General features: G+C 38.8%; 113 protein-coding genes, 1 tRNA gene, 1 riboswitch and 4 other annotated features (2 of these 119 running past the window's edge). Of the genes, 12 read left to right on the plus strand and 102 right to left on the minus strand.

The window, feature by feature from the left end:
- The 19 genes from MKY06_RS23905 to MKY06_RS23995 all read right to left on the minus strand — a co-directional run.
- Window positions 1-369: the beginning of a tetratricopeptide repeat protein gene (locus tag MKY06_RS23905; RefSeq protein ID WP_098279043.1), read on the minus strand. 633 nt of this gene lie to the left of the window's left edge; the window shows 369 of its 1002 coding nt (coding positions 1-369); it begins with the start codon at window positions 367-369; its stop codon lies beyond the left edge, outside the window.
- Between the two features lie 101 nt (window positions 370-470).
- Window positions 471-1061 (minus strand): 3-isopropylmalate dehydratase small subunit, encoded by a 591-nt coding sequence (leuD, locus tag MKY06_RS23910; RefSeq protein WP_013059370.1) that lies wholly within the window; start codon window positions 1059-1061, stop codon window positions 471-473.
- A 14-nt stretch (window positions 1062-1075) separates the two neighbouring features.
- Window positions 1076-2491, minus strand: a complete 1416-nt coding sequence (leuC, locus tag MKY06_RS23915; protein WP_013059371.1) for a 3-isopropylmalate dehydratase large subunit — start codon at window positions 2489-2491, stop codon at window positions 1076-1078.
- A gap of 58 nt (window positions 2492-2549) precedes the next feature.
- A complete protein-coding gene (gene leuB / locus MKY06_RS23920; RefSeq protein WP_013059372.1) occupies window positions 2550-3659 on the minus strand; it encodes a 3-isopropylmalate dehydrogenase in 1110 nt (369 codons plus the stop codon).
- A 19-nt stretch (window positions 3660-3678) separates the two neighbouring features.
- A complete protein-coding gene (locus MKY06_RS23925; protein WP_025601811.1) occupies window positions 3679-5214 on the minus strand; it encodes a 2-isopropylmalate synthase in 1536 nt (511 codons plus the stop codon).
- A complete protein-coding gene (gene ilvC / locus MKY06_RS23930) occupies window positions 5201-6226 on the minus strand; it encodes a ketol-acid reductoisomerase (RefSeq protein ID WP_013085141.1) in 1026 nt (341 codons plus the stop codon). The genes MKY06_RS23925 and ilvC overlap by 14 nt, the downstream gene beginning before the upstream one ends.
- Before the next feature lie 63 nt (window positions 6227-6289).
- Window positions 6290-6802 carry an acetolactate synthase small subunit gene (gene ilvN / locus MKY06_RS23935; RefSeq protein ID WP_013059375.1) on the minus strand — a complete coding sequence of 171 codons (513 nt, stop codon included), beginning with the start codon at window positions 6800-6802 and terminating at the stop codon, window positions 6290-6292.
- Window positions 6799-8526 carry an acetolactate synthase large subunit gene (gene ilvB / locus MKY06_RS23940; protein ID WP_155660677.1) on the minus strand — a complete coding sequence of 576 codons (1728 nt, stop codon included), beginning with the start codon at window positions 8524-8526 and terminating at the stop codon, window positions 6799-6801. Before ilvB ends, ilvN begins: the two co-directional genes overlap by 4 nt.
- 68 nt (window positions 8527-8594) lie before the next feature.
- Window positions 8595-8848: a binding site (T-box leader), on the minus strand.
- A 324-nt stretch (window positions 8849-9172) separates the two neighbouring features.
- Window positions 9173-9246, minus strand: a tRNA-Arg gene (locus MKY06_RS23945).
- Window positions 9247-9371: 125 nt separating this feature from the next.
- On the minus strand, window positions 9372-9884 hold the full coding sequence (locus MKY06_RS23950) for a metallophosphoesterase family protein (RefSeq protein WP_025601435.1): 513 nt from the start codon (window positions 9882-9884) through the stop codon (window positions 9372-9374).
- Between the two features lie 15 nt (window positions 9885-9899).
- Entirely contained in the window at window positions 9900-10493 is a 594-nt protein-coding gene (locus MKY06_RS23955) for an XTP/dITP diphosphatase (protein WP_025601437.1), read from the minus strand.
- 9 nt (window positions 10494-10502) lie between these two features.
- A complete protein-coding gene (gene rph, locus MKY06_RS23960) occupies window positions 10503-11249 on the minus strand; it encodes a ribonuclease PH (RefSeq protein ID WP_013059379.1) in 747 nt (248 codons plus the stop codon).
- Window positions 11250-11383: 134 nt separating this feature from the next.
- On the minus strand, window positions 11384-12469 hold the full coding sequence (locus MKY06_RS23965; protein ID WP_025601439.1) for a GerMN domain-containing protein: 1086 nt from the start codon (window positions 12467-12469) through the stop codon (window positions 11384-11386).
- A 113-nt stretch (window positions 12470-12582) separates the two neighbouring features.
- A complete protein-coding gene (racE, locus tag MKY06_RS23970) occupies window positions 12583-13377 on the minus strand; it encodes a glutamate racemase (protein WP_025601441.1) in 795 nt (264 codons plus the stop codon).
- Between the two features lie 10 nt (window positions 13378-13387).
- The gene (locus tag MKY06_RS23975) at window positions 13388-13831 is read right to left on the minus strand and encodes a MarR family winged helix-turn-helix transcriptional regulator (protein WP_013059382.1); all 444 of its coding nucleotides are present in this window, start codon (window positions 13829-13831) and stop codon (window positions 13388-13390) included.
- Between the two features lie 211 nt (window positions 13832-14042).
- Window positions 14043-14657, minus strand: coding sequence for a PH domain-containing protein (locus MKY06_RS23980; RefSeq protein ID WP_013059383.1), 615 nt, complete (start codon window positions 14655-14657; stop codon window positions 14043-14045).
- A 113-nt stretch (window positions 14658-14770) separates the two neighbouring features.
- A complete protein-coding gene (locus MKY06_RS23985; protein WP_013059384.1) occupies window positions 14771-15769 on the minus strand; it encodes an inorganic phosphate transporter in 999 nt (332 codons plus the stop codon).
- Between the two features lie 15 nt (window positions 15770-15784).
- A complete protein-coding gene (locus MKY06_RS23990) occupies window positions 15785-16417 on the minus strand; it encodes a DUF47 domain-containing protein (protein ID WP_029711160.1) in 633 nt (210 codons plus the stop codon).
- A 442-nt stretch (window positions 16418-16859) separates the two neighbouring features.
- The gene (locus MKY06_RS23995) at window positions 16860-18878 is read right to left on the minus strand and encodes a penicillin-binding transpeptidase domain-containing protein (RefSeq protein ID WP_025601443.1); all 2019 of its coding nucleotides are present in this window, start codon (window positions 18876-18878) and stop codon (window positions 16860-16862) included.
- A gap of 240 nt (window positions 18879-19118) precedes the next feature.
- Here MKY06_RS23995 and MKY06_RS24000 point away from each other — a divergent pair, with 240 nt between their 5' ends.
- The gene (locus tag MKY06_RS24000; protein WP_013059387.1) at window positions 19119-19325 is read left to right on the plus strand and encodes a hypothetical protein; all 207 of its coding nucleotides are present in this window, start codon (window positions 19119-19121) and stop codon (window positions 19323-19325) included.
- Between the two features lie 66 nt (window positions 19326-19391).
- Here the strand turns inward: MKY06_RS24000 and ssuD are convergent, their stop codons facing one another.
- The 13 genes from ssuD to MKY06_RS24065 all read right to left on the minus strand — a co-directional run bounded on the left by ssuD (window position 19392) and on the right by MKY06_RS24065 (window position 30460).
- Window positions 19392-20516, minus strand: coding sequence for an FMNH2-dependent alkanesulfonate monooxygenase (ssuD, locus tag MKY06_RS24005; protein WP_013059388.1), 1125 nt, complete (start codon window positions 20514-20516; stop codon window positions 19392-19394).
- Window positions 20513-21067 (minus strand): NADPH-dependent FMN reductase, encoded by a 555-nt coding sequence (ssuE, locus tag MKY06_RS24010; protein WP_025601445.1) that lies wholly within the window; start codon window positions 21065-21067, stop codon window positions 20513-20515. The genes ssuD and ssuE overlap by 4 nt, the downstream gene beginning before the upstream one ends.
- A 69-nt stretch (window positions 21068-21136) precedes the next feature.
- Window positions 21137-21871, minus strand: a complete 735-nt coding sequence (locus MKY06_RS24015) for an ABC transporter permease (protein WP_370506076.1) — start codon at window positions 21869-21871, stop codon at window positions 21137-21139.
- A gap of 130 nt (window positions 21872-22001) precedes the next feature.
- The gene (locus tag MKY06_RS24020; protein WP_013059391.1) at window positions 22002-22988 is read right to left on the minus strand and encodes an aliphatic sulfonate ABC transporter substrate-binding protein; all 987 of its coding nucleotides are present in this window, start codon (window positions 22986-22988) and stop codon (window positions 22002-22004) included.
- Between the two features lie 33 nt (window positions 22989-23021).
- Window positions 23022-23765, minus strand: a complete 744-nt coding sequence (locus MKY06_RS24025) for an ABC transporter ATP-binding protein (protein WP_013059392.1) — start codon at window positions 23763-23765, stop codon at window positions 23022-23024.
- A 187-nt stretch (window positions 23766-23952) separates the two neighbouring features.
- The gene (locus tag MKY06_RS24030; protein ID WP_025601840.1) at window positions 23953-25167 is read right to left on the minus strand and encodes a cation:proton antiporter; all 1215 of its coding nucleotides are present in this window, start codon (window positions 25165-25167) and stop codon (window positions 23953-23955) included.
- On the minus strand, window positions 25168-25668 hold the full coding sequence (locus MKY06_RS24035; protein ID WP_013059394.1) for a cation:proton antiporter regulatory subunit: 501 nt from the start codon (window positions 25666-25668) through the stop codon (window positions 25168-25170).
- 148 nt (window positions 25669-25816) lie between these two features.
- Entirely contained in the window at window positions 25817-26143 is a 327-nt protein-coding gene (locus MKY06_RS24040; protein ID WP_340961449.1) for a hypothetical protein, read from the minus strand.
- A 203-nt stretch (window positions 26144-26346) separates the two neighbouring features.
- Window positions 26347-26571 carry a spore germination transcription factor GerE gene (gene gerE / locus MKY06_RS24045; RefSeq protein ID WP_013059396.1) on the minus strand — a complete coding sequence of 75 codons (225 nt, stop codon included), beginning with the start codon at window positions 26569-26571 and terminating at the stop codon, window positions 26347-26349.
- A gap of 173 nt (window positions 26572-26744) precedes the next feature.
- Complete coding sequence (locus tag MKY06_RS24050; RefSeq protein ID WP_013059397.1) at window positions 26745-27194, minus strand: acyl-CoA thioesterase; 450 nt, start codon at window positions 27192-27194, stop codon at window positions 26745-26747.
- Between the two features lie 63 nt (window positions 27195-27257).
- Window positions 27258-28031 (minus strand): succinate dehydrogenase iron-sulfur subunit, encoded by a 774-nt coding sequence (gene sdhB, locus MKY06_RS24055; RefSeq protein WP_013059398.1) that lies wholly within the window; start codon window positions 28029-28031, stop codon window positions 27258-27260.
- A 3-nt stretch (window positions 28032-28034) separates the two neighbouring features.
- Window positions 28035-29822: a succinate dehydrogenase flavoprotein subunit gene (gene sdhA, locus MKY06_RS24060; protein WP_013059399.1), complete on the minus strand. Its 1788-nt coding sequence runs from the start codon at window positions 29820-29822 to the stop codon at window positions 28035-28037.
- A gap of 29 nt (window positions 29823-29851) precedes the next feature.
- Window positions 29852-30460: a succinate dehydrogenase cytochrome b558 subunit gene (locus tag MKY06_RS24065; protein WP_013059400.1), complete on the minus strand. Its 609-nt coding sequence runs from the start codon at window positions 30458-30460 to the stop codon at window positions 29852-29854.
- A gap of 489 nt (window positions 30461-30949) precedes the next feature.
- Between MKY06_RS24065 and MKY06_RS24070 the strand changes: the two genes are divergently transcribed.
- Window positions 30950-31477 (plus strand): YslB family protein, encoded by a 528-nt coding sequence (locus tag MKY06_RS24070; RefSeq protein WP_025601736.1) that lies wholly within the window; start codon window positions 30950-30952, stop codon window positions 31475-31477.
- A 51-nt stretch (window positions 31478-31528) separates the two neighbouring features.
- Here the strand turns inward: MKY06_RS24070 and MKY06_RS24075 are convergent, their stop codons facing one another.
- The 8 genes from MKY06_RS24075 to MKY06_RS24110 all read right to left on the minus strand — a co-directional run bounded on the left by MKY06_RS24075 (window position 31529) and on the right by MKY06_RS24110 (window position 40850).
- Complete coding sequence (locus MKY06_RS24075) at window positions 31529-32761, minus strand: aspartate kinase (RefSeq protein WP_013059402.1); 1233 nt, start codon at window positions 32759-32761, stop codon at window positions 31529-31531.
- A 141-nt stretch (window positions 32762-32902) separates the two neighbouring features.
- Window positions 32903-33080, minus strand: a riboswitch (Lysine riboswitch).
- Between the two features lie 65 nt (window positions 33081-33145).
- Entirely contained in the window at window positions 33146-34912 is a 1767-nt protein-coding gene (uvrC, locus tag MKY06_RS24080) for an excinuclease ABC subunit UvrC (protein ID WP_064472163.1), read from the minus strand.
- Between the two features lie 224 nt (window positions 34913-35136).
- On the minus strand, window positions 35137-35451 hold the full coding sequence (gene trxA / locus MKY06_RS24085) for a thioredoxin (protein WP_013059404.1): 315 nt from the start codon (window positions 35449-35451) through the stop codon (window positions 35137-35139).
- A gap of 345 nt (window positions 35452-35796) precedes the next feature.
- Window positions 35797-36777 carry an electron transfer flavoprotein subunit alpha/FixB family protein gene (locus MKY06_RS24090; protein ID WP_025601738.1) on the minus strand — a complete coding sequence of 327 codons (981 nt, stop codon included), beginning with the start codon at window positions 36775-36777 and terminating at the stop codon, window positions 35797-35799.
- Window positions 36778-36810: 33 nt separating this feature from the next.
- A complete protein-coding gene (locus MKY06_RS24095; protein ID WP_016765685.1) occupies window positions 36811-37584 on the minus strand; it encodes an electron transfer flavoprotein subunit beta/FixA family protein in 774 nt (257 codons plus the stop codon).
- A gap of 18 nt (window positions 37585-37602) precedes the next feature.
- A complete protein-coding gene (locus tag MKY06_RS24100; protein ID WP_289919835.1) occupies window positions 37603-38376 on the minus strand; it encodes an enoyl-CoA hydratase in 774 nt (257 codons plus the stop codon).
- A gap of 79 nt (window positions 38377-38455) precedes the next feature.
- Complete coding sequence (locus MKY06_RS24105) at window positions 38456-39040, minus strand: TetR/AcrR family transcriptional regulator (protein ID WP_013059408.1); 585 nt, start codon at window positions 39038-39040, stop codon at window positions 38456-38458.
- 112 nt (window positions 39041-39152) lie between these two features.
- Complete coding sequence (locus MKY06_RS24110; protein WP_057274071.1) at window positions 39153-40850, minus strand: AMP-binding protein; 1698 nt, start codon at window positions 40848-40850, stop codon at window positions 39153-39155.
- Between the two features lie 212 nt (window positions 40851-41062).
- Here MKY06_RS24110 and MKY06_RS24115 point away from each other — a divergent pair, with 212 nt between their 5' ends.
- On the plus strand, window positions 41063-42169 hold the full coding sequence (locus MKY06_RS24115) for a 5-methyltetrahydropteroyltriglutamate--homocysteine S-methyltransferase (RefSeq protein ID WP_029320047.1): 1107 nt from the start codon (window positions 41063-41065) through the stop codon (window positions 42167-42169).
- Window positions 42170-42320: 151 nt separating this feature from the next.
- On the opposite strand, the gene MKY06_RS24120 is transcribed toward MKY06_RS24115, so the two are convergent.
- The 5 genes from MKY06_RS24120 to zapA form a co-directional block, all read right to left on the minus strand.
- Window positions 42321-42728, minus strand: a complete 408-nt coding sequence (locus MKY06_RS24120; RefSeq protein WP_013059411.1) for a DUF350 domain-containing protein — start codon at window positions 42726-42728, stop codon at window positions 42321-42323.
- Between the two features lie 181 nt (window positions 42729-42909).
- Window positions 42910-45273 (minus strand): endonuclease MutS2, encoded by a 2364-nt coding sequence (locus MKY06_RS24125; RefSeq protein WP_057274072.1) that lies wholly within the window; start codon window positions 45271-45273, stop codon window positions 42910-42912.
- A 19-nt stretch (window positions 45274-45292) separates the two neighbouring features.
- The gene (gene polX / locus MKY06_RS24130) at window positions 45293-47005 is read right to left on the minus strand and encodes a DNA polymerase/3'-5' exonuclease PolX (RefSeq protein ID WP_013059413.1); all 1713 of its coding nucleotides are present in this window, start codon (window positions 47003-47005) and stop codon (window positions 45293-45295) included.
- 198 nt (window positions 47006-47203) lie between these two features.
- Window positions 47204-47761, minus strand: a complete 558-nt coding sequence (locus MKY06_RS24135) for a CvpA family protein (RefSeq protein WP_014458067.1) — start codon at window positions 47759-47761, stop codon at window positions 47204-47206.
- Window positions 47758-48018, minus strand: a complete 261-nt coding sequence (zapA, locus tag MKY06_RS24140; RefSeq protein WP_013059415.1) for a cell division protein ZapA — start codon at window positions 48016-48018, stop codon at window positions 47758-47760. The genes MKY06_RS24135 and zapA overlap by 4 nt, the downstream gene beginning before the upstream one ends.
- 143 nt (window positions 48019-48161) lie before the next feature.
- Here zapA and rnhC point away from each other — a divergent pair, with 143 nt between their 5' ends.
- Window positions 48162-49076 (plus strand): ribonuclease HIII, encoded by a 915-nt coding sequence (gene rnhC / locus MKY06_RS24145; protein ID WP_029320037.1) that lies wholly within the window; start codon window positions 48162-48164, stop codon window positions 49074-49076.
- 33 nt (window positions 49077-49109) lie between these two features.
- Here rnhC and pheT read toward each other — a convergent pair whose 3' ends face one another.
- The 3 genes from pheT to MKY06_RS24160 all read right to left on the minus strand — a co-directional run bounded on the left by pheT (window position 49110) and on the right by MKY06_RS24160 (window position 53675).
- Window positions 49110-51524: a phenylalanine--tRNA ligase subunit beta gene (gene pheT, locus MKY06_RS24150; protein ID WP_064472164.1), complete on the minus strand. Its 2415-nt coding sequence runs from the start codon at window positions 51522-51524 to the stop codon at window positions 49110-49112.
- A 13-nt stretch (window positions 51525-51537) separates the two neighbouring features.
- A complete protein-coding gene (gene pheS / locus MKY06_RS24155; protein ID WP_013059418.1) occupies window positions 51538-52572 on the minus strand; it encodes a phenylalanine--tRNA ligase subunit alpha in 1035 nt (344 codons plus the stop codon).
- A 54-nt stretch (window positions 52573-52626) separates the two neighbouring features.
- Window positions 52627-52862: a binding site (T-box leader), on the minus strand.
- A gap of 48 nt (window positions 52863-52910) precedes the next feature.
- The gene (locus MKY06_RS24160; RefSeq protein ID WP_172802886.1) at window positions 52911-53675 is read right to left on the minus strand and encodes a TrmH family RNA methyltransferase; all 765 of its coding nucleotides are present in this window, start codon (window positions 53673-53675) and stop codon (window positions 52911-52913) included.
- A gap of 140 nt (window positions 53676-53815) precedes the next feature.
- Between MKY06_RS24160 and sspI the strand changes: the two genes are divergently transcribed.
- On the plus strand, window positions 53816-54022 hold the full coding sequence (gene sspI, locus MKY06_RS24165; protein ID WP_013059420.1) for a small acid-soluble spore protein SspI: 207 nt from the start codon (window positions 53816-53818) through the stop codon (window positions 54020-54022).
- Between the two features lie 56 nt (window positions 54023-54078).
- Here the strand turns inward: sspI and MKY06_RS24170 are convergent, their stop codons facing one another.
- Window positions 54079-55164 carry a M42 family metallopeptidase gene (locus MKY06_RS24170; protein ID WP_013059421.1) on the minus strand — a complete coding sequence of 362 codons (1086 nt, stop codon included), beginning with the start codon at window positions 55162-55164 and terminating at the stop codon, window positions 54079-54081.
- A gap of 77 nt (window positions 55165-55241) precedes the next feature.
- Window positions 55242-55730 carry a dUTP diphosphatase gene (locus tag MKY06_RS24175; protein WP_013059422.1) on the minus strand — a complete coding sequence of 163 codons (489 nt, stop codon included), beginning with the start codon at window positions 55728-55730 and terminating at the stop codon, window positions 55242-55244.
- 132 nt (window positions 55731-55862) lie between these two features.
- On the opposite strand from MKY06_RS24175, the gene MKY06_RS24180 reads away from it, so the two are divergent.
- Window positions 55863-56240, plus strand: coding sequence for a hypothetical protein (locus tag MKY06_RS24180; protein WP_063672753.1), 378 nt, complete (start codon window positions 55863-55865; stop codon window positions 56238-56240).
- Window positions 56241-56258: 18 nt separating this feature from the next.
- Here the strand turns inward: MKY06_RS24180 and MKY06_RS24185 are convergent, their stop codons facing one another.
- The 23 genes from MKY06_RS24185 to MKY06_RS24295 form a co-directional block, all read right to left on the minus strand.
- Window positions 56259-56519 carry a DUF1294 domain-containing protein gene (locus MKY06_RS24185; protein WP_013059424.1) on the minus strand — a complete coding sequence of 87 codons (261 nt, stop codon included), beginning with the start codon at window positions 56517-56519 and terminating at the stop codon, window positions 56259-56261.
- 60 nt (window positions 56520-56579) lie between these two features.
- Window positions 56580-56939, minus strand: coding sequence for a 50S ribosomal protein L20 (gene rplT, locus MKY06_RS24190; RefSeq protein WP_013059425.1), 360 nt, complete (start codon window positions 56937-56939; stop codon window positions 56580-56582).
- Window positions 56940-56978: 39 nt separating this feature from the next.
- Entirely contained in the window at window positions 56979-57179 is a 201-nt protein-coding gene (rpmI, locus tag MKY06_RS24195) for a 50S ribosomal protein L35 (RefSeq protein ID WP_013059426.1), read from the minus strand.
- Window positions 57180-57200: 21 nt separating this feature from the next.
- Window positions 57201-57704: a translation initiation factor IF-3 gene (infC, locus tag MKY06_RS24200; protein WP_013059427.1), complete on the minus strand. Its 504-nt coding sequence runs from the start codon at window positions 57702-57704 to the stop codon at window positions 57201-57203.
- A gap of 69 nt (window positions 57705-57773) precedes the next feature.
- Window positions 57774-57896, minus strand: a sequence feature (ribosomal protein L20 leader region).
- 171 nt (window positions 57897-58067) lie between these two features.
- A complete protein-coding gene (gene thrS / locus MKY06_RS24205) occupies window positions 58068-60026 on the minus strand; it encodes a threonine--tRNA ligase (protein WP_194719240.1) in 1959 nt (652 codons plus the stop codon).
- A gap of 44 nt (window positions 60027-60070) precedes the next feature.
- Window positions 60071-60319: a binding site (T-box leader), on the minus strand.
- A 60-nt stretch (window positions 60320-60379) separates the two neighbouring features.
- Window positions 60380-61240, minus strand: coding sequence for a sporulation protein YtxC (gene ytxC / locus MKY06_RS24210; protein WP_013059429.1), 861 nt, complete (start codon window positions 61238-61240; stop codon window positions 60380-60382).
- Between the two features lie 96 nt (window positions 61241-61336).
- Window positions 61337-62269: a primosomal protein DnaI gene (dnaI, locus tag MKY06_RS24215; protein ID WP_013059430.1), complete on the minus strand. Its 933-nt coding sequence runs from the start codon at window positions 62267-62269 to the stop codon at window positions 61337-61339.
- A gap of 32 nt (window positions 62270-62301) precedes the next feature.
- Complete coding sequence (locus MKY06_RS24220) at window positions 62302-63729, minus strand: replication initiation and membrane attachment family protein (protein WP_013059431.1); 1428 nt, start codon at window positions 63727-63729, stop codon at window positions 62302-62304.
- Window positions 63730-63801: 72 nt separating this feature from the next.
- Window positions 63802-64263 carry a transcriptional regulator NrdR gene (nrdR, locus tag MKY06_RS24225; protein WP_013059432.1) on the minus strand — a complete coding sequence of 154 codons (462 nt, stop codon included), beginning with the start codon at window positions 64261-64263 and terminating at the stop codon, window positions 63802-63804.
- A 243-nt stretch (window positions 64264-64506) separates the two neighbouring features.
- The gene (locus tag MKY06_RS24230) at window positions 64507-64893 is read right to left on the minus strand and encodes a hypothetical protein (protein WP_013059433.1); all 387 of its coding nucleotides are present in this window, start codon (window positions 64891-64893) and stop codon (window positions 64507-64509) included.
- Between the two features lie 93 nt (window positions 64894-64986).
- Complete coding sequence (speD, locus tag MKY06_RS24235; RefSeq protein ID WP_013059434.1) at window positions 64987-65367, minus strand: adenosylmethionine decarboxylase; 381 nt, start codon at window positions 65365-65367, stop codon at window positions 64987-64989.
- Between the two features lie 424 nt (window positions 65368-65791).
- Complete coding sequence (locus MKY06_RS24240) at window positions 65792-66823, minus strand: glyceraldehyde-3-phosphate dehydrogenase (protein ID WP_013059435.1); 1032 nt, start codon at window positions 66821-66823, stop codon at window positions 65792-65794.
- Window positions 66824-67041: 218 nt separating this feature from the next.
- Window positions 67042-67638, minus strand: coding sequence for a dephospho-CoA kinase (gene coaE / locus MKY06_RS24245; RefSeq protein ID WP_016765703.1), 597 nt, complete (start codon window positions 67636-67638; stop codon window positions 67042-67044).
- A 23-nt stretch (window positions 67639-67661) separates the two neighbouring features.
- Window positions 67662-68291 (minus strand): sporulation membrane protein YtaF, encoded by a 630-nt coding sequence (ytaF, locus tag MKY06_RS24250; RefSeq protein WP_028410526.1) that lies wholly within the window; start codon window positions 68289-68291, stop codon window positions 67662-67664.
- Window positions 68292-68351: 60 nt separating this feature from the next.
- Window positions 68352-69185 (minus strand): DNA-formamidopyrimidine glycosylase, encoded by an 834-nt coding sequence (mutM, locus tag MKY06_RS24255; RefSeq protein WP_013059438.1) that lies wholly within the window; start codon window positions 69183-69185, stop codon window positions 68352-68354.
- Window positions 69186-69206: 21 nt separating this feature from the next.
- Window positions 69207-71834, minus strand: a complete 2628-nt coding sequence (gene polA, locus MKY06_RS24260) for a DNA polymerase I (protein WP_029320022.1) — start codon at window positions 71832-71834, stop codon at window positions 69207-69209.
- 328 nt (window positions 71835-72162) lie between these two features.
- Window positions 72163-73935 (minus strand): two-component system histidine kinase PnpS, encoded by a 1773-nt coding sequence (pnpS, locus tag MKY06_RS24265; protein ID WP_029320020.1) that lies wholly within the window; start codon window positions 73933-73935, stop codon window positions 72163-72165.
- Entirely contained in the window at window positions 73928-74644 is a 717-nt protein-coding gene (locus MKY06_RS24270; RefSeq protein WP_013085192.1) for a response regulator transcription factor, read from the minus strand. The genes pnpS and MKY06_RS24270 overlap by 8 nt, the downstream gene beginning before the upstream one ends.
- A gap of 178 nt (window positions 74645-74822) precedes the next feature.
- Entirely contained in the window at window positions 74823-75299 is a 477-nt protein-coding gene (locus tag MKY06_RS24275; RefSeq protein WP_029320018.1) for a MaoC family dehydratase, read from the minus strand.
- Between the two features lie 133 nt (window positions 75300-75432).
- Window positions 75433-76371 carry a malate dehydrogenase gene (gene mdh, locus MKY06_RS24280; RefSeq protein ID WP_013059443.1) on the minus strand — a complete coding sequence of 313 codons (939 nt, stop codon included), beginning with the start codon at window positions 76369-76371 and terminating at the stop codon, window positions 75433-75435.
- Between the two features lie 28 nt (window positions 76372-76399).
- Entirely contained in the window at window positions 76400-77692 is a 1293-nt protein-coding gene (gene icd / locus MKY06_RS24285; protein ID WP_255255780.1) for an NADP-dependent isocitrate dehydrogenase, read from the minus strand.
- A gap of 75 nt (window positions 77693-77767) precedes the next feature.
- Window positions 77768-78886 carry a citrate synthase gene (citZ, locus tag MKY06_RS24290; RefSeq protein ID WP_013059445.1) on the minus strand — a complete coding sequence of 373 codons (1119 nt, stop codon included), beginning with the start codon at window positions 78884-78886 and terminating at the stop codon, window positions 77768-77770.
- Between the two features lie 360 nt (window positions 78887-79246).
- Window positions 79247-79708: a DUF441 domain-containing protein gene (locus tag MKY06_RS24295; protein WP_074893738.1), complete on the minus strand. Its 462-nt coding sequence runs from the start codon at window positions 79706-79708 to the stop codon at window positions 79247-79249.
- Window positions 79709-79821: 113 nt separating this feature from the next.
- Between MKY06_RS24295 and ytvI the strand changes: the two genes are divergently transcribed.
- A complete protein-coding gene (ytvI, locus tag MKY06_RS24300) occupies window positions 79822-80931 on the plus strand; it encodes a sporulation integral membrane protein YtvI (RefSeq protein ID WP_013059447.1) in 1110 nt (369 codons plus the stop codon).
- A 39-nt stretch (window positions 80932-80970) separates the two neighbouring features.
- On the opposite strand, the gene MKY06_RS24305 is transcribed toward ytvI, so the two are convergent.
- The 7 genes from MKY06_RS24305 to dnaE all read right to left on the minus strand — a co-directional run bounded on the left by MKY06_RS24305 (window position 80971) and on the right by dnaE (window position 91240).
- Entirely contained in the window at window positions 80971-81363 is a 393-nt protein-coding gene (locus MKY06_RS24305; RefSeq protein ID WP_035438703.1) for an FxsA family protein, read from the minus strand.
- A gap of 79 nt (window positions 81364-81442) precedes the next feature.
- Window positions 81443-83203: a pyruvate kinase gene (pyk, locus tag MKY06_RS24310; RefSeq protein WP_013059449.1), complete on the minus strand. Its 1761-nt coding sequence runs from the start codon at window positions 83201-83203 to the stop codon at window positions 81443-81445.
- A gap of 479 nt (window positions 83204-83682) precedes the next feature.
- Complete coding sequence (gene accA, locus MKY06_RS24315; protein ID WP_013059450.1) at window positions 83683-84660, minus strand: acetyl-CoA carboxylase carboxyl transferase subunit alpha; 978 nt, start codon at window positions 84658-84660, stop codon at window positions 83683-83685.
- Complete coding sequence (accD, locus tag MKY06_RS24320) at window positions 84654-85535, minus strand: acetyl-CoA carboxylase, carboxyltransferase subunit beta (RefSeq protein ID WP_013059451.1); 882 nt, start codon at window positions 85533-85535, stop codon at window positions 84654-84656. The genes accA and accD overlap by 7 nt, the downstream gene beginning before the upstream one ends.
- Before the next feature lie 230 nt (window positions 85536-85765).
- Window positions 85766-86368, minus strand: a complete 603-nt coding sequence (locus MKY06_RS24325) for a FadR/GntR family transcriptional regulator (protein WP_029320009.1) — start codon at window positions 86366-86368, stop codon at window positions 85766-85768.
- Between the two features lie 79 nt (window positions 86369-86447).
- A complete protein-coding gene (locus MKY06_RS24330; RefSeq protein WP_013059453.1) occupies window positions 86448-87677 on the minus strand; it encodes an NAD(P)-dependent malic enzyme in 1230 nt (409 codons plus the stop codon).
- Between the two features lie 200 nt (window positions 87678-87877).
- Window positions 87878-91240, minus strand: coding sequence for a DNA polymerase III subunit alpha (gene dnaE, locus MKY06_RS24335; protein ID WP_289919959.1), 3363 nt, complete (start codon window positions 91238-91240; stop codon window positions 87878-87880).
- 141 nt (window positions 91241-91381) lie between these two features.
- Between dnaE and MKY06_RS24340 the strand changes: the two genes are divergently transcribed.
- Window positions 91382-91717, plus strand: coding sequence for a YtrH family sporulation protein (locus MKY06_RS24340; RefSeq protein ID WP_013059455.1), 336 nt, complete (start codon window positions 91382-91384; stop codon window positions 91715-91717).
- A complete protein-coding gene (gene ytrI, locus MKY06_RS24345; RefSeq protein WP_029320005.1) occupies window positions 91714-92232 on the plus strand; it encodes a sporulation membrane protein YtrI in 519 nt (172 codons plus the stop codon). Before MKY06_RS24340 ends, ytrI begins: the two co-directional genes overlap by 4 nt.
- 38 nt (window positions 92233-92270) lie before the next feature.
- Here ytrI and MKY06_RS24350 read toward each other — a convergent pair whose 3' ends face one another.
- Entirely contained in the window at window positions 92271-93209 is a 939-nt protein-coding gene (locus MKY06_RS24350) for a DHH family phosphoesterase (RefSeq protein WP_013059457.1), read from the minus strand.
- Between the two features lie 251 nt (window positions 93210-93460).
- Between MKY06_RS24350 and MKY06_RS24355 the strand changes: the two genes are divergently transcribed.
- Window positions 93461-93757, plus strand: a complete 297-nt coding sequence (locus tag MKY06_RS24355) for a YtpI family protein (protein WP_013059458.1) — start codon at window positions 93461-93463, stop codon at window positions 93755-93757.
- A 26-nt stretch (window positions 93758-93783) separates the two neighbouring features.
- On the opposite strand, the gene MKY06_RS24360 is transcribed toward MKY06_RS24355, so the two are convergent.
- The 8 genes from MKY06_RS24360 to MKY06_RS24395 all read right to left on the minus strand — a co-directional run bounded on the left by MKY06_RS24360 (window position 93784) and on the right by MKY06_RS24395 (window position 100819).
- Window positions 93784-95100 carry a CBS domain-containing protein gene (locus tag MKY06_RS24360; RefSeq protein WP_340961474.1) on the minus strand — a complete coding sequence of 439 codons (1317 nt, stop codon included), beginning with the start codon at window positions 95098-95100 and terminating at the stop codon, window positions 93784-93786.
- Between the two features lie 81 nt (window positions 95101-95181).
- Entirely contained in the window at window positions 95182-95418 is a 237-nt protein-coding gene (locus tag MKY06_RS24365) for a hypothetical protein (protein WP_013059460.1), read from the minus strand.
- 98 nt (window positions 95419-95516) lie between these two features.
- Window positions 95517-95696: a hypothetical protein gene (locus MKY06_RS24370; RefSeq protein WP_170960227.1), complete on the minus strand. Its 180-nt coding sequence runs from the start codon at window positions 95694-95696 to the stop codon at window positions 95517-95519.
- Window positions 95697-95830: 134 nt separating this feature from the next.
- Window positions 95831-96508: a metal-dependent hydrolase gene (locus MKY06_RS24375; RefSeq protein ID WP_013059461.1), complete on the minus strand. Its 678-nt coding sequence runs from the start codon at window positions 96506-96508 to the stop codon at window positions 95831-95833.
- 113 nt (window positions 96509-96621) lie between these two features.
- Window positions 96622-97743, minus strand: coding sequence for an alanine dehydrogenase (ald, locus tag MKY06_RS24380; protein ID WP_013059462.1), 1122 nt, complete (start codon window positions 97741-97743; stop codon window positions 96622-96624).
- 150 nt (window positions 97744-97893) lie between these two features.
- Window positions 97894-98061, minus strand: a complete 168-nt coding sequence (locus MKY06_RS24385; protein WP_013059463.1) for a hypothetical protein — start codon at window positions 98059-98061, stop codon at window positions 97894-97896.
- A 164-nt stretch (window positions 98062-98225) separates the two neighbouring features.
- On the minus strand, window positions 98226-99614 hold the full coding sequence (gene argH, locus MKY06_RS24390) for an argininosuccinate lyase (protein WP_013059464.1): 1389 nt from the start codon (window positions 99612-99614) through the stop codon (window positions 98226-98228).
- On the minus strand, window positions 99611-100819 hold the full coding sequence (locus MKY06_RS24395; RefSeq protein ID WP_013059465.1) for an argininosuccinate synthase: 1209 nt from the start codon (window positions 100817-100819) through the stop codon (window positions 99611-99613). The genes argH and MKY06_RS24395 overlap by 4 nt, the downstream gene beginning before the upstream one ends.
- Before the next feature lie 314 nt (window positions 100820-101133).
- Here MKY06_RS24395 and MKY06_RS24400 point away from each other — a divergent pair, with 314 nt between their 5' ends.
- On the plus strand, window positions 101134-101448 hold the full coding sequence (locus MKY06_RS24400; protein ID WP_029319996.1) for a hypothetical protein: 315 nt from the start codon (window positions 101134-101136) through the stop codon (window positions 101446-101448).
- Window positions 101449-101473: 25 nt separating this feature from the next.
- On the opposite strand, the gene MKY06_RS24405 is transcribed toward MKY06_RS24400, so the two are convergent.
- The 8 genes from MKY06_RS24405 to sppA all read right to left on the minus strand — a co-directional run bounded on the left by MKY06_RS24405 (window position 101474) and on the right by sppA (window position 108777).
- Window positions 101474-102316 (minus strand): EcsC family protein, encoded by an 843-nt coding sequence (locus MKY06_RS24405; protein ID WP_029319993.1) that lies wholly within the window; start codon window positions 102314-102316, stop codon window positions 101474-101476.
- 231 nt (window positions 102317-102547) lie between these two features.
- Window positions 102548-103738, minus strand: coding sequence for an acetate kinase (locus MKY06_RS24410; RefSeq protein WP_013059468.1), 1191 nt, complete (start codon window positions 103736-103738; stop codon window positions 102548-102550).
- Between the two features lie 196 nt (window positions 103739-103934).
- On the minus strand, window positions 103935-104927 hold the full coding sequence (locus tag MKY06_RS24415) for a class I SAM-dependent methyltransferase (protein ID WP_029319991.1): 993 nt from the start codon (window positions 104925-104927) through the stop codon (window positions 103935-103937).
- Between the two features lie 147 nt (window positions 104928-105074).
- Complete coding sequence (gene tpx, locus MKY06_RS24420) at window positions 105075-105569, minus strand: thiol peroxidase (RefSeq protein ID WP_013059470.1); 495 nt, start codon at window positions 105567-105569, stop codon at window positions 105075-105077.
- A 176-nt stretch (window positions 105570-105745) separates the two neighbouring features.
- Window positions 105746-106213: a GerW family sporulation protein gene (gene ytfJ / locus MKY06_RS24425; protein ID WP_029319990.1), complete on the minus strand. Its 468-nt coding sequence runs from the start codon at window positions 106211-106213 to the stop codon at window positions 105746-105748.
- A gap of 13 nt (window positions 106214-106226) precedes the next feature.
- On the minus strand, window positions 106227-106925 hold the full coding sequence (locus MKY06_RS24430; protein WP_013059472.1) for a DUF2953 domain-containing protein: 699 nt from the start codon (window positions 106923-106925) through the stop codon (window positions 106227-106229).
- A 327-nt stretch (window positions 106926-107252) separates the two neighbouring features.
- Window positions 107253-107756, minus strand: coding sequence for an RDD family protein (locus MKY06_RS24435; protein WP_013059473.1), 504 nt, complete (start codon window positions 107754-107756; stop codon window positions 107253-107255).
- Between the two features lie 10 nt (window positions 107757-107766).
- Window positions 107767-108777, minus strand: a complete 1011-nt coding sequence (sppA, locus tag MKY06_RS24440; RefSeq protein ID WP_013059474.1) for a signal peptide peptidase SppA — start codon at window positions 108775-108777, stop codon at window positions 107767-107769.
- 149 nt (window positions 108778-108926) lie between these two features.
- Here sppA and MKY06_RS24445 point away from each other — a divergent pair, with 149 nt between their 5' ends.
- Window positions 108927-109727 (plus strand): NAD kinase, encoded by an 801-nt coding sequence (locus MKY06_RS24445; RefSeq protein WP_013059475.1) that lies wholly within the window; start codon window positions 108927-108929, stop codon window positions 109725-109727.
- A gap of 23 nt (window positions 109728-109750) precedes the next feature.
- Here the strand turns inward: MKY06_RS24445 and MKY06_RS24450 are convergent, their stop codons facing one another.
- The 5 genes from MKY06_RS24450 to ezrA all read right to left on the minus strand — a co-directional run.
- Window positions 109751-111343, minus strand: coding sequence for an amidohydrolase (locus MKY06_RS24450; RefSeq protein ID WP_029319987.1), 1593 nt, complete (start codon window positions 111341-111343; stop codon window positions 109751-109753).
- A gap of 123 nt (window positions 111344-111466) precedes the next feature.
- Window positions 111467-111655 carry an alpha/beta-type small acid-soluble spore protein gene (locus tag MKY06_RS24455; protein ID WP_013059477.1) on the minus strand — a complete coding sequence of 63 codons (189 nt, stop codon included), beginning with the start codon at window positions 111653-111655 and terminating at the stop codon, window positions 111467-111469.
- Between the two features lie 88 nt (window positions 111656-111743).
- A complete protein-coding gene (gene thiI, locus MKY06_RS24460; protein WP_029319984.1) occupies window positions 111744-112955 on the minus strand; it encodes a tRNA uracil 4-sulfurtransferase ThiI in 1212 nt (403 codons plus the stop codon).
- 6 nt (window positions 112956-112961) lie between these two features.
- Window positions 112962-114104, minus strand: coding sequence for a cysteine desulfurase family protein (locus MKY06_RS24465; RefSeq protein ID WP_029319982.1), 1143 nt, complete (start codon window positions 114102-114104; stop codon window positions 112962-112964).
- Between the two features lie 271 nt (window positions 114105-114375).
- Window positions 114376-115343, minus strand: partial view of a septation ring formation regulator EzrA gene (gene ezrA / locus MKY06_RS24470; RefSeq protein WP_029319980.1) — the 3' portion only. 724 nt of this gene lie beyond the right edge of the window; 968 of the gene's 1692 nt are visible here — the last part of the coding sequence; its start codon lies off the right edge, out of view — the gene reads right to left on this strand; its stop codon occupies window positions 114376-114378.

A 115343-nucleotide genomic window follows, 5' to 3' on the forward strand; every position in this document is an offset into this window, starting at 1 on the left:
TTCAGCATGTTCAGAAGGGAGTTTGTGTTCTTGAATAACTGCTTGTAGAGTGACATATCCTTCATGATAGTGACCAAGCTGAATTAACACCATGAGGTACATTTGCAAATTATGATAATAATCGCCAATATCTTCTTTCAGCATTTGCTCACATAATTCCTTAGCTATGCCTGCATCACCGAGCTCCACGTGACAAATAACAAGGCCAAGCAAAATTTCATGATGCTTATTATCAAGTTCGTAGGCCTGCTCAAATAAAGGAAGTGCTTCTTGAAATTGCTTGTGCTGCATATGATCTGTAGCTTTTTCAACCAACCGTTCTTTTAATAGAGGAAAAGCTACAATTTTGTTTTGTTGTTCATTCGACATGTTTTCTCCCCACTTCGCGGTCCATTTGCTTTACAGTTTAGCAATTCGATTAACGGAACGCAAAAAAATCGAGCAAAATCATAATTTTGCTCGATTTTTGGTTAATATCTTACCGTTTTTGCTTCATAAGCAGAAATGTCGTCTTCAAAAGAAAGCGTATAGCCAATTTCATCATATCCGTTAACAAGCATATATTTCCAATGTCCATTGATATCAAACGTACGTTCAAAACCTGCTTCATCGGTAATTTTTTGCTGATGAAGATCGATTGTACAGGCGTAAGAAGCACTTTGAGACTCTTTCATTAAATAGGAAACATCTTCTTTTGGTAAAACAATAGGTAAAATACCATTTTTTAGACAGTTTTGTTTAAAAATATCCGCAAATGAAGGTGCGATAATAGCACGGAACCCGTAGTCTAAAAGCGCCCATGGAGCGTGTTCACGTGACGAACCACATCCGAAGTTCTCGTCGGCTACAAGAATTGTTGCTCCTTGATTTTGAGGCTGATTTAATTCAAACGTTTCATTTAACGTCTCATCTTCATTATATCGCCAATCAAAAAATAGAAATTGGCCAAAGCCAGTACGCTCAATTCTTTTCAAAAATTGCTTTGGGATAATTTGATCAGTATCTACGTTTGCTCGGTCGAGACCTGCTACTTTCCCTGTATGGATTGTAAAAGCATTCATCTGTGTTCTCCTCCTTATCGCACCGCTTGTTCTTGTAGTTTGCGTACATCAACAAAATGTCCATATACCGCTGCCGCTGCTGCCATTACCGGGCTTACTAAATGCGTTCTGGCGCCTTTTCCTTGACGTCCTTCAAAATTCCGGTTAGAAGTGGACGCACAGTGTTCGCCTTGTGGAACTAAGTCAGAGTTCATGCCTAGACACATGCTGCAGCCGGAGTCTCTCCAATCAAAACCTGCTTCAATAAAAATAGCAGATAGCCCTTCTTCTTCAGCCACTCGTTTTACTTTTTGAGAACCTGGTACAATGATCGCTCGCACATCTGGTGACACTTTCTTTCCTTTAATAAACGCTGCCACGTCACGAAGATCAGACAAACGAGCATTTGTACATGAACCGATAAATACATGCTGAACTGGAATCTCTTCTATTGCCATGCCAGGCTGTAAGCCCATATACTCAAGTGCTCGTGACAAAGACTTTCTCTCAGCTTCTGTTTTACACTCTTCTAATGTAGGAACTTGCTTGCTAACATAAGAACTCATCGCCGGGTTTGTGCCCCATGTTACAACAGGTTCAATTGTATCTGCATCAATTTCCAGCGTTTCATCGTACGTTGCACCTTCATCTGTTGCTAAAGCTGCCCAAGCTTCCACTGCTTTTTCAAACTGTTCCCCTTTAGGAGCATACTGACGTCCTTTAATATAAGAGAACGTGACATCGTCTGGACTGATTAAACCAGCTTTTGCACCGGCTTCAATAGACATATTACAAATGGTCATGCGCTCTTCCATTGAAAGATCGCGAATACATTCGCCCGTAAATTCCACGATTGAACCCGTTCCAAAATTCACGCCGAATTTTTGAATTATTGCTAACACAATGTCCTTAGCATAAACGCCAGGCTGCTTTTTTCCATTCACTTTCACTTGTAGCGTTTTTGGTTTCGCTTGCCATAGCGTTTGTGTTGCTAAAACATGCTCTACCTCACTAGTTCCTATCCCAAAAGCAAGCGCTCCAAATGCACCGTGAGTAGATGTATGACTATCTCCGCACACAATGGTTTTTCCAGGCTGAGTTAATCCTAATTCCGGTCCAATGATATGCACAATTCCTTGCTCTTCACTTGTTAAATCTAAAAGCTTCACACCAAACTCATGACAGTTTTCAGATAGTTTGTCTACTTGTTTCTTTGCAATCGGATCTTTAATATTAAAACGGTCAACCGTTGGAATGTTGTGATCCATTGTAGCAAACGTTAAGTCTGGACGCTTCACTTGGCGATTTGCCACGCGAAGACCTTCAAATGCTTGAGGAGACGTTACTTCATGAATAAGATGAAGATCGATATATAATAAGTCCGGCTTCCCCTCTTCTCGACGTACAACATGTTGTTCCCAAAGCTTATCAATAATTGTTTTTGGTTTCATACTGCTCCTCCTTTCTGATTATGAAAAACGTTTCTCACAAAACGTGAGAAACGCATGATTAACTGTAAGCTGTCATAATGCTTGAAATGGCAGAATCATTGGCAATTACCGCAGTTATCGCCTCCACCATTTTATCGGTACCTAAATAATGATTACCGTCTGCTAAGTCAGCTGTTCGATGACCTGCATGTAATACACTTTCAACCGCTTGTTCAATCACTGCTGCTTCTTTTTCTAATCCAAATGAATGTCTAAGCAACATTGCTGCAGATAAAATAGCAGCAATCGGATTAGCTTTGTTTTGACCAGCAATATCTGGTGCAGAACCGTGAACCGGTTCGTATAGAGACGGACCATCAGCCGTTAAGCTGGCAGATGGCAACATTCCTAACGATCCTGTCAGCATAGAAGCCTCATCACTCAAAATATCACCAAACATATTTTCAGTTACCACTACATCAAAATACTTCGGATTACGAATTAACTGCATAGCAGCTGAATCTACAAGCATATGCTCAAGCTCTACATCCGGGTAGTCTTTTGCTACTTCTTCAGCTACTTCACGCCACACTCTACTAGACTCAAGCACATTCGCTTTATCAACAGACGTTACTTTTTTACGTCGATTTACAGCCGTGTCAAATGCTTGGCGAATAATTCTTTCTATTTCTGTACGCTTATAAAATAATGTGTCGACAACTGTTTCTTCATTCCCTTCTGTTCGGCGCTCGCTAGGCTTACCAAAATATAAGCCTCCTGTTAGCTCACGGACGATAATGAAGTCAACACCTTCAATGTATTCTTTTTTCAGAGGAGAGGCATCCGCTAAGCTATCATAAAATGTCACCGGACGAAGATTAGCATATAAATCCAGTTCTTTTCGAATAGCTAGCAAACCTTTTTCCGGTCGCAAATGTGAAGGGTTACGATCCCATTTTGGCCCTCCAACCGATCCAAGTAATACAGCATCTGCCTGCTTACAAGTCTCAATTGTACTTTCTGGAAGAGGGGTGCCCGCCTCATCAATTGCAGCTCCGCCAATTAGTCCATACGTAAACTCAAATTGATGATCAAAGCGCTCTCCAATTGCTTTTAAAACGGCAACAGCGCCTTTGGTTACTTCTGTTCCTACGCCGTCACCCGGTAATACAGCGACTTTTTTTGTCATGGTGGTCTCTCCCTTCAGTTCACATTACTTCTTGCTTTGTACGATGCTGCTGAATAGCGATTAAACGATTAATGGCGTTCAGATATGCTTTCGCTGATGATTCTAATACGTCAAATGCTACTCCGCGTCCGCTTGCTTCAGTTCCTTCGCTTTCAACCTTCACAAATACTTCAGCCAGTGCATCCGGCCCACCGTTAATAGACTGAATACGATAGTCTAATAGTTTTACATCTTGTTCAACACAGCGCTGTAGGGTATTATAGATAGCTTCCACGCTTCCAGATCCCGTAGCTGCTTCTTGAATCTCTTCACCGTTTTCTTTGCGAAGCGTAATCGTAGCCGTTGGAATATTGTTCGTACCATACTGAACTTGCAGACTTTCAAGCTTATATTCACTGTCTTTGCTAACTTGCTTTTGAATGACTAATGCCAATAAATCATCATCGGTAATGTCTTTTTTCTTATCTGCTAAGTCTTTAAACTTCTCAAAAAGCACGTTTGCTTCTGTATCTTCCAATGTGAATCCAAGCTCTACTAAGCGTGTACGGAACGCATGACGGCCTGAGTGTTTACCAAGCACAATTGGATTTTGTTTAACACCCACAAGTTCTGGGGAAATAATCTCATATGTTAACGGATTTTTTAAGACGCCATCTTGGTGAATACCTGATTCATGAGCAAAAGCATTTTTTCCGACAATTGCTTTATTTGGTGCAATATTCATTCCGGTAAGCTTACTGATAATGTCACTCGTACGCTTAATTTCAGGCAAGATAAGACCTGTGCTCGCTTTATAGAAATCTTGACGGACATGAAGCGCAAGTGCTACTTCTTCAAGAGCTGCGTTACCCGCACGTTCTCCGATTCCGTTAATCGTTCCTTCAATTTGAGTAGCTCCTGCTTCAATCGCAGCCATTGAATTGGCCACAGCTAGCCCTAAGTCATCGTGACAGTGAGCTGACAAATCAACTTTATGAATATTTGACACATGTTCTTTTAAGTAATTAAATACTGATTGATAGTCACCAGGAGTGATAAATCCTACTGTATCTGGAATATTAACGACTTTTGCACCAGCATCAATAACTGCTTCTACAATTCTTGCTAAAAACGGTAAATCTGTTCGACATGCATCTTCAGCAGACCATTGAACAACCGGGAATTTTTTACTTGCGTACTTCACCATTTCCACTGCTGTTTCAAGTACTTCATCAGGTGTTTTTTTCAATTTATGCTGCATATGAATTTCGGAAGTAGCGATAAAAACATGCAGTCTTGGTTCTGCACTTTCTTTTAACGCTTCCCATGCAATGTCAATATCTTTTGTAACAGACCTTGCAAGGCCTGTTACAGAAGAATTTTTGACAATAGACGCAATTTCTTTTACGGATTGAAAATCACCTTTTGAAGAAGCGGGAAATCCGGCTTCAATGATGTCGATACCTAATCGCTCTAACTGCTTAGCAATTTCAAGCTTTTCTTGTAGGTTCAAATTGACTCCAGGTGACTGTTCACCATCGCGTAGCGTCGTGTCAAATAGTTTAATTTTTTGCACTAGCGATCACCGCTTCTTTCTTTTGTTTTTTAACAAATGGCATCATTTCACGTAATTGAGCGCCAACTTTTTCAATTAAATGTTCGTTTTCACGGTTATTGATAGCTGTAAATTCCGGACGATTTGCTTGGTTTTCTAGGATCCAGCCCTTTGCAAATTTACCTGTTTGGATATCTTCAAGCACTTTTTTCATTTGTTCTTTTGAACGCTCATCTACAACGCGTGGTCCTGAAACGAAGTCACCCCATTGAGCTGTATCAGAGATTGAATAACGCATGCCTTCCATTCCGCCTTCATACATAAGGTCAACAATTAATTTTAATTCGTGTAAACACTCAAAATATGCAACTTCCGGTTGGTAGCCAGCTTCTACAAGCGTTTCAAAACCAGCTTTAACTAATGAAGTTAACCCACCGCAAAGTACTGCTTGCTCACCGAAAAGATCTGTTTCTGTTTCTTCTTTAAATGTTGTTTCTAATACACCCGCACGAGCTGAACCGATTGCTTTAGCATAAGCTAACGCTACGTCTTTTGCTTCTCCAGTTACATCTTGGAATACTGCGAATAACGCCGGTACGCCAGCTCCTTCTTCATACGTTCTTCTTACAAGGTGACCAGGGCCTTTTGGAGCTACTAAGAATACGTCAACGAATTCAGGTGCTACGATTTGGTTAAAGTGAATGTTGAAACCGTGAGCAAATACTAAAGATTTTCCTGGTTTTAGTCCTGGAAGAATTTCTTCGTTATAAACTTTTGGCTGATACTCATCTGGAAGTAATACCATTACTACTTCTGCTTGTTGAACTGCATCTTTTACAGATAATACAGTGAAACCGTCCTGCTCTGCTTGATCCCATGATTTACCTTTACGTAATCCTACTACCACGTTTACTCCGCTGTCGCGTAAGTTTTGTGCGTGAGCGTGACCTTGTGAACCATAACCTACGATTGCTACTGTTTTACCTTGTAATAATTGATCCTTTGCATCTCCGTTATAATATACCTTTGTCATAATAAATCTCTCCTCTTAGTTTATATAGTTTTATATAGTTTACTTTTTAGTAACTAGCTAGAATTAAATGATTGATGAAAGTTTGGCTGCCGCTTTTTGCGTACCGCGCGGAACAGCTACTGTTCCCGTGCGCGTTACTTCTTTTAATCCATAAGGCTGAAGTAGATCAATCATCGCTTCAATCTTGCTGGATTCACCTGTTACTTGAATAATTAGACTGTCGCGACTTACATCAATGATGGTTGCACGGAAAGGTTCAATTACTGCATAAAGTTCGTTACGGCTCGCTGGTGTAGAGGCTACTTTCATTAAAGCAAGCTCTCTTGACACCACAGCTTGATCCGTAATATCTTGAACTTTCAACACGTCGATCTGTTTGTTTAACTGCTTGATCACTTGTTCAGCAGCGTTATCATGCTCTACGTTCACAACAAACGTCATGCGTGATACATCCTCAGATTCAGTGTGCCCTACCGAAATACTCTCAATATTGAAATTTCTTTTTGTAAATAACCCCGTTACGCGATTTAAAACGCCCGCACGGTTTAATACAGTTGCTGTAATGATTCGCTTCATGGTTTCACCCCTACCATTTCATGTAATCCTTTTCCAGGTGCAACCATTGGATATACGTTTTCTTTAGGTGCGACAAAGAAATTTAGTAGAACAGGTCCATCTGTTTCCATTGCTTCTTTCAGAGCCGCATGCGCTTCTTCTTCAGTAGAAGCTTGTAAACCTTTAATGTCATAAGCCTCTGCAAGCTTCATTAAATTAGGCTGATTCGGAATTAAAGAGTGTGAGTAGCGTTCTTCATAGAAGATTTCCTGCCACTGACGAACCATACCAAGCGACTGATTGTTGAGTACAACCACTTTTACAGGTAAATTTAATTCTCTAATAACCCCTAATTCTTGAAGCGTCATTTGAAATCCACCGTCACCAACGACTGCTACAACTGTTTTATCTTTATTTGCCAGCTGAGCGCCGATTGCAGAAGGTAATCCAAAGCCCATAGTGCCAAGACCACCTGAAGTTACCCATCGATCTGGATTATTAAATGTGTAGTATTGAGCTACCCACATTTGATGTTGCCCAACGTCCGTTGTAACAACGGCATCTCCATTTGTATACTTGTGAAGCAACTCAACTACTTTTTGTGGTTTTAACACGTCCGCTGAGTTCTGATACCATAATGGATATTCTTGCTTCCACGCCGCTAATTTCTCATGCCATTTCGTATAATCTCCAACTTCTCCTTCTTGCAGAAGCAATTGCTTCAATACTTCTTTTGCATCTCCAACAATTGGAATCTTGGTTGGAACATTCTTTCCAATTTCCGCTGGGTCGATGTCAATGTGAGCAATTTTTGCATTTGGTGCAAAATGCTTTAAGTTACCTGTTACTCGGTCATCAAAGCGTGCACCGATACTAATGAGAAGATCACTCTCATAAATTGCCATGTTTGCTGTGTACGTTCCGTGCATGCCAGCCATTCCTAAATGAAGCGGATGATCTGCAGGAAAACAGCCCAACCCTAAAAGCGTATTAATAACCGGAATATTTTGACGCTCGGCATAATTTTTTAATTCTTCTGAACCTTTACTCAATAACACTCCCGCACCTGCTAGGATAACAGGTTGTTTTGCAGCTGCTACTGCGTCTGTTAATTTTTTAACCTGCAGCTGATTTGGAAAATAAGTTGGCTGATAGCCAGGTAAATCAATTTCTCCTTCGTAGTTAAATGTTCCATCACCCTGTGCCATATCTTTTGGAATGTCGATTAAGACTGGACCAGGTCTTCCTGTTGTCGCAATATGAAATGCCTCTTTGATGATTCTCGGCATATCGCTGATATTGCGTACTTGATAGCTATGTTTTGTAATTGGCATTGTGATCCCTAATACATCTGCTTCTTGGAACGCGTCAGAACCAATTACACTTGAAGCTACTTGACCAGTAAAAACAACTAAAGGAAGTGAGTCAATCATCGCATCTGCCAAACCTGTTACGATATTTGTTGCGCCAGGACCACTTGTTGCGATAACTACACCGGGTTTGCCTGAAATTCTTGCGTACCCTTCTGCTGCGTGAATTCCACCTTGTTCGTGACGAGCAAGTACGTGAAACATTCCTGAACCATATAGCTTATCGTAAATCGGTAAAACGGCTCCCCCTGGGTAACCGAAGATGACGTCAACATTTTCTCTTCTTAGAGATTCAATCAACATGTCAGCTCCATTCATTTGTGCCCCAGTGCTTACAGGTTCTTTCGTTTGCATATTGGCTCCCACTTTTCTCATCCTTTCGTTTTCTAGATAAAAGAAAAAAGACTTCTCACCCCTAAATAGACCCTATCAAATGATATAGGTCAAGGGGCGAAAAGTCTTTTGTACTTTACGCGGTACCACCCTCGTTTGTAATCGTAATGATTACCTTATGAATGTATACTGTACATTCTTTTTGATAACGAGTGCTTTGGAAGTACACTCGGTCGCCCTTACTGAATTTCAGGGTGACACTCTGAGGTGAGTTCATTTTGAGTTGGTAACGTCGGCTTCCAGCAACCCGACTCTCTGTTGATACCTAAACATCAAAACTACTTATCCTCTTCAACGTTTTAAAACGCTATATGCTTTTTGAACAATGCTTTACACATCATATTTTAAATTAATTACAATTAATTAAAATTTTTAGAAAACTTATATTTGAGGATTATCTTACGCCCATTTCTATGCATAGTCAACCACTTTTCGAGATTTTTTTAGACAATTTAGACTAAACATAATATTTGAATGCGTTTTCATTATTGATGTAATAAGGGTTTACAGCAGTTCAAAAAGTTTTTCTGAAACGTTCATTTGTACACACTGAATGAACAAACATTCACTTTGAAGATAAATAAAAAAACCGGCTTTTACTAAAAAGTAAAAGCCGGTTTTTTCCGGACGTCCCAGGAGAGATTCGAACTCCCGACCGACGGCTTAGAAGGCCGTTGCTCTATCCTGCTGAGCTACTGGGACATAATGTTAAAGTGTATCAAAGACAATACCTATTATATTCAAATATAATTTAAAAGTCAACGTTTTTTTGAAATTTTATGAGAAGAGAGGTAAAAAACCTTCTCTTCTCCCTATATTTGGCTATATTATGCTGAAAGTGTACAGGTTAACTGCATGCTAGGAATATGTTTACCGCTTATATCGTAAAACTGCACGGTAGCTTCTGTACCATCCATTACTAGTATAGCATACGTACGTTCTTTTCTCATACGAGGAAGTAACATACTTCCTGGATTAATAAATAAAACTCCGTCCATGAGCTCAGCTCCCGCTATGTGAGAATGCCCAAAACAAACAACGTTTGCCCCGACTTCTCTCGCTTTGTAATGCAAATTCATCATAGACATTTTAACATTATATAAGTGACCGTGTGTAACCAGACACGTAGCTTCTCCAAGCGACTCTACTCGATCATTAACGTAAGATGCATCGTAGTCACAATTTCCTCGAACGCCTAAAAACGTAGACATTTCTTTGCTGTCTTGCGGCAACTCAGAGTCCCCACAATGGATCATCTTATCTACATCAGCATGTCTCTCTCTGATAGTGAGCAGCTCTTCTTGTAACCCGTGGCTATCGCTTACAATTAATAGTTTCACACGTCATCACTCCTTCTAAAATTGCGCATCAATTAGCGGTGCTAGTTTTTTTAACGCATTTGCTCGGTGACTAATCTGATTTTTTTGCTCTTTGGTCAATTCTGCCATGGAGCATCTCCATTTTTCTACAAAGAAAATGGGATCGTACCCAAAACCGTTTTCCCCTCTTTTTTCCTCCAAGATGTGCCCTTCACACGTGCCTTCTACAATTTCGGTTCTCTTTCCGGGCACTGCAATAGCAAGAGCACAATGAAAGCGTGCCGTGCGCTTTTCAAACGGCACGTCATTTAATTTTTGAAGTACCTTCTCTATATTAGCATTATCATCTTTATTTTCACCAGCATAACGCGCGGAATAAACGCCTGGCTCCCCGTTTAAGGCATCAATAGCAAGCCCGGAATCATCGGCAATGACCGGCTTATTTAATGCGGATGAAATGGCCTCTGCTTTTAGCGTGGCATTCTCTGCAAATGTAACGCCCGTTTCTTCCACGTCTTCAATCTCAGGAAAATCAAGAAGCGATTTTACTTTAAATCCCTTCGGTGAGAAAAGTGTTTCAAAATCTTTTACTTTGCCTGCGTTTTTAGTTGCAATAATGATTTCACGCACGTTAATCCCTTACCTTTCTTTAACCGGAATGTAGGCAGCCAGATGATCAAGAACTTCCTTTTGCTGTTCAATCAATTGATAAACACCCTTTTCCCCTAAATCTAGAAGATGGTTTAACTGTTCTCTCGAAAACGTCGATTCCTCTCCCGTTCCCTGTAATTCTACAAACTGTCCGCTTCCTGTCATCACAATATTCATGTCAACTTCCGCTGTCGAATCTTCTTCATAATTTAAATCTAAAATTGAATTTTCTCCATGAATACCTACTGAAGTCGCAGCTAAGTAGTCACGAATAGGAATTTCTGTTAGCTTGTTCTCTTCAACCAGCTTTCCAAACGCTAAAACCATAGCCACAAAAGCACCTGTAATCGATGCTGTTCTTGTACCGCCATCTGCTTGAATAACATCACAATCAATCCAAATTGTCTTTTCTCCGACCTTTTCCAGATCGACTACAGAACGAAGAGCTCGTCCGATTAGACGCTGAATTTCCATTGTTCGTCCTGTGACTTTACCTTTTGATGATTCACGTATATTTCTTTGTGCCGTAGCTCGAGGCAGCATAGAATATTCAGCTGTAATCCATCCTTTTCCTTGTCCACGCATAAAAGGAGGCACTCTGTCGTCTATGCTTGCTGTACAAATAACCTTTGTGTCTCCTACCGAGATTAATACAGATCCTTCTGGATGCTTTAAGTATGAAGTATGAAGAGATACAGGTCTCAATTCATTAAATTCCCTACCGTCCAAACGCATTAAGCATGTCCTCCTATTCATTCATTTATATGTAATAGTCTCTTCCATTTTAACTATAAAACAGCGGAAAGAGGTCGCTATTTCAGCAGACCTCTTTCTACTTAGTCCTTTACTAGTATAACAAAAATTTGTTTTTAAAAACTACCTGTGTTCACATTTTTAGGTCTTGAAACTGGTTCCGTTAATTTTTTCCCTTTTTCATCTTTTAGCGTTTTTTTGCCATTCACCTTAATGGCAACGCTGTCTACGGCTTTTTGTTCCGTCAGCGATAACACTAAGGAGTCGAGAACATGCTGAGAAATTTCCGTTCCTTTTAAATTCCCAAAGATGTTTTTATTAAAGTTCAGCGTTAACTCACCGTCCGCATACTTTGGAGCTGCTACGAGCTTTGCATCAGGATTAAAATCTGTCACTAAACCTGATGCAGGTGCAGGTCCTTCTACAAGCTCGTTCACAATTGCAGTGTACATATCTTTGTCATCAGAAGCAATTCGTTTTGTGACAGGAACATAGTAAGTTTGTTTGCCCTCTTGAGCTAAGTAATAAATCGTAACTGGCTTCGTTTGAGTTACGTCAACTACTCCAGTATTATCAAAGTTAATGCCATCTGCTCTGCTCAACCCTTTACTGATTGGCGTATGATTTACAGGCATCTCATCTTTATCATAGCCGTTAATGCGAATTTTAACTTTATTTACGCCTTCAAACTGCGTCAGCGTCCAAGTGACGGCCTGCAGAATACGGAGTTCATCTTCTTTTTTATACTCAGCAAATTCAGGTGAAAAATCTGCTACCATCGTGCCGTCACTTTCCAGCTTTGTCCCTAAAACTCTTGTATCAGCAGGAAGAACCGCTCGGAAATTATTTGGCAATAAGTTTGTGACTGGTCCACCCTCTACTAAATATTCAAGAGACTGTTTAGCGACACCTTTTGATTTAGGAATTTCAAGCGTCTGGGGAACAACATACCCGTTTTTATCAATTAAGTAGAGTTCTCTTTTGGTAGGCGCAGATGTTTCTGCGGCTTTACTTTGTTTTTTATTAGCTTCCGTTACTTTCGCTTCAGTCGCTAATGATTTTTCATCTTTCACATAGGTGACATCCTTTGGCGGATCAATTTCCTTTGCTGCGTTATCCCCTCCGAAAAGTCCACAGCCGGATAACAATACAGATGTGGTCACCACGGCGGATATGAGAACAAGTTGGGTCTTTTTGGACATTCCTTTCCCTCCTCAGACTGTTTGTACTACTATGTATACGAGCTTTTTTGCATTTTAGACCAGCTCAAAAAAGTTTTTGTCCACAAAAAAAACCGAGCATGATATGCACGGTTTTAAAGCTTGATATGTTCAACATTATATACAGGATGCTCAAACCATTTAGATGCAATAGATTGAAACAGTTCTGTTGATCCTGTTGTAAAGAAGTAGTGTTCAGGCTCCATGTTTCTAGGAGCTAGTAAATTGCTATAAGAAAGAATGGCACTTACCTCTATTGCCGTTTCTTCGCCAGAACTGATTAACTGAACTCTAGGCCCAATTGCTTCTTGAATAACTGGCTTTAATAACGGATAATGCGTACATCCTAAAATAAGGGTATCCATATCTGTATGATAAAAAGGTTTTAATGTTTCTTTTACAATTCGCTGCGCTTCCGGTCCTTCATAATTACCGCTCTCTACAAGAGGCACAAACAGAGGGCATGCTAAATTTTCCACTTCCACTCTTGTATGAAGAGCTCGGAGTGCATGTGTATAGGCTTGACTTTTCACGGTTCCGTTTGTGCCGATTACGCCTATTTTATGATTTTTAGTTACTTTAAGCGCAGCGCGTGATCCTGGTTCAATGACGCCTATAACCGGAATATCGAGCTGTTCTTGAATTTCATCCAGCACAACTGCCGTAGCCGTATTGCACGCAATAACAAGCATTTTAATATCTTTATCTACTAAATAATTAGTCATCTCCCACGTGAAAGCTCGTACTTCTTCACTAGGACGAGGACCGTATGGGCAGCGGGCTGTATCTCCAATATACATAATTTGTTCTTTCGGAAGCTGTCTCATAATTTCCTTTGCTACCGTTAATCCGCCCACACCTGAATCTATAACACCAATTGGTCTACTCAAAACAATCGCCTCATTTTTCTTTCATTTCATCATGCAATTTTCGTAACGTTACTCGTAAAACTTCCGTTTCACTCGGAGAGAAGTTTGCCAGTACGCCATTTAAATACGTTTGTCGCTTTTCAATTACTTCTTCGATAACACGTGCTCCTTCAGGAAGCAAATGAATACGCACTACGCGGCGGTCTTTTGGATCTTTCACCCGAACCACCAACTTATTTTTTTCCATACGATCTACTAAATCTGTCGTTGTACTACAAGCGAGAAAAATACGATTTGATAAATCGCCAATCGTCATATCTCCACGTTCAAACAGCCACTGCAAAGCAATAAACTGAGGTGGCGTAATCGTATAGTCTTCTAAAATTTCTCTTCCTTTTTGCTTCACAATCGCTGCAATATGTCGAAGTGACTTCTCTAATTCTGCCACTGTATCCTCATTATTTTTTGCTGTCATACCGTAATCCTTTCCACCTATAAGTCTTATTTTCTATTATTTCTTTCAGTTAAACCCGTCTCTATTGTTTCTCTTTTCTATTTTATATTGTGCTCTTTTTTCAGTAATTTTTCAAGGTTAACATAAGGATTCTACAACGTTCATCATAAGTCTACATACTCTCATTCAGCATCAAAAAACAGCTGCTCCATAAAAGGAGCAGCTGTTTCTATTAATTATTGATATACAGCTCGAAAACTGAGCTGAAATCTTTTGTTGTGTAGGCTGTTTTTTTATCTAATAACCAAGAAAATGCAGCTTCGTTAATTTCTTTAAATTCACCAGCAACACTTCCACTTGTATTTCTTGTACTGCTTAGCGTAGAAGAAGCTAGCTGAATGCTTTGTTTAGCAAAATCGAGCGCAATTTCATTTTCACGCGTTATTTCAGACATTTTAAACAGCGCTTTATATAAATCTTTTACCTCTTCTATATGCTTTTTGTGTACATCGATAGAAAAAGTCTCCGAGCCAATTTTAAATTTAATTTCCACATCTAAATCGACAGTTCCAGCCGTTTCTAGCATCACGTTTGAAATGTGATTTGTGCTGTAGTTATAACGGCGAAGCATTCGCTTTTTGCTTGTAGCACTTGTTCCATCAAGATGAATGAGCGCTTTATTGGTAAAGCAATATTCATCTGACTTTGATTTGATTAGAAAATAAATTTTTTCTTGTTCTTCATGCATAACGTAATCGTCTGCATCTACCTTGTCATAATCAACTGGCTTAATAACAGAACCAATATCACTTAGCCCCAGTACATCAGCAGCTACTTTTCCAAACATTTCCCCATCTCCCTCTTAAAAACAATTGTATTATTTTCATGTTTTAAGTGTACTGTGCAAATAAGGGGATGTAAATAAAAAAAGGAGCTTCTTAAAAAGAAGCTCCACATTTATTAAAAGAGCAAATTTAAAATCATATAGATAAGTGCAGCTAATGAAGCTGAAATTGGCAATGTGATAACCCATGTAATCACCATGCGCTGTGCAGTTCCCCATTTTACACCTTTCACTCGGTGAGCAGAACCTACACCTAAGATAGAAGATGAAATAACATGAGTAGTACTGACAGGTAGATGAATAAACGTTGCTCCAAAGATAATGGCAGCACCCGTTAAGTCCGCAGCTACTCCATTAACAGGACGAATTTTCATAATTTTACCGCCGACGGTTTTAATGATTTTCCATCCACCAATTGACGTTCCAAGCCCCATTGCGACTGCACAAGCCAGCTGTACCCACCACTGAATCTCAGTACCGCTTTGCATATTGTTAGCAATAAGCGCTAGCGTAATGATACCCATTGCTTTTTGCGCATCATTCGTACCATGTGTGTAAGATTGTAGGGCTGCAGTCAGGATTTGAACGCGTCGAAAACGCTTATTCGTTTTCGTCAAGTTATGGTTTTTAAACGTTAGCTTGATAATCGTATAGACAATATAACCTACTACAAAGGCTAGAACTGGTGAAATTAGAAGGGCTTCAATGATTTTGATGAAACCTTTGTAATTTAAAGCACCAAATCCAGCAGCTGCAATAGCTGCCCCTGCAATCGATCCAATAATTGCATGAGAAGAACTACTCGGGATACCGAAATACCATGTGATTAGGTTCCACGCGATAGCAGAAATTAGTGCTGCTAAAATAACGACAGAACCATTTTGAAGCGTATAAGGATCAACGATATCCTTTGTAATCGTTTTGGCTACGCCCGTAAACGTCATAGCACCCACAAAGTTCATGGTTGCGGCTAAAAGAATTGCATGTCGCGGTTTTAAAGCTTTGGTTGAAACAGAAGTCGCAATGGCATTAGCTGTATCGTGAAACCCGTTGATAAAGTCAAAACCAAGTGCACCAACTACAATTAGAATGGTTAATATTAGCATTGAATCCATTATATTATAGCCCCGTTACGCATTCTTCATAATAACTGATTCTAAGTTGTTCGCAACCGTTTGACAATAATCCGCGATTTCTTCTAGCGTTTCATAAATTTCTTTATATTGAATAACTTTAATTGGATCTTTACATGTTGCAAATAATTGTTTTAGTGCACGACGATATAATGTATCACAATGTGACTCATACTCTTTAATTTTAATTGCATGTTCACTAATTTGAAGAAGCTTTTTCTCAGACAACAAATTAATAGTAATTAAAATCTCTTCAGCACAGCCTTGAATATTTTTAACAAATTCAGCTACATATTCATCAAATGTCGTAATTGAATGAATTTCCATTAAAGCAGCAAAGCTGTCGATGCCATCAAGTACATCATCCATGCTCATTGCTAGCTGTAAAATATCTTCACGCTCAATTGGAGTAATAAATGCTTTGTTCAACTCAGTAATCACTGTATGCACGTATTTATCACCTTTTGATTCATACGCTTTTAAAACGTTGGCAAATTCCTTTAGGTCAGATACATTTTGAAGTTCAAAGCTGCCTAAAAACTCTGCTGAGTCCTTAATATTTTGGGCAATGTCCATTAACATTTCAGAAAACTTGTCTTTTTTTCTTTTGATCACGTTGCAATCCTCCATCCAATTTATCGAAACTTTACCACTCGTTTTTTCTCTCTATCTTTTTATATGTGTTCTAGTTTCTTTTTTCATTTAAAGTAATGGATAAAACTTAGCTGTTCATTACTATAACGAGAGAAACCACCTCTCTTGTGTATCAAAAAATTCTAAAAAAACAAACGTTTACCAGAGCAAAAGTCCCAAAAGGTGGTTCTTTTACTTATAGGTTATGCGATTCATTTTTTTACGCCAAGTCAAAAATTACTCCTATTATTGTTAATTGTCAATAACTTTTCAAACACATTTTTTTAGGTCTCTTTACAATACATTAACAATAATACGTTCATTCCTTTTAAAATAAGGGTTTTCAGAGTTTGTATAAAACTGGGATTTACAAAAACTTAACATTACTCCCCTTGTGTAAATAATAAAAGCCAGCTCCTTTAGAACTGGCTTTTATTATTTACTTATTATATTGCTGAAATACATTTTTTACTTTCGGCACGACGTAATGACTTCCGCCTTTATCTTCTACTCCTTCAATCATCATTGAAACGAGTAGGTTTTTCTGTTTTGTATCCACAGCTACAAACCAGCCGTTTTCCTGCCCTTTTTCACCTTGAGTTTTCTTTAATTCTGCCGTTCCAGTTTTTCCAGCCAGGGTTAACCCATCTATCTTTGCAGCATGACCCGTACCGTTCTTATCTTCAATGACATCAACTAAATCCTTTTGAATTAATTGCGCCGTTTCTTTAGATATTACTTGTTTTTTCCATATTCCACTCTCATCACCGTTCATAAGAATAGGCTTTACTATGTTTCCATCGTTTACAATCGATGCATACACCAATGCCAAGTGGAGAGGATTCACTTGCAGTTTCCCCTGGCCATAACCAGAGTTTGCTAATACTCCCTCATCTTTAATATCTTGATCACCTGCAATTTTAGACGTTTCAAAAGGATAATTAACAGGCATTTTTTGATTGAACCCAAACTGTTTTAAACCACTGTTAAATTTGTCTAAACCTAGCTTCAAAGCAGTCTGCGCAAAATAAATATTATCAGATGTAACATAAGCATCACGTAAATTAACATTCGGCTTGCTTCCCACTCGTGTTACGTAAAAATTCCCCCAGCTTTTATCTTTTTGCCATTTCTTCCCGCTGATTGATATACTTTCGTTTGGATTTACCACACCTTCATCAACCGCTAAAGCTCCAGTGACTAACTTAAATGTAGATCCCGGAGAATACGTTTTGGTAAAGCGATTCATTAACGGCTTATCCGGGTTCGTTGAAAGGAATTGATACGTATTAGCATCGATTCCAAAAGAAAAAGAATTCGGATCAAAAGCTGGCGTGCTTACAAGACCTAATATTTCTCCCGTTTTAGGTTGAAGAGCAGTAGCTACTCCTTTTTCATCTTTTAACTGTTCATAAAGGGATTTTTGAACATTCGTGTCTACCGTAACTTGAATGCTTTCCCCGTCTTTTGGATTCACTTTTGCAATTTCATTCTTTTTATTACCATCTTTATCTACAGTATAAATCGTGACGCCGTCTCGAGCACGAAGCTTATCTTCATATAAAGACTCTAAGCCAATCATTCCAGCTTTAGACTGAGCATTATAGCCTTCATCTTTATGCTCTTTTAAATATTCCGCTGTGACAGGCGCAACGTATCCAACTAAATGAGCACACGCTTCTTCACAAGGATATACGCGCGCATTTACCTTTTTTTGTTGCATGCCTTCTAATTTTTTCAAAGAATTCTCTAAATTAGAGGCGTCTTTTTGACTAACTGTTTTAATAGGAACAAATTGATTCTCTTTCACCCAAGAAGCGCTCAGTGCTTGATTAATACTTTTTTCTGAAAGAGCAAGAGTCTTGCTTAATTGTTGTATAGATTGCTCCCCGCCTTTAGAAAACTGTTGGGGAACAACTCCAACTTGAATCGCTTCTCCGTTTTGAGCTAAATATTTCCCTGAACGATCCATAATTTCTCCACGCACAGCTGACTGAGTAGCTACTCTTACTTGCTCTCCTTGCTTAAGTCCTTTAAAAATCATATTAGGCTTCCAATTAATATACCAATTCTCTGTATCCCCTTGTTTTTCTTGAACCACAGCAGCATTTTCTTCAAATGAGATTTCACCGGCTACAGAGTTCATGTTTACTTCAAAAGGTAAAACAGCTTTATGGTCTTTTATTTCTAAGTCTTCTATTTTACTTGCCTTCACTTTAAGCTTGTCCGCTTCAATTGCATCATAGATATTTTTATATCGATTTACAAAGTCTTTTTCTGAAATCGTCTTTTTAGCATCTTTAGACAAGTATCCATACATGCCTTTAAAATCTTCTTTATTCCACATGGCTACATATTTATCGAATCGATCCTGTGCTTTCTGTTGATCATTTGAGCAACCGGCAGTTATTAATAAGAGAATTGCCATAGTAAAAAATAGCCACCCAATTCGTCTCATGATGATTTTCCCCCTTTTTCCAATACCATTTCTCTATCATATAAAATTTTACATAAACTTTCCATAAGAAAGTTACCACCAGGAATTAATTGGTATTACAACCCACTAAATTTACATATCTACAAAAAAATCAATAGGTAAATAAGAAAAAAATTGAACATTTTGTGAATATTTTGTGTCTTTTTTGGAAAGTATTTGATATAATAATTGTAAGAAGAAAAAGAATAGGAGGCGACTAAAATGAGAAGATTCTTACAGTTTTACTTTATGTTTAGTTCTCTGTTCTGTTTTGGAAGCGTTTTCGTCCTACTTATGTCTCAAGAATATTATTTTGCACCGTTATTCCTCACACTGGGCTGTTTAAATATTTTTCTCTTTAAAGTATATATTCAAGAAAGTCGAAAAGATAAACAAGCTGCACCTGAAAAACCTAAACCAACAATTTAACGAACTCGTCTCTCGGCTGAGATGAATGTAAAAGAAGAACCGGTGAATTTTTCACCGGTTCTTCTTTTATGACGTTGAAGCTTTTGGAAACCTATCGTTTGCAATAATCTCACCGGTGCTTTCACTCTTTCCTTCACCGTCATCAATATTTAAAAGCGGGAACAATAACTCTCCTACGTGATAAGCTTCTTCTAAATGCGGATAGCCTGATAAAATAAAAGATTCAATTCCTAAGGCTTCATATTCTTTTATTCGTTTCGCTACATTTTCAGCACTGCCTACTAGTGCAGTTCCTGCACCACCGCGGACGAGTCCTACACCTGCCCATAAGTTAGGGCTAATCGTAAGTTCCTCTCTGGTTCCTCTATGAAGGCTCGCCATTCGCTGCTGCCCGACTGAGTCATACCTAGCAAAAGTACGCTGTGCTGCTTGAATCGTGTCGTCGTCCAAATGCTGAATTAATCGATCGGCTGCTTGCCAAGCTTCTTCTTCCGTTTCCCGTACAATAATATGCAAACGAATCCCAAACTTAACGGTTCTGCCTTCTGCTTCTGCTTGCTTTCTCACAGCCGTTATTTTTTCTCTTACTTGTTCAGGAGGTTCGCCCCACGTTAAATACACGTCAGAATGTTTTGCTGCAACTTTTTGTCCTGCGGGTGAAGATCCGCCAAAATAAATAGGTGGAGAAGGTTTTTGAACAGGTGGATACAACAGCTCACTGTTCTCTACATGAATATGTTTTCCTTCATAATTAACCGTATCTCCAGCCAATAACCCTTTCCACACATCTAAAAATTCATCCGCAGCTTCATAACGTTCATCATGTGATAAGAAAAGGCCATCTCCCGCTAATTCTGCCGGATCTCCTCCTGCTACTACATTAACTAGTAAACGACCGTTTGAAATCCGATCAAGAGTCGAGGTCATGCGCGCTGCCACGGAAGGCGCCATAATGCCGGGACGTACAGCTACTAAAAATTTCAAACGCTCTGTTTCAGGTATAAGTGAAGCAGCCAATAGCCACGGGTCTTCGCATGATTTCCCCGTTGGAATCAAAACTCCTTCAAACCCTAACCGGTCAGCTGCTTGAGCAACTTGCCGAAAATATGAATAGTCTGCTGAACGACCTCCTCGATTTGTCCCTAAATATCTTCCATCTCCATGGGAAGGAATAAACCATAACATTTTCATGATTCAACACTCCTTTTCGTTTGTTCTAGATGATATCCCAGCTCTTTTAATGAACGTTTAATTCTCGCTTCTGCTTCTTCCGCAATAAACTCAATTTCATTTTCTTTCGTATAGGCCACCTCAGAATCAACAATATAAACTCCATGAATAAGAGCAGTAGCTCCTAAAACGGATAAAGTCGGCTTAAATACATAATCAAGAGCCAGTAGGTGAGCAATGGTTCCCCCTGTAGCTATCGGCAGCACGGTTTTATTGTGCAAACCTTTTTCAGGTATTAAATCTAAAAATGTTTTTAAAATTCCTGTGTAGCTAGCTTTATAGATTGGGCTGACAATAATAACGGCATCAGCATCTGCGACTTTCTTTTGAGCTTCTTGAATCGCAGGGCTAGAAAAGTTAGCATATACTAAGTCTTCAGCGGGCAAGTCACGGACATGCACGGTTTTCACTTCATATTTTTCATCTTGTAGATATAATGCAATATACTCGCTTAAAGCAGCTGACCTTGATTGCTTTGAAGGGCTTCCTGTAATAATTGTAACCTGGCTCATTATCATCTCTCCTTTTCACTTATAAAACTGATAGATTTACAAGGATTAATACGTGTATAAATCCTTATTTTATTTTTCACCTGCGTAGCTGTCTCTCCATTTAAGAAGACGCTTTTCTAATACTCGGACAAATGAATCGGTTAATTTGCCTACAACAGCAAAAATGATAATTCCGACAAAAACTACGTCCGTTTGAGAAAACTGTCTAGCATCCATAATCATGTATCCTACACCTTCACTTGCTCCCATTAATTCAGCAACTACCAGTCCGAGCCATGCAATACCTAAAGACAATCGGACACCAAGTAAAATATTAGGAAGAGCAGCTGGTAAAATGAGTTTTGTGATTTGTTTCCATTTACTAAATTGAAGAACACGAGCAACATCAAATAATTTCGAATCAACGCCGCGAATACCTAGATACGTATTAACATAGATTGGGAAAAATGCACCGTTTGCAATTAGCAATATCTTTGAAATTTCACCAAAGCCAAACCATAAGATAAATAAAGGCGCCAATGCAAGGTGAGGAACAGTTCTAAGCATTTGAATAGATGGATCCATATAGTGCTCCGTTTTCTTTGAGAAACCGACAATTACACCAAATAGTAATCCTAGTCCAGCTCCCACGGCAAAACCTATGGCAGCACGCAAAATACTGATTTGAAGATTAGCTCCGAGTTCCCCAGATACGATGAGCTGTTTGAAAGAAAGTACAATATCAACAGGTGTAGGAAGAACAGTTTTGGATACATAGCCCGCAGAACCAATGATTTGCCACACCACGATAAGCAGAAGTGGCATGACAAGAGAACGAAGGAAAATTCCCTGCTTATTTTTCGCTTCTTCCTTTCTTTTTTTCACTTTTTGCAAGTGAGCTGCTGAAGACTGGACATGTCCTGAAACCACAGATGTTTTACTCATTTTCATCACCTCATTTTTCTTTTAATGCTTTTTCAATAAATGAATTATCAACAACATCTCCAGTATCAATTTTCTTTTTAATAACGCCTAAAGATTGTTGAAAATCAGCTGTTCGCTGTTGTTCTGCAATAATTTCTTTAGAGGTTGGGCGATTATAGGCAGGATTATTTTTTAACACTTGTCTTACTACGTCTTTATCTAGATTTTTTTGCTTTGCTAAAATATCCACAGATTCTTCAAAATGTTCGTTTTGCCATTCAAGCGCTTTTTGATAAACTTGTAAAAACTTAACGACTAACTCTGGATGATCTTTTGCAAAGCCTTCTCTTACAATAGTAAAGCCCGGTGAAGCAACCTTTAATGAATCGCCGTCTGCTAAAATACGAGCTTCATTTTTTAAGTTTTGCAGTGAGATAAACGGTTCCCAGATTGACCATGCATCCACTGACCCATTTTCAAATGCTGGCTGAGCTTCGTCTGGCTGAAGCTGAATAATCTTTACATCACTTGGCTTCAACCCATTTTGGTCAAGAGCTCTGTACAATAAATTAAAACCGCTGCTTCCTTTCGCAACCGCGATCTTTTTACCTTTTAAATCTTTTACGCTTTTAATCTTGCTGTTTTTCCCTACTAAAATGGCATTTCCTTTCAACCCGTCGCTGGAATTAGCAATTTCTAAAAACGGAATGTCTGCGCCTTGACCAGAAATAACCGGTGAATTTCCAACTTGGCCGAAATCCAAATGTCCAGATGCTAAACCTTCAAATTGCGGAGGTCCGCTTTGAAACTCTGTCCATTTAACATTTACACCTATTTTTTTAAATTCTTTTTCAAACCATTTTTGGTTTTGTGCCAGCATTAAAGGGCCTAAGCTTTGTTGGATACCAATATTAATCGTAACGTCTTTTGAATCTGCTCCGCTCGCTTTTTCTTTCGTCCCGCACCCAGCCAATGCGAGGACAAGTACAATAGCTGCAGTTAAAAGTAGCTTTTTCATCTGTTCTGTCTCCTTCTCTGTCTTATTGAATCTTTAATGTTCTCCTGCTTCTTCAAATTCTTTCAGTACTTGCTGCCTTAGCTGCTGAAATGGTAACTCTGTCTTTTTTCGCGGATGACTAATTTCTACTGGAACGACCCGGCTAATTTCTCCTGGTCTGGCACTCATAATCACAATTTTAGTCCCCAAGCAAATGGATTCATCTAAATCATGCGTAACAAAAATCATGGTTGTTTTTTCTTTTTTCCATATGTCTAGCAGCACATCTTGCAAATGAGTGCGAGTGAAAGCATCTAATGCACCGAACGGTTCATCTAACAATAAAACCTCTGGATTTCTTAAAAGAGCACGCGCAATAGCAACTCGTTGAGACATCCCTCCAGATAGTTCTCGAGGATAAGCTTTTTCAAATCCTTTCAGCCTGACAATATCAATTAACTCATCTACGCGGTGCCGAACGTTCGAATCTTTCAGCGATAAGTCAGCCGCTATATTTTGCTCCACATTAAGCCATGGGAACAAGCGGTGTTCTTGAAAGATCATTCCCTGTTTAATGCTAGGTCCGGCTATGTGCTTCCCGTTGATTTCAATACGCCCTTCATAATCCATATCAAGTCCTGCAATCATTTTAAGCAGTGTACTTTTTCCGCATCCGCTCGGACCAATAACGGTAATAAATTCACCTTTATTAATCGTAAGATTTACATTTCGCAATGCTTGAGTTACTTGTTCTCCTTTTTGAAATGAGCGGTTAACCGATTGAATCATGACACTCACAGCAATTCCTCCTCCTTGAATTTTCAAATCAAAAGCTCGTTCATCTAAAAACACAAAAGCTCCTACCTGAAAAAGGTAGGAGCTTTCGGTTGACCGATCAGCCCATTGCTATATTTAACTGATTTGTTATTGGATTATTTTGAATTTTATCATATTAATCCGATTTGTCAACTGTGTTTTATATATTTTATCCTTTTGATTCTTGAGGATTTGGCTTTTTCCATTTAAATACCGAGTTTAAAAATCCGTATATATGCTTAGACTCCTTCGTTAACAAAGGGCCAATAATAGCTAAAATCAATACATAAAGCGCGGCGAATGGCTGAAGAATTGCGGATAATCCTCCTTCAATTCCAATGTTAGCCATAATGATCGAAAACTCGCCTCGTGACATAATCGTTAAACCAATGTTAGTAGAAGCCTTGTGTGACAGCCCGCTTTTTCTTCCTGAGATCATACCGGCTGTAAAGTTACCAATAATCGTAAGCGCAACTGCGCCAAGCGCAAGCCAGCCTGCATCCCACAGCGTGAGAGGATCAATACTTAACCCGAAGCTGAAGAAAAAGATAGCTCCAAAGAAATCACGAAACGGTACGACAAGATGTTCAATACGATCGCGATGTTCCGTTTCAGAAAATACAAGGCCAAGCAATAACGCACCAATTGCTTCTGCCACGTGAATTGTTTCTGAGAAGCCTGCCACAAAAAACAATACCGCAAAAACGACGATTATAAAGATTTCGTTTGATGAAATATTTAAAAGTTTATTTAGTAGCGGCGTGGCTTTTCGAGCAATGATAAAGAACAGCATCATATAGCCAAACGCAATTAAAATAGATGTTAAAGATCCAGCAAGCGATCCGTGGTCTCCAAGCACCAACCCTGAAACGACAGAAAGATAAACGGCTAAGAAAATATCTTCAAACATGATGATCCCTAATATCAGTTCCGTTTCTGGATTCGCTGTCCGTTTTAAATCAACCAATACTTTTGCGACAATTGCGCTGGACGAAATCGTAATAATTCCAGCGATAATCAGCACTTCAAGAAGAGGATTTCCTGTCAGGTATCCATACAATAATCCTAAAGTGAAGTTAATTAAAATATAAATAGATCCTCCCATCGCGATGGACCTGCCTGATTTAATTAGCTTTCCAACTGAAAATTCTAATCCTAAATAAAAGAGTAAAAAGAGAACTCCAATTCTCCCCATGAATTCAATAATCTCTTGGCTTTCAATAAACTTCAAACTGAATGAGCCAAACTCGGGAGCATGGGGACCGACCGCCATGCCCAGCAGAATGAGGAATGGAATAATCGTAAATTTAAATTTATGTGCTAGTATAGCCGCTAAAGCCACTAGTAACAAAGCTGTCCCAACTTCAAATACTAAATGATCCAATTATGAACTACCTCCTTGTGAAAGCAATTCTTTAATGAGCGTTTTTAAATTTCCTCTTTCACCAGAGATGACAAGCGTATCTCCTTCTTCAATTAACGTATCTGGTCCTGGGGTGGATAATTTTTTTTGCGTGTTTTTAATGACGGCGATGATAGTGACATCATAGTTGCTGCGAACGTCAATTTCACCAATCGTTTTACTGTGAGCTTTCGCTTGTTTTTCAACTTTGTACCATTCAATCACTAAGTCATTGAATGCCACTTCAATGGTTTCCATTGCTTTTGGCTTGTAAATCATGCCGCCTAAAATTGCAGCTAGCTGTCTTGATTCCGTATCTGTTAACGTAATGTCAAAAATGCTTTCTTCTAAATCTTTTTGATCGAAGTGGTAGATTTCACGTCGTCCATCATCATGAATGATAACGACTACACGGTTTCCTCCGTTTGTCTCAATTTCAAATTTACGGCCGATTCCTGGTAACTCCGTTTCTTTAATCATCATTGAATGATCACTCCTATAAAGTTTTTAAAAAGAATTTTTAAATTTTGCCGCGTTATTTGCATAGAAAATCCGCATAGCAAATAAGCCTAAGAATAGTTGGTAATTTTAGGTTTGAAGAAAAGGCTGTGGAAATTTCAACCTTTTTTATTTAATTGAGGTAACTTGATTGAAAGATTTTTGGATAAAAAAGTGTTTTCTTGAGGATAAAATACGCAATTTGATGCGTCGGAATGATGAGTTTGGCACTCGTCCATACTAAAGCAAAAGTTACTATCACGCTTTGTATGAGGGATCCTATTTGTTTAACGCTGTGCTTAGCTCCTGGAGACATGTGCACAATATCCGTGTAATGCTGAACCGAACTTTTTGTGACCTTCACTTTTTCAAAGTCGTTATCAATAAATTTATCTGACAAACTCGCAAAAGGCAAACAGAATATCATGCATAACAATAAGCTCATCCATACATTTTTCATCATCTCACCTCTCTTTCTTCTGAACTAGTATCTCCTTACTTAAAAGTATACGTACTCTGAAATTCAATTTCAAGCAATAAGTTTTTTTTATAAAGATTTACCTTTTTTATAATATTTTCTTAACGTCATTCTTTTTAGATATGTATGCGACACTTAAAAAAATATACAAAAAGCTGGCTTTCTAAGAAGAAAGCCAGCTCATGTTATAGTTCAAGTTCTCCCATTCGAAGGAGTTCTACGACTGCTTGAGAACGCCCCTTGACTCCAAGCTTTTGCATCGCATTAGAAATATGATTTCGAACTGTTTTTTCGCTAATGAATAGTTCACTCGCGATTTCTTTTGTTGTTTTGTCCTGTACTAAAAGCTCGAATACTTCTCGTTCACGCTTTGTAAGTAGCGGTTTAGGTTGAAACTCTTTTTCTTTCAATGTAACCCTCCTTGCCTGATCCTGAGTTGAACTATCGGATGGGTGTAAATTTAGTCAACATATCTTATGTGCGGTATGCCTACGCGGTTACTAGTTTTAGAAAAAATATGCAAAAAACTCTTTTTTACCTTTAAAAAAGAAAAAAGCCTGAAGAAAGAGCCTTCAAGCCATTTTCATATATTTGATAAACACCTTTTCATCTCTTCATTCCAAGGCACGCTTTTTCCCGTTTCTTTAGAAATTTGCACCATTGTTCCTCTCCCGGTGAGTACAACCTCTCTTTGCTCATTTTGAATCATATAGTGTAAATCAACCGACGAACGTCCAATTCTATGAGCTTTTACAAAAACAGATAGCACGTTGCCAAAATACACTTGTTTGATATAATCGCACTGCAAATCAGCCACCACCGGTATCGTTCCCTCATGCTCACTCGTCCACTTTTGCATAAAGCCAATACGGTGAAAGAATTCCGTACGTATTTGTTCAAAATAAACAAAAGGAACCGTATTATTTAAATGCCCAAACATATCTGTTTCCGAAAATCTTACCTTGATCTCCTGCTTAAACGAAAATGACTCTTTCCAATGATCCATGTCTTCAATATACGAAATATTATTCATCTGTATTTCCTCCATTCGTCATAGACAAAATAAAACCTCTCCGCGTGGAGAGGTTTTGAGTGATTATACTTGATCGCTACCAAAGAAACTTCTGAATGCTTGAATTGTTGTATCGCGGTTCAAAGCTGCGATTGAAGTAGTCAATGGAATTCCTTTTGGACATGATTGAACGCAGTTTTGAGAGTTCCCGCAGTTCGCTAGTCCTCCATCACCCATAATCGTCTCTAAACGTTCTCCTTTATTTAACGCACCGGTTGGATGGGCATTAAACAAGCGAACTTGAGAAAGCGGTGCTGGACCGATGAAGTTTGACTTGTCGTTTACGTTTGGACAAGCTTCTAAGCAAACGCCACATGTCATACACTTGGATAACTCATACGCCCACTGACGTTTCTTTTCAGGCATACGCGGTCCTGGACCTAAATCGTATGTGCCATCGATTGGAACCCAGGCTTTTACTTTTTTTAGTGAATCAAACATACGGCTGCGGTCTACTTGCAAGTCACGAACCACAGGAAATGTTTTCATTGGCTGTAAGCGAATTGGCTGTTCTAGTTTATCAACAAGAGCCGTACATGACTGACGAGGTTTACCGTTGATGACCATTGAACAGGCTCCGCATACTTCCTCTAAACAGTTCATTTCCCAGTTTATCGGAGCAACCTCTTTACCTGAAGCATCAACAGGGTTACGTCTGATTTCCATCAGTGCTGAAATAACGTTCATATTCGGACGATACGGAATTTCAAACTCCTGATTGTAAGGAGCAGATTCAGCTGAATCTTGACGTGTAATAATGAAGCGCACTGTCTTTTGGACTGTTTGTTGTTCACTCATTGATTAACGAACCCCCTCTTGTTGTTTTTTTGGTTTTTCATCTTTTTTCTTTGTGTAGTCGCGCTTACGCGGTTTGATTAACGATACGTCTACCTCTTCATAATGGAAAGAAGGAGCCGTTTTCTTATCCACAAAAGATGCCATTGTTGTTTTTAAGAATTCTTCATCGTTACGATCTGGGAAATCTGGCTTATAATGAGCACCGCGACTTTCGTTACGGTTGTAAGCTCCTAGCGTTACAACACGTGAAAGCTGAAGCATGTTTTGCAGCTGACGAGTAAATGTTGCCGCTTGATTACTCCATTTAGCCGTATCATTAATGTTAATACGATCATAGCGTTCAATTAATTCTTGAATCTTTTCATCTGTTTTTAACAGTTTGTCATTGTATCGTACGACTGTCACGTTGTCAGTCATCCATTCCCCTAGCTCTTTATGAAGAACGTATGCATTTTCTGTACCTTGAAGATTCATGATATTGTTCCATTTCTCTTCTTCTTCTTTCACATGACGATCATATACGCTTGAAGAAATAGCATCTGCGCTCTTTTCTAAACCATTGATGTATTCAACCGCTTTAGGACCGGCAACCATACCACCATAAATAGCTGATAATAATGAGTTTGCTCCTAAACGGTTCGCTCCGTGCTGTGAATAATCACACTCACCAGCTGCGAATAAGCCAGGAATATTTGTCATTTGATCGTAATCCACCCATAAACCGCCCATTGAATAGTGTACGGCTGGGAAAATTTTCATTGGTACCTTGCGCGGATCATCGCCCATGAATTTTTCATAGATTTCGATGATACCTCCAAGTTTAATGTCTAGCTCTTTTGGATCTTTATGTGAAAGGTCCAGATAAACCATGTTCTCTCCGTTAATTCCTAACTTCTGCGCTACGCAGACGTCAAAAATTTCACGAGTTGCAATATCACGAGGTACTAAGTTACCGTATGCAGGATATTTTTCCTCTAAGAAATACCAAGGTTTACCGTCTTTATATGTCCAAACGCGTCCGCCTTCTCCACGAGCAGATTCACTCATAAGACGAAGCTTATCATCTCCTGGGATAGCAGTTGGATGAATTTGAATAAACTCTCCGTTTGAATAGTATGCACCTTGCTGATACACAATAGATGCCGCTGAACCTGTATTAATAACTGAGTTCGTCGATTTTCCAAAAACAATTCCAGGTCCACCTGTAGCCATAATAACCGCGTCAGCTGGGAACGTTTTAATTTCCATTGATTTTAAATTCTGTGCAGAAATTCCGCGACAGCTGCGCTCATCGTCAAGAACAGCACCTAAGAATTCCCATCCTTCGTACTTTGTCACAAGTCCGGCAACTTCATAGCGACGAACCTGCTCATCTAATGCGTACAATAATTGTTGACCCGTTGTTGCTCCAGCAAAAGCCGTACGGTGATGCTGCGTCCCGCCAAATCGTCTGAAGTCTAACAAACCCTCAGGAGTACGGTTAAACATAACACCCATGCGGTCAAGTAAGTGAATAATGCCAGGAGCTGCTTCACACATTGCTTTTACAGGTGGCTGGTTGGCTAAAAAGTCTCCGCCGTACACTGTGTCATCAAAGTGTTCCCATGGTGAATCCCCTTCACCTTTCGTATTTACGGCTCCGTTGATTCCACCTTGCGCGCAAACTGAGTGAGATCTTTTTACCGGAACTAGTGAAAATAAATCTACTTGCTTGCCAGACTCAGCAATTTTTATTGTTGCCATCAAGCCAGCTAAACCGCCACCGACTACGATGATTTTTCCGTTACTCATCGGAACCCCACTCCTTCAAAACCTTAATTTTATGCAAATGCGAATAATGTACGAACACCTACAAATGTAAGTGCTAAGAAGATTGCTAATGTCACATAAGTTGAAATTCTTTGAGAACGTGGTGTTACAGTTAACCCCCAGCTAACTCCAAATGACCATAGACCGTTTGCAAAGTGGAAGATCGTAGATACAACACCAACTATGTAGAATGCAAGCATTGCCGGGTTGCTTAAAATTCGTTCCATCATTTGAAAATCTACTTCTTTTCCAAGCGCAGCTTGTATTCTGGTTTCCCATACGTGCCATGTGATGAAGATAAGTGTGATTACACCTGAAACACGCTGAAGGATAAACATCCAGTTACGGAAAAACCCATAGTTGTTAACGTTTGTTTTAGCAGTGAATGCGATGTAAAGACCGTATATTGCGTGAAAAACGATTGGTAAGAAAATAATGAAAATTTCTAGAGCATAGCGGAAAGGTAAGCTCTCCATGAAGTGAGCTGCTTGATTAAATGATTCTTCTCCCTTTGTCGCGAAATGATTCACAACTAAATGCTGTGTTAAGAAAATCCCGATTGGTATTACCCCAAGTAATGAATGGATTCTCCGATATTGAAACTCTCTGTTTGCCGCCATCTGCGTAGACCCCCCTTAGTTAAATGAACATAGTTTGTGAAGAACTTTCTTACTCCCACTAGACAAATAGATTAATCGTGAATATAGGAAATGAAAACCTTTGCATTTCCTAATAAAGTATGTGACAGGTTAATTTTACTCCCATCGATTAAGAGCGTCAAGGCAAGATATTTAAATCTTCTATAAAATATAAATTTATAAAATTTTATATTTGTTAACGCTTACTATATTGATGTTACAGATTTTTTCTTTCTATTATAATATTGCTTGCCACAACTAAGTAAGCGTTTACTTTATACTTTTATTGTAAACAAGTTCACAAAACATTTACACAGGTAAAAGTACCCTTTTAAAAGGTATATTATGGATTTTTTATCTTTACATCTAACTCTTTTTACCATAATAAAGATCCTCTTACATTTTATTAAAAAAATGCGTGAGAGGTTTTTTAGATTTGTATATAATAGTAGTAAAGAAAGAGGGGAAAGCATGAGCAATTTACAAACAGAATCACAGCAAGAACTTGAAGAGACGATGGAAACATCAGAACCTAATGTCACAGCTGAAACAGAGAGAAATCTTGATCACGTTTCATATTTCGGATACAGCCTTTTGCGTGACGTGTTAATTCCAGAGCTTCTTGGAGACGAAACGAATACCATTTCATACTGGGCAGGAAAACACCTTGCGCGGAAATACCCATTAAATACAATGGATGAAATCGTCGCTTTTTTTAAAGCAGCTTCCTGGGGAACACTGACGCTTGCAAAAAAAGATAAATATTCACTAGAGCTTGAGTTATCAGGTGATGTGGTCAGCAAAAGATTTCAGCAGGAAACTTGTTCGTTTCATCTTGAGTCAGGATTTGTGGCTGAACAGATTCAGCGGCAAAACAACTGCCTAACAGAAGCCTACTTAACACATAAAGAAAAGAACGGAAAAGTGCTGATTTCCGTGCAGTGGGACCGAAAAGATATTTTACCTACCGAAACACGCGCGGAGCGTTATAAAAAGTAAAAAATACGTATATATAAAAGACGTGGAGATACCACGTCTTTTTTCTCTTCTTTATACTTGCACTGCCTGCTGTTCTTCTAGTTCGAATGCTACGTGAAGCGTCTCAACTGCTTTTACCATATCAGCATGCGGTACAACTGTAGATACTTTAATTTCAGACGTGCTGACCATCTTCACTTCAATTTTCTCTCCTGCCAGCACTTCAAACATTTCAGCTGCAACACCTGGGTTTGAAATCATACCAGATCCGACAATCGACACTTTAGCCAGACCGCTTTCATGTTCGATACGCGTATATCCTAAAGTAGATTTATATTCTTTTAAGACAGCAAGAGCAGCTTCTACGTCTACGGTTTTAATAGAAAATGAGATGGATAGACGATTATTAGCCGTTACGTTTTGAATAATAATGTCCACATTTAACTGTTCTTTTGCTAATGCTGTAAAAATAGTAGAAAGAGTTTGCAACTCGTTGTTTAACCCTTCAATTGTCACGCGTGAAATATTATCTTCAAACGCAATTCCTCTTACGACTAAGTTTTGTTCCATTGAAACTTCCTCCTCAACAATCGTTCCATTCTCGTTTTCTAAGCTTGAACGCACTTCTAGCGGTACCTGATAATTTTTTGCAAACTCAACAGCGCGCGGATGCAGCACCCCTGCTCCCAAATTAGCTAATTCTAACATTTCGTCATATGAAATAGAGTGAAGCTTACGGGCATCTTCTACATAGCGCGGATCTGTCGTAAACACTCCTGTTACATCTGTATAAATATCACATTTTGCAGCTTTTAGCGCCGCGGCAAGAGCTACTGCCGTCGTGTCAGAGCCGCCTCGACCTAATGTTGTAATGCTTCCATCTTCTGAACAGCCTTGGAATCCAGCTACTACTACAATTCGTCCGCTATCTAACTGACGTTGAATACGAGTTGTATCAATGTGCTGGATTCGTGCATTGCTATGAACTGCTTCCGTCTGGATGCCAGCTTGCCAACCTGTTAGCGAAGTTGCTTCATACCCTTTGCATTGAAGGGCCATTGTTAACAGGGAAATCGTCACTTGTTCTCCAGTTGTAAGAAGCATATCCATTTCGCGTTTGCTTGGACTGTCCGTAATATCACTTGCTAATTTCACCAGTGCATCTGTGGTTTTGCCCATTGCCGATACAACAACGACTACTTGGTTACCGCGCTCTGCTTCTTGAATAACTCGGTTTGCTACATGTTGAATACGTTCAACAGAACCAACAGATGTTCCACCAAATTTTTGAACGATTAATGCCATAATTTTGTTCATTCCTTTTCAATAAATTTGCATATGCAGGATGATGAGAAGCTAAATTTTTTTACTCAGACAATAAAAAAAGCAATGAGATGAGCTCTCATTGCTTAACGAACGAAAATTATAAAACATAACCGTCCACTGCCGTGAGATAGCTCTCCAAGAATCTACATCTTGACAATCCTACGTTTATTCAACGCAGAACCAGCAATCATTACTATGAGGTAATGTTCACTTCGGCAAATTTCCCTTTCCGCATCATTCATAAGGGCTCATACCCTTCCTGATACGTACTGATTAAATTTGCACCTCTATCTTCACTTCATTTGATGAAGTGTCGTATGAAATTAGTTAATAGCTTATCAAACATTTTCTATTATTTCAAGACTATTTTTGCAATGTTTCATAAATTTTTTCAGCAATGTTTTGAGGAACACCTGAATTTCGAATATCTTCAACCGTTGCTTCTTTCAATTTTTTCACCGAACCAAAATACTTTAACAAAGCTTTTTTACGCTTTTCTCCCACTCCCGGAATGTCGTCCAGAACAGACTGAAAAGCGGACTTAGAGCGCACTTGACGGTGGAAGGTAATCGCAAAGCGGTGAACTTCATCTTGAATTCGCTGAAGCAAATAAAATTCTTGACTATTGCGTTCAAGCGGTATGATTTGAGGAGGCTCGCCAATCATCAGATTCGAAGTTCTGTGCTTATCATCTTTGACAAGACCTGCTGTAGGCACTAAAAGTCCCAATTCATTTTCGAGAACATCCTGCACCGCAGCCAAATGCCCTTTACCTCCATCTACAACAATTAAATCTGGAAGCGGAAGATCTTCTTTTAATGCTCTGGAATACCTTCTGCGAACCACTTCTCTCATGGAACTGTAATCATCTGGTCCCTGCACGGTCTTAATTTTATATTTACGATATTCTTTCTTTTCCGGCTTCCCATCAACAAAAACAATCATCGCAGAAACTGGGTCTGTTCCTTGAATATTTGAATTATCAAATGCTTCAATCCGATAAGGAGCGGCAATTCCAAGCTCTTCTCCTAACCGTTCAACTGCGCCAACCGTGCGTTCTTCATCTCGTTCAATTAAATAGAATTTTTCACCGAGCGCAATTTTTGCATTTTTACACGCAAGTTCTACTAATTCTTTCTTTTTGCCTCGCTTTGGATGCTGAACCTCTACTTCTACTAATTTCTCAGCCAACTCTGCATCAATCGTTGCTGGAACCATCACTTCTTTTGGCTTAATATTTTTGGCATAAAACTGACCGATAAAAGTTAAGAAATCTTCTTCTGGCTCTTTATAAAAAGGAAACATAGAAACTTCTCGCTCAATTAATTTCCCTTGGCGAATAAAGAAAACTTGAACACACATCCAGCCTTTATCATAAGAATAGCCAAACACATCTCGATTAACAAAATCATTAAACGTTACTTTTTGCTTTTCCATTGTCGCTTCGATATGAGCAATTTGATCTCGATATTCTTTAGCCCGTTCAAAGTCAAGTTCTTCTGAAGCTTTTAACATTTTTTCAGTTAACTCTGTTTTGACATGCTCATATCCACCATTTAAAAACCGCGTGATATTTTCAATAATTTGTTTGTTTTGCTCTTCTTTTACTTCTTTTACGCAAGGAGCTAGGCATTGCCCGATATGGTAATACAAACAAGGTCTGTCTGGCATGGTAGAGCACTTTCTTAATGGATAAATGCGATCAAGAAGCCGCTTTGTTTCATTTGCAGCTTGAACGTTAGGATAAGGACCGAAGTATTTCCCTTTATCTTTTTTTATTTTTCTTGTAATAACAAGTCGGGGCTGTTTTTCAGCTGTAATCTTAATAAAGGGATAACCCTTATCATCTTTAAGCATGATATTGTATTTTGGATCATGCTTTTTAATTAAATTCATTTCTAAAATAAGCGCTTCTAAATTAGAAGATGTGACGATATATTCAAAATCGACAATGTCGTTTACAAGTCGAAGCGTCTTTCCGTCATGAGATCCGGTAAAGTAGGAGCGCACTCGATTTTTTAATACTTTTGCTTTTCCTACGTAAATGACCGTTCCATATTTATCTTTCATCAAGTAGCAGCCGGGCTGATCCGGTAAAATAGCCAGCTTTTCTTTTAAATAATCGTTCATATTTTTCTCCTTCCTCTTCTCTTACTCTGTCCATCTATACATTCGCTTATGAAGCGTAACCTACATTCTTTCCTGCCTTACAATACATGCACATAAGCCGGATTTATGGCGATGTTCCTTACATCTAGTATAAAACAAACGAACGCATATTCGCTAAATAAAAGTATTCCCAAAAGAGAAAAAGTGGAGAAAAAGAAAAAACCTAGCCTGAGCTAGGTTTTGACTTACGCGTGTTTATTAATTAATTCTGTTAATGCTTCTTTTGGTTGGAAACCAACTACTTGGTCAACTTTCTCTCCATCTTTAAATAATACTAAAGTTGGGATACTCATAACACCAAATTTTCCAGCCGTTTCTTGATTTTCATCAACGTCTACTTTCACGATTTTAACTTTATCGTTAAGTTCGCCATCGATTTCTTCAAGAACTGGAGCAATCATTTTACAAGGGCCACACCATGGTGCCCAAAAGTCAACAAGCACTAGGCCTGATTTAATTTCATCTGTAAAGTTTTTATCTGTAGCATGTGCAATAGCCATTTTAATTCCTCCTAAATATATGCAATATCCAAATTCTACTCACAGTATATCACCTTCAAATAAGGTTTGCTAACTTTTTGCTTACATTTATACTGTTTATTCTCCGCTCTAGTTTGTACAATTCACATAAAAACATACGTAGAAAATTTCGTTTTCCATGAGGTTGAGACATAAGGAAATGAATCCCATCTAAAGACGAACAAATAGTATACAAGAGCTGAACTGCTAGAAAGACCCACACACATGAAAGCTACGCTTACCCTAACAAAAAAACGAACCACTAATCAAACATCTTGATCAATGGTTCGTTTTTCACTTCGTCTAAAATACTTTTGTCCCAGCCTCTTACGCAGACTGTACTTTCAGCTTTTTAAATTCTTCCGTTAGCAGAGGCACCACTTCAAATAAATCTCCAACGATTCCGTAATCAGCTACTTTAAAAATATTCGCCTCAGGATCTTTGTTAATGGCAACAATAATTTTTGAATTTGACATGCCGGCCAAATGCTGAATGGCTCCTGAGATTCCGCAGGCAATGTATAAATCTGGTGTGACTACTTTGCCCGTCTGACCGATCTGAAGAGAATAGTCGCAGTAATCTGCATCGCACGCTCCGCGAGATGCCCCAACAGCTCCATTTAACACGTCCGCTAGCTCTTGGAGAGGTCCAAAACCTTCCGTGCTTTTTACACCTCGACCACCTGCAATCACGACTTTTGCTTCGGATAAATCAACTCCTTGCGTTGCTTTCCGTACAACTTCTTTTACAACTGTACGCAGGTTTTTGATTTCAACATTTAAATCCTCTACATCGCCTGTACGTCCCTCGTCTTTTGCAAGCGGTGAAATATTATTTGGACGAATCGTGACAAACGTAAAAGCATCGATCATGATTTTCTTTTCAAATGCTTTACCAGAATAAATTGGGCGGGTGAAGACTACTTGATCCCCTCCAACTTCTACATCCGTCACATCGGAGATAAGTCCTTTGTCTAAGCGAGCTGCCAGTTTTGGCGCTAGGTCTTTGCCAAGAGCCGTATGGCCAAATACGATAGCTTCAGGCTGTTCACTTTCAATGATGGCTAATAACGCCTGAGCATAACCATCCGATGTGTAAGCAGCTAAATCTTCATGCTCCGTCACAACAACTTTATTCGCTCCGTACGCAATAAGCTCTTCACTTAAAGCTTTTACTTCCTTTCCTACTAACGCTGCAACAATTTCCCCACCATCAGCTACAGTAGACGCTGCGGAAATCGCTTCAAACGATACGTTTCGTAATCCCCCATCACGTGCTTCTCCTAGAACTAACACTTTGCGTCCCATTGCAATACCCCCATTGTTTTGACTTTTGACTTATTAAATGACTTTTGCTTCTTTATGCAGTAAATTGACCAGTTCTGTCACTTGATCTTTTATATCTCCTTGTAATACGCGTCCTGCGTCTTTTTTCGGAGGCAAATAAATTTCAATTGTCTTTGTTTTTGCTTCTACATCATCTTCATCTAAATCTAAATCATCCAATTCTACTTCAACCAACGGTTTCTTCTTCGCTTTCATAATCCCTGGAAGAGATGGATAGCGAGGTTCGTTAAGTCCCTGCTGAGCTGTTACTAGAAGAGGAAGCGACGTTTCGATAACTTCGGAATCGCCTTCCACATCGCGTACAACAGTCACTTTTTCACCTTCGATATCCAATTTTGTAATCGTCGTAATATAAGGGATTTCTAACTGTTCTGCTACGCGCGGCCCCACTTGGCCCGAACCTCCGTCAATCGCTACGTTTCCTGCCAAAATCAAGTCAGGAGATTGTTCTTTTAAGTACTGTGCCAGCAGCCTAGAAGTCGTGTACTGATCGCCATCTTCTATGTCATCTTCCGTATTGATTAAAACCGCTTTATCTGCTCCCATAGCCAAAGCTGTTCGGAGTTCTTTTTCTGATTCTTCCCCTCCTACACTCACGACCGTAATCTCCCCGCCATGCTTTTCCTTTAGCTGAATAGCTTCTTCAACTGCATACTCATCGTAAGGATTAATAATAAATTCAGCCCCATCTTCAACAATTTGACCATTTTTTAATGAAAGTTTCTCCTCTGTATCGAATGTTCTTTTTACTAACACGTAAATATTCATTCAATTCCCCTCCTAAGCTTATTTTCCTAAAAATTTAGGCTGGCGCTTTTCAATAAAAGCGGCTACGCCTTCTTGAGCATCCCGGCTTTTGAATACGCTTCCAAAAAACTGCGCTTCTTTTTTAATGCCGCTGTAGTAAGCATCTGTTTTTACATGCTGAAGCAGCTGCAAGGTAGCTTTAACAGAGATTGGGCTTTTTTTGGCAATTTTTCTAGCAAGTAAAAATGTTTCATTGATAAGCTGACTTTCTTCAAAAGCTGCATTTGCCAATCCTAACTCCACTGCCTCGCTTCCGGATATTGGATCACTTGTCAGCATCATCTCACAAGCCTTATGAACTCCTACATAACGAGGCAATCGCTGAGTTCCTCCAAATCCTGGTATAATTCCTAACTGAAGCTCAGGCAAGCCCAGCTTAGCATTTTCCGTTACCAAACGGATATGGCAGCTCATAGCAAGCTCCAATCCTCCGCCTAAAGCAGCTCCATGAATAGCTGCAATCACTGGTTTTGGGTAATTTTCAATATACTCAAAGAGCTCTTGACCGTTAACAGCAAGCTTCTCGTATTCTTTTGCCTGCTGAAGTGATGTGAATTCTTTTATATCAGCTCCGGCACAAAAGAATTTCCCTTCACCTTTAATAACGATAACCCTTGTCTCTTTACTATCTTCTAAATGTTTTAAAACACTTGAAAGATCTTTTAATAAATCTTGAGACAAAGCGTTAGCAGGTTGTCTATTCAACGTAATGAAGCTTATTGCATCAACAGTTTCAACCTGGATAATCTCCATTTGTTTACGCCACCCTTTCTTTCTATTTTCATTACCTTGCGCTTTTCCCCTCGCAGGGGAGCAGCAGGCTCACTTACGATTATGAGCCGCTGCAGCCGTTTAACAGCAGGGAATGGACTTTATCTACCGATTCTATTAGACCATATCGATGATCGTTCATTACCCATGTTGTGACAGTTTCATCAATCGTTCCAAAAATCATCTGTCGCGCAAGACGAATATCTATATTTTCAGAAAACTCACCCGTTTCGATTCCTGTCTGCAAAATAGAATCAATGAGAGTCAGATAATCTTTTAATACATCGTTAATTTTCAATCTTAAATCCTTGTTCGATTGACGCAGTTCGAGCTGTGTCACTGTAGCTAAATGATGATCCTCCGCTAGAAACGAAAAATGTTTGTCAATTAACACATGAAGTTTTTCTGCCGCGGTTTCAATTCCCGCCAGTTCTTCATAAATTTTTTCTACAAATTGTCCCATCTTCTCTTGAAACAAGGAAATCAAGACATCTTCTTTGTTTTTAAAATATAAATATATCGTACCGTCTGCAACTCCAGCCTGCTTAGCAATTTTAGAAACCTGAGCATTGTGGTATCCGTTTTCTGCTATTACTACTACAGCTGCATCGATAATCTGTTTATACTTTGGCTTATTTCTTCTCAATCTTATACGCTCCTTTAAAATATGAATGATTATTCATTCATATCTTTATAATAAAGAAACCGCAAGTATCTGTCAATTATGTTTCAGTAAAAAAATCAAAGGCGACGATCGATTACGTCGCCTTTTTATGCTTTTCATTTTCTTCATCAATCAGCGCTCGTCGCAGAATCTTACCGACCGCTGTTTTGGGAAGCTCATTTCGAAATTCATAAAGGCGCGGAACTTTATAAGCAGCTAAATACTTTCTAGAAAACTCATTTAACTCTTCTTCAGTACATCTTACACCATTTTTTAATACAATGTAAGCCTTCACCGTTTCTCCTCTATATGGGTCAGGAACACCCACCACTACAGCTTCTTGAATTTTTTCATGCTCATATAATACTTCTTCAACTTCTCGAGGGTAGATATTATATCCCCCGGCAATAATAATATCTTTCTTCCGATCTACTACATAAAAATAACCTTTATCATCCATATAGCCAACATCACCTGTTAGCAACCATCCGTCTCGCATAACAGCCTCCGTTTCTTCAGGCTGCTTCCAATATCCTTTCATGACCTGAGGACCTTTAACCGCAATTTCTCCTACTTCGCTTACAGCAGCTTCTTTACCTGTTTCAAACGAGAGAATTTTGGCATCTGTGTCTGGCCAAGGCACTCCAATGCTTCCTGGTATTCTCTCTTTCCAAAGAAAATTAGCATGAGTAACAGGAGAGCTTTCCGTTAATCCATATCCTTCCACTAGTTTACCTCCGGTGAGCTTTTCAAACTGCTCCTGCACTTCCACAGGAAGTGGAGCCGAACCGCTCATACATGAATCAATAGAAGATAGGTTGTATTTTGCTAAATCAGGATGGTTTAATAATGCAATGTAAATTGTCGGAGCACCTGGAAATAAAGTAGGCTGCTGCTTATGAATGGTTTTGAGCGTCGTTTTTGCATCAAATTTAGGCAGAAGAACCATCTCATAGTTTTGCAAAACCGATAGAACAAGAACCGTTGTTAAACCATACACATGAAAAAACGGGATAATTCCAAGCACTTTTTCTTCTCCGTGCCTGCAGCGGTATAACCAATGTGAACACATCGTTGCATTAGCTACCAAGTTTTTATGAGTAAGCATGACTCCTTTTGGAAAACCTGTTGTTCCCCCGGTGTATTGTAAAATCGCGATATCTTCGTCTGAAATTCCCTCAGCGTTACATACTGCGGGAGAGGATTCATTTATAATACGTTTAAATAAATGAGTAGTCTCCGTATGACTCACATCCACGCTTATCTTCTGCTGCTTGCGCTGAATAAATGGATAAATTATGTTTTTGGGAAATGGGAGATAATCTTGAATAGAGGTGATGACTACGTGCTTTATTTTTGTTAACGCTTTCATTTTTACTGCACGCGGATATAGCAAATCGAGTGCAATAATCATGGTCGCTTCTGAATCATTAAGCTGATACTCTAACTCTCTTTCCGTATACAAAGGGTTTGTTTGAACGACTACTCCTCCGGCAAGAAGAACAGCATAAAAGGAAATGACAGCTTGAGGGCAGTTTGGAAGCATAATGGCTACTCTATCCCCTCTTTTTAATCCCAGTTTAATAAGGTAAGATGACAGCTTCAGAGAATCTTGATGCAGCTGGGAAAACGTCATTTTTTTCCCTAGAAAATAGATTGCGCTTTTTTTAGGATCCTTTTGAACTGCTTCTTCAAAAAGCTGTGCTAAATTTTTTTGTTCATAATGAAGCCTAGCAGGTATTTCATCTGGATATTGAGAAAGCCATATCTTTTCGGTGGATTCCACACGCATCCTCTCCCTCAAAAAAATAAAAAATTAGAATTTTCTAATTAAAATTATAGTTCATTCTTTTTTTAGATGCAATCGTTATTGAATGTTCTCTTTCCTACCTAATCACTCTTTCATCCTGCAGCGTAATAAATAAAAATTGGATTTACCTCTGTACATTATCCGAATTTTTTGTATATAATAAAAATTAGATTTTTTTTAAGGAGCTGTATGAATTGACAACAACATTGACTAAAGGACCGTTCAAAGCAGATCACGTTGGAAGCTTTTTGCGTCCCGAGCGTATCAAGCAAGCACGATTACAAGTGGAAAACGGGGAAATGACAAAGAAGCATCTTCGAGCAATTGAAGATGAAGAAATTCGTAAGCTCGTAGAAAAGCAAAAACAAATTGGATTAAAAGCCGTCACAGACGGTGAGTTTCGCCGTGCGTGGTGGCACTTTGATTTTCTGTCAGAGCTTGTTGGCGTAGAACTTTACGAAGCAGAGTCGGGAATTCAGTTTCACGGAGTCCAAACAAAAGCTCACGGTATAAAAGTGACTGGAAAACTAGATTTTAATCACCACCCTATGATTGAAGATTATAAATTTCTTCATCAAGCTGCTGGAAAAAAACACGTAGCTAAGTTCACCATTCCAAGTCCTAATATGCTGTTTTTCAGAGGTCATATTGAAGAGTCTGCTTACTCGGATACGGATGTATTTTTTGCTGATTTAGTTAAAACGTATCAAAAAGCCATTCAAGCATTTTATGATGCCGGATGCCGCTACTTACAGTTAGATGATACTGCGTGGGCAGTCTTTTTCTCAGAAAAAGGACAAGAACAAATCGCTTCAAAAGGTTTCACGCCCCAAGAATTACTGAAACGTTTTACGGATGCGATCAATGAATCCATTGCGCATAAGCCAGATGATATGGTCATTACAATGCATATTTGCAGAGGGAATTTCCAGTCTACTTATACAGCAAGCGGCGGTTATGAAAATGCGTCAAAAGCTATTTTCAGTCAGTTAAACGTAGATGGACTATTTTTAGAATTTGATGATGAACGCTCAGGAGGATTCGAACCTCTTCGCCATGTAAAGCGAGATGATCTTCAGATTGTCCTTGGTCTTATCACATCAAAATTTGGAGATTTAGAAGATCCTGAAGCAGTGAAAAAAAGAATTGCTGAAGCGGCAGAATTTGTTTCTCTTGATCAAATTTGTTTAAGTCCCCAGTGCGGATTTGCTTCTACAGAAGAAGGAAATTTACTAACTGAAGAACAGCAGTGGGATAAAGTAAAGCACGTGATTTCAATTACTGAAGACGTATGGAAGTAATCATTAAAAAAGCTGACCTGCTTTAAGGTCAGCTTTTTTGCTGTCATCATAATGTTAGGAAAAGCTATATAGATAAATAGATAAGACCAATAAGCATAAACACTCCGCATAAAACGAGTAAAATTTTCGCTAACTTCTCCATGACTCTCTCCTATCCTATCCCTGCTCCTATTACATAGGACATACCGATTGAAATAACAAGTGAAATAAACCCAACGGCTCTGTTATCTTGTTCAATTTCATCATCGATTCGAAATTTTGGCGTCAAAAATTCGAAAATAAAATAGCTGACTAGTAAAAGAACGAACCCATATATTCCCCATCCGAGCATTCTTAACAAGTTGTCATTATGCTCAATCGAATAGCGAAAAATATTAGCTAATCCAAATATTTTCCCACCTGTTGCCATCGCAACAGCCATATTTCCTTTTTGAATCTCTTCCCAATTCTTATACTTAGTAACGAGCTCAAACACAACAAGAAAGACGACAATGCTCAAGACAACCACGCTGTAATAAGCGGCAGATTCAATATACGGGTCTTTCCAAAAATCCCTCATTTTTGCATCACTCCTAATTTATATTACACTTGACGTAATGAACTGACAGGTCTCTTTCCTTTACTTGTATCGTTCTTAAAAGACATAGAAAACCCAGCATAGTCTATGAGCCATGTCGGATTTTCTATCTTCATATATGCTTGTTCAGCGCATCGACTGACACTTTTATTTCAGCGTTCTTTTATTTAAATTCCACAACCGTAACGCCAGAACCTCCTTCAGAAGCCTCTCCGAAACGAATATTTTTAACAGAACGATGATTTTTCAAATATTCCTGTACGCCTTTACGAAGAGCTCCAGTTCCTTTACCGTGGATAATCGAAACGCGCGGATAGTTGGCTAACAAAGCATCATCAATATATTTTTCAACTCGAATCAGCGCATTTTCATAGCGCTCTCCTCTTAAATCCAGTTCTAGATTTACGTGATAATCTTTTCCCTTTACCGTAGCAAGCGGCTTTGTTTCTACAGGTTTTGGGGAACTGATATATTCGAGATCTTTTTCTTTCACCTTCATTTTCATGATCCCCATTTGTACTTGCCATTCATTATTGCTTACTCGTTCTACAAGCGTTCCTTTTTGTCCCCAGCTTAAGACTTTCACTTCATCTCCAGCTTGAAGAGTGCGCTCTTGTTTTTTCGGCGCAGCTGGTTTCTTTTTACTTTTTTCAAGAGTTGGAACTGCATCTTCTAGACGCTTACGCGCTTCAATCAATTCATGCTCTTTTACAAGCGCATGATTTTTTTGACTCATTTTACGCAAATCGCTAATGATTTTCTCTGCTTCTTCAGATGCTGCTTTAACTGTGGCTTGAGCTTTTTCTTCAGCTTTTTCGTACAGCTTATCTCGTTTTTCATTAAAATCAATAATCTGACTCTGTAACTCTTTATGAAGCTTCTGAGCCTCTTTTCTTAGCTCTTCAGCTTCTTCTAGCTCGTGTTCAGACTGACGGCGGCTATCTTCAAGAGAGGCAATCATATTTTCTACTTTATTTGTTTCTGAGCCAATATAGCCTTTGGCACGTTCAATTACTTCAGCACTTAAACCTAAACGTTTTGAAATCTCAAAAGCATTGCTTCGGCCCGGTACACCAATCAGCAGCTTGTAAGTAGGGCTCAATGTTTCAATATCGAACTCTACGCTAGCATTGACCACTCCTTCACGGTTATAGCCGTACGCTTTTAATTCAGGATAGTGAGTAGTCGCAACTACGCGAGCGCCTCTTTCATATACTTGATCTAAAATCGAAATCGCAAGCGCTGCACCTTCTTGAGGATCCGTTCCTGCTCCCAATTCATCGAACAAGACCAGACTTTCGTGATCTACTTTTTGTAAAATATCTACAATGTTGACCATATGAGATGAAAAGGTACTCAAACTTTGTTCAATCGACTGCTCATCTCCAATATCAGCAAATACGTGCTTAAACACAGCCATTTCCGATCCATCCAGCGCAGGAATCTGCAAACCTGCTTGAGCCATTAACGTAAATAATCCAAGTGTTTTTAACGTTACGGTTTTACCGCCGGTATTTGGCCCTGTAATAACGATAGATGTATATTGATCACCTAGCTCAATATCATTCGCAACGACGTCTTCCTGTGCAATAAGAGGATGTTTTGCCTTCACTAACTTAATATAGCCTCGGTCGTTCATTTTAGGTTTTGAAGCTTTTAGCTCATGGCTATAGCGCCCTTTAGCAAACATGAAGTCCAGCTCACCTAACAGATACACGTTTTGACGGAGTTCATTTGCCACTTCCGCTACCTGAACGGTTAAAGCAATGAGAATACGCTCAATTTCTTGTTTTTCTTTTACTTTTGCTTCTTGAAGCTCATTGTTTAACGTCACAATCGCCTGAGGCTCAATAAATAAAGTTGCTCCAGATGAAGACTGATCGTGCACAATGCCTCCATACGCACTGCGATATTCTTGCTTAACAGGAATAACAAAACGTTCGTTTCGAATGGTAACAATTGCATCTGACAACATTTTTTGAGCGGACGAGGAGCGAATAAGGCTCTCTAGCTTTTCGCGAATACGAGACTCCGTTGAGCGAAGTTTTTGACGAATGCCTCTTAGCTGGTCGCTTGCACCGTCTAGCACTGTACCATTCTCATCAATACTCATTTTAATTGTTTGTTCTACCTCAGGAAGAGGCATTAGTTTTTCGATATGTTCAGTTATAATTGGAAGCTGTAAATCTTCGTCTTCCACTACTTGCTCGATAAATTGCTTGACTTGTCTTGCAGCATAAATAGTGCTTGCTACATCAAGAAGTTCATTAGAGCTTAGCGTTCCCCCAATTTCAGCGCGCTTCACGCTAGATCGAACGTCAAAAATGCCCCCTAGCGGTACGTTGCCACGCAATCGCAGCACGGTTGTAGCTTCATCTGTTGCTTCCTGCCATTTGACTACTTCTTCATACTGAGTCGAGGGAATCAAATTCGCTACTTTTTCTCGGCCTAAAGAAGAAGCTACTTTTTTCTGAAGCTGTTCCTTAACTTTATTAAACTCTAGTACATGAAAAATACGTGATTGCAAAACTGATTCCTCCTGTTGCTTATTTATGTCGATTTAAAAAGGCGGTTAATTCTTTGAGACTATACGTATTTAATACCGTTTCTGGTTTAAGCCAGCCTTTAATTCCCGTAGATATTCCAATTTCCATATGCTCTAGCATGTCTAGATTGTGAGCATCTGTATTAATAGCAATTTTAACTCCTGCCTCTTGGGCTTTTTTTATATGCTCAGCCGCTAAATCTAAACGGTTTGGATTCGCGTTTAGTTCAAGAGCCGTTTTTGTTTCTTTAGCTAATTCAATTAGCATATCAATATCTACATCATATCCGTTGCGGCGACCAATCAAACGACCCGTCGGATGAGCGATTAAATCTACATGAACATTGTTTAACGCTTGCTTTAAGCGATTCATAATTTCTTCGCGTGATTGCGAAAAACTAGAGTGAATGGACGCAATAACAAAATCTAGCTCAGCTAGCATTTCATCATCATAATCAAGTGTTGCATCAGGCAAAATATCCATTTCAATTCCTGCTAGTATTGTAAAATCATCGAACTGTGCGTTTAAACGATTAATTTCTTCACGCTGTTTACGAATGCGTTCAGGCGTTAGACCGTTTGCTACTTTTAAATACTGAGAATGGTCTGTAATCGCCATGTACTCATAGCCTCGCGCGCGACATGCTTCCGCCATTTCTTCAATCGAATACGCCCCGTCGCTCCACGTGGAGTGCATATGCAAATCACCTTTTACGGCACCGTAGGTCACAAGCTTTTGAGGCTTTATAAATGCATCTACTTCCGTTCCATCTTCACGAAGTTCCGGCGGAATAAAAGAGAGCCCAAAATGTTCATAGAATGCTTGTTCAGACTCAAAAGTCATGACTTCGCCTGTCTCGGCATTTTCAACGCCATACTCGCTAATTTTTTCACCGCGTTCTTTTGCTAATTGACGCATACGCACATTATGATCTTTTGATCCTGTAAAATGGTGCAGCGTTGTGGCAAACGCTTTATCTTCTACAAGACGAAAATCCACAGACACATCGTACTCATAGGCTAACGTTACCGATACTTTTGTATCTCCATTTGCAATGATATCCTTCACATTTGGCAGCGATACTAGCTGTTCACGGACAGCATGAGGCTCAGCTGTTGAAATAATAAAATCAAGATCTTTTACGGTTTCCCTCATGCGGCGAATGCTCCCTGCTTGAGAAAAACGCTCAATGCTATGCATATGTTTAAGGGCTTCTAAAATGTCTTCCGCTATTGGAAGCATAAAAGCAAGAGGCAAACGATCAGGACGCTTCCCAAACTCTTCAATAGCAGCGATAATTTTCTCTTCTGTCTTTTTACCAAAACCGCTTAGTCCCTGCACTCGATTTTCCATACAGGCCTGATGCAGTGATTCCATATCCCGAATATCTAGCTCTTTATATAATTTAGCGATTTTTTTACCTCCAAGCCCCGGCAGCTTAAGCAAAGGAATAAGTCCTTCAGGAACTTCTTGCTTTAGTTCTTCTAATACGCTTGACTCATTTGTTTCCATATACTCTGTAATGACTGCAGCCGTTCCTTTTCCAATCCCTTGGAGCTTTGTAAAATCCTCAATCTCTGTCAGCGTTCTTTCGTCCGTTTCTAGCGCTGCAGCTGCTTTTCGAAAAGCAGAAATTTTAAAAGGGTTATCTCCCTTTAATTCCATATATGTAGCAATTGTTTCTAACAATTTAATAATATCCTTTTTATTCATCTCTTTTCACCAGCCTATTATCATAATAACGAAACTTTCAAAAACATGATGAGTGACATATTTACTCTCTCAAATTTTCATATAGACATACTTTTATCCTCGTGAAAACCGCAGATTAGACTGCGATAAAAAAAGAGGGTATCTCAAAAGTATTATGACACTTTCGACACACCCTCTCAACAAGCTATTGTAATTTCATTACATTACACCATACTGAGTCCACAAATCTTGAATCGCAGACGATAAGTATGGAGTATTTTGTACGATATTGATTGCAATTGAAGACTGTTGAATTGGCGTTTGAATTTCACTTACAGGAATCACGGCTCCAATGTATAACAAAATAAAAACGATGATATACACTTCAACGAATCCAAGTGCACCTCCGCCCCATTTATTTAACTGGCGCAGAATTGGCAGTTCGGTTAAAGCCGTTAAAACAGAGCCTGCAAGGCGAAGTACAATGTGAGTAGCAAAAAATAAAATCGCAAATGCAATCATTCGATAAAAAGCGTCTTCTATCGTTCCAGAATCAAATACAAACGATGCGACACTTTGCTGCTGAATATTGTCCGGAAACGGAATCAACAAGCGAAGTCGGCTTGCCAAATCTCCACTAAACATATAAGCGACGATAAACGAAACCGCAAAACTGACAATATGAATGAGCTGCAAAATAAATCCTCTTTTAAGACCTGTTACAAAGCCTAAAAGAAGCAATATAATTAAAATGATATTAAGCATTGACTCAGTCATTCCTCTTTTCCATAAAGTTTTTGTTCAAGTCTCTCATAGTCTTCTTTCAGTTTTATATATTCGTGTACAGCATTCACAGCTGTTAATACTGCTAATTTATTGATATCTAAAGAAGGGTTTTTAGTACTGATTTCACGCATTTTTTCATCCACTATAGAGGCGACAAGTCGAATATGGCTTGTACTTTCGCTACCGACGATGCTGTACTGCTGACCAAAGATGTCAACTGTCGCACGTGTTTTATCTTGTCTTGACACGAGAAAATCCTCCGTTCCACGAAAAATCCTAATCCCTATCATACCACGAAGAAGACTTCAATGGAAACATATCTATATTTAAGCTATCATAAGGGATAGTGCTTATAAAGTAAACTAAAATACCCCGAAAGGAGTGAAGCATTATGTCACATGCTGTTATTAAGGTATCAGCTGATCAAATAGCTAAAATGAAGCTTCATTACACATCCTATTTGCAGCCCAAACTGCCGCAGGGAAGTATGTTTGCGGCTAAAACTCCCGGCTGTTCTATCACTGCGTACCGCTCTGGAAAAGTACTTTTTCAAGGAAAAGAAGCTGAAACAGAAGCGGCTAAGTGGGGAGGCTCTTTAGATGCTGCGAAAAAGGATCCTGTCTCCCACCTCCCATCAAACTTCAGCTCACTATCGGTCATCGGTTCTGACGAAGTAGGGACGGGAGATTATTTTGGTCCTATGACCGTAGTTGCTGCCTATGTTCAAAAAGAGCAGCTTCCTTTGTTAAAAGAATTAGGAGTACGCGATTCAAAAGAGTTAACGGATGCTAAAATTATTGAAATTGCCAAGCAGCTTGTTTCGTTTATTCCCTATAGTTTGCTTGTTTTACATAACGAAAAGTATAATGCATTTCAAGAAAAAGGCATGTCACAAGGTAAAATGAAAGCTCTGTTACACAACAAAGCTTTATCCAACGTGTTAAAAAAATTGGATCCTGAAAAACCCGATGCCATTTTAATTGACCAGTTTGTCGAAAAAAACACCTATTATAAACACGTGGTAAAGGAAAAAGAAATTATCAAAGAAAATGTCTTTTTCAGCACAAAAGGAGAAAGCGTTCATTTATCTGTAGCTGCTGCTTCCATTATTGCCAGATACGCATTTTTAAAACAAATGGATTTGCTGACCGAAAAGACCGGGATGGTTATTCCTCGCGGAGCTGGCGCACAAGTTGATATCGCCGCTGCTAAAATCATTAAGAAACATGGCGTGAATGCGCTGAACTCTTTAGCTAAAATTCATTTTGCTAATACAGAAAAAGCTTTAAAATTAGCTAAAAAATAAGAGATGTGGAAATCCACATCTCTTTTCTTATTCTTATGAACGAAGCGTTGCACCAAATTCTTTTTCTACAGCTTCTAACACTGCACCATGTGCTTTTGCTACTTCTTCATCAGTTAATGTACGTTCAGGATCTAAGTAACGTAAAGAGAAAGCTACAGATTTCTTGCCTTCTTCCATACGCTCTCCTTCATATAGATCAAATACCGTCACGTCTTTTAAAAGTTCTCCGCCCGCCGCATAGATGACGCGCTGAACTTCTCCTCCAAGAACGTTTTTATCTACAACAAGTGCAATATCACGAGTAATAGATGGGAATCTTGGAATAGCTGAATAACGAACTTCTTCGACATCTGCAGCTAATAGCTCTTGAAGGTGTAATTCAAATACGTATGTTTCACGAAGACCATATTGTTTCTGAGCAACAGGATGAACTTGACCTACGTATCCAATTTCTTTTTCATCTAACCATACAGCCGCTGTACGTCCAGGGTGCATACCGTCTTTTTTAACGGGAGCATATGAGATTCGTTTCTCCAAACCAAGCTGTGCAAATAACCCTTCTAGTACACCTTTAATCACATAGAAATCAACGACTTTCTTTTCACCTTGCCAGCCGTGAGCATGCCACAGACCCGTGATTGCACCAGCTACGCGCTCCTGCTCATCCGGTAATTCTCCTTCACCTTTAGATAAGAACACTGAGCCTGTTTCGTATAGCGCAATAGAATCCGACTGACGAGCATTATTATGCTTCACTGCTTCTAGCAAATGAGGCACTAAGCTTTGACGAAGGATGCTGCGATCTTCACTCATCGGCATTGCTAAACCAATCGTACTTGTTGCATTTAGTGCAAACTGAGTAGCTTTTCCAGCGCTCGTTAACGAATATGTTGTTGTTTGTGCTAGTCCCGCACCTTCTAAGAAACGGCGAACTTTACGGCGTCCAAGCTGATATTCTGTTAGTTTTCCTGGAGTTGCCACTGTTACAGGAAGCGTTGTAGGAAGGTTGTCATAGCCATACATACGCGCTACTTCCTCGACGATATCTTCTTCAATTGTAATATCGCCTCTACGAGTTGGCACTGTTACAACAATGGTTTCGTCTTCCACTTTGTTTTCAAATTGAAGACGGTTCATAATGTCTTGTACTTCTTCCATTAATAGCTCTGTACCAAGCACATCGTTAATACGTCCAAGTGACACAGCTACAACAGCAGGTTCCACAGTTAGTGTATCCACTTCTACAGTACCACTGACCACTTCACCTGAAGCGTATTCAGCCATTAATTCTGCTGCGCGGTCAGCAGCTACACGCGTACGGTTAGGATCAATTCCTTTTTCAAAACGAGCGCTTGCCTCACTGCGAAGACCGTGGTCTTTTGAAGCTTGGCGAACCGTTAAGCCTTTGAAGTAAGCTGATTCAATGAGAACATTTACCGTATCGTCTTTTACTTCGGAGTTCGCTCCGCCCATTACACCTGCAAGAGCTACCGGCTCACTTCCGTTTGTAATGACAAGCTGATTGCCTTTTAATACGCGCTCTTGGTCATCAAGTGTTACAAACTTCTCGCCTTCTGACGCGTGACGTACAACAATTTCTTTTGAACCAAGACGATCATAGTCAAAAGCATGCAGAGGCTGGCCGTATTCAAGCAAAATATAGTTGGTAATATCAACAACGTTGTTATGAGGTCGAATACCAGCTGCCATTAAACGCGTTTGCATCCATAATGGTGACGGAGCAATTTTTACGTTTTTCACAACGCGCGCTACGTAAAGCGGATTGTCTTCTTTTGCCTCTACTTTAACGGAAATATAATCAGCTGCTTGCTCATCAGACGTTTGCACGTTTACTGACGGATACTTCACTTCACGACGTAAAATAGCAGCCACTTCATGTGCTACACCTAACATACTTAAGCAGTCTGAACGGTTTGGTGTTAGCCCTAGTTCTAATACTTCATCGTTTAAGTTTAATGCATCTAGTGCATCCGCTCCTACTTCAGCATCGCTTGGGAACACGAAGATGCCTTCTTGATAATCTTTTGCCACAAGCTTGCTTTCAATGCCAAGCTCTTGAAGAGAACAAATCATACCGTTCGATTCTTCACCGCGAAGCTTAGCACGCTTGATTTTAAAGTTACCTGGAAGTACAGCTCCCACTTTTGCAACCGCTACTTTTTGACCTTGTGCCACGTTCGGTGCCCCGCACACGATTTGAACGATTTCTCCTCCGCCAAGATCTACTTGACAGCGGCTTAATTTATCAGCATTTGGATGCTGTTCACGTTCTACAACGTGACCAATTACCACTCCGCTGATGCCTTTATTTAAGTTTTCTACACCTTCAACTTCAATTCCACTTTTTGTGATTTTATCTGCTAACTCTTCTGCCGTTACGCCTGATAAGTCAACATACTCTTGTAACCAACGATAAGATACAAACATCGTAGTCCCTCCTTTATACTTGTTTAAATTGATCTAAGAAACGAACATCATTTGTATAGAAATGACGAATATCATCCACGCCGTGTTTTAACATAGCAATACGCTCTACACCGATTCCAAAAGCAAACCCACGATATTTAGTTGAATCGTATCCAGCCATTTCAAGGACATTTGGATGAACCATGCCTGCTCCTAAAATTTCAATCCAGCCTGTTTGTTTACATACATTACAGCCTTTACCTCCACATTTTGCACACGATACGTCTACTTCTACAGACGGCTCAGTGAACGGGAAGAAACTTGGACGAAGACGAATTTCACGGTCTGCACCGAACATCTTTTTCACAAATACTTCAAGCGTGCCTTTTAAATCGCTCATACGAATGTTTTCGTCTACTACAAGACCTTCAATTTGCATGAATTGATGAGAATGCGTAGCATCATCGTCATCGCGGCGGTACACTTTGCCCGGGCAAATAATTTTAACAGGTCCTTTGCCTTCATTCTTGTTCATAACACGAGCTTGAACAGTTGATGTATGCGTACGAAGAAGCGTTTCTTCCGTAATATAGAACGTATCTTGCATATCACGTGCTGGGTGACCTTTTGGCAAGTTCAGCGCTTCGAAATTATAGTAGTCCTGCTCTACTTCCGGTCCTTCTGCTACTTCATAGCCCATTCCTAAGAATAAATCTTCTACTTCTTCAACCACGCTTGTTAGCGGGTGATGCGTACCTGCTTTAACTGGGCGTCCTGGCAGCGTTACGTCGATTGTTTCTGAAGCAAGTTTACGCTCTACCTCGGCTGCTTCTAACGCCGTTTGTTTTTCTTCAATTTTAGATGCAATAGCTTCACGCACTTCATTTGCAAGTGCTCCCATTACAGGACGCTCTTCAGCTGAAAGTTTTCCCATACCGCGAAGTACTTCTGTGATAGGGCCTTTCTTTCCTAAATAAGCTACGCGTACGTCGTTTAATTCTTTTAAAGCACTTGCTGTTTCGACTTTTGCAATTGCTTCTTGTTGAAGTTCTTGTAAACGTTCTTTCATCACTTATTCCTCCTTTTAACGTAAAAAATGACAAATAAAAAAACCTCCTCCCAAAAAAGGGACGAGGATTAGTCGCGTTACCACCCTTGTTAACTATATACACAGACGTATACAGTTCACTTCATTCAAGTTAACGGAATCTCCGGAACACCTTTACATCTATGTAAGATGGTCTAAGTGTCAACTCAAGAGGTGAATTCACTTATTACATTTATAAAAATGCTTTCAGTCACGGCATTTTCTCCCTGCATAAACGGACATAAGCTACTGCTCTCTTTCATCGTTTTTTACATATGTAACTATTGTATTATTATAGTGAAAACACGTTCTCGATGCAACTACATTCCGCGTAAATAATAAAGTAAGATTCCAGAAGCGATGGCAACATTTAGCGACTCGCTCTTTCCATAGATGGGAATGTACAGATTCTGATCCGCTTGTTCCAGCACTTTCTCGCTTACGCCGTTTCCTTCATTTCCCACAACCAGCGCAAATTCGTTTGAAGGTTTTACGCATGTATAGACCTTTCCATTTTGTAACGACGTGCCGTAAACTGCTATTTCTCTTTCTTTTAACAGTGAAATCATTTCGAGTAAATCACCTTTTACAATTGGAAGGTGAAAAATAGCTCCTTGCGTTGAACGAACGACTTTTGGGTTGTACACATCCACGCTGCCCTCTCCAACGATAATAGCCTCCACTCCGGCAGCATCAGCGGTTCGAATAATCGTACCTAGGTTACCTGGATCTTGCACCGCATCTAAAAGCAATACTTTCTGTGCTGTATGAATGATTTCTGCATGCTTCGTTTGAAAACACACAGCGATAATTCCTTGAGGTGTTTCTGTGTCAGATAACAATTTAATTATTGCTTCGTTTACAACGGTTATTTCGATACCATCTATGTTCCACTGTGCTGGCACTTCAATCGATTCGCGTATAATTAGTTCCTTTACGCAATCCTTATTTTTGATAGCTTCTTCGACTAAATGAAAGCCTTCTACCATAAAAAGGCCCTGCTTATCACGGTCTTTTTTATTATGCAGCTTTTTCCACGCTTTTACCTGCGGATTTTTAACTGAATCAATTTGTTTCACAAACATAACTCCTTTATCTATACAAAAATAAATAGTTCGATTACATTTTGCTCAATAATCATTAGATAAGTTTCACTTTATTGTACATAGAAATCGCAAAGAAAACAAAAACTATTGGTAACTTTACGATAGCTGAGGTGAAAATGATGGATCTTAATTTACGAAATGCTGTTATTGCAAACGTTTCAGGAAACTCAAAAGAAGAGCTTGAAGCTACAATTTCTGACGCTATTCAAAGCGGTGAAGAAAAAATGCTCCCTGGACTTGGTGTTTTATTTGAGGTGCTTTGGGAAAAGTCTCCAGAATCAGAAAAAGAAGAAATTCTGACAACGCTTGAAAACGGTTTAAAATAAATAGCCTTTTCCTATGTACAACAAAAAACTCATTCTCCTAGGAGAATGAGCTTTTTTTAATTATACGTAATTGCGTTCACCGTATTTCGGTCTAAGCGTTTAATTACTTCCGCAATTAATTTAACTGCATTTTCATAATCATCACGATGAAGCATCGCTGCATGAGAATGGATATAACGAGTTGCGATCGTAATCGAAAGTGCTGGCACCCCGTTAGCTGAAATATGGATAGAACCTGAGTCCGTACCGCCTCCAGCGATTGCATCAAATTGATATGGAATATTTAATTCATCTGCCACATTTACCACTGTATCTCGAAGTCCTTTATGAGAAACCATGGAAGCATCATATAAAATGATTTGCGGACCATCTCCCATTTTAGAAGATGCTTCTTTATCAGAAACACCAGGTGTATCTCCAGCGATACCGACATCAACAGCAAATGCAATATCCGGTTCAATAAAGTTAGCGGATGTTTTTGCACCTCTAAGTCCAACTTCTTCTTGCACCGTTCCTACACCATACACAACATTTTCATGTGTTTCATTTTTTAAAGCTTTTAATACATCGATAGCGATTGCACAGCCGATACGGTTATCCCAGGCTTTCGCTAGCAGCATCTTTTCGTTGTTCATAACCGTAAATTCGAAATAAGGCACAACCTGATCACCAGGTTTCACTCCCCACTCCGCTACTTCTTCTCTGCTAGAGGCACCAATATCGATGAACATATCTTTAATGTCAACGGGCTTTTTACGAACTTCTGGAGGCAGGATATGAGGAGGCTTTGAGCCAATAATCCCCGTTACCTCTCCTTTAGATGTAACGATGGTTACGCGTTGAGCAAGCATAACTTGAGACCACCATCCGCCTACCGTTTGAAAACGAATAAAGCCGCGTTCATCAATTTGAGTCACCATAAAGCCTACTTCATCTAAGTGACCGGCTACCATAATTTTAGGCCCTTGTTCGTTGCCCACTTTTTTTGCAATCAAACTGCCTAGCCCATCCGTCGTTACTTCATCTGCATAAGGTGCAATATATTTCTTCATAACCTCACGCGGTTCACGCTCATTGCCAGGAATTCCTTTTGCATCTGTTAGTGCTTTAAGCATCGTCAATGTTTCATCTAACTTTGTCATATGGATTACCCCTTTCATATGTATACCTCTATTATAGCTAAAAAGAGGTTGAAGTAAAATTTCCCATCCCTTTATTTCTAGTATCCTTGTTCTTGGCGTTTAAAATTCACTTCATTTTTTGAGATGTACGCCTTTTCAATATGTTCAGCGGAAAAACCAAACATATCGCCAAGCGTCATGTAAGATACAAACATGTCCACATAGTTTCCTTTCGACTGATCCTGCTCGAAAGCAGCAACTTGTGCAAATACCTGTAAAAATTGTGCTGTTTTTGAATCACTTGCTTTTGCATTTGGTAATTCAGTTAAATCATCGTATCCTTTTTCAATCCCTAAAGAAAGGATAAAATGTACGCCGTCCACAAATTCTTCTAAAATAACAGCGTCTTCAGCCGGAGGTTTGACGCTCCAAAATTTGAAGCAGCGCGTTTCGTTTGCCAGTTCTCCCATTTCGACAAGCAGTGCTAAAAGCTTTCTCGGAATCAAATCTTCCTTATGAAGCTCATGCTTATCCTCTATATGCTGATCCAGCTGGCGCTGCATGGTAAATAGCTGTTGTAAATTCAATGTAATCACTCCTGTAATTATGTATATCTTCTTCTTTTTAAACCAATAAAGAAATTATATCAAAAATCATGAAACTTTTTAGAGACTCGAACGTAAAGTAAGAAAACTGTGCCTTGTAAAGGAGGGAGCGTTATGTTTGTTATTGTTATCGTTCGCGTGTTCATTTTCGCGCTTGTTGCTTACACACTATTAAAGCTGGTTCAGCATTTTCGCAGTCCAAAGCGGAAGCTTGTATCAGCTCAGGAACATCAGCAATTTTTTGTCGTTGATGAAAAAACGAATATCCGCAAAAATTTTCTACTAACGTATAAAGGTATTTTATTTGAAGGAGAAAAATACAGCAATCCCAATGAACCAGAATCTTTGTCAATTACAATGGTGTTAACAGATCCAGCTCGATTACATGAACTGCAAAAACAAGATTTCAAGCTGCTGGAAAGCCACGTACACGACATGTATCCAAATGCTCCTATTCGCTGGAAAAGCCCCGTTCGAGAATTTTTACACTGAGCACAAAATCATTTGTGCTCAGCTGATAACAAAAAAGAAAAGTAAATCAAGAGCAGCAAGAATAGGAAAACCTACTGTAAACGATGTGTGCTTCGTTTTATGACGATAGCAATACATACCAATCAGTCCTCCAAGAGCTCCTCCGATAGCAGCTACCGTCCACAGTGTGCTTTCGGCAATTCTCCACTCATGTCTTTTCGCTTTTTGTTTATCTCTATACATCATTCCTACCCCTACTATATTAATAACAATAAAATAGGTAAGCAGCAGTTCATTCATGATATGTCCTCCGATAGCAAAAAAGCCTCATCATCTAAAGATGACGAGACTTTATATTCATTACTTATCTAAGCCTTTTTTAGCAGCAGTTGCTAATTCAGCAAATGCTTTTTCATCAGCTACAGCTAAGTCAGCAAGCATTTTGCGGTTAACTTCAATACCTGCTAATTTTAAACCGTGCATTAAACGGCTGTAAGAAAGACCGTTCATACGAGCAGCTGCATTAATACGTGTGATCCATAATTTACGGAAGTCACGTTTTTTCTGACGACGGTCACGATAAGCATACATGTGAGATTTCATAACTTGCTGATTAGCAACTTTATATAATCTATGCTTCGAACCGAAGAAACCTTTAGCTAATTTTAAAACTTTTTTACGACGTTTGCGTGTTACTGTACCGCCTTTTACGCGTGGCATAATTGTTTACCTCCTGTATTGTTTCTATCTCAACCCAAATTACTTAATGTTATCTAATAAGTGACGGATACGTTTGAAGTCACCTTTGCTTACTAAAGAACCTTTACGTAATTTACGCTTTTGTTTTGTAGATTTGTTAGCGAATAAATGGCTTGTGTAAGCACGAGCACGTTTTAATTTACCGCTTCCAGTCTTTTTGAAACGCTTTGCAGCGCCACGATGTGTTTTCATTTTTGGCATGGGGTGTTCCTCCTCGTTCTATTACTTTTCGTTTTTAGGTGCCAAGACTAAGAACATGCTGCGGCCTTCCATTTTAGGAGCCGATTCAACTGAACTTACATCTTCGCAAGCTTGTGAAAAACGTTCAAGTACTTTTTGGCCAATCCCTTTATGAGTAATGGCACGACCTTTAAAGCGAATAGACGCTTTCACTTTGTCACCTTTTTCAAGGAACTTGCGTGCGTTACGAAGTTTAGTGTTAAAATCATGTTCATCAATTGTTGGACTTAAACGAACTTCTTTTAAGTTTACAACTTTTTGGTTTTTACGAGCTTCTCTTTCTTTACGTTGTTGCTCATAGCGGAATTTACCGTAGTCCATAATACGACATACCGGCGGTTTCGCATTTGCAGCAACCATTACTAAGTCAAGATTTACTCGTGAAGCAATTTCTAATGCTTCATTTTTTGATTTAATTCCTAATTGTTCACCGTTTTGATCAATTAGACGAACTTCGCGAGCTCGAATGCCCTCGTTTACCATCATGTCCTTGCTAATAAGTAGCCACCTCCAAGGTTTAATGAGCGAATACGCTTGCTTAGACCGATTATTAACTCACACAAAAAAGTGTGAGTACATACTGCACCCACACTTCTATCGTTTTAATTAAGATACGATGTACCTGCTAACTGCTCTATGCGTCACTCAGGTGAGAAGCGGGTGCTTCTTCTTCTGTATAAACAAGTATTCAATTACTTAAGCTATTATAGTATCAACAAAGACAAAAGTCAATGATTTCGTTCTTTTTTCACAACAAAAATTATTGTATCAAAGGAAAAACATTTATGCAACAATTTTTTATAAATGTTGCATAAAAAAGCAGAGAATTTCAATTCTCTGCTTTTTTCATTAGCGAGATGCTTCTGCTTTTACATTTTGTAAAAAGGCTTGGAAGTCCACTGTTTCTGAATTCTGCTCACCGTATTTACGTACGTTTACTGCTTTATCCTCTACTTCTTTATCCCCTACAACAAGCATATAAGGAATTTTTTGCATTTGAGCCTCACGGATTTTATAGCCGATTTTCTCATCGCGAGAATCAAGTTCCACACGAATACCCGCCAGCTGAAGCTGTTCTTGCACTTCTTTTGCATACTCAAGGTGAACGGTAGGTGATACCGGAATCACTTGAACTTGTACAGGTGCTAACCACGTTGGGAAAGCTCCTTTGTATTCTTCGATTAAGAAAGCTACAAAACGTTCCATTGTTGACACCACGCCGCGGTGAATAACAACCGGTCGATGTTGTTTTCCGTCTTCTCCTACATACGTTAAATCAAATCGTTCAGGAAGTAAGAAATCCAATTGAACCGTAGATAGCGTCTCTTCTTTACCAAGAGCTGTTTTAACTTGAACGTCTAGTTTTGGACCGTAGAATGCCGCTTCTCCTTCAGCTTCATAATAATCAAGGTCAAGCTCATCCATCGCGTCTTTTAACATGCTTTGTGCTTTTTCCCACATTGCATCATCATCAAAGTATTTTTCTGTATCTGCAGGGTCACGGTAAGATAGACGGAATGAATAATTTTCAAATCCAAAATCTTTATAAACCGCTTCAACTAAGCGAACTACACGAATAAATTCTTCTTTGATTTGGTCGGGACGTACAAAGATATGCGCATCATTTAGTGTCATGCCTCGAACACGCTGAAGTCCTGATAATGCTCCTGACATTTCGTAGCGGTGCATCGTTCCAAGCTCAGCAATACGGATTGGAAGCTCACGATAGCTGTGAATACCTTGTTTGTAAACCATCATGTGATGAGGACAGTTCATCGGACGAAGAACCAGGTCTTCGTTATCCATTTCCATTGCAGGGAACATGTCATCTTGGTAGTGCTCCCAGTGACCAGACGTTTTGTAAAGTTCTACACTTCCGAGCACTGGAGTGTAAACGTGCTGATAACCAAGGCTTACTTCTTTATCTACGATATAACGCTCGATAATACGGCGGATCGTCGCACCTTTTGGAAGCCATAAAGGCAGACCTTGTCCTACTTTTTGAGAATTTGTAAATAAGTTTAGCTCTTTACCAAGTTTACGGTGGTCACGTTCTTTTGCTTCTTCAAGAAGACGAAGATGCTCGTCTAAATCTGCTTTTGTAAAGAATGCTGTACCGTAAATACGCTGCAGCATTTGATTATCGCTGTCTCCGCGCCAATAAGCACCCGCCACGCTTAATAGTTTAAATTCTTTAATTTTGCCTGTTGACGGCACGTGCACGCCTCGGCAAAGGTCAAAGAATTCGCCTTGTTGGTAAATCGTAACCTTTTCACCTGCTGGAATCGCATCGATCAATTCAAGCTTTAGTTCATCGCCAACTTCTTTAAAAAGTTGAATGGCTTCTTCACGAGAAACTTCTTTTCGTTCAATTTCAATATTTGAATTAACGATTTTTTTCATTTCTTTTTCAATTTTACCTAAATCTTCAGGAGTAATTGATTCTTCCATATCGATGTCATAGTAAAAACCGTTTTCGATAACCGGCCCTACACCTAGCTGTACTTTTGTATCTTTGTACAAACGTTTGATTGCTTGAGCCATTAAATGCGCTGTACTGTGACGCATAATTTCAAGCGCTTCAGGAGCATCTTGCGTAATGATTTCAAGACTGCCATCTTGTTCAATTGGCGTACGTAAATCCAGCAGCTCGCCGTTTACTTTGCCTGCTAATGCTTTCTTCTTTAATCCCGGGCTAATAGAAGCCGCAATATCTTCTGTTGATGATCCTTTTGAATACTCTTTAACAGCTCCATCAGGAAATGTCATTTTGATTACTTCTGACACAACTTTCCACTCCTTTAACATAACTGAATAAACTTTTTGTAAAAACAAAAAACTCGTCCCTTATCAAAAGGGACGAGTTGTGTATACACGCGGTACCACCCTTGTTTCCTCTTCGTATCTTGGATAACCCAAAGAACCCGAAGCGGCTCGAGGTTTTATAACGGAAATTCCGTCAGTAATTACTAGAGGCTCTGCTCGTTTACTACTGAAGTTTAGAGGTGGTAAGAATATATTCCGTGTTAGGAGATTTTCAGCCTGGATCTCCCTCTCTACAAACCGTAAATATACACTCATGTCCTCATCATAACTTGTAACATATAGCTGTTTTTCAATATGCATTTATTATATTCATTTTCAAAATAGAAATCAACCTTTCACGTTATATTTTGCTTTTGATCAAACGGAAATTCATTTTTTTCGTATAACATAACTTTTTCTTGGAAGATATTTTGAATGGTATAAACAAAATCATGATCATGCTGGTCGCTATACAGATGAATAGCAGCTGGAGATAAACTTAGCAAAGGCGCGATAATAGTTGAGTCTATGTATAATGATTCTTGTTCAGATAAAAAGGCCTCTGCTAGAGCTGCACATTCACGTTCAGGAACATATCTACTATTGTGGTCGTACAACACAAACTTGTTTTTATTCAAGTGCATTACATACACATCGCCTGTAGATAACTGTCTTTCATTAGCTGCTTGACGCAGCTGATGAATAAGAATTTGATAGTCTTGTTCAAGCTTATATTCATCAATCGCCAGCTCGGCATAATAGCGCAGCCGCTCTTGATATTCTTTTAAGCGGAATTGGAGAAAAGACTCAAAGGTGAATGTTACATTATGAATGAAGAAGTCTTGAAGAGCCTGGCGGATAAGTAATTCTCTTGGAAGAGAAAATGTTTTTTGCGGAATTTCGCCTCTCTCTCCTTCCATAATCCCCCCCATAATTTGAAGCAGCAAATCTTGCTCTTCCTCTTCTGAATAGAAAAATTGTTCTTTTAATATGTTTACCATCATCTTTTTTTCTTTCTTTTTTAAAATTACGTGGGTTAATACCGGTATCACCATGTCTTGTAAAACGGCCTCTCTATTGTATGTCTCATCAATGACTAAAAGCTGATTATTCACCAGCTTCAAGCACTGTGAACCATACGATAAAGCGCTTCGCTTCGCGCATAAAGACTCATATACAACGACTGCGTCTTCTACATATTTAAAGAATATTTTCATTCCTCATAGCCCCCCTTTGGACACGCTTTATTAATGTATATGGGGCAACATGCAAAAAAATGAGCAAGTCGTTACAAGAAATGTAAAACGACCTGCTCATCTATTTCGTTTATTCTCTCCATTCATTTCAACAGGAATGGCTAGAGACTTAATTCGTTCCATGACACGAGCGGCTTTGAGCTCTTCCTGCTCGCCTCTTTGGGTATAAGTCAAATGATGTTGAAGCTCTTTAAAATTTAAATTCGAGCTGAAAAATGTCGGCAAATTTTCGAGCATACGGAATTGTAAAATGGTTCCGAGCACATCGTCTCGCATCCAGCTCGTTACGGATTCTGCTCCGAGATCATCAAGCATAAGAACCGGTACTTTTTTGACATACTCTATTTTCTCATTGAAACTTTGATCTTGAAACGAACCTTTTAACTCACGCAAAAACTCCGGGACATACAGAATGGTAGATTTCACTTTCTTTTCGGCTAACGCATTGGCAATTGCTCCAAGAAAATACGTTTTCCCCACACCAAACGAACCGTGTAAATATAAAGCTTTCATTTTCTTATTTGGCTCATATTCTCGCACAAAATCTCTTACTAGTTTAATGGCTTCAAATCTTCCCTGCTCAATTTCAATATCAGACATTGTTGCCTGTAAAATTTCTTTAGGCACGTACATACACTGAATAAAAGATTCTTGTTCTTTTCGCTCATCTTCTTGTACTTTTCTAGGACAGCGTTCATACTGTAAATCAATATTACGGCCTTTTACAACCAGCTGAGGGTGGTATCCTTTCACCATGTTGACGCAGCTTTGCAAAGAAGGACACTTGTCACAGCATTTGCTTTGGTCGATAAATTCATGCATCTTCATCAGACCTCGGTCGACCATTTGCTCATCTAACTCATGGCGATGCTCTTGCAAAAATGTTTTAACTTCGGGATTAGACAGGATACTGTTTCTTAATGCTTCTAAGCGTGCTTTAAAATCCTTTTTGTTCACTAACTGATTTAGTGAATCATTGATAGGCTTCATCTTTTTCACCTCACCTCTATCATACCTGCTTTTTATTCTTTATGCTTTTGTTTTAGCTCTTGATCTAACTGTTTGAGCTCTTCTTGTAGCTTTCGTTTTTCTTCTTCAAATCCGTCCACTTCTTTTGAAGGCTGCTTTTTCTCTTCTTTTTCTTCATCGCTCAGCCACTCTGGCACCATTTCTTTACGCACAATTTTTCGTCCAGCCGTTTTTTTATTTTGCTTTGCTTCGGTCCAATTCTGATATTCTTTCTGTTCATTTTTAGCTAAATTCATGGCATCTTGAACAGTTTGTACCTTTTTGCGCGCCCAGTGTCCAGCAATTTTCTCTACATAGCTCTTAGATAATTTCATATCGGATCTTAGCATAACATAGTAAATAAGAACATTTACTACCCCTGGTGAAAGCTTTTGGTTAAACATCACTTCTTCGATCATTTGCAAATCTGCTTTTGAAGGCTCTGCTCCCCCGGAAAACTCGATCAAAAGCTGTCGAGGAGAAGTCACTTCAAGCTGTTGAATGAGCTGCTCTTCCTTTGTCTGCGGCTGCTTTTCCTGCATAGTACGAAGCATAGGCGGCTGAATTTGTTCGCTTAGATTTGGAAGTGCTTCTCCATTTTCAAATTGGTAAAAGGACTGTGCCGCTTTTCTAAGCAATTCAATATCAACTTGATCGTTCTCATTTAGCGAATCGAGCACCACGTTTTTCATTTGAAGAGGATCGATACCGTATAAAAAGGCTAGCTTTTCAATCGCTTGTTTTACTTTAGATGTAATAGACCTTTTCGAAATCATTGAATCTGTTAGACCTGCTAAAAATAAATCAAAATCAAAGGAATCCGGGCTCATCTCAATAGAAGCGCGTTTGGAGGAATCCACAAAGTCCGTTTGAGCATCAGGAGAAAATACATCCTTGCTTTCAGACTGAAAACTTGGAGCCAGCTCTGTTGCTTTAACTGATTTAAATACATCGTTAAATGAATGCGTCACATCTGTGAACGATTGGTCATCGACGAGTGAATCAGAAAAATAATTTTTTACTTTTTGAAAGATAGATTTTCCGAGTCGGTTATATAAATATACATTTAACACGCCATCGTTAAAAAACTGATGGGGCGTAAGAGGAGGAATGAGCTCATAAATGAACACACGAACATCATCTTCTTCCTTAATATATGTTTTTAACAAACCAATGCCTTCTAATTTTAACCGCTCATGGTAAATAGCTTTCAAATTAATTTGCATCATTGACATTAGATGATGATGCGTAGACTCTTTCCCCCATAAACGATCTTGTTCCAGCTCGCTCCATAGCGTCATATACAGACCAAAGCACGTTGTACCCACCAACGGCTGATAGAGCATGGTTAAAATCTTTCGGTCGTATTCCTGCAGTATGCCGTTCGAACGAACAACATAACGATCGACCGGTATCATTTCTTTCCAATGTTGTTCTTTCATGTCGTTCCCTACCTACTTTTAAAGTAATAGAAATGACAAAAAAAGAGCCTAAAGAATACTTCAATAGCTCTTTTACAGTCGTTCCTTCTTAATTAAATCTTTTAATTCATCAATAAATACATTGATGTCTTTAAATTGTCGGTATACAGAAGCAAATCGAACATAAGAGACTTCATCGATAGCAGCTAATCGCTCCATCACCATTTCTCCTACCACATCTGACTGCACCTCTGATGTACCCTGACTGCGCAGCTCTGTTTCAATATCGTGTACGGTATCTTCTAATTGTTTTAAGCTTACTTGGCGTTTTTCACACGCCTTAATTAACCCTCGAAGGATTTTGTCTTTGCTGAACTCTTCTCTCGCTCCATCTTTTTTTACAACAATTAACGGAAGTTCTTCTACTTTCTCAAAAGTTGTAAAACGATAGTGACACTCTTCGCATTCACGTCTTCTACGAATAGAGCGGCCTTCTTCTACAGGGCGCGAGTCCAGCACTCTCGTTCCATTGTAATGACAGGATGGGCACTTCATATTCTCAGCTCCAATAATAAACCTTGTTTTTCTTTTTATTTTCTCTTATATAAGTTAATTTCCATCTATGTTAGCCGGCTATTCGCCATTTATTATGATTTTTATCATCATTTCCTTTAACAAACACGATGCTGTATTAAAGGATTTGCTTTATTCCATCTTATAGAAAACAAGGCTTGAATACAAGTAAAGGAAAAGGAATTTCCCCATTTTATTTCCTGAAATTCAAAAATGATAAGGAACTTACGAAGAAATAGGAATAAGTTTTTGATCAAAGCTCTTATAAAGCGTACGTACAAGTTCTTTACTAAAACCAAAATCAACCGGCACCACTTTTGATTCTGTTGTAGCAGAAAAATCGATAGCGGTTTCAAGAGGACGTACGTTAATAATAGTAATCACAACAAAAGCTTTTCTTCCTTTTACAACGTTTAAGCTAATTTCTCCTCGCTCTTCATACGCAGCAAGTATCTCTATCCCTTGCATGTGCTTCAACATTTCATGAACTTGCTTAAATGCATTCCCGGCCGTTGTTTTGTAATAATGCGTTTTTAGAGTCGGATCTGAATGGTGATCGCTTGTTTCTACATGATTAGAAAATAAAGATTTAACTGCTTGTACTACCCCCATGTTGTTATCCCCTTTGTTTTTGCGTATTAAAAATTTATATACTAAAAAGAGGTGTGTAATACACCTCTTAACTTACGTAATCAATCGACACTATTAAAGTGCATTCGCTTTAGTTTGTTTTACCTGAACAGGACCCATTCCACGTGGTAATTCAATTGTTTCACGTGTCTGTGCACTTAGAGCATCTGCAATATAATCTGCTGCGATTGTAGGATCTAAATGACCACAAGTATAAACATCGATACTTGCATAACCATGCTCTGGGAAGCTGTGAATCGTTAAATGTGATTCTGAAATAATAACAACGCCACTTACACCTTGAGGTGCAAATTTATGGAACGCTACTTCGCGAACTTCCGCACCAGATTTTAAAGCTGCATCAACAAACGTTTTTTCAATATAATCAATATCATTTAACTTATCGAAATCGCATCCCCATAATTCTGAGATGACATGACGACCCATTGTTTCCATAATGATATTTCCCCCTTTAACAATTTTTAATCGTTAAACATGAAGTTCTTTCGCCATATAGCATGTTAACTACCACGGGGGAAAGTTAGTCCAAAGAGGTCCTAACCCTTTAAGTAGCCACATCACCGAAAGGTACACAAGAAGTTCACGAAACATAGTATACTTTGTTTACATTTATTTTGCAATACGTGTTTTGATTTTATTAAAGATTGTTCTTGCAGATAGACCTATACAAATTACCCCTGTATTCTCGTGAGAAAGTGTGTAAAAGCTGCTAAACGACTATTAATTTTTTATTAAAATTGAGGAAAATAAACACCCCTTTGCATGCTTATCTTATTGCTTTTCCCTATTCTTTTGAATAAAAACAAAAAAAAACAGGGCGATAGCTCCCTGTTTTTTTTAAAAGCAATCAATAGCTTTCTTAGCTTACTCTTATTTTTGATCCATTACGCATTTCTGCAGCAATATATCTTACCAAATCGACTACGCGCTGAGAGTAGCCCCACTCGTTATCGTACCAAGCTAACACTTTAATTTTATGATCTTCCATTACGATTGTGGATAGTCCATCTACAATCGCTGAATGAGGATTTGTATTAAAGTCAATTGATACGAGTGGTTCCATTGTTAAATTTAAAATATTCTTTAATGGTCCTTCAGCAGCTTTAATAAACGCTAAATTAACATCTTCCATCGTCACAGGTTTCCTTACATCCACAACTAAATCGACAAGCGATACGTTCGGCGTTGGCACACGAAGCGCCATCCCATGAAGTTTTCCTTTTAAATGAGGAAGAACTAATGAAAGTGCCTTGGCTGCTCCAGTTGTTGTAGGAATAATTGATTGAGCACACGCACGAGCTCTTCGCAAATCTTTATGCGGATTATCGATATTCTTTTGATCATTTGTATATGCATGAACGGTCGTCATTAAACCGTTTTCAATTGTGAACGCTTCGTCTAGTACCTTGACAACTGGAGCTAGACAATTTGTCGTACAAGAGGCATTAGAAATAATGTTATGCTGATTCACATCAAACTCTCGTTCGTTTACGCCCATCACAATGGTGATATCTTCTTGTTTACCCGGTGCCGTTAAGACAACTTTTTTCGCACCTGCTTCAATATGTAACTGCGCTTTTTCTCTTGAATTAAATTTTCCCGTTGCTTCAACAACTAGATCAATCCCAAGCTCTTTCCAAGGCAAATTCAGCGGATCACGTGAATTTAATAGCTGAATTCTTTTACCGTTAACAATTAGCGCATCATCATCACATTTGACATCTCCATTAAATGGTCCGTGTATAGAGTCATATTTGATTAAATGTGCTAACGTTTCTGCTGGATAAGATGCATTTATTGCAATAATATCTAAATTTTCCTCTATAATCGCTGTGCGAAACACCATTCTTCCTATTCTCCCAAAACCATTAATGGCAATACGTGCTTTCATGGCTATACCCCTCTCTATATGTGTTATACTATTTAACTTTTTATATTGAATAGTATAACATAAATATTTAAAAAGTGAATAATATTAATTTTTTTTAATAAATTATTTTAATTAAGTTTTACTATATGTATATAGCGAGAACAGATATTTAACACATTCTTTTTTAGAAGCCCTTAAATATTCCCAATAAAAAAAGAGTGAATGCAATCATTCACTCTTTAATCTAGCCATAGGGCTAATATACTTAAAAGCTGTTGTTTTGTTTCCTCTACAGGACCGTTGTTATTGATCACCGCATCGGCTAAGGCTACTTTTTGAATCAAAGGCAGCTGTGCATGGATACGCGCATAGGCATCCTCCGCCGAGAGGTTATTACGCGACTTTAACCTTTCTAGCTGCACAGACTCATCGACATATACAACCACTACTTTATCCACTAAGTGTGTCAAATCGCTTTCAAACAGCAGCGGAATATCTAATACAACGGCTTCGTAACCTTCCTCTATATAGCTTTCCTTTTGAGAAAGCATTTCTTTTCTTACGGCAGGATGTACAATTGCATTCAACTTTTTACGTTCTTCCTCTTGATAAAACACAATTTCCCCTAAAGCCGCTCGATTGATCTCCGCGTTCTCGTGAAGAATAGAACGGCCGAACGTCTCGACAATTTGTTTGTATGCTTCTTTTCCTGGTTCTACGACTTCTTTTGCAATGTGATCAGCGTCGATTACTGGAATATTGATATCTCGTAGCATTCCGGTTACCGTGCTTTTTCCGCTTGCAATTCCGCCCGTTAATCCAATTACAATTGACATTGGTCTCTCCTTTATCCCTTTATTTAAAATCTAAAAATACCTAAAATAATGAGCAGAACTCCTGGTACAAACGAGAACATTTTCATCCATGATAAACGTGAAAAAACCTTGCCAAACTGTATGCCCGCACTTAAAAAAAGAGAACTCATAAGAGCTACAGCAATTGCTAGAGCATACGGCGAATAACCTAATAAAGCCGCTCCAAACCCTGCTCCAAATGCATCCAGAGATAATGCAATTCCAAGTATAAATGCTTCAATTCCATTGATGGAACCTGAATTATCTAAATCTGCTGCAATTGGCTTTTTCAATACGTTGATGACTAGGCCAATTGACTTAATTTCAATTTTCACTAATGTTTTTTCTTCTTTCACTCGAGATGAATCTGCCGGACAAAAAAACTGGTATAAAATCCACATCCCAAGCAGAACAAGAATACCTCCGCCTACTTTATTTAGTACATCCACTGAAAATAGATGCGTAAGTACTTTTCCTAAAAACATAGAAAACATTAAAGAAAATGCTGAGCAACATGAAATAATAAAAATGGATTTCAGCGGGATTTTCACCTTTCGAAGTCCGTATGTCAGGCCAACGCTAAAGCTGTCAAGACTTACGGCAAAAGCAAGAATAAGTAAAGAAAATGTTATCATGATGAGAGGACTCCTTTCCTTTCTGTCTATACGTAGTATATGAAAGGAGCCCATCCATTGTTATTTTTTAGCCGGCTGACAATTTGGGCAGATATGTGTTCCTCTACCGCCTACAACAAATTTTTCAATTGGAGTACCGCACATTTTACAGGATTCGCCTTTTCTTCCGTACACATAAAGCTGCTGCTGAAACATGCCTATTTGTCCCTGTGTGTTTACATACGTGCGAATTGTGCTGCCTCCTTGCTTCACAGCTTCTTGAAGAGTCGCTACAATTTCTTCGTACAATTTTTCATACTCTTCGTCTGTTAATTGGCTGGCCACTCGTTCAGGATGAATCCCTGCGCGAAACAGTGCTTCATCTACATAAATATTTCCAAGCCCAACCACGACATTTTGATCGAGTAAAACCGGCTTGATTTTTCGAGAGGTTTTGCCGATTCTCATTTTTAATTGACTAGGATTAAATGTTTCGTCAAACGGTTCAGGTCCAAGGCCAATAAGAGGAGGAAACAGATCTTCCTCTCCCTTTTTAAATAAGTGCATAGTACCAAACTTCCTTACATCTCGGTATCGCAATTCCGTTCCATCCGTGAAGTGAAAAAAGACGTGTACATGCTTATCTGGTTCTTCTGCATTCTCATGGAGAGCATATTTCCCTTCCATACGCAAATGAGAAACCATCGTATAATCATCGAGCACAATTTTCAAAAACTTACCTCTGCGTTCAACATCTCGAATGGTTTGTCCAACAAGCGCATCACAAAACTGTTCAACTTGTTCAGGACGTTTGATAATATTAGGCCATTTAACTGTTACACGCTCAATGGTCTTTCCACTGGCTAATTCAATTAACGTACGTCTGACGGTTTCAACTTCTGGTAATTCTGGCACGTTTGTCACATCCTTTTTCCACTACTTTGCTTCGTACCAAGTCTTTCCGTAAGAATAATCTACTTTCAACGGAACTTCTAGCTCTAAAGCGTTCTCCATTACTTCTGGTACGATTTTCTCTAAAATTTTAATTTCTTCTTCTGGGGCTTCAAAAATCAGCTCATCGTGTACTTGAAGCAGCAGCTTAGCCTGAAGATTTTCATCTTTTAAGCGCTTATCCATTTCAATCATTGCTTTTTTAATAATATCAGCTGCCGTCCCTTGGATAGGCGTATTCATAGCCGTACGCTCAGCAAAGCTGCGGAGGTTAAAGTTTCGGCTCGTGATTTCAGGCAAGTAACGTCGGCGGTGCAAGAGCGTTGTTACATATCCCTTTTCTTTTGCATCACGTACAATCGTATCCATATACTCCTGTACACCAGGGAAGCTTTTTAAATAGCGTTCAATAAAAGTAGCCGCTGCTTTTCTTGTAATTCCTAAACTTTGCGATAAACCGTAATCACTGATGCCATAGACGATTCCAAAGTTAACTGCTTTAGCCTGGCGGCGCATATTCGACGTTACTTCTTCTCTTTCGACGTGGAACACATCCATCGCTGTTTTCGTATGAATATCTAAGTCATGCTTAAACGCATCGATTAGCTTTTCATCATCTGCAATATGAGCCAGTACGCGCAGCTCAATTTGTGAATAATCCGCCGCAAATATTAACCAATCAGGCTGTGAAGGCACAAACGCACCTCTTATTTTTTTACCTTCTTCAAGACGAATCGGGATGTTTTGCAAGTTAGGATCTACTGAGCTTAACCTCCCCGTTTGAGTTAACGTTTGATTAAAGCGGGTATGAACTTTTCCATCGCTTTCATGAATAACCTTTTTTAATCCTTCAATATACGTAGACTGTAATTTTCCTAGCTGACGGTATTGTAAAATCTCTGGGATAATATCATGGGTACTAGCTAATTGCTCTAATACATCGGCTGATGTGGAATAGCCTGTTTTTGTTTTCTTTATGACTGGAAGCTGCATTTTTTCAAAAAGAACAACTCCTAGCTGCTTTGGCGAATTAATATTGAATTCTTGTCCAGCGTATTCGTAGATTTTCGCTTCAATTTTTTCAAGCTGCTCTCGAAGATCTTCGCCCATTTCATCCAAACGCGCGCGGTCAATTTTCACCCCTTGATATTCCATATCAGCAAGGACAATGGCAAGAGGCATTTCAAGCTTCTCAAACAGCTCAAACTGTTCATTTTCAACCAATTCTTTTTCTAACACTTCTTTTAAATAAGCTACGGCGGCTGCTTTTCTTATAACATGCTCAGCTAGCTGAGCAGCTTCCGCAATGCTTCGCTTAGCTCCTTTTCCATACACAGCTTCATCTGATTGCACTTGATGGTATCCTTTTAATTTTGCAATTGTTGCTAGGTCATCATTTGCCTCAGCAGGATTCAAGATGTAAGAAGCAATCATTACATCATGTTCAATTCCTTTAATTTCATGCCCCGCCCATTTTAACGATACAATCGTACGTTTTCCATTAAACACCGTCTTTTTTACACGTCCATCTTCTAACCATGCTTTAAATTTAGAAGATGAAAGAGCTGTATCTTTATCAATAAAATAGTGGCCATTCTTGTTGCTGATTCCAAAACCGAGCAGCTGATTGTGATGGTAGTTTTCTTCATACCCTTCTACGATCAGAGCTGCTTCGCTTGTTAACATATCATCGTGAACTTCCTGCGCTATTTCAAACGTCAGTTCTTCAAAATCTGCTTCCTCTTCTGCTGATTCACCAAATTTAGCAAGCAGAGAATTAAACCCAAGCTCTTTAAACAATGAGATGACCTTTGAAGATTCAAACCCGTCATACTTTGCATCTTCTACAGATACTTCCAGAGGCGCTTCGCAATAAATAGTTGCAAGCTTTTTACTCATGATGGCTGATTCACGATTATCTTCTAGCTTTTCTTTTAATTTTTTACCGCTGACTTGATCGATAGATTTCAATACATTTTCAACCGTTTCGAACTCTTTTAATAGCTTTAAGGCTGTTTTTTCGCCGACTCCGGGCACGCCTGGGATATTATCCGAGCTGTCCCCCATAAGGCCCTTCATATCAATAATTTGTGCAGCCGTAATACCATACTTTTCATCAATGGCTGCAGGCGTATAGGAATCGACATCCGTAATTCCTTTTCTCGTAATATCTACGGTTACATGTTCTGACACAAGCTGAAGTAAATCTTTATCCCCGGAAATGACTTTTACGTCCATTCCTTTTTTTTCAGCTTGTTTTGAAAGCGTACCGATAATATCATCTGCTTCATAATCAGGCAGTTCATAGCGCTTAATCCCATATGCATCTAATAACTCACGAATAAAGGGAAACTGCTCTGAAAGTTCAGGAGGCGTCTTTTGTCTGCCTCCTTTGTATTCTGTAAATGTTTTGTGGCGAAACGTTGTTTTCCCTGCATCAAATGCCACAAGTAAATGCGTCGGCTTCTCTTCCTCTAAGATACGTGTCAGCATTGTAGTAAAGCCATATATAGCATTTGTATGTATTCCTTTATCATTGTTTAAAAGCGGCAAAGCAAAAAATGCACGGTAGGCAATACTATTCCCGTCAATTAATACTAGTTTTTGTGTCATTCATGTTCCTCCATTTCGCTCTCTTCTTATCTTACCTTTATTTTAACAAACAATAAGCTTTAAGGACAAAAAGTAATCTTGAGTTCAACGTTTTATTTTCATGTGGTGATAAGATCTGTACATCATAAAATAAAAACACCGCCTAGTTATTTTAGGCGGTGTAACATGTGAATGGATAGAAATTGTCAAAAAGAATCGGCGAAAATAGCACGGTTAAAGCTATTTTCGCCTTACACATTGGCTCCTTGGATGAAGGGGTTTCCATGAAAAATTGTATCAATTAATTATTAAGCTACATTAAATAAATTGTAAAAGGAACGTAAACATTTTACATCTGCGGCAAATACTTGTGCAGCTTCACTGAAAAAGTTGTCCCTTTATTGACTTCACTTTCCACTTCAATTTCCCCTTTATGAGCTTCAACAAGATGTTTAACAATTGCTAATCCAAGACCTGTTCCTCCGGAATTACGGCTTCTTGCCTTATCTACTCGGTAAAAGCGCTCAAAAATACGTGAAATTTCATCAGAATCAATACCGATACCTGTATCTTGAACATGAACCGTAATCGTTTCTTCTTCCTCTTCAAGCGAAACGTGAACAGTTCCTCCAGGCATTGTATACATGAGCGCATTGCCGATTAAGTTAACAAACACTTGCATAAGGCGCTGACTGTCACCATCAATCCACGCTTCTTCAGGAAGCGTATCTAACGTTAGCGTGATTTCTTTTTCAGTTGCTCGGTTTGATAGCACTGTCGTCACTTCGTAAAGAAGCGTATTCAAATCTACTGAATGAATGCTTAGTTTAAAGCCTTGCTGTTCAACTTTAGACAAATCTAAAAGATCTTGAATCAAGCTCTCCATGCGCTGACTTTCCGTTAAAATGATAGATAGAAACTGCTGGCGCAGCTGTGGATCTTCCATGGCACCGTCTAACAATGTCTCACTAAACCCTTTTATAGACGTAATAGGAGTTTTTAGTTCATGAGACACATTCGCTACAAAGTCACGGCGAACTTGTTCTAGTTTTTTTAGCTCGGTAATATCATGGAAAACAAGCACAATCCCTTTCCATTCATCATTTAAGCCAATAATCGGCGCTCCATAAACATCAAAATATCTTCGTTCAATATTTAAAGGCAGAACCACTTGTTTTCGAACCTTTACTTCCGTCATAAATATTTTTTCCACAAGCTTAATGATTTCTTTATGCTCAAATACCTCGTAATACAAATGATAAAGGAAGTCATCCGGATGTATATGAAACTGCTCTTTATAAGCTCGATTCACTAAGTTTATATAGCCTCGACTATCGATAAGAAGCATGCCGCTTCCCATATTTTCAATTAGCGTGCGCAGCCTGTCCTGCTGCATTTCTTGATTAGTGATAGACTCTTGCAGATTACGAGCAAGTGCGTTAATAGACTGACTCAGCATCCCTGTTTCATCTACATAATCTTCATATGTACGAGCTTTATAATTCCCTTTTGCAAGTTCCATAGCCACCTTAGTTGCCGATTCAATAGGACGGGTATAGCGTCCCATAATCTTTACACCTAAGAGTAAAATCACAATCAAAGCTAGACCTAAGCTTCCAATAAGAAGGCCCCAAATTTGCTGATTTACTTGTTTTAATGAATCAAACGATGTACTTAGCACAACAAATCCCTCTTGCTTACCTTCTATAATCAGCGGGATACCATAGTAATATAAGTCATAATCTTCTTTAATTTGATCAAAGCTTTTTTTACTGTTTAACTGCTTTTTTAATACTTGTTGGATTACGATACTTTTTTCGATTCTTTGCTGCTTGCTGCCTGGATTTGAGTCAACTAATATTTTTCCGTCTTTTTGAACGATAGTCGTTCTTACACTTAACGAATGGCTGATTTGATCAACTTTAGATTTTAAAGCAGGACTTGTGATACCTTCTTCGCTAATGTACATTTCTACAAGCTTTGCCTCTTTTTCCATTCGCTCTTGAAACGTCTGAAAATAAAAGTTTTTAAACAACTGTCCCAGCAGCAGGCCAAGACCTACTAATACAATAATAATAAGTACTAATAGAGCCAAAAGTAGCCTTGAACGAAATTTATTCATCTACCTTTGGTTCCTCCAGCTTATATCCTAATCCTCTAATCGTTTTTATATAAACAGGTTTTCGCGTATTGTGTTCAATTTTCTCACGCAAATGGCTGATGTGCACATCTACAATTCGCGTATCTCCGGCAAAATCATAATTCCACACTGCACTTAGCAGCTGATCACGAGTTAATACCCGTCCTTTGTATTTTGCCAAATATAATAACAACTCAAATTCTTTTGGAGTAAGCTCAAGCTGCTCTTGATTAAAGTAGGCCTCATAATGATCTGGAAGAATTTTTAAATCACCGATCATGATGCGCTCGCCATCTTCCTCTTGTTCATTTTCCTGAGCAATGATTTGTGTTCTGCGTAAAATGGCTTTTACACGTGCTACTACTTCTCGAGGGCTAAATGGTTTCGTCATGTAGTCATCTGCGCCAAGCTCTAGCCCTAATACTTTGTCGAACTCATCGTCTTTTGCAGTTAACATTAAAATAGGCGTCATCACTTTTTGCTGACGAAGCTTTTTACAAACTTCAATTCCATCCATCTTAGGAAGCATCAAGTCTAACACAATTAAATCCGGTTTTCCTTCTAGTGCCTTGTTGTATCCTTCTTCCCCGTCTTCAGCTGTTTCTACTGTAAAGCCAGCTTGTTGTAAATTATATTGTAATAATGTTGAAATTGATTGTTCATCATCTACGACTAATAATTTCTTACTCATATTAACGATATAAGCCTCCATCTAGTTAAATTAAACCGCAGCTTCATCCAAATGATATTATTTTCTATTTATCTTCTCTTATCATACAATGTTTTAGCCTCGTTCTCCAATACATTTCAACATTTTCAGAAAATATGATCAAACAGTTTCTTCTATATTTATAAATATTTAAGGCGTTTTAAAAATTTTCAAAGTCGTGTGTCTCTACTGATGGAAGTCTAAACGGCGGATACACAAGAAACCGCGCCGTTACTACTTTCTCTTTTTGCTCATTGACCGCTTCCACCTCAACCGTAACAGTTCTAGAAGAAACATCTACCTCTGTCACTTCAAATAAAAATTCAATCGTGCTATAATGATGAATCTTTTTGGGGAAGGCTACCGTATGTTCTGCAACGTGGCTTCCAGGTCCGGGCAAATACTTTGAAATGGCTGCTGTCATAATACCGGTAATCATAATACTTGGCACAATAGGTTTTTTAAAAGGGGTCTGAGATGCGTAATCATGCTGAATGTATAAAGGGTTAGAATCATTTGTCAGCCCTAAGTACAATAAGATATCCTTATCTTCAATTCGTTCCGTTAGCGTTAATTTTTCTCCAACTTTTATATCTTCAATACTTCGGCCTATTTTTTGTTTTTTACCTAATACCATCATCATTCCACCTTTTGTATAAAGTAATAGCTTTTCTTTATATACAAGAAAAATTCGAGGTTTCCCTCGAATTTTCCTTGTGACTATTGTTTGAATATTGATAAAAACCTATACTCAAACCTATTTTATTGTATTAAGCTAATACACCCATGACAGTTTTAACTGATTTTGCTGATTGATCTAACGCAGCTTTTTCAGAATCAGTCAGTTCTAATTCAATTACCTGCTCAATTCCTGCAGCTCCTAATACGGTTGGAACACCTAAGTAGATGCCGTTATAACCATATTCACCCTCTAGGTAAGCAATCGCTGGTAAAATACGACGCTGATCTTTTAAGATCGCTTCTGTCATTTCCACTAAGGAAGCAGCAGGCGCGTAGTATGCACTTCCGTTACCTAATAAGTTAACGATCTCGCCGCCGCCTTTGCGTGTTCTTTCAACAATTGCTTCAAGACGCGCTTTTGGAATAAGCGTTTCAAGAGGAATACCGCCAGCATATGAGTAGCGTACAAGAGGTACCATATCGTCGCCATGTCCACCAAGTACAAAACCTGTGATATCTTTTACTGAAATGTTTAACTCCTGCGCTACGAACGTACGGAAACGTGCAGAATCTAATACGCCTGATTGACCGATTACGCGGTTTTTAGGAAAACCAGATTCTTTAAATACTGTATACGTCATAGCATCTACCGGGTTTGTCAACACGATGATGTGACAGTTTGGCGAGTATTTAACAACTTCTTGAGTAACAGACTTCATGATTTTTTGGTTCGTTGTTACTAAATCATCGCGACTCATACCTGGCTTGCGCGCGATACCAGCTGTAATAATGACAATGTCAGAATCAGCTGTGTCTTCGTAGTTGGCTGTTCCTGTAATGTTAGCGTCAAAGCCTTGTACAGGACTTGCTTCTAACATATCCAGCGCTTTACCTTTAGCTGGATTTTCTAATTGCGGAATATCAACTAATACAACATCAGCTAATTCTTTTTGACCAATTAAAAAAGCAGTTGTAGCTCCTGTAAAGCCCGCTCCGATAACAGATACTTTTTTACGCATATTTGCCATTATAATTCCTCCCCTAAATGAATAGCTATTAAACTGTTACTTGTTTTCCTAGATTGCTAATTAATTCATCAGCAAACTCTGAACACTTCACTTCTGTTGCGCCGTCCATTAAACGTGCGAAATCATATGTTACTACTTTTGAAGCAATTGTTTTTTCCATTGATTTCATGATTAAATCCGCTGCTTCATTCCAGCCAAGGTGTTCAAGCATTAACACACCTGATAATAATACAGAAGATGGGTTTACTTTATCTAAACCAGCATATTTAGGTGCTGTACCGTGAGTTGCTTCAAAGATAGCATGTCCAGTTTCGTAGTTGATATTTGCCCCTGGAGCAATTCCGATACCACCAACTTGTGCTGCTAATGCATCTGAAATGTAATCTCCATTTAAATTCATTGTTGCTACTACATCGAATTCACGTGGACGAGTTAAAATTTGTTGTAAGAAGATATCTGCAATTGAATCTTTTACAATAATTTTTCCTGCTGCTTCCGCTTCTGCTTGAGCTTTGTTTGCAGCCTGTGCACCTTCTTTTTCAACGATGCGGTCATATTGAGCCCAAGTAAATACTTTATCGCCGAATTCTTTTTCAGCTAGCTCATAGCCCCAATTTTTAAATGCGCCTTCTGTATATTTCATAATGTTACCTTTGTGTACAAGCGTAACAGACTTGCGGCCTTGTTCAATTGCATAGTTGATTGCTGCACGCACAAGACGCTCTGTTCCTTCAGAAGAAATAGGCTTAATACCTAATCCAGAAGTTTCAGGGAAACGGATTTTATTTACGCCTAATTCCGTTTGTAGGAATGAAACAAGCTTTTGTACTTCTTCAGAACCCTTCGCATATTCAATACCAGCATAAATATCTTCAGTATTTTCCCGGAAGATAACCATATCTGTATCTTCAGGGCGCTTAATTGGAGAAGGTACGCCATCAAAGTAGCGAACAGGACGTAAGCATGTGAATAAGTCTAATTCTTGACGCAATGCCACGTTTAGAGAACGAATTCCACCGCCTACTGGTGTTGTTAATGGTCCTTTGATTGCAATTATGTATTCGCGAATTGCATCTAACGTTTCTTCCGGTAACCATTCGCCAGTTTGATTAAATGCTTTTTCACCTGCTAATACTTCTTTCCAAACGATTTCTTTTTCACCATTGTATGCTTTTGCAACCGCTGCTTCTAATACGCGAGAAGCTGCTGCCCAGATATCCGGACCAATTCCGTCACCTTCGATAAATGGAATGATTGGGTTATTTGGTACGTTTAATACGCCGTTTGCTACAGAAATTTGTTCACCTTTTGTCATGAGAATGACCTCCTTAAAAAATTTGTCTACTTTCACTTATGGAAAAGTGCTCAACGAACGTGAGCACCTTCGTCACATTGTTTAGCTGCGCTCTTCAAGCGGAATGTACGTTTGTTTTCCAGGACCGATATAATCAGCTCTTGGACGAATCAAACGATTGTTTGAATACTGCTCTAAAATGTGAGCAATCCATCCTGATACGCGGCTTACGGCAAAGATCGGAGTAAATAGATCGTGATCAATCCCTAAGCTGTGGTATACAGAAGCTGAATAGAAATCAACGTTTGGCGGAAGCTTTTTCTCGCCTGTTACGATCTCTTCAATTTTCACTGACATATCGTATAGCGTTGTATCTCCTGCTTGTTTGGTAAGTTTTTCAGACATTTCTTTCAAGTGCTTGGCACGAGGATCACCCTGCTGATACACACGATGTCCAAATCCCATAATCTTTTCTTTTTTCGCGAGCTTTTCGCGAATATAAGGTTCCGCGTTTTCAACTGTTTGAATGTCAGACAACATTTTCATAACAGCTTCATTCGCTCCCCCGTGAAGAGGACCCTTTAACGCTCCAATAGCGGCTGTAATTCCTGAATAAATATCGGATAACGTTGCCACACAGACACGAGCTGTAAAAGTTGAAGCATTTAGCTCATGGTCAGCGTGTAAGACAAGTGCTTTATCAAATGCCTCTACTTGGATATCAGTTGGCTCTTCGCCGGTTAACATATATAAAAAGTTAGCGGCAATGCTATAGTTTTCGTTTGGTTCAATTGGCTCTAATCCGTTACGGACTCTTGAAAAAGCCGTTACCACCGTTGGTAATTGTGCTTGCAAACGAACAGCTTTGCGATAATTTGCTTCTTCATCCATTAAATCAGCTTCAGGATCGTACAACCCCAATAGTGATACGACTGTTCTTAAAGCTGCCATTGGATGAACATCTTTAATTGGATAAGTTTTGAAATGCTCTAAGACTTCTTGGGGTAATTTAGCGTTTTCTGCTAGTAATCTAGAAAACACAGATAATTCTTCTTTGTTAGGTAATTTTCCGTGCCATAGTAAATACACCACTTCTTCAAATGTTGCATAATTCGCTAAATCATCAATATTGTAGCCTTGATATGTTAAAGTGTCATCAATAATTGAACTTACTGCTGACGTTGTAGCGACTACCCCTTCTAGACCTCGAGTTGCTGTCATAAATCTCCACTCCTTTACAGAAAAAATTCCCCATACCTTTCTGTGTAAAACGTGAAAAACAAAATTGAGCCTCTGCTCAACTAGACATTAAATGATATACGAAGCGCCTCTTTTGAATATATATCTTGGAAGAACATTTCTTCACCCCACGCAAAGAAAATGCTTACATTTCCATTTGTTTCAATAACACACAAAATCAAAACATCTGCATGTGTCATTGCTTTGTTACAGCCCTATAGGTAAAACATACAATTGTATGTAAAAAGATGCGGCCTCAAAATATATTATAAACAATTATCTGACTTTTGTGAATCAAAAGAGAGAAGAAATTTCAAAAAAATTATTATTATACAAAAATTTCTACGAAAAAAGTTCAGTTAATTTCATAAATAAATAAGCGATTCCAGCACCGATTAACGGACCTACTGCTACCCCTTGAAACAGCGCCACAGCAAGAATTGTGCCAAAAACTAAAGCGGTCGTAATATGCGGATCATCTTCCAAGAGTGTAAGTCCATATTTGGCAATAATTGCCACAGAAATTCCGGCTCCTAGAGCAATCCAGGCATAAGAAGATTTCACGGCCTCTCCTAATTGTTTGAATCCTATGTCTCCTGTTGCAATTGGCACAAGAACGGCAATTGTAATAACCGTTACTCCAATATTAATTCCTTTTGATTGTAGAAACGGAAAAACCTTACCGTCTAACCCGATTAATTTTAAAATAAGTAAAAATGCAACTGCAATGATTAATGATTGATTTTTAGCCACTAATCCAATTACGAGTAAAACAGCTAAAAAAAGCATGGGTTGTGAGAACATTTTACTCATCCTTTCTTTTTTTATTGTGATAAATCTAAAGCGTATTACGTAAATATTTTATGAGTAGCTTTTTCTTTTGTTGACTATCGTTTACAAGGAGGCCTCTATTTATTGTGTACAAGCTTCATTTACATCGACTATTTCGCTTAGCTTGTGTGTTGACAATTATTGCAGCATCTATATTTCTTAGTTATTATGTCTCTTCTCTCATATATCCATTTATTATCGCCTGCTGCATCGCTTTTTTTATAAATCCTATGGTTAATCTATTTGAATTGAAGCTGCGCTTACCCCGCTACTTAGCTGTTTTACTGTCAATGGTTCTTATCTTCTCTCTTTTAGCCGGACTTATTACGTTACTTATCACAGAAATCATTGCAGGAAGTACGTATTTAGCGAAAGTTGTTCCCACAAATTTCAAAGAAGTGGTCATATTTATTGAAAATATTGCTACAGAACAAATACTTCCGTTTTATGAACGCATTACTTCTATGTTTAATAACTTAAATACCGGTCAGCAAGCAACTATTTTATCGAACATTAAAGGGGTAGGCAACCATATCGCTCAAACGGTGGGCGATTTTTTGCAAAATGTATTGCAAAGCATCCCAGTACTTTTATCCGTATTGCCTAATGCAGCTACTGTGATTATTTTTTCATTACTGGCTACTTTTTTTATTAGTAAAGATTGGTACAAGCTGATGGCTAAAAGCAGCGTGTTTATTCCTAAAAAAGTAAGGGAAAATGGACAGACAGTTGTTGTGGAGCTTAAAAATGCACTGTTTGGTTTTATTAAAGCTCAGCTTACGCTTATTTCGATTACCACAATCATCGTTCTTTTTGGTTTACTTGTTCTTAGGGTTGATTATGCTATTACAGTCGCTTTATTGATTGGCTTAGTAGATATTCTTCCTTACCTCGGAACAGGACTGGTTTTTGTTCCTTGGATGATTTATGCCTTTGCCACAGATAACGTGTCATTTGCTGTAGGGCTTTCGGTACTATATGCTGTAGTACTTGTGCAGCGACAAATTATGGAACCAAAAATTTTGTCATCAAGCATTGGTCTTGATCCTCTCGCTACATTAATTGCTTTATTTGTAGGATATCAATTGATTGGATTTTTCGGATTAATAGTTGGCCCTGTTATTCTTGTTATTCTAAAAACACTTCATACAACGGGGGTTTTTAAAGAAACGTGGCAATTTATTATAGGAAAATGAAAAAGTGTGTGAAAGAAGCTTCTTTCACACACTTTCTAGTTAACGAATAATCGTCATTCGATTACGTCCTTGAAAAAATCTTCTTAGCCACGTTAAAAGAAAAGGCTTAACGATTCTGCGTGTAAACGGCAGTAAAAAGATAAAGCCTACAACATCTGTCAAGAAGCCTGGAAACAGCAGAAACAGTCCGCCAAATAGTACACACATACCATCAAGGATTTCACCGCTTGGAACATGTCCCTGGCTCATCTGACGCTGTGCCTTTTGAAAAAGAGATGTTCCTTGTTTTTTCGCTAGAAACGCACCCATAAAACTGGTAGCAATAATCAGTAAAAATGTTGACATTACACCAATGAGATGACTTGAATAAATCAAAATCATTACCTCAACAGCAGGTACAATAAGAAGGAGCGGAAGAAGCTTCCTCACCATCATCACCTCTTCGCTTATTGAATTGCCTAAACAAAAAGAGAAGGATTACCCTTCTCTTTTTTCTATCATCTACGTGTTCTTACAGTACGCTTGCGTGTCCGTTGTATACGACACCACGTGAAGCATCAACTGTAATATCTTGATCTTCTGAGAATACGCTTGTTGCGTTTTCTACGCCTACAATGACAGGAATGCTTAAGTTTAACCCTACTACAGCTGCATGGCTTGTTAGACCGCCTTCTTCTGTAATAAGAGCTCCAGCTTTTTCGATTGCACTGATCATATCGCGATCTGTGCTGTTTGTAACAAGGATAGCACCTTCAGTCATTTTTGCATTTGCTTCTTCAGCAGTTTTAGCAATAACTACTTTACCAACTGCTGCTTTACGACCAATTCCTTGTCCTTTAGCAAGAACGTCACCTACAACTTGAACTTTCATTAAGTTCGTTGCACCTGATTCTCCAACTGGAACACCAGCTGTAATAACCACTAAGTCGCCGTGTGCTACAACGCCTGTTTTCACTGCGTCATTTACAGCGTGATCTAACATATCGTCAATTGTATTTACGCGCTCACCAACAACTGGTGTAACACCCCATACTAGAGACAGACGACGTGCAACAGAATCGTTTGCTGCAACAGCTACGATTGGAGATTGCGGACGATATTTAGAAACGATTTTCGCTGTATAACCACTTTCTGTTGGCGCTACGATTGCACTAGCGTTTAAGTTAAGCGCTGTGTGTACAACAGATTGTCCAATTGCATCTGTAATAGATGGGCCAACTTGCTTGCTGCGCTGTTGTAAAATCTCAGAGTAGTTTAGAGCTTGCTCAGCACGAGAAGCGATTGAATGCATTGTTTGTACAGCTTCAACTGGGTAAGAACCTGCAGCTGTTTCACCAGATAACATAATTGCATCTGTACCATCAAAGATAGCATTGGCAACGTCACTTGCTTCCGCACGAGTCGGGCGCGGGTTGCGTTGCATTGAATCAAGCATTTGTGTAGCTGTAATAACTGGTTTGCCAAGCGCATTACATTGTTTGATTAGATCTTTTTGTACTAATGGTACTTCTTCAGCAGGAATTTCTACTCCTAAGTCACCACGAGCAACCATTAAACCGTCTGAAACTTCAAGAATTTCCTTGATGTTATCTACGCCTTCTTGGTTTTCGATTTTTGAGATGATTTGAATGTGAGCTGCATTGTGTTTTTCTAGTAGTTCACGAATTTCTAATACATCAGATGCGCGACGCACAAAAGAAGCAGCGATAAAATCAATGCCTTGTTCGATACCGAATACAATATCGCTTGCATCTTTTTCAGTGATACCAGGAAGGTTTACACTTACATTTGGCACGTTTACACCTTTTTTATTTTTTAATGTACCAGGGTTAAGTACTTTTGTTTTGATTTCACCATCAGTTTTATTGATGTCTAGTACTTCAAGACCGATTAAACCGTCATCTAAAAGGATTTTTGATCCTACGTGTACGTCATCGATTAGACCTGGATATGTAATTGAGAATTTTTCAGTTGTTCCCACTACTTCTGTCATAGAAACAATGATTTCAGAGCCTTCTTCTAACTCAATTGCACCATTTTCCATTGTATTTGTACGAATTTCAGGTCCTTTTGTATCAAGTAAGATACCTACTGTTTTACCTGTTTGTTTCGCAGCTTCACGAATGTTAACAATACGTGCACCGTGCTCTTCAAAGTCACCGTGAGAGAAGTTTAGACGACAAACGTTTAAGCCTGAGTTAATTAGTTCAACTAATTTTTCTACACTTTCACTCGCTGGTCCAATAGTACATACAATTTTAGTTTTACGCATTCAAATTTCCTCCTATATATTTACTATTTACTCTTTAGATAGGGCAAATAGCTATTTCTTTTACTAACCTTGTACTAGCAGGCTATGAACAAATATTTTGTTGCCCTGACTTGTTCACCTTGCTTTACGTGTAACTTATGAAATACCTACGTAGCGCTGAATCAAATAGCAAACAAATAAACAGCACTTTAACGATGAATTTCTTCATCGTTTGCTTCTTGTTTTACTATTCCCTGCAATTCATACAGCAATACTTGCTGCCTGATTTGTCTTATATATCTCACGTTTTAGAGAAAAGACAAACGCTCGCACAGCTGCTAGTAACCATAGGAAATTTTTTAAAAACACTCTTTTTCTACTTTTACTTAAAGGTTTTTGCTGTCTATAAAATACCACGAAGAACTTGTAAACACAATAGAGAAGGGCTATACAAAGCGCACAAAAACGCGCACCCTTATTTTTCAAGAGTGCACGTTTCTTTATTTTATAGTAATGGCATCGTTTTCAGCTGCAAATTGTCCGATTTTTTTGTATTTTAAATAACGCTCTTCCACTAGCTCTTCTTTTGATAAATTCATCAGCTCTTTTAATGATTTCTTGATAATGCCCTCCATGTATCCAGCTTGTGCATCGATATCTCGGTGAGCTCCGCCTTTTACCTCTGAAACCATTTCATCTACAATACCCAGTTCTTTCAAATCTGGTGCTGTAATCTTCATCGTTTCAGCAGCTTTTTTCGCAAGAGAAGAATCTTTCCAAAGAATGGCTGCCGCTCCTTCTGGAGAAATAACTGAATACGTCGAGTTCTCAAGCATATGAAGGTGATTTCCTAAACCTAATGCCAAAGCTCCTCCGCTTCCTCCTTCTCCAATTACAATGCAAATAACAGGTACAGTTAAGCCAGCCATTTCGAAAAGATTTTTCGCAATAGCTTCGCTTTGTCCGCGCTCTTCTGCCGCTTTCCCTGGATAAGCTCCTTTTGTATCAATAAAGCAAATAATTGGGCGGTTAAATTTCTCCGCTTGCTTCATTAGACGCAGTGCTTTACGGTAGCCTTCAGGATGAGGCATACCAAAATTACGGCGAATATTTTCTTTCGTATCTTTACCTCTCTGATGTCCAATCACGGTAACAGGCACGCCATTAAACTTGGCAATTCCTCCTACGATTGCTTCATCATCTCCATAAAAGCGGTCTCCATGACACTCTAAAAAGTTTGTAAACAAGCGAGAAATATAATCGAGTGTTGTAGGACGCTCAGGATGACGAGCAATTTGAACACGGTTCCATGGGCTTAGATGATTGTAAATATCGTTTTCTACTTTTTCTAAGCGATTTTCTAACTTATCAATTTCGCTAGATAAATCCACTTCTGTATTTTTAGCAAACTCTTTAAGCTCTGCAATCTTGTTTCGCAACTCAACAATTGGACGTTCAAATTCTAATTCGCTTACCACTCGATGTCACCTCCTGCTACGTGTATATCTAAAATAGTTGTTAACGTTTCTTTTAAATCATGACGGTCAATAACTCCGTCTAGCTGACCATGCTTCAACAGAAATTCCGACGTCTGAAAATCTTCTGGAAGCTCTTCTCTAATTGTTTGTTCAATAATACGTCTTCCAGCAAAGCCAATTAACGCGCCCGGCTCGGCTAAATTATAATCACCTAACGAAGCAAAGCTTGCTGACACGCCTCCTGTGGTAGGATGTGTCATAATCGAAATGATTAAGCCGCCTTCATCACTGAACATTTTAAGAGCTGCGCTAGTTTTAGCCATTTGCATCAAGCTCAGAACACCTTCTTGCATACGTGCACCGCCTGAAGCTGTGAAAATAAGGAATGGAACATGCATTTCCTTCGCTTTTTCAATGGCGCGAGTAATTTTCTCGCCGACTACAGACCCCATGCTTCCCATACGGAAGTGTGAATCCATAACAGCAACTACTACTTTAATGCCTTCAATATCTCCTTCACCCGTAACAATCGCTTCACTCAAATTAGTTTTCTCACGATCTTTTTCGAGCTTTTCAAGATAATCAGGGAACCCAAGAGGATTTTCTGACGTCATATCTTTGTCGTATTCAACAAACGTTCCGCTGTCGATTAAGCTTTCGATACGCTCTGGTGCTGTCATTTGATGATGATATCCACAGTTTAAGCATACTTTTAAGTTTTTATTTAACTCTTTCGTATACATTATTTTTTTACACTTTTTACATTTGGTCATAATTCCTTCAGGTACATCTTGTCTCATATGCTCAGAAGGAATCGTAGCATATTTTCGTTTTTTTGGAGTTTTTGTGTTTTTTGTAAATAAATCTCGTAACAAGGTGTAACCTCCTTTTGGTTCTTTTCTTTATCATAAGAACCTTTATTCTTCCTCTTCTTCTACTACTATTTACAAGTTGTGAAAATCCGCCTCAAATACAAATCAAGTGACGGATAGACAAAAATTGGACGAATTGTTCGCTTCACTTTATTAGTTGCTATTTACTTTACTAGATGACTGTTTGATTTTGTGTAGAAAGATGGCATGTCTCTTTCGACAAATTCCTTCTTTCACACTTGTTTGTAGCACTGATGGTGAAGATTTAATACAGCTGCTTCATCTTTTTTAGCTAACGCCTCTACTAATTCACTTATCAGAGTGTCGCTTGGCGCTGAGTTTTGTTGAAAAGTTTGAGAAAAGCGGCAAATAATCAGCCAGATTCGGTGTAATAGCCGATTAGGCTGCAAAGAAAACAAATAGTCAAACAAGTTCTTCAAACAATCGTCATTCTGCTTTTGAATTGCTTTCGAAACATTGATTTCGTCCTGTTCCGCTAAAACAAAATACAAACAGCTCTTTTCAAGAATATATCTCGTCTGAATTAAATCTGATTTTGTTTTACCGTCTTGTACTAAAAAAGTAGCTAATAAATCAATAAATTGATGATCCCCTACTTCTTTAATAAACGTACCTTCACCTCTTCTAGTTTCAATCAACCCAATTAGCTCTAACGCTCTGAGCGCTTCTCGAACGGAAGAACGTCCTGCGCCTAACCGTTCAGAAAGCTCTCGTTCTGACGGGATTTTATCCCCCGTAGTTAAACGATCGTCTTCCATTAGCTGGCGAATTTGTTTTAGAATTTCTACATATACTTTTGAACGTTCATTCTTCAAGTTTACTACCACTCACTTTACATTACTTTAACAGGCATGCTTGAAGCATCATGCCTGTCAAAGAACAGTTGATGTAACCTTATTCAATAATCGCTAAGCGACGTGTATTTTCAGCTACGGCTTCTGGCTTTACTTTTATTCGGGCAACGCCTGTTTCCATAGCTGCTTTTGCAACAGCGGCGGCTACTGCCGGAGCCACTCGTGCATCAAATGGACCTGGAATCACATAGTCTGTATTCAAGTCCTCTTCCGTAATTAAATTAGCAATGGCCTCAACTGCAGCCATTTTCATTTTTTCATTAATATGAGTAGCACGTACATCTAGTGCACCTCGGAATATCCCCGGAAACGCTAAGACATTGTTCACTTGATTAGGAAAATCAGAACGTCCGGTGCCGATTACTTTCGCGCCAGCTTTTTTAGCTTCTTCTGGCATAATTTCAGGCACCGGATTTGCCATTGCAAAAATGATTGGATCTGGATTCATCTTTCCAATCATCTCCGGTGTGAGTGCTCCTTCAACCGAAACTCCAATAAATACGTCCGCTTCTTCTAACGCATCAGCTAACGTACCTTCTACTTTGCTTCGATTTGTATAGGCTGCAACTTCATCTTTTATACGGTTCATGCCGTGAGGACGCTTGTCATAAATCGTTCCTTTGGAATCACACATAATGATATCGCGCACTCCATAGCTGTATAATAATTTAATAATAGCAATGCCAGCAGCTCCTGCTCCATTCGCTACCACTTTGATTTGTGACATTTTTCTTCCTGTCAACTTCAGGGCATTAAGAAGGCCCGCTACCGTAACAATAGCCGTCCCATGCTGATCATCATGAAAAACCGGGATATTTGTTTCCTTTTTCAACCGCTCTTCAATTTCAAAACAGTTAGGAGCCGCAATATCTTCTAAATTAACGCCTCCAAAAGTAGGTTCTAGCAACTTAACAGTTTCTATAATTTTGTCCACATCTGTCGTGTTTAAACAAATTGGGAATGCATCTACGCCGGCAAAACTTTTAAAAAGGACAGCTTTCCCTTCCATTACTGGCAGAGCAGCTTCAGGACCTATATTGCCCAAGCCCAATACGGCAGTGCCATCAGATACAACAGCTACCATATTTCCTTTCATCGTATATTCATATACATTGTTTACATCATCATATATTTCTTTGCAAGGTTCTGCTACACCAGGGGAATAAGCAAGGCTTAAATCCTCTGCGTTTCGAACAGGAATTTTGGACTTTGATTCTAGTTTACCTTTGTTAATGCGGTGCATATGCAATGCTTCTTCACGTAAAGACAATGAATTTCACTCCCAATAAACAAAATGATAACAAATACTGCGCCTGAACCATGTTCTTTCCCACACTCATATGATGTTATAAATCCAATTGCATTTCATTTCAAGAAAAACGCATCTAATTCGTATATTTCATAAAAAACGGTGGTCAGACCACTTTTTTAACTATTTTACCATATAACATCACATGAAATCTGTAAAGACTATATCTTCTTGAACACAACGTGCTTCTCTCCTAGCATTGCTTTTAAAGTTTTTATTAACTCGTCGCTTCGTTCAATAGAATAGTGAACGGGAAGCTTGACCAATTGACGTTCTGCCTCATAATAAATTTTCACGGGGATTTTCCCTCTATGAGACTGAAAGTGCTGGTAAATAGTATGAAGCAGCTTTTCTGTACCTTGCTTTGTTTCTATACGTAAGTATAATTCTTCTGACGGTAGTTTTTGAACCGCCTTGCTAGCAGCTTCAGCACGTTGACAAACAATTTGCTGCTGCCCATTTCTTTCATCTATCTTTCCTTGTATCAGTAAAACCTTACCTTGTTCAAACAGCAGACGATTCTGCTCAAATACGCGGGGAAACGCAACAACTTCTCCTTCTCCACTTTCATCCGTGATACGTAAAAAGGCCATTTGCTCTCCTTTTTTCGTTCGAATGACGCGAATTTCCAACACAAATACTAAAAGAGAGACCGCTTTTCCTGAAGCGTATTCTTTCATATCGTGAAGAGAAACAACAGAATAAAAGGAATTCAGTGCTTCATACTGAGAAGCAGGGTGACTTGATAAATAAAAACCTAGCATATCTTTTTCATACTGAAGCCGATCTTCTATTTTCAGTTCCTCTTTTTCCATGTATTTAGGCTTTAACGAAAATTCAGCTCCAAATCCAAAGTCATCATCTGGGAGTACCAAGCTTGCATGTTCAAACGCTACATCAATCGTTGCTAATAAAGTAGCTCGATTTTCTCCAAACTCATCAAAGCCTCCAGACAGAATCAAAGCTTCAAGCGCCTTTTTATTCACGGCTTTTTGTGAAACACGGGCACAAAAATCAAATAAGTCTTCAAATCTTTTTTTCTTTCGCTCTTCTGTTATTTCCTGCATAGCTGCTGCACCAATATGTTTAATCGCTGCAAGGCTATACCTTATACTTTCACCTTCTACGTTAAACGAATACATGCTCTTGTTAATAGAAGGCGGGAGAACTTGTATTTTTTTTCTTTTTAGTTCATTAATGTATTGAGCAATTTTCCCTTCGTTTCCAATAATGCTCGTTAGTAAAGCTGAAAAGAACTGTAGCGGGTAATGTGCTTTCAAATAAGCTAACTGATAGGCTACCATACTGTAAGCAACAGCATGACTTCGGTTGAAGCCATAATCAGCAAAACGCACAATAAGGTCATACACTCGATTAGCAACGGATAGGTCATATCCTTTCTTCTTGCTTCCTTGGATAAAATGAGCTCGTTCACGATCCAGCACTGCCCGTTCTTTTTTACTAACTGCTCTTCTCAACAAATCTGCTTCTCCAAGAGAAAAACCGGCCATTTTTGAAGCAATCTGCATAATTTGCTCTTGATACACGATAACGCCGTGCGTGGATTGTAAAATGTCTTTAAGCGTAGGATGATCATATATTACCTTCTCCACTCCATGCTTGCGCTTAATATAGGTTGGAATATTTTCCATCGGACCAGGTCTATACAGCGCGTTAACTGCTACAATATCTTCTAGCTCTGTAGGTTTTAATTGCTGAAGCACCCTTCTCATTCCATCTGACTCTAGCTGAAAAATACCGGTCGTATCCCCTTTACTCAGCAGTTCAAAAGTTTTCTGATCGTTAAATGGTATATGAGACAGTGACAGCTTTCGATTCATGTCCCGCTCAATTTTCTTTAAAATATGATCTAAAATGGTTAAGTTGCGCAAACCTAAAAAGTCCATTTTCAAAAGCCCAACGTCTTGCAGAGCTTCCATTGGATATTGAGTCAGATATACATCATCATGTCCTTCTTGTACAGCTACAGATTGCGTCAGCGGCTTCTCACTAATCACAACGCCTGCTGCATGCGTAGAAGTATGCCTTGGCAGTCCTTCTATCTTCATGGCAATGTTGTACCATTGTTTTCTGGCTTCATTTTCAGATAAATAGTCTTGAAGAACTCTTGAATCACGAAGAGCGCTTTTTAACGTTGTACCTGGTTTAGTTGGAATTGCTTTGGACATTTTGTTTAGCGCCTCTTGATCAAATCCCATCACTCTCCCTACATCACGTACGGCTGCTTTAGCTGCTAATGTTCCAAATGTAATGATTTGAGCTACATGCAGCGCTCCATATTTTTGAGCCACATACTGAATGACTTGATCTCGTTTGTTATCAGGAAAATCAATATCAATATCAGGCATCGAAATACGTTCAGGGTTTAAAAAGCGCTCAAATAAAAGCTGATGCTGAATTGGATCAACATTTGTAATTCGCAAGGCGTATGAGACCAGTGAGCCTGCCGCTGAACCACGGCCTGGGCCCGTTAAGATACCGTGTTCATGAGCATAATTCATAAAATCCCATACGATAAGAAAGTAATCACTAAAGCGCATATTTTCAATAATGTTCAGCTCATAATCCAAGCGTTCCTCGTATTGTTCCGTGATCACTTGAAATCTTTCTTGCAATCCTTTTTCGCAGAGAGTGCGCAAGTAGGCTGATGATGTAACAGACGGGGGAACAGGATATTTTGGAATGGACATTACGCCTAGAGAAATTTCGAGCTCGCATCGTCTTGCGATTTTTATACTTTCTTCTATTAAAAAATGCTGGTCATGAAAGAGATCTTCCATTTCGTCAGGTGATTTGAAATAGTACTCGCTGCTCTTACTTTTTACCTCTTCATCTTCATCTTCATCGCTATGTAATTTCTCTCCGTCTCGAATAGCTGCTAAACACTCATATGCATCCCGATCTTCTTTTTTTAAATATTTCACTTGATTCGTCGCAACAAGCGGGATATTTTCTTCAGCAGCAAGTTCCGTTAACTGCTGATTTATAAAAGCTTCATCCTGTCCGTGGCGCTGTATCGATATATACAAAGACTGCGAATATACTTTTTTAAAGAATTGAAGGACTTGCTTGGCATCTTGAAGTTTGTTTTCTGCTAGCAGGGTTTCAATCTCTCCAGTTACACCGGGTGTAATAGCAATCAACCCGCCGCTGTAATGATGGAGCCATTTTTTATTTACACCGTGTTTTTCCTTGGTTTGAACTAAACTGCTTAGTTTTAATAGATTTTCATATCCCTTATCATTTTCCGCTAACAAAACTAAAGGGTACGCTCGCTCGCTTTCTTCATGTTCTAGGATTGATAATGTGAGCCCAATAATTGGCTTGATCCCCGCTTTCACGCAGGCTTTATAAAAAGGAATGACTCCGTACATCACGTTTTCATCAGTCAAAGCAATCGCTTCATAGTTCATTTTCTTAGCTGTTTCTACAAGTTCATGAATACGAACGGAACTGCTTAGTAAGCTATAAGAACTTTGAAGCTGCAAGTGAACAAAAGGCACAGGACTTCCCACCTTTCTTTAATTCTTTATTCTTATTATAAATTTTGTTGCCGGCGTAGACAAATTACATAACTCTGAGCGTTTGTCCATATATATGTAGGAAGCGTGATTCATTGATAAAATAGTAAAGGAGGACACGTCATGACAAAAGAGCCTTTTATGTCTCTTTTCATTTGGAGTTACTTCACTTCATTAGGTATTATTTTAGGCGGTTCATTAATTGGAGCATTTGCGGGGTTTTTAATTGGAAAATCTCCTTTATACGTCATGCATACCCTCAGCAATAGTTTGAAAATCTGGGCAATTGTCGGAGCAATTGGAGGAACATTTGATACGTTTTACAGCTTTGAGCGAGGACTCTTTGAAGGAGCCACAAAAGATGTATTCAAACAAATCCTTTTAATTCTATCCGCTATGGGAGGAGCTCAGACCGGGGCTCTTATCATCAAGTGGTTAACTCAGGAGCATTTTGTATGAGGGTACCCAGCGAGCGAATGTTCAAGCGCTCCGACTGGCAGCGTTTTTTTGCCGGTATAGTCATTGGAGCAATTGTTAGCTGGGGGGTGTTTTTAACGATTTATGGCGTTTCAAGAGATAAAGAGCTAGAAGAAGTTCGAATTGCTAATGATAAGCTAGAAAAAGCAAATTTGCAAATTAGCGCATGGCAAGAAGATGTAAAAGCATTAAACAAGGAAATGAAGCAGCATTTGATTATTCAGAATGTGAAAGTAAAATTAGTAAACGGCAATCGTTATAAAGTAAACTCTGTGGTTGAATACAATATTCAAAAAAGCGTCGACGAAGAAGCACAGCACTTAATTGCCCAAGATATTGAAAGTGCGTATCGAAGCAGGGATATCTTAAAAAAAGCAATTGAAAATAAAAAATACGAATTCGATAAAACGATTTATGAAGTTGAAGTTCATCAAATTTATTTTTATACAACGCTTTCGATTGAAGTTCGAATTAAAAAGATGGAAAAAGTACTATAAAAAGCCGCTGATTTAAAATCAACGGCTTATTTTACAGATTACTCCTGACTGCAGAGCTCTTCTAAATCAAGTAGTAAAGGCTTTACTTCTTCCCATGAATAAATGGAAGCGCCGGACGCAAGAGGATGGCCTCCTCCGTTGTATTTTCTAGCAATTGTATTAATGACAAGCTCTTTTGAACGAAGGCGAACACGAATTTGATTTTCTTCCTCCACAAAAAACACCCACGTTTTTACTCCATCAATTTGCCCTAACGAACCGACTAGCTGAGAGGCATCAGCTGGTGTCACATCATATTTGCGAAGAATTTCATTTGGAATTTTCATATGAGCAACTCCTGCTGGAGACATCGTAAAGTTTTGCAGCACATATCCATGTAAGTGAGCGACGTTTTCTTTTGTTTTGTATAACTGATCATATACATCTTTAAAATTGAAACCATATTGAATCAATTCACTTGCATAGCAAAACGTTTTCGGCTTTGTATTTGGAAATAAAAATCGACCCGTATCTCCGACGATACCGCTGAAGATCAGCTTTGCTCCTTCATCATTCAGAGATAATCCTTTTTCTTTTCCTTCCAAGTAAAATTCATAAATCATTTCGCTTGTTGAAGAAGCAGACGTCTCAACCCAAAGCAAATCACCATAAGGAGTTTGGTTTGGATGGTGATCAATTTTAATGACCATTTTTCCATTTACGTAGCGCTGATCTGATACTCGTGCTTCATTAGCCGTATCACAAACGATGACAAGCGCATCCTTGTAGGTGTCATCAGCGATGTCATCCATACGGTATAAAAATTTTAATGACTCCGCTTCTTCTCCCGTTACGTATACCTTCTTCTCCGGAAAAGATGTTTTTAACAATTCCGCTAATCCGCACTGAGATCCGTATGCATCTGGATCTGGACGAATGTGCCGGTGAATAATGATGGTGTCAAACTGCTTAATAGCTTCTAATATTTGTGCTTTCATTTTCTCTCTCCTGTCAATACTGTTCTTGTTTTATGTACGCACCACATGCACTTACACTTCCACAGCGCTGTATCCATATTATTTATTAAATCATATCTCTTCTCTTTTTTAAAAGAAGAATCAATCACTAGTAGAATTTTCTGTCATCGACCTGTAAAATAATAGATACTACTGTAAACACTTTCAACACTACGCATTACTAACATCTAGAAACATTACAGATAGAAATACACCGGACTGGAGGGGCGTCTGTGCCATTTTTTATGATTTTAATCGTTGTGTCCTTTGTTTTCTACATGTATTTAAAAGTAAAATACGTACGTTCGAAACGCCCAATGGAACGAAAATGGATTTCCGCTAAGTCGAGTATTTGTCTTGGCTCTTTTGTATTATTTTTTGGAATCAATCAATGGTTTATTTACGAAACAAGCCTTTCGCTTATCATCGGCATACTATTTGTATTATTCGGTTCAGGCAGCATATTAGCCGGTATCAAAGCTTACAAGTACTATCAGCCTTATGCAATAAAAGAAGCTGATCAAATGTAAAAGAAGCTGCAGAGCAGCTTCTTTTTTTATACTCTTTCCAATAACTGAGCCATCATCATCGCTTTCCCTACTACAACCCCGGCATTGTAGACTTCTACATCTAATTTAGCAAACTTCCGACCAAGTTCTAATAGCTTAGGACGAATTTCAATTACGCTTTCAATTTGAACTGGCTTAATAAAATAAACGGTGATGTTTTCAATAACCAAATCACCTTTTTTATATAAGCGAAGAACACGATTGGCGGCTTCCGTTACAATAGTAGTGAAAACTCCGTATGAAATAGTCCCCATATAATTCGTCATTTGCGGCGTTACTTCACAGCGATACACCGGTGCTTCTTTTGTCTCTTGTACATCCATAAATTGATTGGTTACAATGTCGTCAATGGTTTCTCCTACCTGCGGTTGACGCTGAATCATTTGCAGCGCCTTTAAAACATCTTGACGGCTGATAATGCCCTCTAGCCGGTGGTAATCATCCACTACAGGCAGCACTTCAATCCCTTCCCATACCATCATATGCGCAGAAGAAGCGACCGATGTTTTCCCATGAACCGTCATGGGATTTTTCGTCATTACTTTTTCAATTGAAGTAGAAAGGTCATATCCAATAACATCTTTTGAGGTGACCATACCGTGAACTTTCATATGCTGATCCACTACAGGAAAACGACTGTGGTGAGTCTTATCGTTACATTCATGCCATTTTTCAATCGTATCGGTTAACTGCAAGCTAACCGCTTCAGAGATAGGTGTTAAAATATCCTCTACAAGCACAATTTCTTTTTTTATCAGCTGATCATAAATGGCACGATTAATCATCGTTGCAACTGTAAACGTATCATAGCTCGTTGAAATAATAGGAAGCTTAAGATCATCCGCAAGCTGCTTAACCCATTCTTCCGTATCAAAGCCGCCCGTAATTAACACGGCTGCTCCTGCTTCAAGAGCTAATTCATGAGCGTTTACTCGATTCCCTACGATAAGAAGGTTTCCGGCCTCGGTATACCTCATCATAGCATCAAGCTTCATCGCTCCAATAACAAACTTGTTTAACGTTTTATGCAAACCTTCACGTCCGCCCAGCACTTGTCCATCCACGATGTTTACTACTTCAGCAAACGTGAGCTTTTCAATGTTTTCTTTCTTCTTTCGTTCAATTCGAATGGTCCCAACTCGTTCAATCGTTGAAACATATCCTTTATTTTCCGCGTCTTTTATTGCTCGGTACGCCGTGCCTTCACTGACATTCAGTTCTTTGGCAATTTGGCGCACTGAAATTTTTTCACCAATTGGAAGCGAATCGATATACTGTAAAATTTGCTCATGTTTTGTCGCCACGTGTACTTCACCCTTCTAAAACGTTTTTACGTTTCATATGTCTTTTCTTTTATTATACGGGGGAAGTGAAATGGATTCAATCTAACCTCTTTGACGCAAAGGCTTTCTCGCACTATTTTTTTGAATACCTGCCTTCTTGCGGCGCGGTGCATAAAGCAGTGATGACAAATTGCCTCCGGCTACAAAAAGAGCAAAGGTAAGCCAGCTTATACTAAAAATCCCTTGCAAACTCGAAGTTGTTAACACTAAGTGCGGCATTGCATAGTAAAGCATCACTCCGCATAATAAAAGCGATAAAATAACTCGATTTTTTTCCATAGCTCTCCCTCCTTATTATTACTATCGTATGCAGGGAAGTAAAAAAAGCAGAACGTTTCTTTACAAATAAAAAGAGATTAAGACATAACTGCATCGATTCAATCTAAAGACGAACAAATGTGAGACATGAGCTGAACCGCTTGTGACACCGCAGTTGATTTCCGTGCAAGACTTCGCTTTCCGCGGGCGGCCGGTGAGCCTCCTCGTCGCTTGCACTCCTGCGGGGTCTCACCTATTCCGCTTTTCCCGCAGGAGTCTTCGTCTTGCCCTCCAATCAACAGCTAGAAGCCGCTACATATATGAAACCTACGTTCACCATAACAATAAAAAAAGAACGAGTGATCGATATTATCGATTACTCGTTCTTTTTTAACTTTAACTGAAATCGTTTTGTCCCAGCCTCTATTTATGATTAAAGATCCAATCCTTCTCCAACTTTTAATACTTTTCCTTCAATACCAGATAAAGACTCAATAAATTGATGAGGATCTTGCTTAATTACAGGGAATGTATTGTAGTGAATTGGCACAACAAGCTTTGCCTGCACCCATTCCGCCGCGATAGCCGCATCTTCAGGTCCCATTGTAAAGTTATCTCCAATTGGAAGAAATGCTACGTCAGGCTCATGGCGACCAATTAACTTTAAATCAGAAAATAAAGCCGTATCTCCAGCATGATAAATTGTCTTTCCTTCAATCGTTAAAAGCAAACCAGCCGGCATTCCTGTATAAATAATTTTCTCATTATTTTCTGTATAACTTGAACCGTGGAAAGCTTGCGTCAATTTTACCGTGCCAAAATCAAATGTATAGGCTCCGCCTATGCTCATTGGATGTACGTTTAAGCCTTGCCAGCTAAGATATGTAGCTAATTCTGCTACTGCCACAACAAGTGCACCGCTGCGCTTAGCAATTTCAACCGTGTCGCCTACATGATCATTATGGCCATGAGTCAGTAAAATCACATCTGCTTTTACATCTTCAGCATTTAAATCTGTTAATTCATTTCCAGTGATAAACGGGTCAATTAAAATTGTTTTTCCTTTTGTTTCAATTTTAACAATAGAATGTCCATGGTAAGAAACGTGCATCATTTATTCTCTCCTTTTACACTAACCTTTTCTATATTCTACCCGTCCGTTTTGGTTACAAAACAAGTGAATACGCGGCTATCATATCACAAACTGCGCAAAAACATGCCTTATTATGCTTGCTCTAATAAAGTTGTTGCATCAGCGTAAGTGAGACCGTGTGCATCTGCTACAGCCGCGTAAGTGACAAACCCATTTAGGGTGTTGATACCTTGAAGAAGGGAAGGGTTTTTTAAGCATGCTTTTTTATATCCCTGACTTGCTATTTGCAGAGCATAAGGCACCGTTACGTTGGTCAGTGCTAAGGTCGACGTGCGGGGAACAGCTCCTGGCATATTAGCAACAGCATAATGCAAGACCTCATGCTTCGAATAAGTCGGGTTATCGTGAGTGGTAATGCGATCAGTTGTTTCGAAAATCCCCCCTTGATCAATAGCAATATCAACTACAACGGATCCTTTTGACATCGTTTGAACCATTTCCTCGGTGACAAGCTTTGGCGCTTTAGCTCCCGGTATGAGAACCGCTCCTATCACTAAATCTGACTCTTTTACAGATTGTGCGATATTATAGTGATTTGACATTAATGTCGTCACTTCTTTACCAAATAAATCATCAAGCTGGCGAAGGCGATCAGCGTTTAAATCAATTATTGTAACATCAGCCCCTAATCCGACCGCAATTTTAGCAGCATTGGTTCCTGCTACTCCTCCTCCAATAATTGTTACTTTTCCTCTTTGCACGCCTGGAACTCCACTTAATAAAATCCCTTTGCCACCTTTGGTTTTCTCCAAAAATTGAGCTCCAATCTGAGAAGACATTCTTCCTGCAACTTCGCTCATTGGCGTTAACAGAGGCAAGCTTTTGTTTGGAAGCTGTACAGTTTCATAAGCAATGCCTACCACCTTTTTATCAATCAATGCTTTCGTTAATGCTTCTTCAGCTGCCAAATGTAAATACGTAAACAAAATCAGTCCTTCACGAAAATATCCGTATTCTTCTGAAATCGGTTCTTTTACTTTCATAACCATTTCAGCATCCCATGCTTCTTTTGCAGTATTTACGATAGAAGCTCCTGCATTTGTGTAATCTTCATCATGGAATCCAGAGCCTTCTCCTGCCTGTGTTTCAATATATACATCATGCCCACCGTTAACTAAAGCTGTAACACCAGCTGGAGTAATAGCTACGCGATTTTCATTGTTTTTTACTTCTTTCGGCACTCCAATTTTCACCTTTATCCCTCTTTTCTTATATCAGTGATTAACTGAAAAAAGAACGCCACACCAAATCCTTTAGAAAATCGGATTTACTATGACGTTACCTTTCGATAGAACTCAGCATAATCCTGCTTTTCTTAGTCTATATACAGTATATGCATCTAGTTATTCATATAGTTCGTTATCACTCTGTGCTTCTGGATTTTCGACTACAGAAGCCATAGCATCGCCAATGACGCCGCTTGAATAAGAATCCATCAGCTGTCTTGATGTCTCTTTTTCTCCTTCAAAATCATATTCATATACATGCTGCGGATGTTTTTTGTCTTTCATATGTCACTTCTCCTTTTTCACTCTATTTTCTTTACGAATGTGAACTTCACTTCATAATCCCTTACATGATCTTTTCTATTTTCTTCTTAAATGCTCTAGTTATACCATTTATCTCACATCAAAAAACGCCCGCAGATTTTTCTGCGGACGTTTTGATAACTTTTTTATATCGATGTTTTTTCGTGCAATTCATCTTTAGCTAGCTGAATTGCTTTTTTTACTTGTTCAAATCCTGTTCCTCCCGCGCTATTACGGCGATTAACAGCTGTTTTTGGACTTAATACATGATAGATGTCTTCCTCGAATAAATCTGACGCTTCCTTATATTGCTCAAGCGGCAAATCCATTAGGTAGATATTTTTCTGAATACAAACGAGAACCAGTTTCCCAACCACTTCATGTGCTTCACGAAACGGCATACCTTTTGAAGCAAGATAGTCAGCTAACTCCGTTGCATTTGAAAAATCTTGTTTCGTAGCTTTTTCCATAACATTTGTTTTTACTGTCATTGTTTCGATCATGCCAGCAAAAATGGTCAAACATCCTTCAATCGTTGTAACCGTATCGAACATGCCTTCTTTATCTTCTTGCAAGTCTTTGTTGTATGTTAAAGGCGTGCCTTTTAACACAGTCAATAGACTAAATAAATGACCATATACTCGTCCTGTTTTACCACGAATTAACTCCGCCATATCAGGATTTTTCTTTTGAGGCATAATACTGCTGCCCGTTGCGTACGTATCATCCATTTCAATAAATTGAAATTCTTGACTAGACCATAAAATTAACTCTTCACAAAAACGAGATAAATGCATCATTAAAATAGAACTGTTGCTTAAAAACTCTAAAATAAAGTCACGATCGCTGACAGCATCCATACTGTTTTGATAAATCCCATTAAAGCCTAGAAGCTCAGCGCTATAATGACGATCAATTGGGAATGTTGTACCAGCTAAAGCTCCTGCTCCTAAAGGAGATAAATCAATACGCTTCAGCGATTCCGCATAACGTTCAGCATCGCGCTTGAACATTGAAACATAAGCCATTAAATGATGAGCAAAAGAAACCGGCTGCGCGCGCTGCAAATGTGTGTAGCCTGGAAAAATGGTTTCAACATGCTGATCTGCTTTTGTAAGCAATACATCTTCTAGATTTTCAATCAGCCCTACAATTTGCTGAACATGCTTTTTTAAATATAAGTGCATATCTGTAGCAACTTGATCATTACGGCTTCGACCCGTATGAAGCTTTCCTCCAACCGGACCAATTTCATCAATTAATAACTTTTCTAAATTTAAATGAATATCTTCATATTGAGCAGAAAATGTTAATTCTTTCTTCTTAGCTTTTTCAAGCAGTGTTTGAAGGCCTTTTTTAATTTGTGACGCTTCATCTCCAGAAAGAATACTGCATTTCTCAAGCATTGTTACATGTGCTAAACTGCCTTCAATATCTTCTTCTACAAGATGCTGATCAAATGAAATCGACGCACCGAACTCGTCAATCCATTGTTCAGGGCGTTTCGTAAAACGCCCTCCCCAAAGTTTGGTCATACCGTTGTCACCTTCTTTTGATTTACCATGCTGCTCACTTGTGTTGGAAGTCCCCATAATGAGATAAAACCAACTGCTGCATTGTGATCAAATTCATCTTCTTTTGTATATGTTGCAAGTTTTTCATTGTATAAAGAATTAGGAGATTTACGTCCCTCTACGATAGCATGCCCTTTAAATAGTTTTACTCTCACTGTTCCATTCACATATTGCTGCGTATCTTTTAAGAATGCAAGCAGTGAATTTGTTAATGGAGAGAACCATAAACCTTCATAGATAACTTCTGTTAATTTTTTCTCAATCACTGGTTTAAAGTGCGCTACTTCTTTCACTAATGTTAAATCTTCAAGCTCTTTGTGTGCTTTAATTAATGTCATAGCAGCTGGACACTCATATACTTCACGTGATTTAATTCCCACAAGACGGTTTTCTACATGATCAATACGTCCAACTCCGTGCTTACCTGCAATTTCATTCAATTCTAGAATTAACTGAGCTAGCGTGTAAGATTGACCGTTTAATGATACTGGAACACCTTCAACGAATTCAATTTCTACTACATCCGCTGTGTCCGGAGTGTTTTCAAGAGAAGCCGTTAGGTCATATGCTTCTTCAGGTGGAGCTGCCCAAGGATCTTCAAGAACGCCACACTCGTTACTTCTTCCCCACAAGTTTTGGTCAATTGAAAATGGGCTGTCTAAGTTAATTGGAATTGGAATATTCTTTTCTTTTGCATACTCGATTTCTTCTTCACGAGACCATTTCCAGTCACGAACAGGAGCTAAAACTTCTAAGTGTGGATTTAATGCTTTAATTGATACTTCGAAACGCACTTGGTCATTTCCTTTTCCCGTACATCCATGTGCGACAGCTACTGCATTTTCTTGTTCTGCTACTTCTACAAGCTTTTTAGCGATTAGCGGTCTAGATAGTGCAGATACTAATGGATATTTTCCTTCATATAATGTGTGTGCTTGAAGTGCTGCTAACGCAAATGTATTGGCATATTCTTCTTTTGCATCAATCACATATGATGATACCGCTCCAACTGTTAAGGCTTTTTCTTTAACGAATTTCAAATCTTTTCCTTCGCCTACATCTAAACAGCAAGCTACTACATCGTACCCTTTTTCCTGTAACCATTTAATTGCAACTGATGTATCTAAACCTCCGGAATATGCTAAAACAACTTTTGGATTACTCATTATCTATTCCTCCCACAAATTATATATATATTAATACAACCGTTTTAATTTTTATTCATTTAATCTACTATTACTTTAACAACTTTTTAATCTATTTTCAATAGTTATTCAAAAAAAAGTATATAAATTCACATTTATTTTAATTTAATAGGGTAAAATCTCTTAAAATACTGTAAAAATAGACATGAATGAATATTTCTTTCTTACATACTGTGTATATTTATATGCATAAATCAAGTATAAATGATTTATTTTTCATTTACAGTAGCTGTGGCTTTTGTCATTGTATAAAATGGAAGGGAAGAGGTGAAAAAATGGAGCGCTTTTTTACTTATGACAACAGACTCGGTATAAAAATTCCTGCTCTTGAAAGAGAATGGACATTCTATTCTGAAAAAGTTCAGCAGGATATCCTCCTAACATGGGAATCCATTCGGGGACAGATTCCAGACAAAATTCAATCTTTAGAAAAGAGTATTAATCAAAAACAAGCGGCGTTAGAAGATGAGACTAATTTTATCCGCTCTTGTGAATTAAATAGCGAGATAGGAGAACTTGCTTCTATTATTAATGATTTGTGGATTTGGTATCGAACAAATGAGGAAATATCAAAAAAAGTTCACGGATAGACAAAAAAACGAGTCTCATGAAAAATTAATGAGACTCGTTTTTCTTATCCAGCAAATAGCGGTATTGGTAAAAGCGCTTTGCATAATCTGTCACTTGTTTGGCCATTCGATAATTCATCCCTCCGCCAACCATCATACTCACAATTGGCAAACGATTATAAACTTTTCGCTTCGCAGCGAATATAGCTAGCGTTTTCCCGATTTGCACAACGATTTTTTGCAGCCACGTTTTATCTACAATTTGATCAACACCTTCATAAAAATACGGGTCAAATTCTTGGCTTAACTCACTCTTTAATTGATGCCACCCCTGAGCCTGAAGGTGTCTAGGTAACGTTGCTGCATGGAAAACTTTTAGCGTTAGCATAAGCTCTGAAGGTGTCTGGATATGATAGCCGTAGCTCATTGCTGCCTGTTGCACCGCTTGAATATTCATGCATAAAACAGCAGGTATATCAATACCGACTAGCAGCGATTGTCCGGTTCCTGAAAGTGCTCCTTGACTCAGCGCATACAATCGAAGCTTGGCCATTTGCTGTTCGCATATATAAGAAAGCTGATCTACTTGAAGGGAATTCATTTCTGACAGATCTGTGATATCCTCTTTGAATACACGGGCGGTTTCAATAATTCGTTTTGTCGCTTGAGTTTGCATTTCCGTACCTTGAATTAATGCAGTTAACTGAAAGAGTCCCTCATCAATTTTATGTAAATAGGTCTCACGAACAGAAGCTGGAATTAAGTTAAGCCCTTTTTCTAACCACTCTTCGTACAATAACTCCATCTCAGTTGCTTCTACACTCTGTAAGCTCTCTTCCCATTTATAGATTTCTTCTAAAAGCTGTTCTTCGCGATTCGTTAGTATCATCATGTCACCCTTTCAAGAAATAAGTAGTTTTATTTTTATTATAACAAATAATGCATCCGTTACATTTTGCTTCCTATATTATTTCTTTCTTCTATACGTTGTAAACCTTCTTTCAACCGTCGGCTACTTACGCTATATAAAAAAGCTGATTTCCTCACAAGGAAATCAGCTTTTCGTTAGTTTGCCTGACAATTTATGAGAATTCATGCATTGAAGAGGCAGTTTATGAACTTAAATATTCGCTAAACGAGTAACGTCACGTGCAATCATAACTTCTTCGTCTGTAGGAATAACCATAACTTTAACTGGAGAATGAGGGTAGCTAATAAATGCTTCTTCTCCTTGTACACTATTTAAAGCTGGATCCCAATAAACGCCCATAAACTCTAAACCGCGAAGAACACGAGCACGTACAACATCACTGTTTTCTCCAATACCTGCTGTGAAGATGATTGCATCTACACCAGACATACGAGCAGCATAAGAACCGATATATTTATGAATACGGCTAGCAAATACTTCAAGTGCTGTTTCAGCGCGTTCATTGCCTTCAGCGCTTGCTTTGATTAGATCGCGTAGGTCACTAGAAATACCAGATACACCTAAAAGACCACTTTCTTTATTTAATACATTTAATACTTCGTCAGCAGTTTTTCCTGTTTTCTCCATAATAAATGGAATTAATGCAGGGTCAATGTTACCTGAACGAGTTCCCATTGCTACACCAGCTAATGGTGTGAAGCCCATTGATGTATCAATTGACTTGCCGCCTTCAATTGCAGCGATACTTGCACCGTTACCTAAGTGACAAGAAATTAAGCGTAATTGTTCGATTGGACGGCCAAGAAGCTCAGCTGCACGCTCAGAAACATATTTATGAGATGTGCCGTGGAAACCGTATTTACGAACGCCATACTTTTCATAGTACTCGTACGGTAAGCTGTACAAGAATGATTTTTCTGGCATTGTTTGATGGAATGCTGTATCGAAGACTGCTACAGCTGGAACATTTGGAAGAATATCTTGGAACGCTTTAATTCCCACAATGTTTGCTGGGTTGTGAAGCGGTGCTAAATCAGATAAAGCTTCAATTTCCGCTAGTGTTTCATCTGTGATTAAAACAGAATCAGCAAATTTCTCTCCGCCGTGTACTACACGGTGACCTACACCAGTGATTTCATCGTATGATTGAATGATGTTTTGAGAAAGTAACTTTTCAACTAAAATTTTAACTGCAACAGCATGGTCAGGGATTTCTGTAATATCCGTTTGTTTTTCACCATTTACCGAGATCGTGAAAACAGCGTTATCTAAACCAATTCGTTCTACTAAACCTTTTGTTAATACCGTCTCACTTGGCATTTCAAATAATTGAAACTTAAGTGAAGAACTGCCGGCGTTGATTGCCATGATTTTTGACATAAAAAAACAGCTCCTTCTTTATTATACGTGCATCATAAACATAACGAACAGAACATAAAAGTGTAATCTCTACAATATTCTATGCATTTCGACACGATTTCTATCCTTATTCATTTAATCATTCACGACAATAGATTTCAAGAGCTATACATCATGAAAACGCTACCGGAAAATATTCATTATTTTCGAAAAAGACTTACTTTTTATTAACGCTGAACCATTGGTCCATTTGAGCCATAATATCACTCATTGCTTCTCGATTACTGAACTTCGGCAAATTCACAAGCAGCGCTTGATCAGGCGCTGTTACCCCTTCTCCCTGCTTTTGAAGAATGATAATACTCTTAGCAGCCTGCTCTTGTTTGAACATTGAAAGCGGCAGCTGAACGATTCCTTGAACGATTGCTTCCTCTTTTAGCAACGGCTGTAATAAATGAGACTGTTCAGATTCGAACAAGTTATTTGGAATAAGGGCTACTACGTATCCTCCATCTTTTACATGACGCAAGCTTTGTTCAATAAATAAGTGATGAGCATAGGTGTGACCTTCTTCAGCTCTTACCTTATACTCTTTTGCCCCTTCGTCGTTTGGATAATAACCAACAGGAAGGTCACAGACAACTAAATCAACAGGATCAATAAAAAGCGGCTGTAAGCTGTCTTGGTTGAATAATTGAACGCCATGCTTCTGTAAATTTGCATTTACATATGTCAATTGAAGTAATAAATCATCCACGTCTACACCGTATACGTGTTCAATTGACGCAGCGTGTGTATTTAAAATTGTTGTTAATAAGTTCCCTGCTCCTACTGCTGGATCTAAAAGCGTATATTTATCTTTTCCTGCCATGAACTTTCCAACTAGGTAGCTGACAAATAGTCCTACAGCATCAGGCGTCATTTGATGGTTAGGCTGAACTGCTTCTTTCATGCCTTTTAAAATAGCCAGCTGATACGCTTTTCGAATCGTTTCTTTTTCAAAATGATCAAGCGTGATTGAATCGTACTCTTTTTTCAAACGTTTTTTAGTTACCTCATCTAGCTCTTCTTGTAAAATAGTTCCTTGAAACAAATTTTCTCCCGTTTCAGCTACTGCTTCTAAATATACGCAGTTTAGTTCTTTTCTTAAAATAATAGCTGTTTGATCAATTACACCAAATAGCTTTTCCATACTAGCTAACTGACTCATGTTCTGCCTCCTGTGTAATGAAATAATATCTATATAAATGAGTAAACGTCCTATTTGGAACAACATATTTTATCATAAAAACTTCTTAAAACACAAAGAAGGCGAAAAACATTGTTTTCCGCCTTCTGCCGAACGCCACTGACAATCTTACTTAGCTGTTTTAGCTGCTTCGATTGCTGCTTCGTAGTTCGGATGCTCAGTTACTTCTGGTAAGTACTCAACATACGTTACGTTGTCATTTGAGTCTACCACAAAGATCGAACGAGCTAATAAGCGTAATTCTTGAATAGCTACACCATATGCTTCTCCGAAAGATAAGTCGCGGTGGTCAGATAAAGTTTGAACATTATCAATGCCATTAGCACCACACCAGCGCTTTTGAGCAAACGGTAAATCTACGCTTACTGTTAATACTTTTACGTTATCTAATTTAGCTGCTTCTTCGTTGAAGCGGCGAGTTTGCGCATCACAAACTCCAGTATCAATAGAAGGAACTACACTGATTAGGCGAACAGAACCCTTTGTACTGTCAAGCGTTACTTCTGATAAATCATTTGCTAAAACGGTAAAGTTTGGAGCCTTGTCTCCAACCTTCACTTGATTTCCTAATAATGTTACATCGTTACCTTTAAATTTAGTCACGAATAATTCCTCCTTTAAATAAGTATGTACACTGTTCATATTAGCTTGTCTGTCTCTATATTGCAATTAAATGACATACAAAACATGGCACTCCAAGCTAGAAAACAAACCAAACAAAATAAGCTTTGCTTGCTTCTTTTACTATTCAAAGAAGCAAGCAAAGCTTTATTTTATACCTACAAATTAAAATCGTTTGCACTATCATGCTGCTGATTTTGTTGATTATGATGATCCTGCTGATGATTGTTTCGTTTAAACATTTGCTGCACGCGTTCAATTGCTTGAGGGGCTGTATCTAAAATCTTTTCATATAAATGTGTACTTTCGTTAAGGTGAAGCATTTTAATTCCGCTTCCACTCACAATTAAAAAGGCAATTGGCGTAATTGATACACCGCCACCGCTACCTCCGCCAAATGGATGACCTGATTCTTGCTGATGCTGTCCAGGAGAAGATGATGCATGCCCTTCTACTCCAAACTCGCTTCCGCCCGCTGCAAAACCAAAACCGACTTTTGAGACAGTTAAAATAACACTTCCATCAGGTGTTTCTACAGGATCCCCAATGATTGTATTAACATCAATCATTTCCTTTAAATTTTCCATAGCTGTCGACATTAAACTTTTAATTGGATGTTCTGCCATTAAGATAACCTCCTTATGTTTTCACAGAGTGTGTCTTGTTCTTATTTGACGACTTCCATCTTTTGCGACGCTTTTTGGACGTATGCCGCCAGTATCTCAAGGTCCGTAAACCTACTAGAATAGCTTGACCAACTCGAAAAGAAATTATGCACTCAAATACCGTTTCTGACCAAAGATGTTGAAATACAGGAGTAACGCTCATTACAGGCATATCTTTTAGTTTCATATAACGGCTGATTATACCAACTATGCCCCCCTTTGCAGACCATACAGCCCCGGTAAGTACGCCTGTTAACGCAGCGTCACCTAAGCCGAAACGGCTGTGCCATCTAATATCACTTACCGTCACTTTCTGTAAGAAACGACGAAAAATTTTATGAAAACCGACTACCTGTTCAAGGAATTGCTTCGCATTTTCTAACATGCTTAGCCCGTCTTCTACAGAATAATCACTCCATGAATTCTCGTCTTCTTTTCCTTGATCACCCATTCCTTTCTTCTTTTCAACAAGCAAACGAGGAGAATCTTTTTTCACTTTCACTACCGGAATTTCATATGTATAGCGAATAAGACCAAACCAAGCCCTGAGTCTCACTCTGTAATAATCGTTATCTCGGACATGGTGAAGATCTACAAACAGCGTGATTTTTGTCCATACAATAAGTACAATAACAATTAAAAGTGCTAGCAATATCCATAAAAGCCATAGCACATCCTTCACTCCTTCTTAGCTTCACATTATCTCCAAAACACAGAATATTAAACCTTATGGAAACAATACAAAGAGGTTGAGATATGATATAACGAAATGAATCCAATCTCAAGACGAACAAATGGGATACATGAGCTGAACCGCTTGTGACACCGCAGTTGATTGGAGGGGAAGGCGAAGTCTTGCACGGAAATCAACTGATAGAAGAATCTAAACAAATGAAACCTGCGTTTACCATAACAAAAAAAACGAACCACTAATCAAAAGTCTTGATCAGTGGTTCGTTTTTCACTTCGTCTAAAATCCTTTTATTCCAGCCCCTTTTTATTATCTGCTGATTGTACCTTCGTGTATGACGGTTGTATCTGCGTAGTAATCGTGTGCTCCTTGCTTCTTAGGTAAAAACGCCACTAATAAATAGCCTAGTAAAAAAACCGTTTTAGAAATATAACGTCCAACTCCTTCACGAAACAGCACAACAGGCCAAGTTAACGTGGAGTCTTTCAGCGATACTACTTTAAGCCCAAACACCATCTTTCCAAGCGTTTGTCCAAAATACTTGGTCATTAAAACAAAATAACCATAAAAGATAATAACCGTTACAATCGTATAGGGAGAAAAAAATCCATCTCCTCGAGAAATACCTGCTAAATGGAAAATGGGCTTGATCAGCAGGGAGTTCAAGCTAGCTACCACAGCTAGATCTAAAAGATATGCCCAAAAGCGCATCCAAAAGCCTGCATAATGGAATTCACTACCTATTGGCGTACTTACCGCTGGCTCATGTTTTATATTGTCGTTTGATTCGGTTGAATGAGACTGATTTTCCATGTTCCCACCTCTATTCTGCATATAAATACATCAGACGCGGAGAGCTTGGCTGCGCAAATGTTTTTAACATTGCAGTGACTTGTTCATCTCCACCTATTACTTTTTGCATGCTCATTGAAAGCCAAGAAGGCAGTCCGAATCCTTGATTGTATTGAATTACTTGTGCACCTTTTAACTTATAATCTTTCTCCATTCCTGTTACCGCATCTTCAAAATAGCCTAGTTGATCGACCAGCTTCAGCTCTTTAGCCTGACGTCCATCGTACACTCGTCCATCTGCGATAGAGCGCACTTTTTCTTTAGACAAGTGACGTCCCTCAGAGATAACATTGACGAAACCATCGTACGAGTTGTCTACAAGTGTTTGCATAATTTCTTTTTCTTCTCCGGTCATTTCTCTTGTTGGAGACATAATATCTTTATGAGCCCCGCTTTTGATAACAACAGATTCTACTCCTAGTTTATCAGCCAGCTTGCCGTAGTTAACGCTTTGCATAATTACACCTAGTGAACCTGTTAAAGTATCCGGAATTGCATAGATTTTATTAGCAGCTGTTGAAATGTAATAGCCTCCTGAAGCAGCCATTGATCCCATTGAAATATACACTGGCTTTTTCGTTTCTTTCTTCAGCTCTTCAATTTTTTTATGTATTTCAGCACTTTCAACGACGCCGCCGCCCGGTGAATTCACCTTGATAATGACTCCTTTAACTGCCTTATCATTTTTTGCAGCCTCTAGCTGCTTTAAAAATGCTTGGTGGTTATAACCATTTTGGGACATAAGCGGAGAGGAACCACTTCCTGTATCTTGAATCGTTCCATTGACCTCTAGCACTGCAATTTTCTTAGCTGCATTCCCTTTTTCGATAACTGTTTCTGATAGTTCACTGTCGTCTCCTCCAAATATGCCTGCCAGACCGTCATCTTTTTCTTCTTTGACTGAAAAACCAATATTAACAATCGCAGAAAAAATGAATAAGCAGGCCGCAATTAAAAGAGCAATCCACCTTTTTTTGTTCATGAAAATCCTCCTTTTTAGGTGTCAGAATTAAAAGATTATTCTTTTAATTCCTAAAGCAATAATGCTATAATTATTGTAACAAACTTTTTTTAAAAAGTTTACTTTATCGCTAATATTTTACATATCAGACAAACAAGGGGGAACTATCTATGCCAAATCGTCGTAACGTTTATTTCTTTCATCCAAAAAACCAGGAAACAAAGGCGCTCGTAAGTCCACTTATTGAACTTGCAAAACAATATGACTTTCAAGTAGTAGACCATTTCGACAGCGCTAACATCATTGTAAGTATTGGCGGTGACGGAGCTTTCTTGCAGGCTGTCCGTCAATCTGGCTTTCGAGATGACTGCTTATATGCTGGTGTCACAACTTCAGATCAACTAAGCTTTTACTGCGATTTTCATATCGATGAAACGGATAAAATGATTGAAGCTATTACGACAGAAAATATAGAAGTACGTCGATTTCCCGTTTTACAAACTCAAATTGATCAAGGAACTTCTTTTTATTGCTTAAATGAATGTTCGATTCGATCAGGAGTTATAAAAACACTCAGTCTAGATGTTTTTATTAACGAAAATCACTTTGAAACATTCCGTGGGGATGGGATGATTATTTCAACACCAACAGGCAGTACGGCTTATAATAAATCGGTAAGTGGAGCCGTAGTTGATCCGTTAATTCCTTGTATGCAAGTCAGCGAATTGGCATCGTTAAATAATAATAACTATCGTACATTAGGATCTTCATTCATCCTAAGCGCTGAGCATACGCTCACTTTAAAACTATCCAATGACAACAACCACAGTCCAATTATTGGAATAGATAACGAAGCATTAAATGCACGTCAAGTTGATCAAGTTCAAATTCGTTTAAGCGACCGTCAAATTAAAACGGTTAAGCTGAAAGATAACTCTTTCTGGCAACGAGTTAAGCGTACATTTCTATAATAAAAAGCGCCTTTGGGCGCTTTTTATTTTTGATATACAATTTCTCCATTAATAGCAGTCATCTGCACCTGTACTCCTGGAATATCATCTGCAGGTATCTCAAACAGATCTCTTTCTAATATGGTAAAATCAGCTACATAGTCCTTTTGAATATATCCTTTTTTATGCTCTTGATGAATGGCCTGTGCGCTTCCTAATGTAAACAGCCGAACAGCTTCAAATACAGAGAGTCGCTCAGAAGGTATGTAAACGACCGAGCTGTTCGGAGAAGTTTTTCTAGAAACTGCTGCATGAATCGTTAACATGGGATTGATAGGTTCAATAGGCGCATCCGATCCGCCTGCACACATTACGCCCTCGTCCAATAACGTTTTCCACGCATAGCAATAGTCCAAATGCTCTTCTCCAATTTTTTCAATAACCCATGGAAAATCACTGGCTAAAAACCGAGGCTGGATATCCAGCACAACCGGGAGCTTTTTTACACGATGAACTAAATCTTTTCGTAGAATTTGCGCATGAATAATACGATCTCTTTGCCCTGCTTGAGGAGGATATTGTTCGATGCTTTCTACTACATATTGAAACGCTAAATCACCAATTGCATGAATTGCAACCGTCATGCCCAATTCTCTTGCTTTTCTCACTAGCTGTTTTAATTCATCTAGTGATTGAATAGCTACACCTCTTGTAGAAGGGTCGCTTTTGTATGGAAAGCTTAAAAGAGCAGATTGACTGCCGAGAGAACCATCAGCAAAAATCTTCATTGGTCCTATTTCAATAAAAGCGGATGTGTCTTTCTTTTCTTCAACGTATGTATACATATCATCTACAGCTTCATGATGAACAAGTAAATGAGCACGAAACAGCTGCTTTTCTTTATGAATAACGTCTTGAAATGCTTGATATGCACGTAAAAAGCCTCCATAATAATTTAAATCTTCCGTATGTCCACCCGTCAATCCGTGCTGAACACAATCTTTAATGGCTACTGAAAGAGCTTGTCGAATGTATGCTTCTGATACTTGAGGAATATGAGCCGTTACTAATTCTTGCGCTTGATCAGCCAAAAAACCGGTAGGATTTCCCGCTTCATCCCTCTGGATAATACCTCCTTCCGGGTCGCGTGTTTCAGCTGTAATCCCGGCTATTTTAAGAGCAGTCCCGTTTACTACTAATCCGTGACGACAGACTCGCTTCAACATAATAGGATGTTCTGTTGAAAGTTGATCAAGATCTTGATACTGAATCAAAGAGGAATCTTCCCACTGATTTTCATCCCAACCTTCTCCAATTAACCATTCTCCTTTTGGTGTACTCTCTACTTTTTGCCGAACGCGCATCAGCACGTCTTCCCTAGAAGTAGCTTGAGACAAATCAAGCCTAAGGAGCTTTTCACCGTGACCAATTAAGTGAAGATGGCTATCTACAAAGCCCGGATACATTGAATATCCTTTGAGGTGTACTTCTTTGTTAATCTCAGCACCCCATTTGATTCTTAGATCTTCTTCTGCGCCTATATCTTCAATGAATCCTTTTTCAACATATACGCTTTCTACATGCTCACCTTCTTTTAGCATCGTATATATTTTGCCGCCGTAAAATAAAGTCCCCATCGCCAACATCTCCTTTACTTTATAAAGCTTGATCTTGTCTCTATTATACGTGACAAAACAAACAAGACAAAAGAGTGAGGTTTCCCCCACTCTTTTTAGCCATCATTATTTAGTTAATATGACTTATTTACCACCAAGTTGTTGCTCAGCCATTTGAACTAAGCGTTTAGTGATTTCTCCACCAACAGATCCGTTAGCGCGAGCTGTTGCTTCTGGTCCAAGATTTACACCGAATTCAGAAGCGATTTCGTATTTCATTTGGTCGATAGCAGCTGCTGAACCAGGAGCTACTAATTTGTTTGTGTTTGCCATGTGTTTTCACCTCCTTGTTGAATATAGATTGTGTCAAAACACATGGCATCATACATTATTTTTTTGGTAATTTTATGAAATTTACCTTTTAAAACAAATCTTCTACGCTGTCTGCGGTATTTGTAGACGAAGAAGCTGTCATCTCAAGCGTTTCTACATTATTTACCGCTTCTTGAATTAATGTTTCAAAATCATAAAATTGTTCGTATCGATTTATTTTTTCACGCTTTGGCTTCGTTTTTGGTGAGCTTGGCGTAAAAATTGTACAGCAGTCTTCATACGGTCGATTCGAAATTTCATGTGTATCAATTTTGCGGGCAATTTCAACAATCTCCGTTTTATCCATTGTTACAAGCGGACGCAAAATTGGCGTATTAGTCACTTCATTAATCGCATACATGCTCTCAACCGTTTGACTAGCTACTTGCCCTAAGCTGTCGCCAGTTACGATAGCTAACGATTCATTTTTTTCACGAATAAGGTCCGTAATTCGAAGCATCATACGGCGTGTAGAGGTCATGGTATAATTCTCTGGAATTTGCTTTTGAATCGCTTGCTGTACAGCTGTAAACGGTACAATATGAAGCTTTACTTTTTCGTGATAAGCCGTTAATTTTTGCGTTAAATCGATGACTTTTTGCTTAGAACGTTCACTTGTAAAAGGCGGACTGTAAAAATGAACCGCCTCTATTTCTAAACCGCGCTTCATGGCTAAGTATCCTGCAACCGGGCTGTCAATTCCTCCAGAAAGCATCAGCATCGCTTTTCCACTCGTACCAACTGGAAGACCTCCTGCTCCGCGATAATCAAAACATGTAATATACGTTGCTTCACTTCTCACTTCTACTCGTACATTTACGCTTGGTTCTTTTACGTTTACCTTTAGATGCTCTGTATTTCGTAGAATATGACTTCCTACTGCATAATTTAATTCGTTTGTATCAAGAGGAAATTGTTTATACGCTCTCCGAGTAGATACTTTGAATGTTTTTCCTTCTATATCAAATTCTTTCATTGCTTCTAACGCTGCTTCTTGAATCGCTTCAAGCTCATTTTCAACTTTTAATGCTAAACTAAAGCTCTGAATACCAAAGATTTGCTGAAGACGTTCGATGATAGGCTCGTGATTTTCACCGTTTAAGTGAATATACATGCGGTCTCTTGTGTATTTTACGTGAATATTTTGGAATGCACTAAGAGCCGTTACGATATTTTTTCTTAGCTGGGCAACAAATTTTTTTCTATTTTGTCCTTTGGTTGAGATTTCTCCGTACCGAATTAAAATATGGTTATATATCATAATCATTTACCTCATTACTTTCTTTAGATCTTCAATTACTGTGAAAATAGCATTTACAATGGGCGTTACTTCATTATAATCATTTAAGCCTGACAAGCTTAATCGAATGGATTGATCGGCTTCTTCGTAATTTTTACCGATAGCTAAAAGCGTTTTGCTTGGCTTTTTTCGCTTTGATGAGCAAGCAGATGTAGTGGATACAAACACTCCTTTTTCTTCAAGAGCGTGAACAAAAACCTCACCTTTAATACCTTGTGCTGTAAAATTTATAATATGAGGTGCCGAATGCTCATTCGGCGTATTAATCGTGATTCTTTCGTGAGCAGAAAGTTTGTCCATCAGTTCTGCTTTTATTTTCCGCATTTTTTGCTGATTTTGAGCAGCATGTTCAAGTGTTAAACGGAGTGCTTTAGCAAATGCTACGATTCCCGGCACATTTTCCGTGCCTGATCGATGCTGCATTTCCTGAGAGCCTCCGCTAAGCAGCGGATGAAGCTGAACTCCATTTCGTTTATATAAAATTCCCGTCCCTTTTAAGCCGTGAATTTTGTGTCCTGATAATGTGCATAAATCAATTTTATGATCCGCTAAAGAAAGCGGAACTTTTCCAATCCCCTGCACATGATCGACGTGAAAAAGCACCTTGGAATAGTTCGTCAGCATCTGTCCAATTTCTTCAATTGGCTGAATGGTGCCAATCTCATTATTTACATGCATAACAGATACTAAAATGGTTTCATCCGTAATAGCTGATTCAATAGCCGCAGGTGATACAAAACCACTGGAATCTACCGGAACATACGTAACGTTAAATCCTAGGGATTCTAACTGCTTGAATGGTTCATGAACAGAATCATGTTCAATATTTGTCGTAATGATATGCTGACCTCGGCTTTTATATTGCATCGCTACGCCTTTAATAGCCAAATTATTCCCTTCCGTTCCTCCAGATGTAAAGATAATTTCATTTGACGATACGTGCAGCAATTCTGCTACTTGCTCACGCGAACGGCTCAACAAATTCTCCGCCTGTACGCCAAATTGATGGAGGGAGGATGGATTGCCATAATAAGTTGTAGCTACTTTGGTAAAAGATTGTATGACTTCATTATAGGGTTTTGTTGTAGCGCTATTATCTAAATAAATCAAGGATGCGCGCCCCCTTCTTCATTTTTTCGGAACAACGTATTATCATAACATACCTTGATACTTTTTTAAATTAGGTTTTGCCTTAGTAATCATAACAAGGATAGACGATCTTTTCAAAGCTATTTGCCACTTTATAAGCAAGGTCTCCCCTTGCTTATCCTAACAGTTGCTGCCGTAATTATAGACTATACCATTAGCATTGAAAGAGATACGAGATAGTATGCAAAGAAAAGCATCATAAAAAAGCTCGTGTCCTTTGGACACGAGCTTTTTAACTCTGTGAAGATACAATACGCTGTATACGATCCAGCGCACCAGGATCTACTTGCTCAATAGCTGCAGATGCCTGTTTTAATGCTTCTTTGTATTCATAATGACGAAATGCTTCTTCTGCTTCTTCTAAAGACTGTGCAATTGAGTGATGAGTACTTCTATAACGGTTACCGTATTGAATCACTCTTTCAACGAGTCGCGCTTCTTCTAACATTGCCTCTGTTTCATCAAATGTATCCTGAACAAAACCAACAGCATCTTCAAGTAAAGATTGAACAGCTTGAATATTAAGCGGTTTTTCTTTCAGCTTAGCGGTTACTTCATTTAAGATATGAACCGTTTTTTCAAGCTGCACTTTATATTCTTCAGGAACACCAGGAAGGTTGCTTTTTTGAATAAGGCGTCGTGCTTCAATCAACTGAGATTTCAGTTCTTCTATTTTGTCCTTAGCTGAGAGCTCATCTTTGCGAAGAGCTTGTAGCATATCGCTATAGGATTCCTGAGATTCTTTTAATTGGTTAAGCTGTTTGGAAACGTCTTCGAGTTCTTCTTGGATCACACTGTAGGCTAAATTGTGCTCCGCCACCTTGTCCGAAATATTATAGTACAAGTTAGTCAATCGTTTTAGTTCGCGGTCCATTTTATAATATACGTCTAAATCGCGCTCTTTAAAATGATAGCTTTGCTGTACAAATAGCGTTTCTTCACGAAGTTCACGGTTTCGTTCTTGAAGCATACGAAGGAAGTTAGATACCGTATGAGATTCACGGTTCATTTTATGATAGGAGAAAACCTCATGCTCAAGTGAGTCATATAACTGCTCTAAGCGTTCGTTCACATCATCTAGTTTTGTAATCGCTTCTTCCACATATAATTCTTCAATATCTGCAATAATTTCAGCAGTTTCTTGTTTTAAAAGCTCTACCGTTTCTTCTACTTGCAGATGATCTAACACATAGCCCTGCT

Source organism: Priestia sp. FSL P4-0332, from assembly GCF_038005845.1.
In the GTDB taxonomy this organism is placed as follows: domain Bacteria; phylum Bacillota; class Bacilli; order Bacillales; family Bacillaceae_H; genus Priestia.

Excerpts from the sequence above, each read along its gene's own strand:
- leuD (WP_013059370.1), bottom strand. The coding sequence starts at position 1,061 with ATGAATGCTTTTACAATCCATACAGGGAAAGTAGCAGGTCTCGACCGA.
- leuC (WP_013059371.1), bottom strand. The coding sequence starts at position 2,491 with ATGAAACCAAAAACAATTATTGATAAGCTTTGGGAACAACATGTTGTA.
- leuB (WP_013059372.1), bottom strand. The coding sequence starts at position 3,659 with ATGACAAAAAAAGTCGCTGTATTACCGGGTGACGGCGTAGGAACAGAA.
- ilvC (WP_013085141.1), bottom strand. The coding sequence starts at position 6,226 with ATGACAAAGGTATATTATAACGGAGATGCAAAGGATCAATTATTACAA.
- ilvN (WP_013059375.1), bottom strand. The coding sequence starts at position 6,802 with ATGAAGCGAATCATTACAGCAACTGTATTAAACCGTGCGGGCGTTTTA.
- ilvB (WP_155660677.1), bottom strand. The coding sequence starts at position 8,526 with ATGAGAAAAGTGGGAGCCAATATGCAAACGAAAGAACCTGTAAGCACT.
- rph (WP_013059379.1), bottom strand. The coding sequence starts at position 11,249 with ATGCGTTTGGACGGTAGGGAATTTAATGAATTGAGACCTGTATCTCTT.
- MKY06_RS23965 (WP_025601439.1), bottom strand. The coding sequence starts at position 12,469 with ATGTCCAAAAAGACCCAACTTGTTCTCATATCCGCCGTGGTGACCACA.
- MKY06_RS23975 (WP_013059382.1), bottom strand. The coding sequence starts at position 13,831 with ATGACAGCAAAAAATAATGAGGATACAGTGGCAGAATTAGAGAAGTCA.
- MKY06_RS23980 (WP_013059383.1), bottom strand. The coding sequence starts at position 14,657 with ATGTTTGGAAAAGTAGCTGCTGATGTACTGGGGCTAAGTGATATTGGT.
- MKY06_RS23985 (WP_013059384.1), bottom strand. The coding sequence starts at position 15,769 with ATGGATTCAATGCTAATATTAACCATTCTAATTGTAGTTGGTGCACTT.
- MKY06_RS23990 (WP_029711160.1), bottom strand. The coding sequence starts at position 16,417 with ATGGAGGATTGCAACGTGATCAAAAGAAAAAAAGACAAGTTTTCTGAA.
- MKY06_RS23995 (WP_025601443.1), bottom strand. The coding sequence starts at position 18,878 with ATGAGACGAATTGGGTGGCTATTTTTTACTATGGCAATTCTCTTATTA.
- MKY06_RS24000 (WP_013059387.1), top strand. The coding sequence starts at position 19,119 with ATGAGAAGATTCTTACAGTTTTACTTTATGTTTAGTTCTCTGTTCTGT.
- ssuD (WP_013059388.1), bottom strand. The coding sequence starts at position 20,516 with ATGAAAATGTTATGGTTTATTCCTTCCCATGGAGATGGAAGATATTTA.
- ssuE (WP_025601445.1), bottom strand. The coding sequence starts at position 21,067 with ATGAGCCAGGTTACAATTATTACAGGAAGCCCTTCAAAGCAATCAAGG.
- MKY06_RS24015 (WP_370506076.1), bottom strand. The coding sequence starts at position 21,871 with ATGCCACTTCTGCTTATCGTGGTGTGGCAAATCATTGGTTCTGCGGGC.
- MKY06_RS24020 (WP_013059391.1), bottom strand. The coding sequence starts at position 22,988 with ATGAAAAAGCTACTTTTAACTGCAGCTATTGTACTTGTCCTCGCATTG.
- MKY06_RS24035 (WP_013059394.1), bottom strand. The coding sequence starts at position 25,668 with ATGATGATTAAAGAAACGGAGTTACCAGGAATCGGCCGTAAATTTGAA.
- MKY06_RS24040 (WP_340961449.1), bottom strand. The coding sequence starts at position 26,143 with ATGAAAAATGTATGGATGAGCTTATTGTTATGCATGATATTCTGTTTG.
- MKY06_RS24050 (WP_013059397.1), bottom strand. The coding sequence starts at position 27,194 with ATGAATAATATTTCGTATATTGAAGACATGGATCATTGGAAAGAGTCA.
- sdhB (WP_013059398.1), bottom strand. The coding sequence starts at position 28,031 with ATGAGTGAACAACAAACAGTCCAAAAGACAGTGCGCTTCATTATTACA.
- sdhA (WP_013059399.1), bottom strand. The coding sequence starts at position 29,822 with ATGAGTAACGGAAAAATCATCGTAGTCGGTGGCGGTTTAGCTGGCTTG.
- MKY06_RS24065 (WP_013059400.1), bottom strand. The coding sequence starts at position 30,460 with ATGGCGGCAAACAGAGAGTTTCAATATCGGAGAATCCATTCATTACTT.
- MKY06_RS24070 (WP_025601736.1), top strand. The coding sequence starts at position 30,950 with ATGAGCAATTTACAAACAGAATCACAGCAAGAACTTGAAGAGACGATG.
- MKY06_RS24075 (WP_013059402.1), bottom strand. The coding sequence starts at position 32,761 with ATGGCATTAATCGTTCAAAAATTTGGTGGAACATCTGTTGGTTCTGTT.
- uvrC (WP_064472163.1), bottom strand. The coding sequence starts at position 34,912 with ATGAACGATTATTTAAAAGAAAAGCTGGCTATTTTACCGGATCAGCCC.
- trxA (WP_013059404.1), bottom strand. The coding sequence starts at position 35,451 with ATGGCTATTGCACATGCTACAGATAAAAACTTTACAGATGAAATTAAA.
- MKY06_RS24090 (WP_025601738.1), bottom strand. The coding sequence starts at position 36,777 with ATGGGACGCAAAGTGTTAGTTCTAGGAGAAGCACGTGATGGGGGATTA.
- MKY06_RS24095 (WP_016765685.1), bottom strand. The coding sequence starts at position 37,584 with ATGAATATTTACGTGTTAGTAAAAAGAACATTCGATACAGAGGAGAAA.
- MKY06_RS24100 (WP_289919835.1), bottom strand. The coding sequence starts at position 38,376 with ATGGAGATTATCCAGGTTGAAACTGTTGATGCAATAAGCTTCATTACG.
- MKY06_RS24110 (WP_057274071.1), bottom strand. The coding sequence starts at position 40,850 with ATGCGTGTGGAATCCACCGAAAAGATATGGCTTTCTCAATATCCAGAT.
- MKY06_RS24120 (WP_013059411.1), bottom strand. The coding sequence starts at position 42,728 with ATGAGGGATTTTTGGAAAGACCCGTATATTGAATCTGCCGCTTATTAC.
- polX (WP_013059413.1), bottom strand. The coding sequence starts at position 47,005 with ATGAATAAAAAGGATATTATTAAATTGTTAGAAACAATTGCTACATAT.
- MKY06_RS24135 (WP_014458067.1), bottom strand. The coding sequence starts at position 47,761 with ATGACTGAGTCAATGCTTAATATCATTTTAATTATATTGCTTCTTTTA.
- rnhC (WP_029320037.1), top strand. The coding sequence starts at position 48,162 with ATGTCACATGCTGTTATTAAGGTATCAGCTGATCAAATAGCTAAAATG.
- pheT (WP_064472164.1), bottom strand. The coding sequence starts at position 51,524 with ATGTTTGTATCTTATCGTTGGTTACAAGAGTATGTTGACTTATCAGGC.
- pheS (WP_013059418.1), bottom strand. The coding sequence starts at position 52,572 with ATGAAAGAACGTTTACAAGAACTTCAACAAGAAGCAATTGCAAAAGTC.
- MKY06_RS24160 (WP_172802886.1), bottom strand. The coding sequence starts at position 53,675 with ATGTTTGTGAAACAAATTGATTCAGTTAAAAATCCGCAGGTAAAAGCG.
- sspI (WP_013059420.1), top strand. The coding sequence starts at position 53,816 with ATGGATCTTAATTTACGAAATGCTGTTATTGCAAACGTTTCAGGAAAC.
- MKY06_RS24170 (WP_013059421.1), bottom strand. The coding sequence starts at position 55,164 with ATGACAAAGTTAGATGAAACATTGACGATGCTTAAAGCACTAACAGAT.
- MKY06_RS24180 (WP_063672753.1), top strand. The coding sequence starts at position 55,863 with ATGTTTGTTATTGTTATCGTTCGCGTGTTCATTTTCGCGCTTGTTGCT.
- MKY06_RS24185 (WP_013059424.1), bottom strand. The coding sequence starts at position 56,519 with ATGAATGAACTGCTGCTTACCTATTTTATTGTTATTAATATAGTAGGG.
- rplT (WP_013059425.1), bottom strand. The coding sequence starts at position 56,939 with ATGCCACGCGTAAAAGGCGGTACAGTAACACGCAAACGTCGTAAAAAA.
- rpmI (WP_013059426.1), bottom strand. The coding sequence starts at position 57,179 with ATGCCAAAAATGAAAACACATCGTGGCGCTGCAAAGCGTTTCAAAAAG.
- infC (WP_013059427.1), bottom strand. The coding sequence starts at position 57,704 with ATGATGGTAAACGAGGGCATTCGAGCTCGCGAAGTTCGTCTAATTGAT.
- thrS (WP_194719240.1), bottom strand. The coding sequence starts at position 60,026 with ATGTTAAAGGAGTGGAAAGTTGTGTCAGAAGTAATCAAAATGACATTT.
- ytxC (WP_013059429.1), bottom strand. The coding sequence starts at position 61,240 with ATGAAAATATTCTTTAAATATGTAGAAGACGCAGTCGTTGTATATGAG.
- dnaI (WP_013059430.1), bottom strand. The coding sequence starts at position 62,269 with ATGAAGCCTATCAATGATTCACTAAATCAGTTAGTGAACAAAAAGGAT.
- MKY06_RS24220 (WP_013059431.1), bottom strand. The coding sequence starts at position 63,729 with ATGAAAGAACAACATTGGAAAGAAATGATACCGGTCGATCGTTATGTT.
- nrdR (WP_013059432.1), bottom strand. The coding sequence starts at position 64,263 with ATGAAGTGCCCATCCTGTCATTACAATGGAACGAGAGTGCTGGACTCG.
- MKY06_RS24230 (WP_013059433.1), bottom strand. The coding sequence starts at position 64,893 with ATGGGGGTAGTACAAGCAGTTAAATCTTTATTTTCTAATCATGTAGAA.
- speD (WP_013059434.1), bottom strand. The coding sequence starts at position 65,367 with ATGGAAACAATGGGTCGTCATGTCATCTCAGAATTATGGGGATGCGAT.
- MKY06_RS24240 (WP_013059435.1), bottom strand. The coding sequence starts at position 66,823 with ATGAAAGCACGTATTGCCATTAATGGTTTTGGGAGAATAGGAAGAATG.
- coaE (WP_016765703.1), bottom strand. The coding sequence starts at position 67,638 with ATGTCAATTGTAATTGGATTAACGGGCGGAATTGCAAGCGGAAAAAGC.
- ytaF (WP_028410526.1), bottom strand. The coding sequence starts at position 68,291 with ATGATAACATTTTCTTTACTTATTCTTGCTTTTGCCGTAAGTCTTGAC.
- polA (WP_029320022.1), bottom strand. The coding sequence starts at position 71,834 with ATGACACAAAAACTAGTATTAATTGACGGGAATAGTATTGCCTACCGT.
- pnpS (WP_029320020.1), bottom strand. The coding sequence starts at position 73,935 with ATGAATAAATTTCGTTCAAGGCTACTTTTGGCTCTATTAGTACTTATT.
- MKY06_RS24270 (WP_013085192.1), bottom strand. The coding sequence starts at position 74,644 with ATGAGTAAGAAATTATTAGTCGTAGATGATGAACAATCAATTTCAACA.
- MKY06_RS24275 (WP_029320018.1), bottom strand. The coding sequence starts at position 75,299 with ATGGTATTAGGTAAAAAACAAAAAATAGGCCGAAGTATTGAAGATATA.
- mdh (WP_013059443.1), bottom strand. The coding sequence starts at position 76,371 with ATGGCAAATATGCGTAAAAAAGTATCTGTTATCGGAGCGGGCTTTACA.
- citZ (WP_013059445.1), bottom strand. The coding sequence starts at position 78,886 with ATGACAGCAACTCGAGGTCTAGAAGGGGTAGTCGCTACAACGTCAGCA.
- MKY06_RS24295 (WP_074893738.1), bottom strand. The coding sequence starts at position 79,708 with ATGTTCTCACAACCCATGCTTTTTTTAGCTGTTTTACTCGTAATTGGA.
- MKY06_RS24305 (WP_035438703.1), bottom strand. The coding sequence starts at position 81,363 with ATGGTGAGGAAGCTTCTTCCGCTCCTTCTTATTGTACCTGCTGTTGAG.
- pyk (WP_013059449.1), bottom strand. The coding sequence starts at position 83,203 with ATGCGTAAAACTAAAATTGTATGTACTATTGGACCAGCGAGTGAAAGT.
- MKY06_RS24340 (WP_013059455.1), top strand. The coding sequence starts at position 91,382 with ATGACAAAAGAGCCTTTTATGTCTCTTTTCATTTGGAGTTACTTCACT.
- ytrI (WP_029320005.1), top strand. The coding sequence starts at position 91,714 with ATGAGGGTACCCAGCGAGCGAATGTTCAAGCGCTCCGACTGGCAGCGT.
- MKY06_RS24350 (WP_013059457.1), bottom strand. The coding sequence starts at position 93,209 with ATGAAAGCACAAATATTAGAAGCTATTAAGCAGTTTGACACCATCATT.
- MKY06_RS24365 (WP_013059460.1), bottom strand. The coding sequence starts at position 95,418 with ATGGAAAAAAATCGAGTTATTTTATCGCTTTTATTATGCGGAGTGATG.
- MKY06_RS24375 (WP_013059461.1), bottom strand. The coding sequence starts at position 96,508 with ATGCACGTTTCTTACCATGGACATTCTATTGTTAAAATTGAAACAAAA.
- MKY06_RS24385 (WP_013059463.1), bottom strand. The coding sequence starts at position 98,061 with ATGAAAGACAAAAAACATCCGCAGCATGTATATGAATATGATTTTGAA.
- argH (WP_013059464.1), bottom strand. The coding sequence starts at position 99,614 with ATGACCAAACTTTGGGGAGGGCGTTTTACGAAACGCCCTGAACAATGG.
- MKY06_RS24395 (WP_013059465.1), bottom strand. The coding sequence starts at position 100,819 with ATGAGTAATCCAAAAGTTGTTTTAGCATATTCCGGAGGTTTAGATACA.
- MKY06_RS24400 (WP_029319996.1), top strand. The coding sequence starts at position 101,134 with ATGGAGCGCTTTTTTACTTATGACAACAGACTCGGTATAAAAATTCCT.
- MKY06_RS24405 (WP_029319993.1), bottom strand. The coding sequence starts at position 102,316 with ATGATACTAACGAATCGCGAAGAACAGCTTTTAGAAGAAATCTATAAA.
- MKY06_RS24410 (WP_013059468.1), bottom strand. The coding sequence starts at position 103,738 with ATGTCAAAAATCATGGCAATCAACGCCGGCAGTTCTTCACTTAAGTTT.
- MKY06_RS24415 (WP_029319991.1), bottom strand. The coding sequence starts at position 104,927 with ATGAGTCAGTTAGCTAGTATGGAAAAGCTATTTGGTGTAATTGATCAA.
- ytfJ (WP_029319990.1), bottom strand. The coding sequence starts at position 106,213 with ATGGCAGAACATCCAATTAAAAGTTTAATGTCGACAGCTATGGAAAAT.
- MKY06_RS24435 (WP_013059473.1), bottom strand. The coding sequence starts at position 107,756 with ATGGAAAATCAGTCTCATTCAACCGAATCAAACGACAATATAAAACAT.
- sppA (WP_013059474.1), bottom strand. The coding sequence starts at position 108,777 with ATGAACAAAAAAAGGTGGATTGCTCTTTTAATTGCGGCCTGCTTATTC.
- MKY06_RS24445 (WP_013059475.1), top strand. The coding sequence starts at position 108,927 with ATGCCAAATCGTCGTAACGTTTATTTCTTTCATCCAAAAAACCAGGAA.
- MKY06_RS24450 (WP_029319987.1), bottom strand. The coding sequence starts at position 111,343 with ATGGGGACTTTATTTTACGGCGGCAAAATATATACGATGCTAAAAGAA.
- MKY06_RS24455 (WP_013059477.1), bottom strand. The coding sequence starts at position 111,655 with ATGGCAAACACAAACAAATTAGTAGCTCCTGGTTCAGCAGCTGCTATC.
- thiI (WP_029319984.1), bottom strand. The coding sequence starts at position 112,955 with ATGATATATAACCATATTTTAATTCGGTACGGAGAAATCTCAACCAAA.